Origin of the sequence: Amycolatopsis sp. WAC 01375, from assembly GCF_003947325.1 — a bacterium.
Taxonomy (GTDB): domain Bacteria; phylum Actinomycetota; class Actinomycetes; order Mycobacteriales; family Pseudonocardiaceae; genus Amycolatopsis.
The window spans coordinates 223931-318454 of the sequence record NZ_QHHW01000027.1 but is presented as its reverse complement, the minus strand read 5'-3'; the positions used below and the strand labels follow the sequence as shown (position 1 = coordinate 318454).

At 69.1% G+C, this 94524-nt stretch carries 92 protein-coding genes and 1 pseudogene (1 of these 93 running past the window's edge); 32 read left to right on the top strand and 61 right to left on the bottom strand.

Annotated features, from left to right (window positions below; genetic code table 11):
• From DL991_RS18185 to DL991_RS18170, 4 genes and pseudogenes are all read right to left on the bottom strand, one after another.
• On the bottom strand, window positions 1–794 hold a 794-nt coding region (locus DL991_RS18185), incomplete at its 3' end, for a DUF222 domain-containing protein (RefSeq protein WP_370306696.1).
• A 251-nt stretch (window positions 795–1045) separates the two neighbouring features.
• Window positions 1046–1120: pseudogene (locus DL991_RS43335) on the bottom strand (transposase family protein); the annotation flags it as partial.
• 190 nt (window positions 1121–1310) lie between these two features.
• The gene (locus DL991_RS18175; protein ID WP_125785500.1) at window positions 1311–2318 is read right to left on the bottom strand and encodes a MerR family transcriptional regulator; all 1008 of its coding nucleotides are present in this window, start codon (window positions 2316–2318) and stop codon (window positions 1311–1313) included.
• Window positions 2319–2999: a HEAT repeat domain-containing protein gene (locus DL991_RS18170; protein ID WP_125785499.1), complete on the bottom strand. Its 681-nt coding sequence runs from the start codon at window positions 2997–2999 to the stop codon at window positions 2319–2321.
• Between the two features lie 131 nt (window positions 3000–3130).
• Here DL991_RS18170 and DL991_RS18165 point away from each other — a divergent pair, with 131 nt between their 5' ends.
• Window positions 3131–4168, top strand: a complete 1038-nt coding sequence (locus tag DL991_RS18165) for an acyl-CoA desaturase (RefSeq protein WP_125785498.1) — start codon at window positions 3131–3133, stop codon at window positions 4166–4168.
• On the opposite strand, the gene hsaB is transcribed toward DL991_RS18165, so the two are convergent.
• Genes hsaB through DL991_RS18140 form a run of 5 tightly spaced genes read right to left on the bottom strand, consistent with a single transcriptional unit; the run spans window position 4134 to window position 9264 of the window.
• Window positions 4134–4688, bottom strand: coding sequence for a 3-hydroxy-9,10-secoandrosta-1,3,5(10)-triene-9,17-dione monooxygenase reductase subunit (gene hsaB / locus DL991_RS18160; RefSeq protein ID WP_125785497.1), 555 nt, complete (start codon window positions 4686–4688; stop codon window positions 4134–4136). The genes DL991_RS18165 and hsaB overlap by 35 nt on opposite strands.
• Complete coding sequence (hsaC, locus tag DL991_RS18155; RefSeq protein WP_125785496.1) at window positions 4685–5599, bottom strand: iron-dependent extradiol dioxygenase HsaC; 915 nt, start codon at window positions 5597–5599, stop codon at window positions 4685–4687. Before hsaC ends, hsaB begins: the two co-directional genes overlap by 4 nt.
• Entirely contained in the window at window positions 5599–6447 is an 849-nt protein-coding gene (gene hsaD / locus DL991_RS18150; protein WP_125785495.1) for a 4,5:9,10-diseco-3-hydroxy-5,9,17-trioxoandrosta-1(10),2-diene-4-oate hydrolase, read from the bottom strand. Before hsaD ends, hsaC begins: the two co-directional genes overlap by 1 nt.
• Complete coding sequence (gene hsaA, locus DL991_RS18145; protein WP_125785494.1) at window positions 6447–7622, bottom strand: 3-hydroxy-9,10-secoandrosta-1,3,5(10)-triene-9,17-dione monooxygenase oxygenase subunit; 1176 nt, start codon at window positions 7620–7622, stop codon at window positions 6447–6449. Before hsaA ends, hsaD begins: the two co-directional genes overlap by 1 nt.
• 43 nt (window positions 7623–7665) lie before the next feature.
• Window positions 7666–9264, bottom strand: coding sequence for an FAD-binding protein (locus DL991_RS18140; RefSeq protein WP_125785493.1), 1599 nt, complete (start codon window positions 9262–9264; stop codon window positions 7666–7668).
• A 99-nt stretch (window positions 9265–9363) separates the two neighbouring features.
• Between DL991_RS18140 and kstD the strand changes: the two genes are divergently transcribed.
• The 7 genes from kstD (at window position 9364) to DL991_RS18105 (ending at window position 15866) form a co-directional block, all read left to right on the top strand.
• Window positions 9364–11034, top strand: a complete 1671-nt coding sequence (kstD, locus tag DL991_RS18135; RefSeq protein WP_125785492.1) for a 3-oxosteroid 1-dehydrogenase — start codon at window positions 9364–9366, stop codon at window positions 11032–11034.
• Complete coding sequence (locus tag DL991_RS18130) at window positions 11031–12170, top strand: Rieske 2Fe-2S domain-containing protein (RefSeq protein ID WP_125785491.1); 1140 nt, start codon at window positions 11031–11033, stop codon at window positions 12168–12170. Before kstD ends, DL991_RS18130 begins: the two co-directional genes overlap by 4 nt.
• Complete coding sequence (locus DL991_RS18125; RefSeq protein WP_125785490.1) at window positions 12167–12427, top strand: hypothetical protein; 261 nt, start codon at window positions 12167–12169, stop codon at window positions 12425–12427. Before DL991_RS18130 ends, DL991_RS18125 begins: the two co-directional genes overlap by 4 nt.
• Window positions 12424–13449, top strand: a complete 1026-nt coding sequence (locus DL991_RS18120; protein ID WP_125785489.1) for a ferredoxin--NADP reductase — start codon at window positions 12424–12426, stop codon at window positions 13447–13449. The genes DL991_RS18125 and DL991_RS18120 overlap by 4 nt, the downstream gene beginning before the upstream one ends.
• 111 nt (window positions 13450–13560) lie before the next feature.
• The gene (locus DL991_RS18115) at window positions 13561–14424 is read left to right on the top strand and encodes a MaoC/PaaZ C-terminal domain-containing protein (RefSeq protein ID WP_125785488.1); all 864 of its coding nucleotides are present in this window, start codon (window positions 13561–13563) and stop codon (window positions 14422–14424) included.
• Between the two features lie 52 nt (window positions 14425–14476).
• Window positions 14477–15226 carry a class I SAM-dependent methyltransferase gene (locus tag DL991_RS18110; RefSeq protein ID WP_125785526.1) on the top strand — a complete coding sequence of 250 codons (750 nt, stop codon included), beginning with the start codon at window positions 14477–14479 and terminating at the stop codon, window positions 15224–15226.
• 181 nt (window positions 15227–15407) lie between these two features.
• Window positions 15408–15866, top strand: a complete 459-nt coding sequence (locus DL991_RS18105; protein WP_125785525.1) for a riboflavin kinase — start codon at window positions 15408–15410, stop codon at window positions 15864–15866.
• A gap of 49 nt (window positions 15867–15915) precedes the next feature.
• On the opposite strand, the gene DL991_RS18100 is transcribed toward DL991_RS18105, so the two are convergent.
• The 7 genes from DL991_RS18100 to DL991_RS18070 form a co-directional block, all read right to left on the bottom strand.
• Window positions 15916–16479, bottom strand: a complete 564-nt coding sequence (locus DL991_RS18100) for a DUF5134 domain-containing protein (protein WP_125785487.1) — start codon at window positions 16477–16479, stop codon at window positions 15916–15918.
• Between the two features lie 75 nt (window positions 16480–16554).
• Window positions 16555–17724 carry a lipid-transfer protein gene (locus DL991_RS18095; protein WP_125785486.1) on the bottom strand — a complete coding sequence of 390 codons (1170 nt, stop codon included), beginning with the start codon at window positions 17722–17724 and terminating at the stop codon, window positions 16555–16557.
• The gene (locus tag DL991_RS18090; protein ID WP_125785485.1) at window positions 17724–18119 is read right to left on the bottom strand and encodes a MaoC family dehydratase; all 396 of its coding nucleotides are present in this window, start codon (window positions 18117–18119) and stop codon (window positions 17724–17726) included. The genes DL991_RS18095 and DL991_RS18090 overlap by 1 nt, the downstream gene beginning before the upstream one ends.
• Window positions 18116–19030 carry a bifunctional MaoC family dehydratase N-terminal/OB-fold nucleic acid binding domain-containing protein gene (locus tag DL991_RS18085; protein ID WP_125785484.1) on the bottom strand — a complete coding sequence of 305 codons (915 nt, stop codon included), beginning with the start codon at window positions 19028–19030 and terminating at the stop codon, window positions 18116–18118. The genes DL991_RS18090 and DL991_RS18085 overlap by 4 nt, the downstream gene beginning before the upstream one ends.
• Window positions 19027–20199, bottom strand: a complete 1173-nt coding sequence (locus DL991_RS18080; RefSeq protein WP_125785483.1) for an acyl-CoA dehydrogenase family protein — start codon at window positions 20197–20199, stop codon at window positions 19027–19029. Before DL991_RS18080 ends, DL991_RS18085 begins: the two co-directional genes overlap by 4 nt.
• A gap of 4 nt (window positions 20200–20203) precedes the next feature.
• Window positions 20204–21268, bottom strand: a complete 1065-nt coding sequence (locus tag DL991_RS18075) for an acyl-CoA dehydrogenase family protein (RefSeq protein WP_125785482.1) — start codon at window positions 21266–21268, stop codon at window positions 20204–20206.
• Between the two features lie 88 nt (window positions 21269–21356).
• A complete protein-coding gene (locus tag DL991_RS18070) occupies window positions 21357–22748 on the bottom strand; it encodes a wax ester/triacylglycerol synthase family O-acyltransferase (RefSeq protein ID WP_125785481.1) in 1392 nt (463 codons plus the stop codon).
• A gap of 66 nt (window positions 22749–22814) precedes the next feature.
• Between DL991_RS18070 and DL991_RS18065 the strand changes: the two genes are divergently transcribed.
• On the top strand, window positions 22815–24065 hold the full coding sequence (locus tag DL991_RS18065; RefSeq protein WP_125785480.1) for an alpha/beta hydrolase: 1251 nt from the start codon (window positions 22815–22817) through the stop codon (window positions 24063–24065).
• Between the two features lie 95 nt (window positions 24066–24160).
• Here the strand turns inward: DL991_RS18065 and DL991_RS18060 are convergent, their stop codons facing one another.
• The 3 genes from DL991_RS18060 to DL991_RS18050 all read right to left on the bottom strand — a co-directional run bounded on the left by DL991_RS18060 (window position 24161) and on the right by DL991_RS18050 (window position 30302).
• On the bottom strand, window positions 24161–25345 hold the full coding sequence (locus tag DL991_RS18060) for an SWIM zinc finger family protein (RefSeq protein ID WP_125785479.1): 1185 nt from the start codon (window positions 25343–25345) through the stop codon (window positions 24161–24163).
• Entirely contained in the window at window positions 25345–28110 is a 2766-nt protein-coding gene (locus DL991_RS18055; protein WP_199753989.1) for a DEAD/DEAH box helicase, read from the bottom strand. Before DL991_RS18055 ends, DL991_RS18060 begins: the two co-directional genes overlap by 1 nt.
• A gap of 116 nt (window positions 28111–28226) precedes the next feature.
• Window positions 28227–30302 carry an acyl-CoA dehydrogenase gene (locus DL991_RS18050; protein WP_125785477.1) on the bottom strand — a complete coding sequence of 692 codons (2076 nt, stop codon included), beginning with the start codon at window positions 30300–30302 and terminating at the stop codon, window positions 28227–28229.
• A gap of 149 nt (window positions 30303–30451) precedes the next feature.
• Here DL991_RS18050 and kstR point away from each other — a divergent pair, with 149 nt between their 5' ends.
• On the top strand, window positions 30452–31099 hold the full coding sequence (kstR, locus tag DL991_RS18045; RefSeq protein WP_125785524.1) for a cholesterol catabolism transcriptional regulator KstR: 648 nt from the start codon (window positions 30452–30454) through the stop codon (window positions 31097–31099).
• Window positions 31100–31171: 72 nt separating this feature from the next.
• Here the strand turns inward: kstR and DL991_RS18040 are convergent, their stop codons facing one another.
• Genes DL991_RS18040 through icmF form a run of 3 tightly spaced genes read right to left on the bottom strand, consistent with a single transcriptional unit; the run spans window position 31172 to window position 36281 of the window.
• On the bottom strand, window positions 31172–32161 hold the full coding sequence (locus DL991_RS18040) for a TIGR03557 family F420-dependent LLM class oxidoreductase (protein ID WP_125785476.1): 990 nt from the start codon (window positions 32159–32161) through the stop codon (window positions 31172–31174).
• Window positions 32158–33003, bottom strand: coding sequence for an LLM class F420-dependent oxidoreductase (locus DL991_RS18035; protein WP_125785475.1), 846 nt, complete (start codon window positions 33001–33003; stop codon window positions 32158–32160). The genes DL991_RS18040 and DL991_RS18035 overlap by 4 nt, the downstream gene beginning before the upstream one ends.
• 41 nt (window positions 33004–33044) lie before the next feature.
• Complete coding sequence (gene icmF / locus DL991_RS18030) at window positions 33045–36281, bottom strand: fused isobutyryl-CoA mutase/GTPase IcmF (RefSeq protein ID WP_125785474.1); 3237 nt, start codon at window positions 36279–36281, stop codon at window positions 33045–33047.
• Window positions 36282–36416: 135 nt separating this feature from the next.
• Here icmF and DL991_RS18025 point away from each other — a divergent pair, with 135 nt between their 5' ends.
• The 4 genes from DL991_RS18025 to DL991_RS18010 all read left to right on the top strand — a co-directional run bounded on the left by DL991_RS18025 (window position 36417) and on the right by DL991_RS18010 (window position 38531).
• Window positions 36417–36755 (top strand): helix-turn-helix transcriptional regulator, encoded by a 339-nt coding sequence (locus DL991_RS18025; RefSeq protein ID WP_125785473.1) that lies wholly within the window; start codon window positions 36417–36419, stop codon window positions 36753–36755.
• The gene (locus tag DL991_RS18020) at window positions 36748–37191 is read left to right on the top strand and encodes an SRPBCC domain-containing protein (RefSeq protein ID WP_125785472.1); all 444 of its coding nucleotides are present in this window, start codon (window positions 36748–36750) and stop codon (window positions 37189–37191) included. Before DL991_RS18025 ends, DL991_RS18020 begins: the two co-directional genes overlap by 8 nt.
• Complete coding sequence (locus DL991_RS18015; RefSeq protein ID WP_125785471.1) at window positions 37188–37838, top strand: DUF899 domain-containing protein; 651 nt, start codon at window positions 37188–37190, stop codon at window positions 37836–37838. The genes DL991_RS18020 and DL991_RS18015 overlap by 4 nt, the downstream gene beginning before the upstream one ends.
• Before the next feature lie 135 nt (window positions 37839–37973).
• Window positions 37974–38531 carry a dihydrofolate reductase family protein gene (locus DL991_RS18010; RefSeq protein WP_125785470.1) on the top strand — a complete coding sequence of 186 codons (558 nt, stop codon included), beginning with the start codon at window positions 37974–37976 and terminating at the stop codon, window positions 38529–38531.
• Window positions 38532–38567: 36 nt separating this feature from the next.
• Here the strand turns inward: DL991_RS18010 and DL991_RS18005 are convergent, their stop codons facing one another.
• The 4 genes from DL991_RS18005 to DL991_RS17990 are packed head-to-tail and all read right to left on the bottom strand — an operon-like array spanning window position 38568 to window position 43752.
• A complete protein-coding gene (locus DL991_RS18005) occupies window positions 38568–39131 on the bottom strand; it encodes an ATP/GTP-binding protein (protein ID WP_125785469.1) in 564 nt (187 codons plus the stop codon).
• Window positions 39132–39159: 28 nt separating this feature from the next.
• The gene (locus DL991_RS42960; protein ID WP_199746553.1) at window positions 39160–39906 is read right to left on the bottom strand and encodes a DUF742 domain-containing protein; all 747 of its coding nucleotides are present in this window, start codon (window positions 39904–39906) and stop codon (window positions 39160–39162) included.
• A gap of 7 nt (window positions 39907–39913) precedes the next feature.
• Window positions 39914–40366, bottom strand: coding sequence for a roadblock/LC7 domain-containing protein (locus DL991_RS17995; RefSeq protein WP_005166055.1), 453 nt, complete (start codon window positions 40364–40366; stop codon window positions 39914–39916).
• Entirely contained in the window at window positions 40363–43752 is a 3390-nt protein-coding gene (locus DL991_RS17990) for a nitrate- and nitrite sensing domain-containing protein (protein WP_125785468.1), read from the bottom strand. The genes DL991_RS17995 and DL991_RS17990 overlap by 4 nt, the downstream gene beginning before the upstream one ends.
• Before the next feature lie 969 nt (window positions 43753–44721).
• Here DL991_RS17990 and DL991_RS17985 point away from each other — a divergent pair.
• Both DL991_RS17985 and DL991_RS17980 read left to right on the top strand, forming a co-directional pair.
• Complete coding sequence (locus tag DL991_RS17985; RefSeq protein WP_125785467.1) at window positions 44722–45147, top strand: DUF485 domain-containing protein; 426 nt, start codon at window positions 44722–44724, stop codon at window positions 45145–45147.
• Window positions 45144–46718, top strand: coding sequence for a cation acetate symporter (locus DL991_RS17980; RefSeq protein ID WP_125785466.1), 1575 nt, complete (start codon window positions 45144–45146; stop codon window positions 46716–46718). Before DL991_RS17985 ends, DL991_RS17980 begins: the two co-directional genes overlap by 4 nt.
• A 62-nt stretch (window positions 46719–46780) precedes the next feature.
• Here DL991_RS17980 and DL991_RS17975 read toward each other — a convergent pair whose 3' ends face one another.
• Window positions 46781–47350 (bottom strand): TetR/AcrR family transcriptional regulator, encoded by a 570-nt coding sequence (locus DL991_RS17975; RefSeq protein WP_125785465.1) that lies wholly within the window; start codon window positions 47348–47350, stop codon window positions 46781–46783.
• 137 nt (window positions 47351–47487) lie between these two features.
• Here DL991_RS17975 and DL991_RS17970 point away from each other — a divergent pair, with 137 nt between their 5' ends.
• On the top strand, window positions 47488–48909 hold the full coding sequence (locus tag DL991_RS17970; RefSeq protein ID WP_125785464.1) for an MFS transporter: 1422 nt from the start codon (window positions 47488–47490) through the stop codon (window positions 48907–48909).
• Here the strand turns inward: DL991_RS17970 and DL991_RS17965 are convergent.
• The 5 genes from DL991_RS17965 to DL991_RS42955 all read right to left on the bottom strand — a co-directional run bounded on the left by DL991_RS17965 (window position 48906) and on the right by DL991_RS42955 (window position 51897).
• Window positions 48906–49259, bottom strand: coding sequence for a DUF3817 domain-containing protein (locus DL991_RS17965; protein WP_125785463.1), 354 nt, complete (start codon window positions 49257–49259; stop codon window positions 48906–48908). The genes DL991_RS17970 and DL991_RS17965 overlap by 4 nt on opposite strands.
• 24 nt (window positions 49260–49283) lie before the next feature.
• A complete protein-coding gene (locus tag DL991_RS17960) occupies window positions 49284–49655 on the bottom strand; it encodes a hypothetical protein (protein ID WP_125785462.1) in 372 nt (123 codons plus the stop codon).
• Between the two features lie 234 nt (window positions 49656–49889).
• The gene (locus tag DL991_RS17955; protein WP_125785461.1) at window positions 49890–50777 is read right to left on the bottom strand and encodes a lytic transglycosylase domain-containing protein; all 888 of its coding nucleotides are present in this window, start codon (window positions 50775–50777) and stop codon (window positions 49890–49892) included.
• Window positions 50778–50908: 131 nt separating this feature from the next.
• Window positions 50909–51391, bottom strand: coding sequence for a helix-turn-helix transcriptional regulator (locus DL991_RS17950; RefSeq protein ID WP_125785460.1), 483 nt, complete (start codon window positions 51389–51391; stop codon window positions 50909–50911).
• Between the two features lie 350 nt (window positions 51392–51741).
• Window positions 51742–51897, bottom strand: coding sequence for a hypothetical protein (locus DL991_RS42955; protein ID WP_162182762.1), 156 nt, complete (start codon window positions 51895–51897; stop codon window positions 51742–51744).
• A 133-nt stretch (window positions 51898–52030) separates the two neighbouring features.
• Between DL991_RS42955 and DL991_RS17945 the strand changes: the two genes are divergently transcribed.
• Both DL991_RS17945 and DL991_RS17940 read left to right on the top strand, forming a co-directional pair.
• Window positions 52031–52816 carry a crotonase/enoyl-CoA hydratase family protein gene (locus DL991_RS17945; RefSeq protein ID WP_125785459.1) on the top strand — a complete coding sequence of 262 codons (786 nt, stop codon included), beginning with the start codon at window positions 52031–52033 and terminating at the stop codon, window positions 52814–52816.
• Between the two features lie 10 nt (window positions 52817–52826).
• Entirely contained in the window at window positions 52827–53363 is a 537-nt protein-coding gene (locus tag DL991_RS17940; protein ID WP_125785458.1) for a GNAT family N-acetyltransferase, read from the top strand.
• On the opposite strand, the gene DL991_RS17935 is transcribed toward DL991_RS17940, so the two are convergent.
• Both DL991_RS17935 and DL991_RS17930 read right to left on the bottom strand, forming a co-directional pair.
• On the bottom strand, window positions 53360–54502 hold the full coding sequence (locus tag DL991_RS17935; protein ID WP_125785457.1) for a CaiB/BaiF CoA-transferase family protein: 1143 nt from the start codon (window positions 54500–54502) through the stop codon (window positions 53360–53362). The two genes, DL991_RS17940 and DL991_RS17935, sit on opposite strands and share 4 nt — an antisense overlap.
• Before the next feature lie 32 nt (window positions 54503–54534).
• Window positions 54535–55686, bottom strand: coding sequence for an acyl-CoA dehydrogenase family protein (locus tag DL991_RS17930; RefSeq protein ID WP_125785522.1), 1152 nt, complete (start codon window positions 55684–55686; stop codon window positions 54535–54537).
• A 104-nt stretch (window positions 55687–55790) separates the two neighbouring features.
• On the opposite strand from DL991_RS17930, the gene DL991_RS17925 reads away from it, so the two are divergent.
• The 3 genes from DL991_RS17925 (at window position 55791) to DL991_RS17915 (ending at window position 59028) form a co-directional block, all read left to right on the top strand.
• Window positions 55791–56405 (top strand): TetR/AcrR family transcriptional regulator, encoded by a 615-nt coding sequence (locus DL991_RS17925; protein WP_199746552.1) that lies wholly within the window; start codon window positions 55791–55793, stop codon window positions 56403–56405.
• Window positions 56406–56509: 104 nt separating this feature from the next.
• Window positions 56510–57298 (top strand): hypothetical protein, encoded by a 789-nt coding sequence (locus DL991_RS17920; RefSeq protein ID WP_125785456.1) that lies wholly within the window; start codon window positions 56510–56512, stop codon window positions 57296–57298.
• Between the two features lie 116 nt (window positions 57299–57414).
• Window positions 57415–59028, top strand: a complete 1614-nt coding sequence (locus tag DL991_RS17915) for a succinic semialdehyde dehydrogenase (protein WP_125785455.1) — start codon at window positions 57415–57417, stop codon at window positions 59026–59028.
• Between the two features lie 72 nt (window positions 59029–59100).
• Here DL991_RS17915 and DL991_RS17910 read toward each other — a convergent pair whose 3' ends face one another.
• The 8 genes from DL991_RS17910 to DL991_RS17875 form a co-directional block, all read right to left on the bottom strand.
• Entirely contained in the window at window positions 59101–62124 is a 3024-nt protein-coding gene (locus DL991_RS17910) for a LuxR family transcriptional regulator (RefSeq protein ID WP_125785454.1), read from the bottom strand.
• Between the two features lie 63 nt (window positions 62125–62187).
• On the bottom strand, window positions 62188–62400 hold the full coding sequence (locus DL991_RS17905) for a hypothetical protein (RefSeq protein ID WP_125785453.1): 213 nt from the start codon (window positions 62398–62400) through the stop codon (window positions 62188–62190).
• Between the two features lie 154 nt (window positions 62401–62554).
• On the bottom strand, window positions 62555–62773 hold the full coding sequence (locus tag DL991_RS17900) for a DUF397 domain-containing protein (RefSeq protein WP_125785452.1): 219 nt from the start codon (window positions 62771–62773) through the stop codon (window positions 62555–62557).
• Window positions 62774–62823: 50 nt separating this feature from the next.
• A complete protein-coding gene (locus tag DL991_RS17895; RefSeq protein WP_125785451.1) occupies window positions 62824–63702 on the bottom strand; it encodes a helix-turn-helix transcriptional regulator in 879 nt (292 codons plus the stop codon).
• A gap of 456 nt (window positions 63703–64158) precedes the next feature.
• Complete coding sequence (tesB, locus tag DL991_RS17890) at window positions 64159–65058, bottom strand: acyl-CoA thioesterase II (protein WP_125785450.1); 900 nt, start codon at window positions 65056–65058, stop codon at window positions 64159–64161.
• A gap of 173 nt (window positions 65059–65231) precedes the next feature.
• The gene (gene pyk / locus DL991_RS17885; RefSeq protein ID WP_125785449.1) at window positions 65232–66656 is read right to left on the bottom strand and encodes a pyruvate kinase; all 1425 of its coding nucleotides are present in this window, start codon (window positions 66654–66656) and stop codon (window positions 65232–65234) included.
• Window positions 66657–66764: 108 nt separating this feature from the next.
• Window positions 66765–67430 carry a DUF2461 domain-containing protein gene (locus DL991_RS17880; RefSeq protein ID WP_125785448.1) on the bottom strand — a complete coding sequence of 222 codons (666 nt, stop codon included), beginning with the start codon at window positions 67428–67430 and terminating at the stop codon, window positions 66765–66767.
• 99 nt (window positions 67431–67529) lie between these two features.
• The gene (locus DL991_RS17875) at window positions 67530–68750 is read right to left on the bottom strand and encodes a glycoside hydrolase family 18 protein (RefSeq protein WP_125785447.1); all 1221 of its coding nucleotides are present in this window, start codon (window positions 68748–68750) and stop codon (window positions 67530–67532) included.
• 163 nt (window positions 68751–68913) lie between these two features.
• Between DL991_RS17875 and DL991_RS17870 the strand changes: the two genes are divergently transcribed.
• Window positions 68914–69222 carry a metalloregulator ArsR/SmtB family transcription factor gene (locus DL991_RS17870; RefSeq protein ID WP_037304077.1) on the top strand — a complete coding sequence of 103 codons (309 nt, stop codon included), beginning with the start codon at window positions 68914–68916 and terminating at the stop codon, window positions 69220–69222.
• Here the strand turns inward: DL991_RS17870 and DL991_RS17865 are convergent.
• The gene (locus tag DL991_RS17865; protein ID WP_125785446.1) at window positions 69216–69557 is read right to left on the bottom strand and encodes a helix-turn-helix domain-containing protein; all 342 of its coding nucleotides are present in this window, start codon (window positions 69555–69557) and stop codon (window positions 69216–69218) included. The genes DL991_RS17870 and DL991_RS17865 overlap by 7 nt on opposite strands.
• A gap of 105 nt (window positions 69558–69662) precedes the next feature.
• Between DL991_RS17865 and DL991_RS17860 the strand changes: the two genes are divergently transcribed.
• From DL991_RS17860 to DL991_RS17850, 3 genes are all read left to right on the top strand, one after another.
• Window positions 69663–70133 (top strand): group II truncated hemoglobin, encoded by a 471-nt coding sequence (locus tag DL991_RS17860; protein WP_125785445.1) that lies wholly within the window; start codon window positions 69663–69665, stop codon window positions 70131–70133.
• A 38-nt stretch (window positions 70134–70171) separates the two neighbouring features.
• Window positions 70172–71614 carry an aromatic amino acid ammonia-lyase gene (locus DL991_RS17855; protein WP_125785444.1) on the top strand — a complete coding sequence of 481 codons (1443 nt, stop codon included), beginning with the start codon at window positions 70172–70174 and terminating at the stop codon, window positions 71612–71614.
• 70 nt (window positions 71615–71684) lie between these two features.
• Window positions 71685–72122, top strand: a complete 438-nt coding sequence (locus tag DL991_RS17850; RefSeq protein ID WP_125785443.1) for a VOC family protein — start codon at window positions 71685–71687, stop codon at window positions 72120–72122.
• 4 nt (window positions 72123–72126) lie between these two features.
• Here DL991_RS17850 and DL991_RS17845 read toward each other — a convergent pair whose 3' ends face one another.
• The gene (locus DL991_RS17845) at window positions 72127–73638 is read right to left on the bottom strand and encodes an amidohydrolase family protein (RefSeq protein ID WP_125785442.1); all 1512 of its coding nucleotides are present in this window, start codon (window positions 73636–73638) and stop codon (window positions 72127–72129) included.
• A 133-nt stretch (window positions 73639–73771) separates the two neighbouring features.
• A complete protein-coding gene (locus DL991_RS17840; RefSeq protein WP_125785441.1) occupies window positions 73772–74797 on the bottom strand; it encodes a 6-phosphofructokinase in 1026 nt (341 codons plus the stop codon).
• Between the two features lie 282 nt (window positions 74798–75079).
• Here DL991_RS17840 and DL991_RS17835 point away from each other — a divergent pair, with 282 nt between their 5' ends.
• On the top strand, window positions 75080–76156 hold the full coding sequence (locus tag DL991_RS17835; protein ID WP_125785440.1) for a 3-deoxy-7-phosphoheptulonate synthase: 1077 nt from the start codon (window positions 75080–75082) through the stop codon (window positions 76154–76156).
• Between the two features lie 373 nt (window positions 76157–76529).
• On the opposite strand, the gene DL991_RS17830 is transcribed toward DL991_RS17835, so the two are convergent.
• A complete protein-coding gene (locus tag DL991_RS17830) occupies window positions 76530–77015 on the bottom strand; it encodes a polyadenylate-specific 3'-exoribonuclease AS (RefSeq protein WP_034322519.1) in 486 nt (161 codons plus the stop codon).
• A 20-nt stretch (window positions 77016–77035) separates the two neighbouring features.
• Window positions 77036–77797 (bottom strand): 1-acyl-sn-glycerol-3-phosphate acyltransferase, encoded by a 762-nt coding sequence (locus tag DL991_RS17825; protein WP_125785439.1) that lies wholly within the window; start codon window positions 77795–77797, stop codon window positions 77036–77038.
• 214 nt (window positions 77798–78011) lie between these two features.
• Between DL991_RS17825 and DL991_RS17820 the strand changes: the two genes are divergently transcribed.
• The 3 genes from DL991_RS17820 to DL991_RS17810 are packed head-to-tail and all read left to right on the top strand — an operon-like array spanning window position 78012 to window position 80445.
• Entirely contained in the window at window positions 78012–78782 is a 771-nt protein-coding gene (locus DL991_RS17820) for a carboxylesterase (RefSeq protein ID WP_125785438.1), read from the top strand.
• Entirely contained in the window at window positions 78779–79282 is a 504-nt protein-coding gene (locus DL991_RS17815) for a hypothetical protein (RefSeq protein ID WP_125785437.1), read from the top strand. The genes DL991_RS17820 and DL991_RS17815 overlap by 4 nt, the downstream gene beginning before the upstream one ends.
• 20 nt (window positions 79283–79302) lie before the next feature.
• Window positions 79303–80445, top strand: a complete 1143-nt coding sequence (locus DL991_RS17810; RefSeq protein ID WP_125785436.1) for a glutamate--cysteine ligase — start codon at window positions 79303–79305, stop codon at window positions 80443–80445.
• Between the two features lie 20 nt (window positions 80446–80465).
• Here the strand turns inward: DL991_RS17810 and DL991_RS17805 are convergent, their stop codons facing one another.
• Genes DL991_RS17805 through DL991_RS17775 form a run of 7 tightly spaced genes read right to left on the bottom strand, consistent with a single transcriptional unit; the run spans window position 80466 to window position 85567 of the window.
• The gene (locus DL991_RS17805) at window positions 80466–81335 is read right to left on the bottom strand and encodes an NUDIX domain-containing protein (protein ID WP_125785435.1); all 870 of its coding nucleotides are present in this window, start codon (window positions 81333–81335) and stop codon (window positions 80466–80468) included.
• Between the two features lie 4 nt (window positions 81336–81339).
• The gene (locus tag DL991_RS17800; RefSeq protein WP_125785520.1) at window positions 81340–82299 is read right to left on the bottom strand and encodes an ROK family protein; all 960 of its coding nucleotides are present in this window, start codon (window positions 82297–82299) and stop codon (window positions 81340–81342) included.
• A 16-nt stretch (window positions 82300–82315) separates the two neighbouring features.
• The gene (locus tag DL991_RS17795; RefSeq protein WP_125785434.1) at window positions 82316–82738 is read right to left on the bottom strand and encodes a hypothetical protein; all 423 of its coding nucleotides are present in this window, start codon (window positions 82736–82738) and stop codon (window positions 82316–82318) included.
• Window positions 82735–83877 (bottom strand): ArsA family ATPase, encoded by a 1143-nt coding sequence (locus tag DL991_RS17790; protein WP_125785433.1) that lies wholly within the window; start codon window positions 83875–83877, stop codon window positions 82735–82737. The genes DL991_RS17795 and DL991_RS17790 overlap by 4 nt, the downstream gene beginning before the upstream one ends.
• Window positions 83878–83891: 14 nt before the next feature.
• Window positions 83892–84332, bottom strand: coding sequence for an SRPBCC family protein (locus DL991_RS17785; RefSeq protein ID WP_125785432.1), 441 nt, complete (start codon window positions 84330–84332; stop codon window positions 83892–83894).
• A 27-nt stretch (window positions 84333–84359) separates the two neighbouring features.
• Window positions 84360–85148, bottom strand: coding sequence for a metallophosphoesterase (locus DL991_RS17780; protein WP_125785431.1), 789 nt, complete (start codon window positions 85146–85148; stop codon window positions 84360–84362).
• An 8-nt stretch (window positions 85149–85156) separates the two neighbouring features.
• Window positions 85157–85567, bottom strand: a complete 411-nt coding sequence (locus DL991_RS17775; RefSeq protein WP_125785430.1) for a polyketide cyclase / dehydrase and lipid transport — start codon at window positions 85565–85567, stop codon at window positions 85157–85159.
• A gap of 125 nt (window positions 85568–85692) precedes the next feature.
• Between DL991_RS17775 and DL991_RS17770 the strand changes: the two genes are divergently transcribed.
• A complete protein-coding gene (locus DL991_RS17770) occupies window positions 85693–87483 on the top strand; it encodes a long-chain fatty acid--CoA ligase (RefSeq protein WP_125785429.1) in 1791 nt (596 codons plus the stop codon).
• Between the two features lie 218 nt (window positions 87484–87701).
• Here DL991_RS17770 and DL991_RS17765 read toward each other — a convergent pair whose 3' ends face one another.
• The 3 genes from DL991_RS17765 to DL991_RS17755 form a co-directional block, all read right to left on the bottom strand.
• Entirely contained in the window at window positions 87702–88811 is a 1110-nt protein-coding gene (locus tag DL991_RS17765; protein WP_125785428.1) for an NAD(P)/FAD-dependent oxidoreductase, read from the bottom strand.
• A 66-nt stretch (window positions 88812–88877) separates the two neighbouring features.
• Window positions 88878–89825 (bottom strand): ferritin-like domain-containing protein, encoded by a 948-nt coding sequence (locus tag DL991_RS17760; RefSeq protein ID WP_125785427.1) that lies wholly within the window; start codon window positions 89823–89825, stop codon window positions 88878–88880.
• A gap of 462 nt (window positions 89826–90287) precedes the next feature.
• Window positions 90288–91532, bottom strand: coding sequence for an aminotransferase class I/II-fold pyridoxal phosphate-dependent enzyme (locus DL991_RS17755; RefSeq protein WP_125785426.1), 1245 nt, complete (start codon window positions 91530–91532; stop codon window positions 90288–90290).
• A gap of 177 nt (window positions 91533–91709) precedes the next feature.
• On the opposite strand from DL991_RS17755, the gene DL991_RS17750 reads away from it, so the two are divergent.
• Complete coding sequence (locus tag DL991_RS17750; RefSeq protein WP_125785425.1) at window positions 91710–92213, top strand: hypothetical protein; 504 nt, start codon at window positions 91710–91712, stop codon at window positions 92211–92213.
• 29 nt (window positions 92214–92242) lie between these two features.
• Here the strand turns inward: DL991_RS17750 and DL991_RS17745 are convergent, their stop codons facing one another.
• The 4 genes in view from DL991_RS17745 to DL991_RS17730 are tightly spaced (each overlapping or abutting the next) and all read right to left on the bottom strand, a layout consistent with a single transcriptional unit that may run on beyond the window.
• On the bottom strand, window positions 92243–92737 hold the full coding sequence (locus DL991_RS17745) for a hypothetical protein (RefSeq protein ID WP_125785424.1): 495 nt from the start codon (window positions 92735–92737) through the stop codon (window positions 92243–92245).
• Window positions 92734–93222, bottom strand: coding sequence for a hypothetical protein (locus DL991_RS17740; protein WP_125785423.1), 489 nt, complete (start codon window positions 93220–93222; stop codon window positions 92734–92736). The genes DL991_RS17745 and DL991_RS17740 overlap by 4 nt, the downstream gene beginning before the upstream one ends.
• The gene (locus tag DL991_RS17735; protein WP_199746551.1) at window positions 93222–94457 is read right to left on the bottom strand and encodes an MCE family protein; all 1236 of its coding nucleotides are present in this window, start codon (window positions 94455–94457) and stop codon (window positions 93222–93224) included. The genes DL991_RS17740 and DL991_RS17735 overlap by 1 nt, the downstream gene beginning before the upstream one ends.
• Window positions 94454–94524 carry the final stretch of an MCE family protein gene (locus tag DL991_RS17730; protein WP_125785422.1) on the bottom strand. 1135 nt of this gene lie beyond the right edge of the window, so 71 of the gene's 1206 nt are visible here — the last part of the coding sequence; its start codon lies beyond the right edge, outside the window; the stop codon is at window positions 94454–94456. Before DL991_RS17730 ends, DL991_RS17735 begins: the two co-directional genes overlap by 4 nt.

The window sequence follows — 94524 nt, the reverse complement described above, 5'->3', positions numbered from 1 at the left end:
GGGCGGTGGCAGCCGGGGTGGGTGCATTCGCGGTCGCGGGCTTTGATCAGGCGGGCCAGTGAGGCCGGGGATCGGTAGGTGCCGGGGCTGGCTTCGAGGAGTTGCCCGGTGGTGGGGTCGGTGATCAGCCGGGACCAGGTGGAGCCGGGGTCGGCGGCGATTTCGCGGACGAGCCAGCCGGGGATCGGGCCGTAACCGGCGAGGGTCGCGGGATCTTCCCGGGCACCGGCCAGAGTGAGCAGGTCGACATAGACATGGACATGCGCACGAGGCTTGCCGTGCCCGTCTTCGGCCAGTAAGCGTTCGGCGAAGAGGTCGGCCCGATGTTGATCCAGGGTGCGGGACTTGTCGTTTGCGCGGCGGGTGCGGGCGGCGTGGCTCAGTGACGTGTAGATCGAACTGGCCACTTCGGCGGGCAGATAGCCCGACAGTTTGGACATGGTTTCGTCTTCGTGTTCCAGCGCGATATGCCGTAACGCGCGTTTGTTGACGGCGCGGTCCCGGTGGCCATCGGGATCGAATTTCTGTACGGCGTGATCCACCGATTTCCGGATCGCTCCCGGGTCACGCTCGGCGAGACGCCCGGCCATCCACGTGTCCACCTGGGCGGCGATCTCGTCGGAGACCTCACGGGTCAGCTGGCTGACCTTCGACGCCTTGTACAGATCGATGTCACCGTTTTCCAGTGCCGCCAACGTGTTCGGCAACCGTCCCACCAGGGCACACGAGGTTTCCACCAGCAGATGCGCCTGATTACGGGAGACCGAGAAGGCCAACGCGACCTCCTCGGTCACCGATCTTCGCGAACCACCCACCACGGCGAACCCGGCTATCGCACGCACCTGCCGCCCCTGCGCCCGCCGGAGCACGACTTCCTCGTCGTAAGCGGCATCGAGAAAACGAGCGGCTTTCGGATTGAAAGCAAAGGATGTGGTCATGACCAAGATCATACTCGAACTGATGTTCGACAGCCAGTGTGTCGCGACCTTGAATGTCAATTAGTCAGTGAGCCTTTTTCGTCCTTGTTGTTCGAGGGGTGAGGACAGACGCCGAACCCCGCCGCGAGCCGGGCATCGGTGTCACCGTCGCGCAGATGCGCCAGCACCAGCAACGCCTCCTGCCGCGGAGTCGGCTTGCGTCAGGGAGACCCGATCCGCTTCCGATGGCCGCGGATGACCTTGACCACATAACGAACCAGAGCGACAGTGTCCAGTTCGCCCGCTGTCACGCTGAATGTGGATCGCGAAAGCGAGAGCCGAGTTCGACCCACCAAACTCAACAGAACACCACAGCACCTATCACCGCCCACCTCATTCACCAGCCTCGAGCATCCCCCTGAGTGCCGAGGCGAGAAGGGCGACGGCGCGGTCCTCGTCTTCGGCCAGGTTCCGCAGGACGTCCCGTACGAGGGCGGGCGGCATCTCGGCGAGGGCCTGGGTCAGGCGCATCCGCGTCGCGGAGTCCGCGGTGGGGGCGGCGAGCTCGTCGGCCAGCGCGCTCATGATCCGGTCCGCGCGGCCCGCGTCGCGCGCCAAGCTTCCGAGAACCTCGGCCGCCTCGACGTCGAGAGTGCCCTCGACCACCATGCGGACGAGGGCCGGCACGGCCGCGGACCCACCACGCGCACCGACGGCCAGCGCGGCACGGCCGCGGACCGTCTCGTCCGAGTCTCCGAGCGCCTCCGCCAGTACCGCGGTCGCCTCGTCGCCGGGCATCCCGGCGAGCGCCAGGATCGCGCGACGCCGGACGTCGACGTTCTCCGAACGCGCGCCGGCCGCCAGGCTCGCCACACCGTCACCGCCCGCCCTCGCCAGGGCCCACCGCAGAGCACCGGCGACGTTCAGATCGGCTTCGCCGAGCACCGCCTCCGCCAGTAGTTCGGTGGGCACCGGCAGGTCCTCGGCCGGCACCAGGACGGTCTGCTGGCGTCGCGCGGCATGGGGTGAGTTGAGCCCGTGCAGCAGCTCGACGATGCGCAGGACACCCTCCCAGCCCAACGGCGCCGAGGCGTCGACCGCACGAAGTCGTTCGAGAAGCTCCTGTTCCCGCTTCAGCCGTTCCTCGGTCCGCCGGATGAGGTCGCCGACCAGATCGGACGGCTCGAAGGCGGGGTCCTCCAGGGCACGCCCGATCTGGCGCAGCGACAGGCCGAGAGACCGCAGGGCTTCCACATGGAAGATCCGGCGGATGTCCTCGTCGGAATACTCACGGTAGCCACCGACGGTGCGACCGGTCGGCCGCACCAGCCCGAGGGAGTCGTAATGCCGGAGCATCCGGCTGCTCACCCCCGAGCGGCGCGCCACCTCACCGATCAGCATTCACGCTCCCCCTGCTCGTTCCGGACCGAGCGCGACGACCCGTTTCGCCTCGTCGACGGCCGGATCGAAGTCGGCGTCCGGGTCGCGCAGGAGCCGCTCCGTGGCGCGGGCGTGCGCGCGCACCTCCGGGTCGGCACTCGCCAGGCCCGTCCGCAGGGCGGGTTCGATCTCGTCACCGAGCGCGACGAGTGCCCTGCTGAGACTCAGCCGCACCTTCCGGTCGCCGCGGCCGAACTGCGCGGCCAGGTCCACGGCCAGCCGTTTCCGCTCCCCGTCGGGGACGAGGACGACGGCGGCACGCCACGCGCTCCGCGCGACCTCGTCGTCGGCGTCGTGCAGCAGCGACCGGGTGATCGCGGGCCACGCGGTGACGTCCCCGATCTTGGACAGCGTGTGCAACGCCTGGCTCCGCGCCTGCGGGACGTCGGAACCGAGCTCCGTCAGGAGCGCCGGCATCGTGTTCTCCGCCGGAAGCCGGGTCAATGCCCAGGTCAGCATGTCCCGCACGAAGAAGTCCGGCTCGACCGCGCACCGTGCCATGAGCGCGTCGACGAACCGGGCGTCCGGGTGCGTCCCGGCCGCCAGGGCCGCCTGGAGCCGCGTCGACGAGCTTTCGGAGCTCAAGGCGTCGAGCAGCCGCGTGTCCGGTGTAGTCCGTTGTGTCGTGTCGATGACGATCACCTCCTGCCCACCAGTGAAGACCTTGTCACGATGTCAAGGTCAAGCGCGAGCCCGGTGCGGGGTAGGGCCAGCCCCCGCAGGGACCCACCGGCGCACCGCATTCACCCTGGCCCACCCCATGGACCAGACTCATGACGGTGACCGCAAACCTCCGCACAGGCAGCGATTTCGCCCGCCTGTCCCGCCGCGTCAGCGAAGCGGGCCTTCTCGACCGCCGTCCCGGCTACTACGTCTTCCGCATCGGACTGGTGGCCACCCTCTTCGTCGCCGGCTGGATCGCCTTCTTCGCGATCGGGGATTCCTGGTGGCAGCTGGGGATCGCCGTCTTCCAGGCGGTGATGTTCGGCCAGATCGCCCTGCTGTCGCATGACCTGGCACATCGCCAGGTGTTCCGGACCCGCCGCCCGGCCGAGATCGCCGGCCGCATCGCGGGGAACCTCGGCGTCGGTATGAGCTACGGCTGGTGGATGGACAAGCACACCCGCCACCACGCGAACCCGAACCACGAGGGCCTCGACCCCGACGTCGATCCGGACATCCTCGTGTGGTCGAAGGACCAGGCGCGGGCCAGCAAGGGCATCCCCCGGTTCATCGGCCGCTACCAGGCGTTCCTGTTCTTCCCGCTGCTCACCCTCGAAGGCCTGAACCTGCACGTCTCCGGTATCCGCGCGGTTTCGAAGCCGGGCATCCGGGCCCGCTGGCTCGAAGCTGCGTTGCTGCTGACGCATTTCGCGCTCTACTTCAGCGCGCTGCTCGTGGTCCTCTCCCCCGCCAAGGCGCTCGTCTTCTTCATCGTCCACAAAGCACTGTGGGGCGTCTACATGGGATCGATCTTCGCGCCCAACCACAAGGGGATGCCGATCCTGTCCGGGGACACCGAACTCGACTTCCTCCGCAAGCAGGTGCTCACGTCACGCAACGTCCGCGGCGGCCGGATCGTCGACGTCGCGCTCGGCGGGCTCAACTACCAGATCGAGCACCATCTCTTCCCGAGTATGCCGTCACCGCACCTGCGCCGCGCCCGGCCCATCGTCCAGGAGTACTGCGCCGAGCTCGGTGTTCCGTACCACGAGACGGGGCTCGCCGAGTCCTACAAGCTCGCGTTGCGCAGCCTGCACGAAGCGGGCGAGCCGATCAGAGCCAATCGTCAGGACGCGGCCAGGGCATGAGCGCCGCGAGTTCGTCCGCGACCGGCTCGGTCACCGTGTACCGCCCACGATGGAACAGCAGCGGACGATCGTCCGAAGGTTCCCCGAGCGCGGTGACCCTGCCGACGACGACGTAGTGGTCACCCGCCTCGTGCACGGTTTCGAGCGTGCAGTCGATCCACGTCAACGCCCCTGTCAGCAAAGGGGAACCGGACGGGGCGGGGGTCCAGTCGATCGACGCGAACTTGTCCGCTCCCCGCGCGCCGAACACGGCGCTGACGTCCTGCTGGTCCTCGGCGAGCACGTTGACGGCGAAGCGGCCGGACTCGGCGAGGACCGCCCAGGTCCGGGAAGTCTTGGCGGGACAGAAGAGCACCAGCGGCGGATCAAGGGAAAGCGCCGCGAACGACTGGCACGCGAAGCCCACCGGGGCCCGGCCGTCGTGCCCGGTCACCACCGCGACGCCGGTGCAGAAGTGCCCGAGCACCGTCCGGAACCGCGCCGGATCGATCTCCGCGCCGAGGTCCGTCACCGGGGTCACGACTGCCCCGGCGGGCGCGCGCCGACTGAAAAGTCGTGTCCCCACAAGGAAACCGCCGTACTCTCTCGGGCGATCCAGCTTTCGTCGTCCACTTGACGCCCCTCGCAGCCGTATTCGACGTCGAATCCGCCGGGGGTCTTCATGTAGAACGAGAGCATCAGATCGTTGACGTGCCGCCCGAGGGTGGCCGACATCGGCACCTTCCGGCGGATGGCCCGGTCGAGGCAGAGGCCGACGTCGTCGGTGTTCTCCACTTCGACCATGAGGTGCACGATGCCGCTGGGAGTCGGCATCGGGAGGAACGCGAGGCTGTGGTGACGCGGATTACAGCCGAAGAACCGCAGCCAAGCCGGAGCGCCGTCGGCGGGCCTGCCGACCATCTGCGGCGGCAGTTTCATCGAGTCCCGCAACCGGAACCCGAGCACGTCACGGTAGAACCGCAGAGAAGCGTCATCGTCGTGTGTGGACAGTACGACGTGTCCGAGGCCTTGCTCGCCGGTGACGAACTTGTGGCCGTACGGGCTGACCACGCGCCGGTGTTGCAACGCGACACCGTGGAACACTTCGAGCGTGTTGCCGGAAGGGTCCTCAAAGGACACCAGGCCGTCGACCCGGCGATCGGCCAGCTGATCCGGGGTGCCTTCCTTGTACGGCACCGAATGCGCGTCGAGCGATGCCCGGATCTCGTCGAGTTCGCCGGCGTTGGCGACCTCCCAGCCCGCCACGGCGAGCCGGTCGTGCTCACCGGGGAAGATCACGAGCCGTGCCGGGAAGTCGTCCATGCGCAGGTAAAGCGCTTCCGGATTCGTGCCGGAACCCTCGACCATGCCGAGGACCTTCAGCCCGTATTCGCGCCACGCGGCCATGTCGGTGGCTTCGATGCGAAGGTAGGCGAGCGAACGGATACCCATCAGGAGGCTCCCAGGAAGTCGAGTGCCAGCCGGTTGAACTCGTCGAACTTCTCCAGCTGCGCCCAGTGGCCGCAGCCACCGAACACGTGCAGCTGGGCACGCGGGATCGTCTTGAGCGCGAGCAGGGCGCCGTCGAGCGGGTTGACCCGGTCTTCCCTGCCCCAGATGAGCAGCACGCGTTGGCGCAGGCGATGCGCCTCACGCCACAGCATGCCCTCTTCGTAGGTGTCGGGCTGGGCGAACGACTTGCCCATCGCCTTCATCGCCGCCAGGGACTCCGGCGCGCTCGCGGCGGCGAACCGTTCGTCGATCAGTTCGTCGGTGATCAGGGACTGGTCGTGCACCATGATCCGCAGGAAGGCTTCGAGCTTCTCGCGGCTCGGACCCGGCGGTGCGCTGAACCGGCCGAGGTTCTTGATGCCCTCGGTGGGATCGGGCGCGAACAGGTTCAAGCTCAGGCCGCCCGGCCCCATCAGGACAAGGCGGCCGGCGCGCTTCGGATGGTTGAGCGCGAGGCGCACCGAGGCGCCGCCGCCGAGCGAGTTCCCGACGAAATGGGCGCGTTCGATGCCGAGTTCGTCCATCAAGCCGACCACGGCGTCCGCGCTGTGGCGGAAGTACTGCGGATGCTCGGTCGGTTTGTCCGACCGGCCGAACCCGGGCTGGTCGATCGCCAGCGTCCGGTAGTTCTTGCCGAAGACCGGCAGGTTGCGGCCGAAGTTGCTCCACGCCGACGCGCCGGGCCCACCGCCGTGCAGCAGGATCACCGTCTCCGGATGTTCCGCGCCCGCCTCGTGGTAGTGCAGCTTGAGTCCATCTTGGACGGTGATGTACTTGCCTTCGGTCATCAGACCATCGCATTCTCGACGGGCAGCCCGAAGGCGCCGGTTCCGAACATGACGTAGGCGCGCTCGGCGTCGTTCGCCGCGTGCACCCGGCCGGCGTGGGCGTCACGCCAGAACCGCTGGATCGGGGTTCCGGCTTGCAAGGCCCGGCCACCGGAGTTCTCGAAAAGCCTGTCGATCGCGAAGATCGCGCGTTCCGTGCCGCGAACCTGGTCACGGCGCACTCGCAGCCGGGTGGGGAACGGCAGCTTCTCCCCCTTGCACGCCAGCTGGTACAGCTCGTCGATGTTGTGCGTCAGCTGGAGCCAGGCCGCGTCGATCTCGCTCGCCGCCTCGGCGATCCGCACCTTGGCGAACGGGTCCTCTTTGGACTGCTCGCCCGCGTACGCCGCACGGACCCGCTTGCCCTGGTACTCGACGTGCGCGTCGTAGGCACCTTGCGCCATCCCGATGATCGGCGCGGTGATCGTGCTCGGATGCACCGATCCGTAGGGGAGCTTGTACAGCGGCCCCGGATTGATCTCCTGTCCGGGCGTCTTGCACTTCGACGTCGCGATGAAACTGAGCGCACGGTGCTTCGGCACGAAGACGTCGTTCACGATGATGTCGTTGGACCCGGTGCCGCGCAGGCCCACGGTGTCCCAGACGTCCTCGATCGTGTAGTCGGAGATCGGCACCAGATAAGTGCAGAAGTCGACCGGTTTGCCATCCTTGAACACCGGGCCGCCCAGCAGCACCCAGGTCGCGTGGTCGCAGCCGGAGGAGAAACTCCAGCGCCCGCTGAGCCGGTAGCCGCCGTCGACGACGTCCGCCTTGCCCATCGGCGCGTACGACGACGAGATCCGGACGTCGGTGTCGTCGCCCCAGACGTCCTGCTGTGCCTGCGCCTCGAACAGGCCGAGGTGCCACGGGTGGACGCCGAGGATGGAGGCGACCCAGCCCGTGGACCCGCACGCGCTCGCGACGAGTTTGACCGCGGTGTAGAAGCTCACCGGGTCGGCTTCGAGGCCACCGAACGTCTTCGGCTGCAGAAGTTTGAAGAACCCGGTCTCCTGCAAGGATTTGACGGACTCCTCGGGAACGCGCCTGGCGTCCTCCGCCTCCTGCGCCCGCTCCCGCAGGACCGGCAGCAGCTCCCGGATCCCCGCGATCACGTCCTGCGCGGCGTGCTCGCTCATATGTGTTCCCTCTCTCGCCGTACTCGGTGAACCGAGTCCAAGACTAGAACACGTTCTCGTTTTTGTCGACCGAACCCCGGTCGAGCGCACTGTGCAGTCCGGCACGCCGACCGGAAAACACGCAGTCGGCCAGCGACAGACCGCTCACATAGGACCTAGAACAGATTCCCACCGCGGTCCGCCCCGCCGCGTACAGCCCGCGGATCGGAGTGCCGCCGGCGGAGCGCACCGCCCCGGTCTCCTCGTCCACGACCAGGCCGCCCAGCGTCAGCATCGGGCACGGATAGCCGAGGTTCGGCTTGATCGAAACGTCGATCATCGAGTACGGCGCCTGATCCAGCGGCCGCGCGAACTCCGCCGGTTTGCCCGTCGGGTCCGCGCCGGATCGTGCGGCCTCGACACTGGCGGCCAGCCCGCCGGGGTCGACGCCCGCCTTGCGCGCGACCTCGTCGAGCGAACCGGCGACGACGCGTTGCCGCAGCAGATACCGCACCTGAAGTCCTTGGAACCATTGACTTTGCCCGCGTGCTTCCCGCTGGACCTGCCGGACGATGGCGTCGTCGACCAGCAGCCAGCCACGCCCTTCGTGTCCGGTGATCATGCGTTCGCCGACGGCCGCGCCGTACCGGGATTCGTCGATGATCCGGCCGCCCGTCTCGTCCACGAGCAGGCCGCCCAGGAACGCCGACGGCGGCGTGATGAACCGCCAGGCCGAGATCCGGCCGAGTTCGGCGGTCGCCCCGCCGGCCTCGACCCCCATCCGGATACCGGATCCGTCGTCGGCCGACGTCCCGAGCGCCAGCCCGCCGCGATACGCGGGGGCGTGCTCACGCACCATCTCGCGGTTCGCGATGAACCCGCCCGCCGCGAGGACGACCCCGCGCGAGGCGGAGATCCGCAGCTCACGGCCGTAGCGACGCTCGATCCGCTCCACCCGCCGGTGCAGCGACTTCCGCAGTGACGGCACGTAGATCCCCGGTTTCGCGGCATACGCCGACAGCCTCCGGTGTGCGGCCCGCACGCGAGCGGGCGCGTCCCGCAGGGTGGACACGACGACGCCGGTCACGGCACCGTCGGCGTCCACGATCAGGTTTCGGGCGGCGGTCTGCGGCAGCACCTGGATCCCGCGGCTCCGGACGGCCTCCATGAGCCGTTTCATCAGCAGTTTTCCCGACGTACCCGGCCCTTTGACGCGATGTCCGCGTGGCGCGGGCTTGGCGGCGTCGCGGAAACCGCCCGCCGCCTCGCTGCCCGAGTAGTACAGATAGTGCTTGTCGCTCGGGTAAGACGTCTTGTACGGGCACAGGCTCCCCTCGAAGGGGACACCGTTGCCCTCCAGCCAGGTCACCATCTCCGTACTGCCCGCGCAAAACCGCCGCAGGGTCTCCTCGGAGACGACGTCGCCGACCTCGAGCCGCAGGTAGTCGTACATCGCGTCGACACTGTCGTCGACGCCCGCGTCCCGCTGCTGCGCCGTCCCGCCACCGGCGTAGACGACACCACCGCTGACCGCGCTCGCGCCACCACCGGAAAACCGGTCCAGCACAAGCACCCGAGCACCGGCGTCGGCGGCCTCGATCGCCGCACAGGCGCCTGCCGCTCCGAAGCCCACGATCACCACATCCGCGACGAGGGAGTCCATGACCCCACCCTAGAACTAGAACACGTTCTCGTCTATGGTGACTGGAGCAGCGCGGATGCTGCTACATGCTTCCTACAACGTGTTCCAGGTGAGGGGCGTATGGACTACGACGTGATCGTGGTCGGCAGTGGTGCCGCCGGGATGACCGCCGCACTGTCCGCGGCCCACCGGGGACTCGAGGTCCTGGTCGTGGAGAAGGCCGCCCACTTCGGCGGCTCGACGGCGCGCTCCGGCGGCGGCGTCTGGATCCCCGGCAACCACGCGCTGCGGGCGGCGGGGATCTCCGAACCCCCGGAGCGGGCGCACGAATACCTCGAAGCGATCGTCGGTGACGTCGTCCCCGCCGAACTCCGGTCGGCCTTCCTCGACCGCGGCCCCGAGGTCCTGTCCTTCGTCTGCGAGAAGACGCCGTTGCGCTTCCGCTGGGTCCGCGGCTACTCGGACTACCACCCGGAGGCCCCCGGCGGGCGCGCCGGCGGACGGTCGGTCGAACCGGCCGCGCTCGACGGCAACCTGCTCGGACCGGAGCTGGCGAAGCTGGAGCCGCCGTACAGTGCTCCCCCGCTCGGCGCCCCGATCACCCAGGCGGACTACCGGTGGCTGAGCCTGCTCGCCCGGCATCCGCGCGGCATCCTCCGTGTACTGAGTCTTGGCGGCCGCTGGCTCACGGGCCGGATCCGCCGTCAGCGGCTGCTTTCCATGGGGCAAGCGCTTGCGGCCGGTCTCCGTGAAGGTCTGCGGCGAGCGGATGTCCCCGTCTGGCTGAACACGCCGCTGGTGGACCTCGAGATCGAAGGCGACCGGGTGACCGGCGTCGTGGTCCGCCATGAGGGTGCGGAGAAGACGATCCGCGCGCGGCTCGGCGTCGTCCTCGGCGCGGGCGGGTTCGAGCGCAACGAAGAGATGCGGGTCAAGTACCAGCGCGCGCCCATCGGTACGGAGTGGACCGTCGGCGCCGAAGCCAACACCGGCGACGCCATCGACGCCGGGCTCAAACTCGGCGCGGCCGTCGACCTGATGGACGACGCGTGGTGGGGTCCGTCCATCCCGCTGACCGGCGGCCCGTGGTTCGCGCTCGCCGAACGGTCGCGGCCGGGCTGCCTGATGGTCAACGCGCGCGGCGAACGCTTCGTCAACGAGTCGGCGCCGTACGTCGAGGCCGTGCACGCGATGTACGGCGAAGGTGACGGTCCCGGCGCGAACATCCCGACCTGGCTGGTGTTCGACCAGCGCAACCGCAACCGGTACATGTTCACCGGCCTCGGCCCGCGCCAGCCGCTGCCCGGCCGCTGGTTCAAAGCGGGCATCGCGGTCAAAGCGAGCACGATCGCGAAACTCGCCGAGCGGATCGAGGTCCCGGCCGACGCGCTGGAGGCCACCGTCCGGCGGTTCAACGGCTTCGCGAAAAGCGGCGTGGACGAAGACTTCCACCGCGGACGCAGCGCGTACGACCACTACTACGGCGACCCGCGGAACAAACCCAACCCGAGCCTGGGCCCGCTGGACGTCGCGCCGTACTACGCGGTGAAGATCGTGCCCGGCGACCTGGGCACCAAGGGCGGTTTGAGGACCGACCGGCACGCGCGCGTCCTGCGCGAGGACGGGTCGGTGATCGACGGACTTTACGCGGCGGGCAACACGAGCGCGGCGGTGATGGGCCGCACCTACGCCGGCCCCGGCGCGACGATCGGCCCGGCGATGGTGTTCGGCTACCTTGCGGCCGAGCATCTCGCGCAGCAAGATCACACCAAAGCGGGAGGCAGCCGATGACGACGGAATCCGTACGGCAGATCGACGCGGGCGCGCCCCCTTCGCGGTTCGCGCGCGGCTGGCACTGTCTCGGCCTGGCCGAGCCGTTCCGCGACGGGAAACCGCACGCCATCACGGCGTTCGGGACGAAACTGGTGGTCTTCGCCGATTCGTCCGGCAAGCTGAACGTGCTCGACGGGTACTGCCGTCACATGGGCGGCGACCTCACCCAAGGCGAGGTCAAGGGCGACGAGATCGCCTGCCCGTTCCACGACTGGCGCTGGAACGGCAACGGCAAATGCGTCTCGATCCCCTACGCCAAGCGGGTTCCGCTGCGTGCGCGGACGAAGTCGTGGACCGTGCTGGAGGAGAACAAGCAGCTGTTCGTCTGGCACGACCCGGAGGGCAACCCGCCGCCCGAGGACGTCGTCATCCCGCAGATCGAAGGCGTGTTCAACGGCGAGTGGAGCAACTGGACCTGGGACTCGGTGCTGATCGAGGGCTCCAACTGCCGCGAGATCATCGACAACATGGTCGACATGGCGCACTTCTTCTACATCCACTACGCCTTCCCGACCTACTTCAAGAACGTATTCGAAGGACACATCGCCACGCAGTACCTGAACACGAAGGGCCGTCCGGACAAAGGAATGGCGTCCAACTACGGCGGCGAGGAGAACCTGCTGCGGTCGGAGGCGTCGTACTTCGGGCCGTCGTACATGATCAACACGCTGCTCAACACGTACCAGGGTTTCGAGATCGAGAACGTGCTGATCAACTGCCACTACCCGGTCACCGAGAACTCGTTCGTGCTGCAGTGGGGCGTGAGCGTGAAGAAGTTCGAGGGCGTCTCGGACGAGCACGCGGACAAGATCGCCGGGAAGTTCGCCAAGGGCATCGGCGTCGGCTTCCTGCAGGACGTGGAGATCTGGCGCAACAAGACGCGGATCGACAACCCGTTGCTGTGCGAGGAGGACGGGCCGGTATACCAGCTGCGCCGCTGGTACGACCAGTTCTATGTGGACGCCGCCGACGTCACCGAGGACATGACGCGGCGGTTCGAGTTCGAAGTGGACACCAGCCGCGCCAACGAGGTCTGGGCGGCGGAGGTGGCCGAGAACCTGGCGCGGCAGCAGTCGGAAGAGGCCGGGGTGTGAAGCCGGAGACCGTCGAGTTCCTCACCGCCGGGCTGCGGCCGCTGAGCTGCCGCGCGTGCGGAACGTGCGTGCTGGTCAAGAAGAACAGCATGCAGCACACCAGTATCCAGTGGACGAGCGACGCGTCCCGGAGCTGCCCGGTGTTCGCCGAGCAGAAGGCGTCGGGCGCGCAGACGGCGTTGCTCGACACCTGCGGCAATCTCAGCGAAAGCATCGACGCCGCGTTGAAGGACGGCCTGCTGGAGGTGCCCGAATGAGCGGCCCCGTCACCGTGACCGTGGCCGAGGTGATCACCGAGACGGCCGACGCGCGCTCGATCGTGTTCGAGATCCCGGCCGAGCACGTCTCCGTTTTCGCTTACATCCCAGGGCAGTTCCTCACCGTGCGCGTGCCGAGCGAGCGGACCGGGTCGGTGGCCCGCTGCTACTCGCTCTCCAGCGCGCCGCACGAGAACCGGGTGCAGGTCACCGTCAAACGCACCGCCGACGGCTACGGGTCGAACTGGCTCTGCGACAACCTCCAGCCTGGTCAGGAGGTCCAGGTCCTTCCGCCGGCCGGGGTGTTCAGCCCCGCGTCGCTCGACGAGGACTTCCTGCTGCTCGCGGGAGGCAGCGGCATCACGCCGGTGATGTCGATCCTCAAGTCCGCGCTGGAACACGGAACCGGCAAAGTGGTGCTGCTGTACGCCAATCGCGACGAGCGGTCGGTGATCTTCGCGCGGGAACTCGCGGACCTCGCCGCTCGATACCAGGACCGGCTGGTCGTCATGCACTGGCTGGAAAGCCTGCAAGGACTTCCGACCGAGGCACACCTTCGCGCCTTGGTGGCGCCGTACACCGCGCACGAGGCGTTCATCTGCGGTCCTGGCCCGTTCATGGACGCCGCGCGCACGGTGCTCAAGGACCTCGGACTGCCGCGCAAGCGGATCCACCTGGAGCGCTTCCTGTCTTTGGGCGGGAACCCGTTCGAGGTGGCCGAACCCGTCGCCGTCGAAGAGGCCGAGACCCCCGCGACGGTCGAAGTCACCCTCGACGGGGAGACGAAGAAGCTCACCTGGCCGCGCCGGACTAAACTGCTGGACCTGTTGCTGGAAAAGGGTTTCGACGCGCCGTACTCATGCCGCGAGGGCCAGTGCAGTGCCTGCGCTTGCCGAGTCACCTCCGGTGAGGTGAAGATGCTGAACAACGAGGTCCTCGACGGCGACGACATCGCCGAAGGCATCGTGCTGGCGTGCCAGTCCCTGCCACTGACCGACGAGGTCACCGTCACCTACGAGTAGGAGTTACGCCTCCAATCACGTGTGTTACGCCTCCAATCACGCGAGATCGGCCTCCGATCACGGGTGTTCCGCCTTCGATCACGAACCAACCACAGCATCTGAGGAGTTCCCGTGCCCATCGATCCCTCGGTCGCGATCGGCGCCGACCTCGGCGAGGTGAGTTTCGCCTGGACCGCGTCGGACGTGCAGCTCTACCACCTGGCGCTCGGCGCGGGCGCGGATCCGACGAGCCCGCGGGAACTGCGCTACACGTACGAGGACGGCCTCCAGGTGCTGCCGACGTTCGCCACCGTGGCGGCGAACCTGCGCGTGTTCGAACCGCCCGCGGTCTCGTTCCCCGGTGTCGAGGTCGATCTCGGGAAAGTGTTGCACGGCAAGCAGGAAGTGATCGCGCACCGGCCGATTCCGACGTCGGGCAAGGCGGTGGCGCGCACGCGGATCGTGGACGTCTTCGACAAGGGCAAGGCGGCCGTGATCGTGAACGAGACGGTCGCCACCGACTCGGACGGCACTCCATTGTGGACACTCCGGTCGAGCATCTTCGCCCGTGGCGAAGGGGGTTTCGGCGGCGAACGCGGCCCGTCCGACCGCGTCGAACTCCCGCCGCGCGAACCGGACGCGGTCATCGACACGCCGACGTCGCCGCAGCAGGCGCTGCTCTACCGGCTCTGCGGCGACCGCAACCCCCTGCACGCCGACCCCGCGTTCGCCGCGGCGGCCGGGTTCGACAAGCCGATCCTGCACGGCCTGTGCACCTACGGCGTCATCGCGAAGGCCGTCACCGACGAGTTCCTCGACGGCGACGCCTCCCGCGTCGCGTCGTTCTCGGCCAAGTTCGCCGGCGTCGTCTTCCCCGGCGAACCGCTGCGGACCCGCGTCTGGCGCGAGCCCGCCGGGCTGATGATCACCACCACGGCACCGGATCGAGGCGAAGCACCCGTCCTTTCCGACACTTTCTTGACCACGACAGACTGAATCATCGTTCCCGCAGGTAGCGGCTCTGGCTAGACTCGGGCAGGTGCGCCCCTTGATCTCGGACCCGTATGCCGAACTCGGCCGGGACTACGCGCGATCAAGACGCCCGGATCCCCGTATCGCCGCCGCCGTCACCGCCGCCCTCGGTGACGCGCGCTCAGTGGTGAACGTCGGGGCCGGAGCCGGTTCCTACGAGCCGGAAGACCGCGACGTGGTGGCCGTCGAGCCCTCGCGGCGGATGATCGCGCAGCGTCCGGCCGCCGCGGCCCCCGCCGTCCAGGCGTGCGCGGAAGAGCTGCCGTTCCCCGACGACGCCTTCGACGTGGCCCTCGCGGTGCTCACCGTGCACCACTGGACGGAGGTGACCGCCGGGCTGGCCGAGTTGCGGCGCGTGTCCCGCCGCCAGGTGATCGTGACCTGGGATCAGGCGGTGTTCGCGCGGTTCTGGCTGGTGCGGGACTACCTGCCGGAGATCGCCGAACACGAGAGCAGGCTCGCCTGCCTCGACCGGGTCGTCGAGGAGCTGGGCGCGGCGGGCGTGACACCCACGGTGGACCCGCTGCCGGTGCCCTCGGACTGCGTCGACGGGTTCCTCGGCGCGTATTGGCGCAGGCCGGAGGCGTACCTGTCCGAACGCGTGCGCGCGGGGATGTCCGGGGTGGCGCTGCTGGACCAGAACGTCGTCGCGACGGCGGTCGAGCGCCTGCGTGCCGATCTCGCCGACGGACATTGGCATCGGCACCACGTCGCCCTGCTCGGCCGGACGGAACTGGATCTGGGATACCGGCTCGTCACGGCCTGATCGAGGCCGGACGGCGAGGGGCCTGGACGACCAGGCGGCGCCCTGCCGACGCCGACCGCGGACGCGGGTTCTTCCAGGTGATTCAGTACACAGTGGACACTCTCGCGGCGTGGACGGCGGTCGACCCCGGGTGCGGGGCGTGGTATTCATGGCTCTCGTGACGACTGCGACGGGGAGCGGCATGACGGCGGAGTACTTCGTGGTCCGTGGCCAGGTGGAGAAGGGCGATCAGCGGGGCCGGGAACTGGGCTTCCCGACCGCCAACATCGCGCTGCGCGACCAAGACGGCCAAGTCGGCGACGGAGTGTGGGCGGGCTGGGCCGAACGCGCCGACGGCACCCGGATCGCGGCGGCGGTCTCGGTCGGCAGGCGGCCGACCTACTACGGCGCGGACGGCTACCGGCTCGTCGAGGCGCATCTGCTGGAGTTCAGCGGCGACCTCTACGGCGAGGTGCTGACCGTGTGGCTGGGCCACCACCTGCGCGAACAGGAGGCGTACCCGTCGTCCGAGGCGCTGATCGTCGCGCTCAACAAGGACATCGCCGACGCCGCGAAGTGGGCCGCGGACAACCCTGCCGACGGCCTGCCGGCCGCGGGCACCGCCGAGGCGGGGGTCGTGCGCCGCATCCCCCGCAATTAGTCACCTGCTTGCGCTCGCCGACCGCGCAAGCAGGTGACTGATTGCGCGGTCAGACGGCGGCACCGAGCAGCATGTAACCCATCCCCAGCCCCATGATGACCCGGCACACCCGCCGCGACGTCTGGCCGGAGCCGCCGTCGCCCCGCGCCGCCGAAAAGCCGGCACGCACCGCGTCCGCGGCGAAGTACGCGGCCACGACGCCGAAGACCAGCGAAAGCCACAGCGCCGAAGCGCCGCCGGGGCCGGACATCACCAGCCACGGACCGTGGGTGACGTCGCTGTGCGGCATGAACGTCACCATGAACAGCATCGCGGTGGCGGAGACGGCGTGGTGCCCGCACGCGGCGTGCCCGGATCGCCGTCCCTTCCACCACGCGACGGCGAACCAGCCCCCGGTCAGGGCCAGGACCGCCTGCCAGCCCGCCGCGGGGATCGGGCCGCCGACCGGGGACAGCATCGCGACCATGGCGACGACGAGCAGCAGTTCGGCCAGGTCACCGTTGCGGATCGCCGCGCCCTGCGTGCCGTAGTCCAGCCGGACGAGTCTCAGCACGCACGGCAGGACCAGCGCGGCGAACACCGCGGTGAGTGTCCAAGCGACGATTCCGGACATGGCACCTCCTCCGGCGGTGGTCCCTTTCACCGTCGCAGGTACCGCTCTAGTACACCATCGGACATTGAGGTGATCTCAGCCCGTGGTCAAGACCAATCCGCTCGTAGGTACGCCGGTGCCGGCGGTCACCAGCACGCGTGCGGCCCCGTCGACCTGGTTGACGGCGTCGCCCCGCAGCTGCCGGACACCTTCGGCGATCCCGTTCATCCCGTGGATGTAGGCCTCCCCGAGCTGTCCGCCGTGCGGGTTGAGCGGGAGTTTCCCGTCCAGTTCCAGGGTGCCGCCGCCGATGAAGTCCTTGGCCTCGCCCTTCCCGCAGAAGCCGAGTTCTTCCAGCTGCATCAGGACATAAGGGGTGAAGTGGTCGTACAGCACAGCGAGGTCCATGTCGCCGGGTCCCAGCCCGGACTGCGCCCACAGCTGCCGTCCCACGACACCCATTTCGGGCAGCGCCGGGAGGTCGTCGCGGTAGTAGCTGGTCATCACGTACTGGTCCGGCCCGCTGCCCTGCGCGGCCGCCGCGATCACGGCGGGCCGGTGCGGCAGGTCGCGCGCCCGCTCGGCGCTGGTGACCACGAGCGCGACGCCACCGTCGCTCTCCTGGCAGCAGTCCAGCAGGTGCAACGGTTCGGCGACCCAGCGGGACGCCTGGTGGTCTTCGAGCGTGATCGGCTTGCCGTGGAACCAGGCCTTCGGGTTCGTCGCCGCGCGGGCGCGGTCGATGACGGCCACCCGGCCGAAGTCCTCGCTGGTCGCGCCGTACTCGTGCATGTAGCGCCGGGCGAGCATGGCGACGGTCGCGGCCGGGGTCGCGATGCCCATCGGGTAGTGGAACGCGTTGTCGACACCGGAGGAGTTCACCTGGCCTGCCGCCGCCGAGGACACCTGCCCGAACCGCATCCCGGACCGTTCGTTGAAGGCCCGGTACGCGACGACGACGTCCGCGACGCCGGTCGCGACGGCCATCGCCGCCTGCTGCACGGTCGCGGCCGCCGCCCCGCCGCCGTAGTGGATCCGGCTGAAGAACTTGAGTTCGGGGATGCCGAGCTCACGCGCCACGGCGATCTCACTGTTGCCGTCCATGGTGAACGACACCAGACCGTCCACATCGGACGGCGCGAGCCCGGCGTCCTTCAACGCGCTCGAAACCGCTTCGGCCGCCAGCCGCAGCTCGCTGCGACCCGAGTCCTTGGAGAACTCCGTGGCGCCGATCCCGGCGATGGCCGCCCGTCCGGACAGGGTCATCACTCGCCTCCCAACGTGAGCGCCACGGTGCCCACCACGTGTTCGCCGAGACTGTCCACACCGGACACCGCGACCACCACGTCGTCGCCGTCCCGTTCCGTGACCCTGCCGGTGAAGGTCAGGGTGTCGTAGGCGTAACAGGGCACGCCGAGCCGGATCTTGATCGACCGCACGAACGCCTCCGGGCCCGCCCAGTCGGTCACGAAGCGTTGCACCAGGCCGGTGTCGGTGAGGATGTTGAGGAAGATGTCCTTCGATCCGCGCCGCTCGGCGGCGTCGCGATCGTGGTGGACATCCTGGAAATCCCGCGTCGCCAGCGCGGTGCTCACCACGAAGGTCGGGGTGGCCTCGATCTTCAGCGGCGGCAACTCGGTGCCGACCGAACAGTCCTTCATCGCGCGACCCTCCAAGCGGGCAACGTCAGTTCCTCGTCGATCTTCACGAAGGCGGCCTCCACCGGGAGTCCGATGTGGACGGACTCGGGATCGGCGTCGAGCAGCTCGGCCATCACCCGGACGCCTTCCGCCAGCTCGACGAGCGCGACCACGAACGGCAGCTCCTTGCCGGGAACCTTCGGATGGTGGTGCACCACGTAGCTGTAGACCGTTCCGCGGCCGCACGCGACGACGTAGTCCGGCTTCACGTCGAGATCACCGTCCGGCGGCATCGGGCCGGGCGGATGCCGCAAGGTCTCGCCCCACCGCTGGATCCGCAGCTCCCCTTCACGAAGTCCGTCCCAGAAGAACTCGGTGTCCCTGCTGATCACCGGTCGCAGTACCGGGGCGGCCGCCTTGGCGGGCCCGGCGCCCGGCGGACGGAACTTCAGCACCCGGAACACCATGTCCGCGACGGCCTCGTCGCCGACGTACCAGGTGGTCTTCGTCGTCACGAACCAGCCTTCGCCGAGCGCGGTGCGTTTCGGCCCGACGACGCTCTCGAGTTTCGCGGTCGCTTCTACCCGTTCACCGTGCCGGAGGTAGCGGAAGTAGTTCTGCTCGGAGTTGGTCGCGACGACCGAGGTGAACCCGGCTTCGTCGAGCACCTCCATCATCGCGCCGAGCGGATCGTCCGACGCCCTCGTCCAGTGCAGGCCGCCCATCGTCCACACCTGCGCCATCGCGGGTGGCGCGACGAGTCCCTTGTGGACACTCCGGGCGGCGAACTCCTCGTCGAAATACACCGGATTGCGGTCGCCGATGGCTTCGACCCAGTTGTTCACCATCGCCTGGTTGACCGCGTCACGGGCGGCCCTCGGCGCGGATTCCCCACGCGCGGCGATACGTTCGGCGGCTTCCTGGATGCTCATCGCGGCACCCTCGGCAGGCCGAGTCCGGCGGTGGCGATCAGCTCGCGCTGGATCTCGCTGACACCGCCGCCGAAGGTCAGCACCAGATTGCGTTTGGCCACCACGTCCAGCCACTGCGCCAGTTCCGCGGTTTCGGCGTCGGCCTGATCGCCGTGTCGCGCCACGATCTCCTCCAGTCTCCTGGTCAGCCGCTGGATGCGTTCGGAGCCGACGATCTTGGTGGCCGACGCGTCGGCCACCGCCACCGGTCCGGTCGCCGACGACGCCGCGACCTGCCAGTTCAGCAGTTCGTTGATCCGGGCGGTCGCCAGGGTTTCCGCGAGGACGGCCCGGACGTCGGGCAGCTGGAGCAACGGCGTGCCGTCCGGGGCCTTCCTGACCGCCGCCCATTCGCGGACGCGGTCGTGGAGACCGCCGATCCGCCCGGCGGGGCCGAGCATGACGCGTTCGTGGTTCAGCTGTGTGGTGATCAGCCGCCAGCCCTCGTTCTCCTTGCCCACCAGCATGTCCGCCGGCACCCGGACGTCCGAGTAGTAGGTGGCGTTCACGTGGTGCGCGCCGTCGCAGGTGATGATCGGCGTCCACGAATAGCCCGGATCGCGGGTGTCCATGATGAGGATCGAGATCCCCTTGTGCCGGGGCGCGTCGGGCGCGGTGCGCACGGCCAGCCAGATGTAGTCGGCGTCGTGCCCGCCGGTGGTGAAGATCTTCTGGCCGTTGACGACGTACTCGTCACCTTCGCGCACCGCCGTCGTGCGCAACGCCGCGAGGTCCGTTCCCGCGTCGGGTTCGGTGTAGCCGATGGCGAAATGCACCTCGCCCGCGAGGATCTTGGGCAGGAACAAGGACTTCTGCGCCTCGGTGCCGAACGCCTGCAACGTCGGCCCGACGGTCTGCAAGGTCACCGACGGCAGCTGGACGTCGGCCCGGGAGGCCTCGTCGACGAAGATGTGCTGCTCGATCTCGCCGAAACCCCGGCCGCCGTACTGTTCCGGCCAACCGACGCCGAGCCGGCCGTCACGGCCCATCCGCCGGACGATCTCGCGGTACACCGGTCCGTGCCGCTCCCGCAGCATCGCTCGCCGTTCGTCGGCACTCACGAGCCCGGCGAAGTACTTTCGCAGTTCGGAGCGCAATTCGTGTTGCGCCGCGGTCAGTTCGATCAGCATCGGTTCACCCCGCCACCAGTTCGCCCAGTCCGGCCAGCCGATGAGCGGCGCCGCCGAGCGTTCGTCCCAGATCCTTGACCGCCGACGAGAACCGGTGCAGCGGATACGTTTCGTCCACGCCGATCCCGCCGTGCAGGTGGTGGCAGACGGCCAGCGCCTCGGGCGCCTCCGCCGCCAGCCAGTACGCCGCGATGTCGAGTTCCGCCTCGGCGTCGAGCCCCGCCGCGAGCCGCCAGACCGCCGACCGCGCGGCCAGCTGGACCGTCCTCGACGCGACGTAGACGTCCGCGATCTGTTGCGCCACCGCCTGGAACGCCGCCAGCGGGCGCCCGAACTGTTCGCGTTCGCCGATGTGTTTCGTGGTCAGCGCCAGCGCGCCGTCGAGCAACCCGTCGCCGAACGCCACGGCACCCGCGAGCGCGAACCGGTGCAGGGTCGCGATCGACTCACCGGGCCCGGGCCCGTTGAGGAGATCGGCGTCGGTGACGGTCACGGCGTCCAGCGTCATCGTGTAGTCCGGTGTGCCGGAAGAGGTTCTCGTCGGCGTCAGCGTCACGCCGTCCGCGTGAGGATCGACGAGGAAGACACCGGTGCCGCCGGGCAGCGAGGCAGGCGTCAGGATCCGGGTCGCCTCCGCGGCGAACGGCACGCCGACCTTGACCCCGCTCAGCCGCCAGTCCCCCGCCGATTCCGCGACGGTCGCGGGCCGGGTGGTGAACGGCGCGGAAGGTTCGTTCAGCGCGGCGGTGAGCACGGCTTCGCCCGCGGCGACCGGCGGGAGCAGCGACGCGCGCTGGTCCGGGCCGCCGAGCGCCGTGACCGGCAGGACACCGAACGCCAGCGACGCCAGCGCGGGCGTCGGCGAGGCGACCCGGCCGAGTTCGGTCAGCACCAAGGCGACTTCGGCTACGCCGAGTCCGTCACCGCCGAGTTCGGCAGGCAGCGCCAGCGCGAGCAGACCGGCGTCCGCGAGCGCGCGCCACGTGTCGGCGGGCTCGCGATCCTTGCCGAGCACGCGCGCGGCCAGCGCGGTGACCTCGGTCTGCGTCTCGTCGAACTGGAAGTCCACACTGGCTCCTCACCGGGGCGAACGGGCACAATATTGAAACCTGTTCTAGTCTTAACCGGAAGGAGGCGTGACGGCAAGGGGTGCGGATCTAGGAGATGGCTTTCAGCAGTTCCGCGATCGCGTCGGGGAAGTGGTCGGCGAGCGGCCACAGGTCACCGGTGAGTTCGCGCGCGCCGAGCAGACCGACGTCGACCCGGCCCGCGTTGGACAGCACGGTGACGTTGAGCCCGGCGCCGTGGAACACCGGGCCGAGCGGGTAGAGCCCGGTGATCCGGCAGCCCAGCAGGTACAGCGGCATCGGCGGACCGGGCACGTTGGAGACCACCAGGTTGTGCACCACCGGATGCCGTTCGGCCAGGCGCAGCGCGGAATACGCGCGCACCGCGAGGCCGAACATGGTCGCCGCCGAGAACTGCGCCCAGTCCTGGAGCATGTCGGCGTCGATGTCGTGGTGATGGTCCTTCGAGTGCCGGTTCGACTCCGCGAGCATGAACACCCGCGCGGCGGGATCCTCCAGATGGGTGGGCAGCGACGCGAAGAACGCCGAGACCTTGTTGGTGCCGTGCTCGCGTTCGGTGCGGGCGTGCACGGAGACCGGCACGGTCGCCACCAGCGGATCTTCCGGCAGTTCGCCCCGGTCTCGCAGGAACCGCCGCAGCGCACCGGAAACCACGGCGAGGACGACGTCGTTGACGGTCACCCCGAAGGCGTTCTTGACCCGTTTGACCTCGTCGAGGTCGAGAGAGGCGTAGGCGACGCTGCGATGCGCGGTGATCGTCCCGTTGAACGACGTGCGCGGCGCGGTGAACGGGACCGGCATTCCCTTGCCCTGCAACGCTTTACCCAGCCAGCTCGGGACGAGCTCAAGCAGGTCGGGGAGCAGTTTCACCAGCTCGGCGGGGCGTTTCACGAACGACGTCAGCCCGGCACCGAGCAGCGCGCGCCTGCCGGGAACGTCCCCGTTGCGGCGTTCGTCGTACGCGACCTCCGGCGGCGGGGCGTCCGCTTCGAGGCCGGCGAGAGAAGTGATCAGGCTGGCGCCGCCGACCCCGTCGACACTGGCGTGGTGCATCTTCAGCAAGACCGCGATCCCGCCGTCCGCCAGGCCTTCGATCACGTACAACTGCCAGAGCGGCTGCGCGCGGTCGAGTCGTTGTCCCGCGATGTGGGCGCAGAGTTCGGCCAGCTCCCGCCGGTCTCCGGGAGCGGGTACGCCGATCCGGTGAACGTGGGCTTCGAGGTCGAAGTCCTCGTCCTCGACCCAGACCGGATGCGTCAGATTCCAGAGTGGATTGTGCAATTTGCGCCGGAACGCCGGGATCAGGTCGACCCGTTCGGCCAGTCTCTCCTTGAAGCGTTCGAAATCGTAGCCACCGGGCATGGTCGAACCGTCCAAGGTGAGCAGTCCGCACACGTGCAGCACCTGGGCCGGTGTCTCCAAGTAGAGGAAACTCGCGTCCAGACCACTCAATCTCCGCATAAGAATCACCTTAAGTGAACTTTGCAACCGGTTCTAGGCTGTCACCCGGCGGTAGGATCGGTGCCCATGCAGCCGAGTTTCGTCGTCCGCCAGGCACTCCAGCTCGCGCTCACCGCGAACGCGCTGAAGCCGCCGAGAGGTGCCAGGACGGCGGTTCCGGCGTTCTTCGCGGGCTGGCTCACCGGGGAGCTCGCCCCGCATCTGCTCGCGCTCACCGCGGCCGACGCGGCGGCGCATGTCGCCCGGCACCGGGGCGGTTCGAGCAAGGCCGGACTCGCGCTCGCGGCAGCGTCGGCTGCCGGGCTCGGCACGCTGATCGCGCAGTCCCAGCGAGCCCGCGGCGAGATCGAAACCGCGCTGACCGAAGGCATCGGCACGGCCTACACCGACGAACTCGAGCATCCGCCGAGCCCGACCGACCTCGCGACACCGTGGGGACAGCTGGCCATGCCGTTCCGGATGCGCGACCCGGACGTCCGGCGGACCCGCGACGTCGCCTACGCGCCCGGCGGGAAGCGGTTCCTGCTCGACGTCTACGCCCCGCGCGAACCGGTCACCGGCGCGCCGATCCTGCTGCAGGTGCACGGCGGCGCGTGGGTGATCGGCAACAAGGACCAGCAGGGCCTGCCGTTGATGCTGCACATGGCCAAACGCGGCTGGATCTGCGTCGCGATCAACTACCCGCTCTCCCCCGCCGCCCGCTGGCCCGCGCATATCGTCGCGGCGAAACGCGCGCTGGCCTGGATCCGGGACAACGCCGAGTCCTACGGCGGCGACCCGTCGTTCGTCGCCGTCACCGGCGGTTCCGCGGGCGGGCATCTCGCCGCGCTGCTGGCACTGACCGCGAACGATCCCGCGTTGCAGCCCGGCTTCGCCGAGGCCGACACGAGCATCCAGGCGTGCGCCCCGCACTACGGCGTGTACGACTTCGCCGCGACCAGCGGGCGGCGCTCCAGCCAGACCCGGCTCAAGACGCTGATCGCCCGGCACGTCTTCGAGGCGGACCGGGACCCGGTGAACTACCTCGACGACTACATCGCGGCGTCACCGCTGGACCGCATCACCGAGGACGCGCCGCCGTTCTTCGTCATCCACGGCGTCCACGACTCGCTGGTGCCGGTGGGCGAGGCCCGCGAATTCGTGCGGCGTCTCCGGGAGAAGTCCCAGCGTGAAGTCGCGTACGCGGAGATCTCCGGCGCGCAGCACGCCTTCGACGTCTTCCCCTCGATCCGCAGCGCGCACGTGGTCCGCGGGGTGGAGCGGTTCCTGGAGTGGAGCCACCGCACCTGGCGGCGGTCTAGCGGGCCCTGTCCGTGAAGGACTCCTTGAGGGACTCTGGGTCCCTCAAGGAGTCCTTCACGGACTCGGCACACACGACCACCCCGCCCCAGGCTCTGCCAGGTGGCTCGCGGTCAGGGCGGGTAGATCACATCCGTCGGCCGCGTGGACGGCGGGCCGTCGACCCGCCACCCCTCGCCGTCGCGCACGAAGCGGTACCACCGTTCGTCACGGCCGTAGCGCAGCTGCAAGTCACCCTGGGTGATCCGGTTCCGCCAGGTCTTCGGCTTTCCCGGCAACCCCGATTCCGCGAGATCCGCTGTGGCCTGCGCGAGCGGCGCCTGCCCCGGCCGCCAGGGCTCCCGCACCACCGCCATCCCGCCCCGGCCCGCCTCGCGCCAGGCCTGCGCCCAGACGGCCAGATCCCGCACCGGGACTCCCGCAGCCTCGGCGAGCTCGGCGACCACGTGAGGATCGCCGGGCGCCGCGCGCCGGGCGAGGTCCTCCTCGAATGACAGCTCCACTTCGCGTTCGGGCCCCATCACCAGCAGTTCCCACGCCCGCGCGGCGGCATCCGCGGCCAGTTCGACGAACATGTCGCCGCTCCAGCCCGTGCGGTGCGGCGGATCGAGGTCGAGGACCGCAGGCGGTCCGACCGTGCCGGGAACGGCCGGTCGCGGCGGGAGCGCGGCGATCCGCCGGGTATAGGCACGTTTCGGATCCACACCGGGTGCGGCGGGGGCACGCATCCGTTTACCCGGCTCGCTCGCGGGAGCACGGCGGGACCGCAGTTCCGCGAGCACGGCCTCCCTCGGCCTACCTCTGAGCAGGAACAGCACGAACGGATCGACATCGACCTCGTCCGCGACCAGGTAGTACACCGCGGCGACATGTTTGCACGGGTTCGCGCTGTCGGGACAGGAGCATTTCGGCCGCAGATCGCCGGGGCCGGGGAGCAGATCCGCGCCGGCGGCCCGCGCGTCCTCGGCCAGCTCGCCGGGCAGTTCGCCGTCGAGGAGGGCCGCGACGTGCCCGAGACGGGAACCGACCATGCGGAGCAGACTCTCCCACTGCGCCTCGGTGAACGCCCGCATGCGGATGGTCACCCGGTACGGCACCGCCCGGCTGCCCTGTACCCACGCGGTCACCTCGCCGGCGCCGACCGCGAGTTTGCTGACCGTGCCTTTGCGCGCGTACGTGCGCCCGCGCGGCAGCCTGTTCGGATCGAGCTTGGCGCGCTCCTCCAGCGCTTCGACCCAAGCCTTGCCCCACCACGTGTTGCCGAAGGTGCGCCGCTTCCGCCCTGTCGCGCTGGGCATCAGGTCTCCCCGAGGCGGACGAGGTCGGCGAGTTCGTCGTCGGACAGTTCGGTGATCCAGTTCTCGCCCGCGCCGATGACCGCGTCGGCCAGCCCGCGTTTGGTCTCCAGCACCGTGGCGATGCGCTCTTCGAGCGTGCCCTCGGCGATCAGCCGGTGCACCTGGACCGGCCTGTCCTGCCCGATCCGGTACGCGCGGTCGGTGGCCTGGTCCTCGACCGCCGGATTCCACCAGCGGTCGTAGTGGATCACGTGGGTCGCCTTGGTCAGGTTGAGCCCGACCCCGCCCGCCTTGAGCGACAATAGGAACACCGGCACCTCGCCCGCCTGGAACCGGGCGACCATGTCCTCCCGGACCTTGGGCGTGCTCGACCCGGACAGCAGCATCGTCGGCAGCCCGCGTTCGGCAAGGCGTTTCTCCAGCAGGCGGCACAACTGGACGTACTGGCTGAACACGAGCACGCTGTCACCCTCGTCGAGGATGACGTCGAGCAACTCCTCGAACGCGGCGAGCTTGCCGGACCGGCCGTGCAGCACCCCGGGTTCCTTGAGGTACTGCGCCGGGTGGTTGCAGATCTGCTTGAGCTCGGTGAGCAGTTTGAGCACCTGCCCGCGCCGGGCCACCCCGTCCAGCTCGCGGATCATCGCGAGGTTCTCCCGCACCACGGCCTCGTACAGCGTCGTCTGCTCGGCGGTGAGCGGGACGAACCGGTCGGTCTCGGTCTTGCGCGGCAGTTCGGGCGCGATGTCCGGGTCGGTCTTCTTGCGGCGCAACAGGAACGGCCGGACGGTCGTGGCGAGCCGCTCGGTGGCGGCGACGTCACGGTCGCGTTCGATCGGGCGGGCGACCTTGCGGCGGAACCCGTCGAGCGAGCCGAGCAGACCCGGTGTCGTCCAGTCCATGATGGACCACAGCTCGGTGAGCCGGTTCTCCATCGGCGTGCCGGTCAGCGCGACCTTCGCGGCGGCCGGGATCTTCCGCAATTCCTTGGCGGTGACCGAAAGCGGGTTCTTGACGTGTTGCGCCTCGTCCGCGGCGATCATCCCCCAGTCCACTTCGGACAATGTCTCGCGATCCCGGCGGAGAACGCCGTACGTGGCGAGCACGACCTCGTCCGGCGCGACCTCGTCGAGATGCCGTCCGCCGCCGTGGAACCGGCGCACCGGGATATGCGGCGCGAACCGGGCGAACTCGCGTTCCCAGTTGCCGAGCAACGACGTCGGGCACAGGACGAGCGTGGGACCTTCCCCGCGCGGGCGGCGGTGCAGATGCAGGGAGATGAGCTGGATCGTCTTGCCGAGCCCCATGTCGTCGGCCAGGCAGGCACCGAGGCCTAGCCCGGTCATCGTCGACAGCCACGCCAGGCCCGCCTTTTGATACGGCCGCAGGGTGGCCTTCAGGTCCGCGGGTTGCTCGATCGGTTCCGCGGCGCTGTCACGGATTCGCCGGAGCAGCCCGGTGAGCGCCGACGGAGCGGTGAACTCGACCTTCTCGCCGTCCAGTTCCAGTTCGCCGGTGAGCGCCGCGGCCAGCGCCTCGGCCCCGGACAGCTTTTTCGCGCGATGGGCGCGCACCTTCGCGACCAGGCGTGCGTCGACCTTGACCCATTTGCCCCGCAGCCGCACCAAGGGCCGTTTCGCCTCGGCGAGCGCGGTGACCTCGGCGTCGGTGAGGTCCTCGTCGCCGAGGCTCAGCCGCCAGCGGAACTGCAGGAGGCTCTTGAGCGTGAACTCGGGCCCGGTGACACTGCCCGGGACCTGGGTCGCGCTCGCCTTCGCCTTGAGCTCGCCCGCGAAGAGATCCTTCGGCCATTGCACCTCGATGCCGGCGCCGCCCAGCGCCGCGTCCCCGTGGGTCAGCAGGTCGACGACCTCGTCGTACTCCAGCATCAGCCCGGTCGGCGCGACGGACCGGAGCATGCGGCCGAGCGGCGCCCATGCCCTGGCGCCCCGGCGCAGGCCGAGCAGCAACTGGGTCTCGACCTGCTCACCCATCCGTTCCAGCACCGCTTCGGGCGCGTCCCAGAGCGTCGCCGCCTCGACGATCAGGCTCGGGTCTGCGGCGCTCCGCACGGCGAGGACCGCGGCGAACGTGGGCTCTTCCTCGGGGCTCTCGGGCTCGTTCACCTCCATGCGCAGGACGAGATGCGCGCCCTGCGCCTGCCGGGCACTCAGCTCCGCGAGCCACGCGGCACCGTCCGGACCGACCAGCGTCGGCTCGGCCGAAGCGAACGCGGGCCCACCCGCCGCGACACTCGCGGCGGGCGTGCGGACCAGCACATCCGCCGTGGCGTCCCAGAACGCGCGGATCAACGACTCCGGCGAATGCAGCCGGATCCGTTTCAGCCCGGACAACGGCAGCGCGTGCGCCTCGGGAGGCAGCGCGGCGGCGAGCCCGCGCAACATCTCCTCGTCGGCGACGTCGAGCGGGCCGACCCGCCACGAATCCACCCCGCCGGGTGAGGCCGCGGGCAGCAACCTCCCGCGGGCGATGAGGTTCACTCCGGCTTCGGCGACGGCCGACCACGCGGCGATGGCCGGGCTCAGGTCTCCCTCGGCGGTCAGGAGTCGCGGAATCGCGCGTGACAACGGGACGAGTGCCGCGTCGACCTTCGTGCGCCGGAAGACCTTCCCCACCGGCAGCACGAGTTCGATCGCGGTGTCACCCGCTACGCCGTCTCCCCAGAGCGCCAGCACGCCGTCCCGCGGGGGATCCGAGGGGACGAAGGTGGCTTGGGTTCCTGTGTCGAACTCCACGACCCGCACGTTAGAGCACGGGACCGACAGCCGGCCTGCGGCGGGTGCTGTGAACGGTCCGTTCCTTGCAAATTTTGCCAGGAACGGACCGTTCATAGCACGACAAAGTGCCGTGACAGGAACTTTCAGGACCGAGGCAGCCCCAGCAACCGCTCGGCCGTCAGCGACAGCAGCACCTGCGTCGTACCGCCCGCGATACTGAGGCACCGCGTCAGCAGGAACTCGTGCTGCGCGGGGTCACCGGCGACGAGCGCGTTCTCCGCCAACGCCTCCAGCGCGAACTCCGCCACCGCCTGCCGATGCCGCACTCCCAGCAGTTTGCGCACGCTCGACTCGGCGCCCGGATCCTGGCCGTCGAGCCGCCGCAGCGTCGCCCGCAGGTCCAGGACCGAACACGCGCTGCCGTCGGCGATCAGCGCACCGAGCCGCTCCCGATCGGCGTCGTCGCCCAGCGTGGCGAGCAGATTTTCGACACCCTCCCCCACCGCGGATCCGCTCCCGAGGGCCACCCGTTCGTTCGCCAGCGTCGTCCGCGCGAGCCGCCAGCCGCCGTCGACCTCCCCGACCACCATGTCGTCCGGGACGAAGACGTCGTCGAGGAACACCTCGTTGAAGACGGCGTCGCCGGTGATCTCGCGCAGCGGACGCGTACTGATCCCGCCCGCGGTCATGTCGACGAGGAAGTAGGTGATCCCCTTGTGTTTCGGGGCTTCCGGGTCGGTGCGCGCCAGGCAGATCGCCCAGTCGGCTTCGCGCGCGAGCGAGGTCCACACCTTCTGGCCGTTGAGCAGCCAGCCGCCGTCGACACGGCGGGCCGTCGTGCGGAGCGACGCGAGATCCGAGCCCGCCTCGGGCTCGCTGAACAGCTGGCACCAGGTGATCTCGCCGCGCAAAGTGGGCGCGGCGAACCGTTCGCGCTGTTCCTCGGAGCCGTGTTCCAGCAGTGTCGGGACCGCCCAGGCGCCGATGACCAGATCGGGACGGCGGATGCCCGCGCCGGCGAGGGCTGCGTCGATCCGCAGTTGCTCGGCGGCGGTCGCGCCTCTGCCGTACGGCGCGGGCCAATGCGGGGCCAGCAGTCCCGAATCGGCCAGCGCGACGCGTCTTGCCTGCTCGGGTGAAGCGGCGATTTCGCCTACCAGGTCACGAAGTCCGGTGTCTTCGCCGACGTCGATACTCAACGTCCGGCGGTCGCCGCGCAGCGCGAGTTCGGCGGCACGACGTCGCCAGCGGGCGGAACCGCCCAGCCATTGCCGCAGCGCCACGGCGCGCCGCAGGTAGAAGTGCGCGTCATGCTCCCAGGTGAAGCCGATGCCGCCGAGGACCTGGATGCAGTCTTTCGCGTTGGCCACGGCCGCGTCGAGCGCGTAGGCCGCCGCCGTGGCGGCCGCGAGGGGGTGCTGCGCCGGGTCTTCGGCCGCCCTCGCCGCGTCCCACGCGAGCGCGTCGGTGGCTTCGGCCCGGCACAGCATTTCCGCGCACAGATGCTTGATCGCCTGGAACGACCCGATGGGACGGCCGAACTGCTCTCGCACCTTCGCGTACTCGACGGCGGTCCGAAGACACCATCGGGCGATCCCCGCGGCTTCGGCGGCACTGAGAGTGGCGGCGTAGGAATCCACCGGCAGAGCCTCGAAAACCGCTTCGGGCCGGACCTTCGCGCATCGGATACGGCCGACGGGCCGGGACACGTCGAAGGGCTCGCAGTGGTCGATGTCCATTCCGGACGTCCCGGGTGGAATGAGCGCGGAGGCGCCCCCGTCGGAGACCAGCGTCCATGCCGACGGGTGAACGTCGAGAGCCGGCCCCGACTCGCCGTCGACGACCGGACCCGAGATGCGGAAACCCCGGCCCAGCACCACCGCCATCCGGTCGGTCCCGTCCGCGAGACCGGGCAGGATCTCCTTGGCGGCTTGGGGCACCGTCGCGAGCAGCGCGCCGCCCAACGCCGTCCCGAGGACAGGTCCTGGCACGAGTGCTTCGGCTGCTTCGGCGAGCCCTGCGGCCAGGTCGGCGACCGTACCTCCGGCGCCGCCGACGTCTTCGGGAATCGCCACGCCGAACAGGCCGAGTTCCGCCAGTCCTGGTGGCGGCTCGGTGATCCGGCCCTTGCGGACGGCGTCGACGGGGCGGGCGGAAGCCGCCCAGGCCCGGATCGACGCGGCCAGCGCCGCCTGTTCCTCGGTGAGCGCGATCGACACGGGTGAGACCTCCTGCTCGGACCTACCCGCGAGTGTAGAACGTGTTACAGTTTCTTGCCCAGTGGGTCACGTCTTGAACAGTTCGTCCGCTTAGGTACGCTACGCGGGGAAAGTGGAACAAGTTCCGTTCGATGAAGGGGGACGTGGCGATGCCAGGGAAGGCCAAGGCACCCACGAGCGCGAAGGCGCGAAGCGGCAACGGTCTCTCCGCGCTGGGCGGCGAGGAACTGGGCTCCGCGGCGCAACGCGACCGGCGGCGCCGCATCATCGACGCGACCCTGACCCTCGCCGCGAAAGGCGGGTACGACGCGGTCCAGATGCGGGCGGTCGCCGAGAAGGCGGACGTCGCACTCGGCACGCTGTACCGCTATTTCCCGTCGAAGATCCACCTGCTGGTTTCCGGGCTGGCCAGGGAATTCGAACGCGCGCAGGAGAAACTCGACCGCGCGGCCATCCCCGGCGAAACCTCGAGCGAGCGGCTGATGTTCGTCCTCGGCCGCAACACCCGGCTGATGCAGCGGGACCCGCACCTGACCGAGGCCATGGTCCGCGCGTTCATGTTCGCCGACACGACCGCGGCCGCCGAGGTCGAACAGGTCGGACGGCTGATGGAGAACATGTTCGCCAAGGCCATGGGCATCGAGGACCCGACCGAGGCCGACCGTGACATCTTCCACGTCATCGCCGACGTCTGGATGGCGAACCTGGTCGCGTGGGTGACGCGGCGCGCTTCGGCGGCCGACGTCGCGAACCGGCTGGAGCTGTCGGTGCACCTGCTGCTGGACAAGAACGTCTGACCCTGCCCACTCATGCCATGAAAGGTCCTTTCCTTGCGAAATTTGCAAGGAAAGGACCTTTCATGGCGCGCGTCAGGCGGTCAGCTTCGGCAGCACGTCCCGCCCGAAGGTCTCGATGAACTCGTCCTGGTTCCGGCCCACGTTGTGGATGTAGATCCGGTTGAAGCCGGCGTCGACGTACTTCTGCAGCGCCGCGCGATGCACGTCCGGATCGGACGAGACGACCATGCGCCCCTCGAAATCCTCACGCCGCACCAGCTTCGCCATCTGCGCGAAATCGAACGGCGAGCGGATGTCGGCCTTCGGGAACTTCATGCCACCGTTGGGCCATTGGTCCATCGCGTTGGCCCACGCCGTCTCGTCGTCCTCGGCCCACGACAAATGCACCTGCAGCAGCTTCGGCATCGCGTCCGGATCCTTGCCCGCCTTCCGCGCGCCGGTACCGAAGTTGTCGAGGATCCCCGCCAGCTTCTCGATCGACGCGCCCGGCGTGATCAGCCCGTCCGCGAGCTCACCGGTCTTACGCGAGGTATACGGACCCGCCGACGCGATATAGATCGGCGGCGGCTCATCCGGCAACGTCCACAGCCGGGTCGTGTGCAACTTGAAGAACTCGCCACTGTGCTTGACGTCCTTTCCGGTGAACAACTTCCGGATGACCTCAAGCGCCTCGAACATCCGCCGCACCCGCTCGGGCGCCTCCGGCCAATAACCGCCGATGATGTGCTCGTTGAGCGCCTCACCAGACCCGATACCAAGCCATGTCCGCCCCGGATACGTCGCCTCCAGCGTCGCCGCGGCCTGCGCGACGATCGACGGGTGCAACCGGAACGACGGGCAGGTCACACCCGGCCCGAGGTCACCGGTGGTGTTCTCCGCCAACGACGCGAGCACACTCCACACGAAGGATGCTTCACCCTGTTGAGGGACCCACGGCTGGAAGTGGTCGGCGGCCATCTGGCCGGAGAATCCGTGCTGTTCGGCCAGCGCCGCCAGCCGGATCGACTCGCGCGGCGAAAACTGCTCGAGTGCCGCGGCCAAGCCGATTTGTACCTCAGTCACGCCTGCTGCCCCTTTCGAAAGCTCTCGGCGACCTTCGCGTACTGGTCGAGTCGTTCCAGTGTCGCCGCTTCGGGCTCTGTCGGCAGGAAGAGCGTGGCCTCGTCGACACCACCGTCGACCAGCCTGCCCAGCGCATCCTCCTCCGGGGTGGCGCCGAAGGCCGAGAACTTGAGGTCACCACGGCCCTGGTCGGCCAGCCACTGACGAGCCCGGCGAAGCTCCTCCGGCGGGGTGTGGGCGTGCGGCAGCCAGCCGTCGCCGTACTTGACGATCCGCTGCATCGCCTTCTCCCCCGCGCCACCGATGTAGATCGGCGGATGCGGCTTCTGCACCGGCTTGGGCCACGCGAAGATCGGGTCGAAGTCGACGAACTCGCCGTGGAACTCGGCCTCGTCCTTGGTCCAGATCTCCTTCAGCGCGGCCAGTTGCTCGTCCACGAGCACACCCCGGGTGCGCGGATCCGTGCCGTGATTGCGCATTTCCTCCCGGTTCCAGCCGACGCCGACCCCGAAGACGAACCGGCCTCGCGAAACCAGGTCGAGCGAAGCGACCTCTTTCGCCGTGTGGATGACGTCGCGCTGCTGCAGCAACGCGACGCCCGTCCCGAGTTTCAGGTTCGACGTGGCCCCGGCCGCCGCCGTCAGCGCGACGAACGGGTCCAGGGTCCGGTAGTACACGCGCGGCAGCTCGCCACCGCCCGGATACGGCGATTCACGGCTGACCGGGATGTGGGAATGCTCCGCGATGTGGAGCGAGCTGAACCCGCGCTCTTCGACGGCCGCGGCGAGGACGTCCGGCCTGATGCCTTCATCGGTGATGAAGGTGGCGATTCCGATCTCCATGTTCAGCAACTACCCGAACACGCGCCGCGATATTCCCGCCGCTAGACGTTGCGCCGGTACTGGCCCCCCACTTCGAAGAACGCCTCGGTGATCTGGCCGAGCGAGCACACCCGCGCGGCGTCCATCAGCACGCCGAACAGGTTGCCGCCGCGGGTCGCGGCCTCGCGCAGCGTCTTGAGCGCGACCTGAGCCTCGGCGTGGTGGCGGCGCTGGAAGTCCTCGAGCCGCTCCAGCTGCGACCGCTTCTCGTCCTCGGTCGCCCGCGCGAGTTCGACCTCGACGTCGTCCTCCCCGGCGTTCGGGTTGCGGAAGGTGTTGACGCCGATGATCGGCAGCGTGCCGTCGTGCTTCTGGCGTTCGTAGAGGATCGACTCGTCCTGGATCTTGCCGCGCTGGTAGCCGGTCTCCATCGCGCCCAGCACGCCGCCGCGTTCGGAAATGCGGTCGAACTCCAGCAGGACGGCCTCTTCGACCAGGTCGGTCAGCTCGTCGATGATGAACGAACCCTGCAACGGGTTCTCGTTCTTCGACAGGCCCCACTCCTTGTTGATGATCATCTGGATGGCCATCGCACGCCGAACCGAGCTCTCCGACGGCGTCGTGATCGCCTCGTCGAAGGCGTTGGTGTGCAAGGAGTTCGCGTTGTCGTAGAGCGCGCACAGCGCCTGCAGCGTGGTGCGGATGTCGTTGAAGCTCATCTCCTGCGCGTGCAGCGACCGGCCGGAGGTCTGCACGTGGTACTTGAGCTTCTGCGAGCGCTCGTTGGCGCCGTAGCGCTCCCGCATCGCGACCGCCCAGATCCGGCGCGCGACCCGGCCCAGCACCGAGTACTCGGCGTCCATGCCGTTGGAGAAGAAGAACGACAGGTTCGGTGCGAAGTCGTCGATGCTCATTCCACGCGCGAGGTAGCTCTCGACGTAGGTGAAACCGTTCGACAGCGTGAACGCCAGCTGCGAGATCGGGTTCGCCCCGGCCTCGGCGATGTGGTAGCCGGAGATCGACACCGAGTAGAAGTTCCGGACGCCGTGCTCGATGAACCATTCCTGGATGTCGGCCATCATGCGCAGGCTGAACTCGGTGGAGAAGATGCAGGTGTTCTGCCCCTGGTCCTCCTTGAGGATGTCCGCCTGCACGGTGCCGCGGACGTTGCGCAGCGCCCATTCGCGCAGTTCGGCGGCCTCGGCTTCGGACGGCTCGCGGCCGTGCTCGGCCTTGAACGCCGTCATCCGCTGGTCGATCGCGGTGTTGAGGAAGAACGCGAGGATCGTCGGCGCCGGGCCGTTGATCGTCATCGACACCGAAGTGCTCGGCGAAGTCAGGTCGAAGCCGCCGTAGAGCACCTCCATGTCTTCGAGGGTCGCGATGGAGACACCCGAGGTGCCGACCTTGCCGTAGATGTCGGGACGGGTGTGCGGGTCGTGCCCGTAGAGCGTCACGGAGTCGAAGGCGGTCGAAAGACGCTTCGCCTCGGAGTCTGCGGAAAGGAGCTTGAACCGCTTGTTGGTGCGGAACGGGTCGCCCTCGCCCGCGAACATCCGCGCCGGGTCCTCACCCTCGCGCTTGAACGGGAAAACGCCTGCGGTGTAAGGGAAGTATCCGGGAAGGTGCTCGCGGCGCAGGAACGACAGCAGCTCGCCGGACTCGGTGTAGCGCGGCAGCGCCACGCGCGGGATCCGGTTGCCGGACAGCGTGTCGCGCCAGAGCTGGGTGCGCAGTTCCTTGTCGCGGATCTTCACGACCAGTTCGTCGGCACGGTAGGACTCGGCCAGTTCCTGGAAGCGGTCGAGCAGATTCGTCGTTTCACCGTCCACATCGGACTCGGCGGCGGCGAGCAGGCCGTCGAGCGCGTCGGTGCTCGCGTCGACGGCGGCCAGCGCCTCCTTGGCGACGGCGAGGTGCTCACGTTTGCGCAGCGCGGCGACCTGCTGCCCGGTCTTCGTGTGATAGCCGCGGAGGGTCTCGGAGATCTCGGCGAGATAGCGCGACCGGTTGGCCGGGATGATCGTGCTGGCGTCGGTGGACACCTTGCCCTCGACCTTCGGGAGCACGCCTGCCGAGACGGTCAGGCCACGCTCGGCGAGGGTGTCGCGCAGGTGCTGGTAGAGCGCGGTGACGCCGGCGTCGTTGAACTTCGCGGCGCTGGTGCCGTAGACCGGCATGTCCTCGGGCGAGGAGCTGAACGCCTCGCGGTTGCGGACGAGCTGGCGCGCGACGTCGCGGCGGGCGTCCTCGGCGCCGCGGCGCTCGAACTTGTTGATCGCCACCGCGTCGGCGAAGTCGAGCATGTCGATCTTCTCCAGCTGCGACGCCGCGCCGAACTCCGGCGTCATGACGTACAGCGACTGGTCCACGTAGTCGACGATGCCGGCGTCACCTTGGCCGATACCCGGCGTCTCGACGATCACCAGATCGAAGCCGGCGGCCTTGCAGGCGAGGATCGACTCGGAGAGACCGGTCGGGATCTCGCCGCTGGTGGTGCGGGTGGCCAGCGAGCGGAAGTAGACCGGGCTGCCGTCGAGGCAGTTCATCCGGATGCGGTCGCCGAGCAGCGCTCCGCCGCCCTTGCGGCGCGACGGGTCGACGGCGAGCACGGCGATGCGGAGCTTGTCCTCCTGGTCCAGCCGGAACCGGCGGATCAGTTCGTCGGTGAGCGACGACTTGCCGGAACCACCCGTACCGGTGATCCCCAGGACCGGCACCGTCCGCGACTTGGCGGCCTCGGTGATCTTGTCGAGCGCGTCCTGCGGCAGTGTCTCGCGCTGAAGCTGCGTGATGACCCGGGACAGCGCCGGGATGTCACCCGAAAGCAGTTTATCCAGCGAACCGGGCGACTGCGCGGACAGATCCGTGTCGCAGGCCTTGATCATCAGGTTGATCATGCCGGGGAGGCCCATTTCGTAGCCGTCCTCCGGCGAGAAGATCCGCGCGACGCCCCGCGAGTGCAGCAGGTCGATCTCCTCGCGGACGATGACCCCGCCACCACCGCCGAACACCTTGATGTGCCCCGCGCCGCGCTCGTTGAGCAGCTCGACCAGATAGCTGAAGTACTCGACGTGCCCGCCCTGGTAGGCGCTGATGGCCACGCCCTGGACGTCCTCGGCGATGGCCGCCGTGGCGACCTCGTCGACCGACCGGTTGTGCCCGAGGTGCACGACCTCCGCGCCCTGCGACTGCAGGATGCGCCGCATGATGTTGATGGACGCGTCGTGCCCGTCGAAGAGGCTCGACGCCGTCACGAAGCGAACGGGGTTCACGGGCCGGTGCAGGTCGCTGGTCATCCCTCCAAAATACTTGGACTTCCGACTATTTTAAACCCATCCACTCGCGTGACGGCGCTCTCACTCGTCCTTGACATCCCGGCTGACACCACTATGTTCAACCGCTAGGTTAATCAACCGACTGATTGAGCAGCGATGACCACTGATCAGCTCAGCGCCACGTTCGCCGCGCTGGCGGACCCCATCCGCCGCGCCATCCTGGCGCGCCTGGCCGGCGGCGAGGCCACCGTGAACGAGCTGGCGGAGCCCTTCCCCGTGAGCCTTCAGGCCATCTCGAAGCACTTGAAGGTCCTTGAGCGTGCGGGCCTGATCAGCCGCGGCAAGACGGCTCAATGGCGGCCCTGCCGCCTCGAGGCGGGGCCACTCGGCGACATCTCGGACTGGGTCGAGCGATACCGCCGGTTCTGGGACGACGGTTTCGACCGTCTCGACGAGCACCTGACCGAACTCCAGAAAGGCAAGCCGAATGAGTGAGAAGGAGCTGACCATCACCCGCGTCTTCGACGCGCCACGGGAACTGGTGTTCCAGGCGTGGACGGTTCCTGAGCAGTTCGCGAACTGGATGGGCCCCAAGGGGTTCACCGCCTCCGGCGTGCAGATGGACCTCGCCGAGGGCGGCGCCTGGCGAGCGACCATCGGCAACGACGAAGGTGTCGAGCACACCTCGGCCGGGGTCTACCGCGAGGTCTCCGCGCCCGAACGGCTGGTGTTCACCTTCTCCTGGGCGTCCTCACCCGAGGAGACGACGCTGGTGACGATCGATTTCACCGATCTCGGCGACAAGACCGAAATGACCTTCCACCAGGGCGAATTCAGCTCCGAGGAAACCCGCGACGACCACCGCGCCGGGTGGTCCGAAACCTTCGAAGACCTCACCGCACACCTGATCCGACAGGAGACGAACCGATGACCCCGACCCTCCCCGAAGTCGTGTCGCGCGAAGAATGGCAGGCCGCGCGGGACGCCTTGATGATCAAGGAAAAGGAACTCACCAAAGCCACCGACGCGATCAACGCCGAACGCCGGCGGCTGCCCATGGTCCGCTTCGACGGCAAGTACGAGTTCGAAGGCCCGGACGGCCGGGTCTCGCTGCTGGACCTGTTCGCAGGACGCCGCCAGCTGATCGTCTACCACTTCATGCTGAATCCCGGCCAGAAGGCGGGCTGCGTCGGCTGTTCGATGGTCATCGACCACGTCGGCCCCCTCGCCCACCTCCACGACCGCGACACGACGTTCACCGCGGTCTCGCCCGCCACGCTTCCCGAGATCGAGAAGTACAAGGAGCGGATGGGCTGGACGATCCCGTGGGTCTCGACGACGGGTGATGCCTTCAACCCCGACTGCGGTCTCGACGGCGGTTTCGGCATCAGCGTCTTCCTGCGCGAGGGCGACGAGGTCTTCCGCACCTACTTCACCTCCGGCAGGGGCGCCGAGCAGTTCGTGAGCACCTTCCGTTACCTCGACCTGACACCGTTCGGGCGACAGGAGGCATGGGAGGAGTCCGGCCGCGGGACCGACGGGCCGGGCCACTGGTGGAAACGGCACGACGAGTACTGAGCATTTAGTCATCTGGATGCGGTCAGACGCATTCAGATGACTAAATGCGTGGGGCATGTCGAGAACCCCGCGCCCGCTCCGACCCCTCGGTGTCCGGCGCCCGGAAGGCGGGTGCCACACCGAAGGGATCAAGCCATGCGCAAGCTCGTCTACGCCGTCCACACCTCACTCGACGGCCGCATCGAAGGCCCGGACGGCGAGTTCGACTGGGCCGAGATGGGCCCGGAGCTGTCCGCCCACTCCCAGGAACTGGTCGACCGCGCCGACACCTTCGCCTACGGACGGCGGGTCTGGGACATGATGTCGTCGTACTGGCCGCAGGCGGAAGAGATCTCGGACCACCCCCACGACCTGCGGTTCGCCCCGATCTGGCGGCAGACGCCGAAGATCGTCTTCTCCAGGACACTGGAGAAAGCGGACTGGAACACCGAGATCGTCGCCGGTGATCTCACCGAATGCGTGACCGGACTCAAGGCCAGGCCCGGCAAGGATCTGCTGCTGATGGGCGGGGCCGAACTGGCCACCGCGCTCGCCGACCGCGGCCTGATCGACGAGTTCCACGTCATCGTGCACCCGGTGGTGCTCGGCGGCGGCAAGCAGGTGTTCGCGGGCGGAGTGCGCACGGACCTGCGACTGACCGGCACCCGTACCTTCGACGGGCGCTCGGTACTGCTGACCTACGAAGCGCGGTGAAACCGGGCGGCGGCCCCTACGCTGCCGCCGTCAGGTTCACCTCGCGTTGCTCGCACGCAAGGCGATCCACTGCCGCATCGCGTACTCGACCAGCGTGATCAACGTCTGCTTGGTCGACTCCCGCTCCCGGGCGTCACAGCGGACGATCGGGATGTTGGGGTCGATCGACAGCGCTTCACGCACGTCGTTGATGTCGTGCTCGAGGACGCCGTCGAAGGTGTTCACCCCGACGATGTAGGGCAGGCCCCGGTCCTCGAAGAAGTCGATCGGCGCGAACGAATCGGCCAGCCGTCGCGTGTCGGCCAGCACCACGGCGCCGATCGCGCCGCGGACGAGGTCGTCCCACATGAACCAGAACCGCTGCTGCCCGGGTGTGCCGAACAGGTAGAGGATCAGGTCCGCGTCCAGGGAGACCCGGCCGAAGTCCATCGCGACCGTGGTGGTCGACTTGTTGGGCGTCTGGTCGAGGTTGTCGATCCCCCGACTGGCGTCCGTCATCATCGCCTCGGTGGTGAGCGGGACGATCTCCGACACCGAACCGACGAAGGTCGTCTTACCCGCACCGAAGCCACCCGCCACGACGATCTTCGCGGATGTCATGGTCGGGGGCGCGGTTTCCCGCGGTGCCTTAAAGCCGACGGAGTCCACTCAAAACCCTTTCCATCAACACCAGATGTGCCTCGGCGCCGTCATTACCCGAAATCGTCTTGTGCACGCTGACCAGTCCCGCGTCCGCCGCGTCGCTGATCAGCACGCGTGCCACACCCAGCGGTACGCGCAGGGTCGCCGCGATCTCGGCGACCGAACGCGGGGTGCGGCACTCTTCGATGATCGAAACGCACTCGATCTGGTCCGCGGCGACCGCGGCGAGGCTACCCGCGGCGACATGGTCCTTGGTGGAGATGAGCGTCTCCAGCTCGAGAGCGTAGTTCGCCTTGGTCCGGCCCCCGGTGAGGGCATAGGGACGGACGATCGCCGTCTCTTCGAGCGGCGACGGCGACTGCTCGAAGACGGCGGGCATGATGAACTCGCCGCTGGGTGGACCCGGGTCGAAAAGACCACCTGGTCTCGGCCCGACGGCGCCTGCGCCGCTGTCGGGTGGAGAGGCAAGTGAGGTCACGCGGTCTCCTTGATCGGTCGGCTGCGGGACTGCCGATTCCCCGGCGGAGTGGGCTCCGCCCGGCTGGGAATCCTGGGCTTGCTTGTTCTTCTTGCGCTTCCGACGACCACGGCCCGAATCCAGGGTGAACCCGTTCAGGACGTCGGCGAACGTGCCGTCGTCCCGTGAACCGGCAGCATGGGCAGCCCCCGCGTGCGGAGGCTGGTGTTCACCCGTCCCCGGCGGTTCGCCGAAGGATCCGGATCCGGTGCTCATCGGGACATCATCCCACCGGTTCGCCGATCAGCGACCCACCGGCGCCCTGCAATTGAGCGCGGAGTTCCGGGGTGAGGATCTGGCCGACACGGTCGACGAGCATCGTCATCTCGTAGGCGACCTGTCCGATGTCGCAGTTCGGGGCGGCGAGGATGGCCAGGCAGGAGCCGTCGCTGATGGACATCAGCACCATGATGCCGAGTTCCATCTCGACGACGGTCTCGTTGACCGCGCCCGCCTCGAAGCACCGGGCGGCGCCCTGGGTCAGGCTCACCAGACCGGACGCGACGGCGGCCAGCTGGTCGGCCCGGTCCAGCGGGAGCCTGCTGGACGCGGTGAGCAGGAGGCCGTCCGCCGACACGACCACGGCATGCGCCACTCCGGGCACCCGCTCGGCGAAGTCATTCACCAGCCACCCGAACTGGTTCTGCTGGGGCTGGGCCGGGTTCGGCGAGGTCATTCACCCTCCAGGGTTTCGTGGTTGGCTTCGGTCGCCTGGGCCGTGCGGTGCCGTCCGCGCTGGATGCCCTGTTGGAAACTGCTCAGGCGACCGCGCACGTCGTGCGCGTCTCGCTGTGGTCGGGGGGTGACCGCTCCGGCGGGCGGTCCCGCGCTGCCCGGGAGCAGTTGCTCCCCGCGGCGGCGCCTGGGTAATCCTGCCGAAGTCATCTTCGAGGGGACAGACTGGGACACCGCTTGGGCTGCTTTCCAGCCTTCGTCGGAGCCGAAGTTCCAGGCGTCCGTCTGCTCGGTGGCGGCGACCGGTTCCGGTTCCGGTTCCGCTGCCTGCGGTTTCCGGCTCGGCAGCGCGGCGGGCGGGGCCGCCGGACGCGAGGCCGTCTCCGCTGCCTTCGCGGGCTCGGAGGCCTTCGGCGGCTCGGGTGCCGCTGCCGGCTCGGGGGTCGCGTCCGGCTGGGTGGCGAGGGCCTCGGCGGGCGTGGCCTTGTCCGCCGCCTCCTTGCGCCCCCGCTTGACGCCCTGCTGGAAGCTGCTCAGCCTGCCGCGCACGTTCGCCGGGTCGCGGACCGGCAGCTCCGACTTGACGGCGGGTTCGGCGCCCGGGACCGACGGCGCCGCGCTACCCGGCAGGAGCTGCTCGCCCTTGCGGCGGCGGGGCAACCCGGCCTGGGTGAAGGTCGACGGAGCGTTCTGGGAGACCTCCTGCACCGTGCGGAAGGCCTTGTCGCTGGCGAAGTCCCAGGTACGGGACTCCTGCTCGGCGGTGGGAGCGGACTCGGCCGTCTTCTTCTCTTCGGGTTCCTTCGCCCCCGGCTTCTCCTTCTTCGCCACGGGTTTGGCCGCGGGCTTTTCCGGAGCGGGCGAACGGAACCACGCCGAGAGCATCTCGTCGAAGATCGGCGTCGTCTCCGACGCGGTGGGCGCGGGGGCGGCCGGGGGCGGCGTGGTCGCCTGGTTCCACCATTCGCTCAGCGTGGTGCTGTTCTTGGCCTCGAACAGTTCCTTGCCGCTGGGCAGCTCGCCTTCCACCGAGGCGGGCTTCTCCGCCTCTTTCGCGACGGGCTCGGGCTCCGCGGCGGGCTCCGGCTCGGGACGACGGGGCTCCGGCGCCGGCGGGCGGGCGGGCGGCGGTGCCGTCTCGTCCTTGGGGATCGGGCTGAACAGCGCCGTTCCCGAGATCTCCAGATCCGACGGCGGCCGCTGGTCCTGGGTGTGGCTGTGCCCGTTCAAGCCGGGTTTGGTGTGGCCCGCCAGATCGTTCGCCGACGGCCAGCGTTCGCCGCCCTGCGACGGCACGTTCGGCGTTCCCGGCCGCGAGCCGTTCGTGGGACGTTGACGGCGGGGCAGGCCGCCCGCCTGCTGCGGCGGCAGCGGCGCGAGGCGCTGGGTGATCGGGCCGGTGGCGGGGCCGGGGTCCCCGCCGGGCGGGACCATCACGAGATCCGCCGGGACCGAGACGGTGGCGCGCACGCCGACGATGTCCTTGCCGCCGTGCAGCGAGACGCCGATGCGGTGCCTGTTGGCCAGCCGCCCGACCACGAACAGGCCCATCCGGCGTGAGGTGGTGAGGTCGACGTTGGGGGCCTCGGTGAGCCGGGCGTTGGCCTCGGCGACCTCGGCCTCGTTCATCCCGATGCCCTTGTCGAGGATGTCGATGCCGAATGAGCCGTCCTCGACGAGCCTGGTCGCGACGGTCACCTGGGTTTCCGGGGCGGAGAACGCCGTGGCGTTGTCCAGCAGTTCGGCGATCAGGCGCATCAGATCGTTGGCCGCGTACCCGACCAGCCGCACCGGCGGCGGGTTCTGCACGGTGACCCGCTGGTACTGCTCGATCTCGGACACGGCCGCGCGCACCACGTCGGTGGCGGAGACCGGCTGGCCGGACCGCCTGCCCGGCTCGGCGCCGGAGAGGACCATCAGGTTCTCGTTGTTGCGGCGCATGCGGGTGGCGAGGTGGTCGAGCTGGAAGAGCGTGGCCAGCTGGTCGGCGTCCTCTTCGTCGCGCTCCAGCCGCTCGATCAGCTGTAGCTGGCGCTGCACGAGACTCTGGCTGCGGCGGGAGAGGTTGACGAACACGTTGCTGTAACCGGTGCGCATCGAGGCCTGCTCGGTGGCCAGGCGCAGCGCCTGGTGGTGCACCTTGTCGAAGGCCCTGGCGACCTCGCCGATCTCGTCGTCGCTGCCGACCGGGACCGGCCGCACGTCGGTGCCCTGCGAGCGGCCTTCCTGGATGTTGCGGACCGCGTCGGGCAGCTGCTTCTCGGCGACGTCGAGAGCGCTGGCACGCAGCACTTTCAGCGAGCGCAGCAGCTGGCGCGTGATGAGGAAGACGACGGCGACGGCGAGCACCATCGCGCCGAACAGCAGGACCGCGAGCAGACCCGCGCCGCTGCTGGCATCGTCGACCAGTTCGGCCGAGACCGCGCTGGTCTCACCGCCGAACTTGTTCGCGACCTCACCGACCTTGGTGATCACCGCGGTCGAGGCGTCGGTCCAGCCCTGCGCGGACATCGAGCGGAACGCCTGCGCGGACGGGGTTCCCTGTTCACCGAGCGCGGTTTTCGCGAGCCTGTCACGGTTTTCCATCGCCTCGTCGGTGACGACGCCGCTGAACTCCTGGCGCTGCTGCTCCGAAGCGGCGGCACGGAAGTCGGTGAACCGGTCGGCCAGCCTCAGTTCGGCGGTGCGCAACCGGTCGAGTTCGCTCGGCGCGAGACTCGACCGGGCGATGCCGAAGGAGACCAGCGCCTGGCTCAGCGACAGTTGTTCCTTCATCACGGCCAGGTCGTGCAGTGCCGTGGGAGTGCCGCCGAGGACATCCTGGCCCGCACCCGCCGCCAGCGCGGTGTCGAGGGCCAGCAGCGCGGTGGTGACATCGGTGTACTCACCGATCGCCTGGACGGGGTCGAGCTGTCCGGAGGAGGCCCGCTGCCGGATGTCGGGCAGCCTGTCGAGCTGGGCGGCGGCCGCTTCCCGCGCCTGACGGAGCGACGGCTCGTTCTCCACCGCGCGGGTGGCGGCGGCGCCGTAGAGAGGAATGGCGGTGTCGACGTCCGCGCGGGCCGACCCGAGCTCCAGTGTCCCGCCGACGGTGCCCGCCGTCAGCCCGGCGGCGGACTGGGTGCGTTCGCGGCCGAGGCCGTCGGCGAGGGTGCGGATGTGCCCGCTCAACGCGACGAGCCGGTCCAGCCGCTGGTAGCCGTCGGACCGGCCGACCTGGCCGGCGATGGTCGCGATGCCCAGTGCGAGCGCGATGAGGATCGGCACCAGCGTCACGGCCGACAGCTTCACCGGCAGGCTCCAGTCCCGCCAGCGCACGAGCGTGCGCCAGCCGGTGGCCCACCGAGATGGCCGGGGAGTGCGTCCCAGCAGCTCCCCGACAGGCACTTGGCCTTCTCCTGCAACGGTCACGTAGGTGACTCCCTGTCCGGCGTCCTGGCACGGTCTGAGGCGTCCGTTCCCGCGAGACGTCCGCTCGCGGGGAACTCGACCCCGGACTGACCCTGTGATCGATCGCGACGTGAGGGACCCCGTCCGGCGATCCAGGTGTCCCCAGGAACACCGGTCCGCTTCGGGAGGTCTTGCACCTGCACGTGCAGGTCGCAACCTGCGAAGTGCATGGTCGTCGAGATCAACTTTTCTTTGCCAATCGGTCACAGCGGGTCAGCCGGGCCAAAGAATCGTACACCAATCCGGGTGCCGTCAATTCCGTTCAGCATACGGGGGCTGACCAGCGAAAAGTGTGTTCACGAACGATCTACGGGGCCCGGAAACCGCCTGCGCGTCACAAAAGAGGGAATTCCGGTTACCGCTTGCACGGATACACAGGGTGCCCTTATCACCCGTTCAGCCTACGTACGGTAGCCGCGTCGCCCGGTCGAACTACTTTCCGTGCCCCCAACGGGTGGGTCAAGCCCAAATATGTGCCCGATGTTGTGGCCTTGCCACCCAAGCCGGTTCGTTGTCGCCCGACATGGTGATTTCTTTCGAGACACCCGGTGAAGCGGGGGATCTTCCCCGGTCCGGGATGGCGGGCACGGTATCGGAACCGATCGCGGGCCGGTAGCGAAACTACGATCTGTCACCAAAACGAGGGACAGAGCGTGGTCACCGTCCATCGTTTGCCGCAGTGGGCCGTTCGGGCGACGACCCCGCGTGACAACTCTACTCACTAATACGAGTGATAAAGCCGGTTCATTCCGGCCGAAACGATTTCCGGAAACACTAATACGAGGTAAAACCGAATACCGGGCTCTTGCCTTCACGGAACAGGGGTCGCCTATTCAGAGCGCGTGAAGCCGTAGTTAGTATGTGCGCTCCCGTACCGCGCCACGGATGCAAGCCCCGGAGGAACCCATGCCCGACGTCGCGCGTCCTTACGCGGCGAGCAACGCCCTGGAGGACACCGGGCAGATGCCCGCGCTGTTCGTCCGCGAGCGCCAGCCCACTCCCCCGCCACCGCCGCGCGCCACCGGCCCCGACTTCGACCGGATCCAGCACGGCAAGGAGTTCGTCGCGCTGCGCAAGACCTTCCGCCGGTTCGTGTTCCCGATGAGCCTGCTGTTCTTCACCTGGTACATGACATTCGTGCTGCTGGCGGCCTACGCGCACGACTTCATGAGCCGGAAGGTGTGGGGCGAGGTCAACGTCGGCATCCTGCTCGGGCTCGGCCAGTTCGCCAGCACGATCCTGATCACCATCGCCTACCTGAAGTTCGCGAACAAGCGGCTCGACCCCAAGGTCGAGGCGCTGCGGGCCGCCGTCGGGGCGGGTGAGCGATGAGCATCCCCGACAACGACCCGGTGCTGAACATCGCGGTGTTCGCGCTGTTCGTCGCGATCACCCTGTACGTGGTGTACCGCGTCAGCACGCGCAACTCGTCCACTTCGGACTACTACGCCGCGGGCAGCGCCTTCACCGGACGACAGAACGGCATCGCCCTTTCGGGTGACTTCCTGTCGGCGGCGTCGTTCCTCGGTATCGCCGGGGCGATCGCGATCCACGGCTACGACGGCTTCCTGTACTCGATCGGGTTCCTCGTCGCGTGGATGGTCGATCTGCTGCTGATCGCGGAGCTGCTGCGCAACACCGGCCGCTTCACCATGGGCGACGTGCTCAGCTTCCGGATGAAGCAGCGCCCGGTCCGCGCCGCTGCCGCGACGTCGACGCTGGTGATCTCCTTCTTCTACATGCTCGCGCAGATGGCGGGCGCCGGCGGGCTGGTGGCGCTGCTGCTGGACATCCACGGCGGCATCGGCCAGGCGCTGGTGATCGGCGTCGTCGGTGTCGTCATGGTGCTGTACGTGCTGGTCGGCGGGATGAAGGGCACCACGTGGGTGCAGATCATCAAGGCGACCATCCTGCTGCTGACCGGCGCGCTGATCACCGTGTTCCTGTTCGGCAAGTTCGGTTTCAGCTTCTCGAACCTGCTCTCCGCCGCCGCCGACAACAGCCCGCTCGGTGATGAACTGCTGCAGCCTGGCGGCTCGTACGGCAAGAGCGAGGTCACGAAGCTCGACTTCGTCTCGCTGGCGCTGGCGCTGGTCCTCGGCGCCGCCGCGCTCCCGCACGTGCTGATGCGCTTCTACACGGTGCCGAACTCGCGCGAGGCGCGGCGCTCGGTGGTCTGGGCGACCGCCTGCATGACCCTGTTCTATCTCTGCACGCTGGTCATCGGCTTCGGCGCGGCCGCGCTGGTCGGCCCGGAGGCGATCAAGAACGCGCCCGGCGGGGAGAACTCGGCGGCGCCGCTGCTCGCACTGAACATCGGCGGCACCGTCCTGCTCGGCGTCGTCTCGGCGGTGGCCTTCGCGACCATCCTCGCCGTCGTCGCCGGGCTGACGATCACCGCGTCCGCCTCCTTCGCCCACGACGTCTACGCCAACATCTTCAAGAACGGCAAGGCGGAACCGGCCTCGGAGGTCCGGGTCGCCCGGCTGACCGCGGTCGCCGTCGGGGCGTTCGCGATCGTCGGCGGCATCCTGGCGAACGGGCAGAACATCGCGTTCCTGGTGGCGCTGGCGTTCGCCGTCGCGGCGTCGGCGAACCTCTCGACGCTGCTGTACTCGCTGTTCTGGAAACGCTTCAACACCACCGGCACGCTGTGGGGCATCTACGGCGGGCTGATCGCGAGCCTGGTGCTCGTGTTCTTCTCACCGGTGATGTCCGGGGCCGCGGACTCGATCATCAAGAGCGTCGACTTCCACTGGTTCCCGCTGAAGAACCCGGGCCTGGTGTCGATCCCGTTCTCGTTCCTGTGCGGGTTCGTTGGCACCTTCGTCGGCCGCTCGAAGGCCGATCCGGTCAAGCACGCGGAGATGGAGGTGCGGTCCCTCACCGGGATCGGCTCCTGACTCCGGCCCCGCGCGTGCAATGAAGGACGCTTTCATAGCAAAATTTGCTATGAAAGCGTCCTTCATTGCGTCCGGAGACCGTCCAGCACGATCGTGAGAAGCCGCTTCGTGTCCTCCTCCGAAGCCTTGCTCGCCGCCGAACCCAGGCCGTGGCCGAGCCGCAGGATGTCGACGCCGGTGACGTCGGACCGGAGCACGCCCTCGTCCTGCGCCGCCTTCACGATCGTGTCGGCGGCGGCCCGCAACCGCGACTGACACCAGCCGAAGACTTCGGAGCCCGCGTCGACGGACGCCTTCAGTGTCATCGCGAGCCCGTGCTTCTCGACGACGTAGATGACGTGCGTGGCCAGCCATGTCTCGAGCGCCTTGCCCGGTGGCAACTCGTCGAGCAGGTCGTAGGCCTGCTGCGCCAATCCGTCGATCTCGTCGCGGTAGACGGCCTCGATCAGTTTGTCGCGCGTCGGGAAGTGCCGGTACAGCGTGCCCGCGCCGACGCCGGCGCGTTTGGCGATGTCGTCGGCGGGCACGTCCACACCGTCGGCGGTGAACGCTTCTTTCGCCACGGCCACGATGCGCTCGTAGTTGCGCCGCGCGTCCGCGCGCATGGGGCGGGCCGGCTCGGCCGTGACCATCTGCACCTCCTCGGGCGACGAAAACGGAGAGGTTCTCCGAATTCACTTGCGTATACGGAGAGTGTCTCCATATCATCGCTCACGACCTCAAGTGGAGAGTCTCTCCGCTTCATCTCGTTACGTCTTTGGAGTATTCCTTGACCGAGCGAACCCTGCGTGCCGAGCCTAGGCCGGAGACGGCCGGGGCCCCACCACCTCCACACCGGCTGGTCCTCCCCATCATCCTGACCTGCCAGCTCATGCTCATCCTCGACGCGACGGTGATGAACGTCGCGCTCCCCCGCATCCAGTCCGAACTCGGGTTCACCGACACTGGCCTGTCCTGGGTGATGACGGCGTACAGCCTGGTGTTCGGCGGCTTGCTGCTGCTCGGCGGCCGGGCAGGCGACCTGTTCGGGCGCCGCCGGATGTTCGTCGTCGGCGCGGCCGTGTTCACCGCCGCCTCCCTGCTCGGCGGCCTCGCCGGCTCGGCGGAACTGCTGATCGCCGCCCGGATCGCGCAGGGCGTCGGCGCCGCGCTCGCCGGGCCGAGCACGCTGGCACTGATCACCAGCACGTTCACCGAAGCCAAGGCACGGGTACGCGCGCTGGCGTTGTTCTCGGCGATGTCCAGCAGCGGTTTCGCGATCGGCCTGCTGCTCGGCGGGCTGCTGACCGAATGGATCTCGTGGCGCGCGGCGCTGTACATCAACGTCCCGTTCGGGCTCGCGATCGTCCTGCTCGCCTCACGCTACGTCGCCGACCCTCCTCGGCGACACGCCCGGCTGGACCTTCCCGGCGCGTTCACCGGCACCTTCGGCGTCGGCTCGCTGGTGTTCGCCTTCACCCACGCCGCTTCGCACGGTTGGGGCGACCTGATCACCCTCGGCGCTCTCGCCACGGGGCTGGCGCTGCTGGCCGCGTTCCTCACCATCGAGACCAGGGTGAGCGAACCGCTGATCCCGTTGCGACTGTTCGCCGAACGCGACCGCGCGGCGGCCTACGTCAACTTCTTCCTCGGGCCGATGGCCATGATGTCGATGTTCTTTTTTCTGACCCAGTTCCTGCAGGACATCGCGGGCTTCGCCGCGCTGGAGACCGGCTTCGCGTTCCTGCCGATGGCGGTCTGCATGTTCGGGCTCAGCAGGCTGATCCCGAAGCTGCTCCCCCGGTTCGGGCCGAAACCGCTCGCGCTGACCGGGACCGCGCTGATGACCGGCGGGGTCGTCTGGCTGACCACGCTCACCACGGACAGCGGCTACTTTTCCCATCTGCTCGGCCCGATGCTGCTGATGGGCGTCGGCGCGGGGCTGGCGTTCTCCCCGCTCAGCGTGATCATCATGGCGACGGTCCCCACCGACGACGCGGGAGCCGCGGGCGGCGCCTTGCAGACGTTGCAGCAGGTCGGGGCGACCTTGGGGCTGGCGATCCTGATCACCGTATTCGGCGCGGTGACACGGACGCCGTCCGGCACTCCGGCGGAGACCACCGTCGACGGGATGACCGCGGCCTTCACCGCCGCCGCCGTGGTGACGGCGGTGTCCTTCCTGGTGGCGCTGACCTTCCGGCGCCGGGCTTAGAGCTTCGCGCCCGCCTGGACCTTGTGCGTGACCTTGCGCTCCATCACGAAGGAGAAGAACGGGATGCAGCCGGCGATCAGCACGAGAAGGGTGCCCTTCATCGACCAGCGGGCCTTGATCGCGAGGTCGACCGCGAGCAGCAGGTAGACCAGGTAGAGCCCACCGTGGACCATGGGGATCATCTTCACGAACTGGGGCAGCTCCACGCGGAAGACGTACTGCAGCAGCATCTCGACGACCAGGCCGAGCAGGGCCACACCGGTGGCGTACGCCGCGACGCGGAAGCGGATCAGCGGTCCGCCCAGCGAAACCGGGCGGGCCGGGGCGGCGTCGTCAGTTCGGGTGGTCATAGGGTCTCGAACCTCTCTGGGGAACTACTTGTCGCGGGCGTTGAGTTCGCGAAGGTACCTGTTGTACGCGGCGAGCTCGTCGTCCTCGGGGGGCGGCGGCGCCGGGGCACGCCGCTGCCGGGGCGCGGGCACCTCGGGGACGGCGGGCTCGGCCACCGTTTCCTGGGCGTCGGCCTCGGCGGCCTGACGGCGGAGCTTGCGGATCCGCCAGAACATGAACGCGGGGAACAGCCCGAACAGCGGCCACTGCAACACATAGCCGAGGTTCTGGAACGTCCCGCTCGCCGAGGAGAACCGCTCCCACTGCCACCAGGCGAGCCCGCAGCACAGCGCCAGGCTCACCAGGCAGACGCCGGCGATGCCGAGACGGCGCAGGGTGGCGGACGATGCGGACACGCATCGACGCTAGCACTGGTCGCGGTGGGAAACTTCGCCGACCTGGGCGCTCGGGACCTTGGTCCCGGCCGCGACCTCGCACGCGGCGAGGACGGTTATCGAGGGGTGGGCGACGCTGTCGTGAGGTCACGCCTGTGAGACCGGGGCGTGTCGCGAAAGCCACTTTCGCGACGCTGGATGTCCCGAAAGTGGCTTTCGCGACATGATCGCCCGACGGTCGTGAGCGTTATCCACTCACGAGCGGCCCGCAGCGACAGCCTTCGCGTAGTCGTCCGCCAGCCCGAAGACCTTCTGCGCGTACTCGGTCGAGTTGTTGTACGACAGGATCCCCTGCCACCAGCCCGAGGCGGCCGACATGTCGCGGTTGTTCACACACAGGTAGCGCGCCGCCGCCAGCGTCGCGTCGTCGATCTGCTGCGGGTCGCCGACGCCGTCGCGGTTGCCGTCGGCGGCGTAGCGGCGCCAGGTGCTGGGGATGAACTGCATCGGGCCGACCGCGCGGTCGACGGCCGCGTCGCCGTCGAACTGGCCTCGGTCGGTGTCGCCGATCGCCTTCACGCCGGGCGACCCGTCGAGCGGCACGCCGATGATCGGCTTCGAGGGCCGTCCGTCCTGGCCGAGGACGGCGCCGCCGTACTGGCCGTGGTTCGACTCGATCCGGCCGATGCCCGCCAGGGTCGCCCACGAGATCTTGCAGTTGGGCTGCATCTGGCGCATAGCCAGTTCGGCGTTGCCGTAGGCGAACAGCGCCCTGGCCGGGATGCCTGTTGCCTGTGACGCCCGCTCGGTCCAGCCGGTCAGCGGGTCCTTGCCCGGCTTCGGCTGCGCCTGCTGCGGCGCGGTCTGCTGGGTGGCGCCGCCCGCGAGGGTGGCGTTGACCGGGGCGACCGAGCCGGGTTTGACGTCGGCGGCCTTGACCTGCAGCGCGGGGATCTCCATCGTCGTGGGGCTCGCGACCGGGGCGGAAGCCTTGGTCACCAGCCAGATCCCGCCCCCGGCGAGGCCGAGCACGGCCAGCACGATCACCAGCCTGCCGAGTACGGCGGCGCCCACCCCGCGGCGTGGCGGAGCGGGCGTGGCCGGGTCTGCGACGAGCTCGTCGTTTTCCGGGGTGGTGCGCACGAAGCGGGTCCTCCAGCGTGGGCGGCGATCACGACCGATGCTCGAACAACGAGCCCGCGCAGGTTAGCGTTACGCGCTGGTCGAGATCGCCCCTGCCACGCCGGTTCACCCGCGCGTGCGAGAAGTTCTCATCAGGCGGACTTCTGCTGCCTCGCCAGCCGCGCCACGCACCAGGCCGGGGCGCTGCCGCGGCGAAGGTGCTGCAAGACGGTCATCGGGCCGAGACGGCGGCTCAGGTCGGACGGGGCGAGCCCGGCCGCGCGGTAGTCGAGGGCGCGCTGGTCGAGCGGGCTGATGCCGGCGTCCCACCAGGCTTCGGCCTCGGCGACGCCGCCGACCATCTGCCACCAGCCGGCGGCCGCGACGAGCAGGTCCTGCGGGACCTCCGGGAGCCGGCTGCGCATGGCGTCGAGGTAGCCGGGGTCTGCGGCCTCGACCGGCGCCCAGCGCGCCTGACCGGACTGCTGACGCTGGCCGGGAATTCCGGGAGCCTGCCGCGGCACGTCCGCCAGCCACGCCGACGCGATGCGGTCGGCCTCCTGCTCCTCGGGGGTCTGCTCGCGTTCCGCGGCCCACTGCCGGATCAACGCATCGACTCCGGGATCTCCGGTCATCCCTGCCTCCTCATGATTCCCCGACTGACAAGTCCTGACTTACTTGCCCGGCTGAAAGTTCCGCTGCCCTGGGGCTCGCACCTGCGGAAACTCCTCACTCAGGAGGCCGGCTCCGGCGCCTGGAGGACCAACCGATCACGCAATGTGAGCACCGTAGGGGCGCGGAGGTCTTTTCCGCCAGAGCTTCCAGGGCACGAATTCGTCGACCAGCGGGTTTTCGGGGGCAATCCACCCGGATGGTCGAGTCGCTCGACCGAAACCGGAGGCGGGTGACTCTGCGTGATAACCGCTGGTGGCCGCGCACGGTGATCACCGGCGTCACCAAGGACACCGGCGATCACCGCGGCGGGTCAGGAGAAGAGACTCCGGACGAACGTGACGATGGCTTCGGCACCGGACCGCAGCCAGCCGAGCGCGGTGTGGACGGCGTCGGCGGATTGGGTCGGCCTGCTGATCAGAAAGAAGAGCACGAGCGCGACAACGGCGATCACAACGAATTTCTTCAAGCCGGGCGACATGGCTCCATCCCATCACACCGTAGTGTCCAGACGATGACTCCGCGCGCACTGCGGACTTTGTCACCACTTTAAGGAGATCGGGGCCCTGTTGCCCACCTGGATTCGCCTGAGGGAGCGATCGATGAGCGAAAACGTTCTCGTACACCGGGACGGACCCGTGACGACGATCACGCTGAACCGGCCAGGGTCCCGCAACGCGGTGGACGGACCGACCGCGGCCGCGCTGGCGGACGCGTTCCGCGCCTTCGACGCCGACGACGAGGCCGCGGTCGCCGTCCTCACCGGTTCGGGTGACGCCTTCTGCGCCGGAGCCGATCTGAAGGCCGTCGGCACCGGCCGCACCAACTCGCTCAGCCCGGCGGGTGACGGGCCGATGGGGCCGTCGCGGATGACGCTGTCGAAGCCGGTGATCGCCGCGGTCCGCGGGCACGCCGTCGCGGGCGGCCTCGAACTGGCGCTGTGGTGCGATCTGCGGGTCGCCGACAGCACGGCCGTCTTCGGCGTGTTCTGCCGCCGCTGGGGTGTCCCGCTGATCGACGGCGGCACGGTGCGCCTCCCCCGGCTGATCGGGCATTCGCGGGCGATGGACCTGATCCTCACCGGCAGGCCCGTCGACGCCGACGAGGCGCTCGCGATCGGGCTTGCGAACCGGGTCGTCCCCGACGGCGAGGCGCTGGCTGCCGCGCAAGCGCTGGCGCGCGAACTGGCCGCGTTCCCTCAGGCGTGCCTGCGCGCGGACCGCAAGTCCGCGTACGGCCAGTACGGGCTCACCGAAGGCGAAGCGATGCGCGCCGAGTTCTCGAACGCGCTGATCGGCGGCGGGCTCGCCGAAGAAGCCGTCAAGGGCGCGAGCCGGTTCAGCGACGGCGCGGGGCGTCACGGCAGTTTCGAGGGCGATCAGTCCTAAAGTCTGTCGGATGACAGAAACCGGAGTCGCGCTCAGACCGGTGTACGAAGACGACCTGCCGATGCTCGAAACACTGACGAACGATCCGCTGGCCGCGGGGGCGTTCGAGTGGCACGGCTGGCACGATCCGCATTTCCTGCGCCGCCGCTGGGCGGAGACCGGCATGCTCGCGGCGGACAACGGGATGCTGATGGTCGACCTCGACGGGCAGCGGCTCGGTTTCGTCTCCTGGCACAAGACCAGGTCCGGGGCGACGTCGTACTGCTGGAACGCCGGGCTCGTGCTGATCCCCGAGGCCCGCGGACACGGCTACGGCACCGAGGCCCAGCGGTTGCTGGCGCGCTACCTCTTCGCGCATACGCAGATGAACCGCGTCGAGGCGTCGACGGAAGCGGGCAACGTCGCCGAGCAGCGCTCGCTGACGAAGGCAGGCTTCACCCGCGAAGGCGTGCTCCGCGGCTACGCGTTCCGGGACGGGGCCTGGCGCGATCACATTCTCTATTCGATGCTGCGATCGGACCTTGGCCCCGCCCCGGAACACCTCTAGGCGATCGCCCCGGCGGCCTTGAGCCGTTCGATCCCGTCGGCGTCCACGCCGAGTTCGGCGAGGACCCCGGCGGTGTCGCCGCCCTTGGGCCGCGGCGGTTCCGGCGTCTCGGCAGGCGTGCGGTCGAACCTCGGCGCCGGCGCGGGCTGCATCATGCCGCCGACGTCGACGAAGGTCTTGCGCGCGACGTTGTGCGGATGCGACGGCGCCTCCCTCGGCGAGAGCACCGCCGTCAGGCACGCGTCGGTGCCTTCGGCCTTCGCGACCAGCTCGTCGCGAGTGTGCTTCGAGACGGCCTCGGCGACGATCTTGCGCAGCTTCGGCCACTCGTTCTTGTCGACGTGGACCGGCGTCTCCTCGGGATCGAGGCCGAGCACCTTCACCAGATCGCCCCAGAACCGCATCTCGATCGCGCCGATGGCGACGTACTTGCCGTCGGCGGTCTCGTAGGTGTCGTAGAACGGCGCGCCGCCGTCGAGCATGTTCTCGCCGCGCCCGCCCGGCCACAGCCCGGAATCCAGCAGTCCGTGCAGGCTGGTGGTCAGCAGCGCCGCACCGTCCACCATGGACGCGTCGACGACCTGTCCCTTGCCGGACGACTGGCGTTCGAACAGCGCCGCCAGCACGCCCATGGCGAGCAGGAGGCCACCGCCGCCGAAGTCGCCGACGAGGTTGAGCGGCACCACCGGCCGCTGTCCGGCGTGCCCGATGGGTTCGAGCGCGCCGGAGATGCCGATGTAGTTGATGTCGTGCCCGGCGACGGTCGCCAGCGGGCCGTCCTGGCCGTAGCCGGTCATCCGGCCGTAGACCAGCCGCGGATTGCGGGCGTGGACCTGTTCCGGTCCGATGCCCATCCGCTCGGCGACGCCGGGGCGGAAGCCCTCGATGAGCACGTCGGCGTCGTCGGCGAGTTTCAGCACCAGTTCGACGCCCTCGGGGGTCTTGGTGTTGATGCCGATCGAGCGCCTGCCCCGCGCGAGCGGATCGTTCGGGAACCCGATGACGTCGTTGCCCGGTGTCGCCCGGTCGATCCGGACGACCTCCGCGCCGAGATCGGCGAGGATCGTGCAGGCGAACGGCGCCGGGGCGAGCCCGGCCAGTTCGACGACCTTGAGCCCGCTCAGTGGCCCAGCCTTCATCGCCACGTCCTTTCCTGGTACGACAACGGGTTTCACAGCGTGCGGGAGATGATTTCCTTCATGATCTCGCTGGTGCCGCCGAAGATACGGGAGATCCGGATGTCGGCCCACGCGCGCGCGATCGGGTACTCGGTCATGTAGCCGTAGCCGCCGAAGAGCTGCAGGCAGTCGTCGACGACCTTGTTGACCCGTTCGGTGGTCCACAGCTTCGCCATCGCCGCGCCCTGCACGTCGAGTTCCTTGCGCAGATGCCGTTCGATGCACTGGTCGAGGAACGCGCGGGACACGGCGGCCTCGGTCGCGGCCTCGGCGAGCTTGAACTTCGTGTTCTGGAAGTTGTAGACAGGGCGGCCGAAGGCCTGGCGATCCTTGGTGTAGGCGATGGTCTGGTCGATCGCGGCCTCCATCCCGGCCACCGCGGTGACGGCGATGATCAGCCGTTCCTGCGGCAGCTGCTGCATCAGCTGGATGAAGCCGAGGCCTTCCTGTCCACCGAGGAGGTTGGCGGCGGGCACCCGGACGTCGTCGAAGTTCAGCTCCGCGGTGTCCTGCCCCTTGAGGCCGATCTTGTCGAGGACGCGGCCACGGCTGAAGCCGGGGGTGTCGGTCTCGACGGCGATCAGCGAGACACCCTGCGCGCCCGCGTCCGGGTCGGTCTTCACCGCGACGACGACGAGGTCGGCGTGGAAACCGTTGGTGATGAACGTCTTCGCGCCGTTGATCACGTAGTGGTCGCCGTCGCGGACCGCGCGGGTCTTGATGTTCTGCAGATCCGAACCCGTGCCGGGTTCGGTCATCGCGACCGCGCCGACCATCTCGCCGGAGGCGAACTTCGGCAGCCACGCCTTCTTCTGCTCTTCGCCCGCGTACTCCAGGATGTAGTGCGCGACGATTCCATTGTGGACGGTTACGCCCCATGCGCTGTCGCCGGATCGGGCCTGCTCTTCGTAGAGCACGGCCTCGTGGGCGAACGTGCCGCCGCCACCGCCGTACTCCTCCGGGATGGACAGTGCCAGCAGGCCGACCTCGCCCGCCTTCGTCCACAGCTCGCGGTCGACCTTCTTCTCGGCCGCCCAGCGCTCCTGGTTCGGTACGAGTTCCTTCTGGCAGAAGGTCCGGGCGAGGTCCCGGAGGTCTTCGAGCTCCGTCGTGCTCCACGAACTCTTCTGGATCTGCAAGGGCACGGCCAACGCCTCCTGATCGGACCTGGAAAACATGACGCTTAGGATGTAAGTTCCAAGCGGAATGTACATCCGTACCGAGCTGCACGTAAAGGGGGCCGGATCCGGTGAGCGTGCTCGGCAGGACCCACCGCACCCAGGCCGAGCGGCGTGAGCAGACGCGCACCGCCCTGCTCGACGCGACCATCGACTGCCTGGTCGACCTCGGTTACGCGCGCACGTCGGTCCAGGAGATCTGTGTCCGCGCGGGCGTCTCGAAGGGCGCCGTGCAGCATCACTTCTCCGCGAAGGCCGAACTCATGGCGGCCGCCGTCGAACATCTGACGGAGAAGCTGCGCGGACGGCTCGCGACGTCGATTTCGGCGCTTCCCGGTGGCGCCTCGGGCGTCGCGGCGGCGATCGATCTGCTGTGGGAGGGCTACTCGGGCACGCTGTCCACGGCCGCCACGGAGCTGTGGGTCGCGGCGCGCACCGACCCCGAACTCCGCGAGGCGATCCGCCCGGTCGACAGGGCGCTGGGCCGCTCGACACTGGAGCACATCACCGCGGTCGCCGGGGACCTGCCGAAGGAGCGCGCGGAGATCCTGTTCTGGCTGACCGTGAACCTCACCCGCGGGCTGGCGCTGGACGCCGAACTCGGTGGCGATCCGAAACGGCGGCGGCAGTTGCTCGACGAATGGAAACGGGTCGCGGTGATGTTGTACGAGGACACCTCCGCCTAGCACGCGCGAAAGGCACTTGACCAGAGCACAGCTGACACTTATCCCGTCGGCCGATCCGTGGTGGAATTCCTTGCTGGACAACAAAACCGGCGGAGGAGTCGACCATGAACGCGCCGCAGCAGCAGCCGTACCAACCGACTGGCCCGTTCGGCGCAGGGCAGCCCTCGCGACCGCCGTCCGACGTGCGGCTCCCCCGGCTCTTCGCCGCGATGATGGGAGTTTTCGCCGGTCTGCTGGTCCTCCTCGCGACCTTTCTCCCGCAGTCGACGTACGAACAGGTCTCCGAAGGCAAGACGGTGTCGAAGTTCGCCGAGACCGGGTGGACGCGGAGCTTCGACATCGAGCCGTCGGCGGAGGAGAAGGAGTTCTACGACAAGACGCATGTCGCCCGCTACGGCATCCCGCTGTCCGCCGCCGCATTGACGCTGTTCGCCGGGGCCGCGGTCGGTTTCGCCTCGTACCGGCGGAGTTCGGGGTCGCCCGCCGCGACGACGTCGAGGACGCTGCTGGTCGCCGGCGGGGCGGGGACCGCGATCGGCGTCTGGATGCTCGGCATGGACATCTCGGCAAGCCTGAGCTTCGGGCAGGACACCGGCCGCTTCGTCTCGCGCTACGGCACCGGGAGCGGATTCTGGATCCTGCTCGCGGGCGGGCTCGTGGCGTTGCTCACGATCGGACTGGCGGTCGTGGCCAACCGGCGTGAACCGGCGCCTCCCCCGCAGGCCCCGTACCCGGCCACCTACGCCCCTTACGCTCCTGGCGTCCCTCAGCAGCAGTATCCGCAGGCCTACGAGCCGCCGTCGCCCCCGACACCACCCGCGGGATCCGCGTTGCAGCAGCAGGACATCCTGCGCCCGTCGCCGGACAATCCGCCGCGACCCGACAATATGTGAAACTGATTCATATCAGCGGTGGACAGTCTCCATACCGGCAGTATGCTGTACTCGTCGGTAACACCTGGGCTCTGCGTGGTGCCTTCCGGCTCCACGCCGCATGGAACGGAGACGGCATGACGAGCACGACACCGGCGAGTGCGGGCCAGCACACCGAAGGACCGTCCACCATCGGCGGCGTTCCCGGCGCCCCGGCCATGGCCAGGGCGGAGCGGCTCGTGCGGCGGGTCGTCGGCGGGGAGGACTCGGCGCCGGTCCAGATGCGGGCGCCGTTCACCGGGCAGCCGATCGCGACGCTGCCCCAGGCCACCGACGCCGACGTCCGCGCCGTGTTCGACCAGGCGCGGGAAGCGCAGCGCGCGTGGGCCGAACGGCCGGTCGAAGACCGCCAGCGCATCCTGATCCGCCTGCACGACCTGGTACTTAAGCGGCAGGAAGAAGCGCTCGACCTCGTGCAGATCGAGGCGGGCAAAGCCCGGATGGACGCCTTCGACGAGGTCAGTGCCACCGCGCTCGTGGCCGCCTACTACGGCAAGCACAGCGCGAAGTTCCTTTCGCCGCGTCGCGCCGCCGGGCTGATCCCGGTGCTGACGAAGGTCGGCGAGATCCGGCACCCCAAGGGGGTCGTCGGGATCATCTCGCCGTGGAACTACCCTCTCGCGCTGACCGCGATGGACGTCCTGCCCGCGCTCGCGGCGGGCAACGCCGTCGTGCAGAAGCCGGACAACCAGACCGCGCTCTCGGCACTGTGGCTGCAGGAGATCGCCGAGGAGGCCGGGCTGCCCGCCGGCGTCTGGCAGATCGTGCTCGGCCGCGGCTCGCGGATCGGCGACGCACTCGTCGAGGAGTCGGACTACCTGTGCTTCACCGGATCCACGCCCACGGGTAAGGGCCTCGCCGCGAAGGTGGCGGAGCGGCTGACGAGCTACTCGCTCGAACTCGGCGGCAAGAACCCGATGATCGTGCTGCCCGACGCGGACATCGCCAAGACCGCGACCGGCGCGGTGACCGCGTGCTTCTCCTCCGCGGGGCAGCTGTGTGTTTCGGTCGAGCGGATCTACGTCCACGAGTCGATCCGCGAGGAGTTCACGCGGGCCTTCGTCGCCAAGACGGCCGCGCTCCGGCTCGGAGGCGCACTGGACTACCAGGCGCAGATGGGATCTTTGACCTCCGAAGCCCAGCTGGAGACTGTGTCGGCGCACGTCGAGGACGCCCGGTCCAAGGGCGTGAAGGTGCTCACCGGTGGCAAAGCCCGGCCCGACCTCGGCCCGCTGTTCTACGAGCCGACCGTGCTCACCGATGTCACCGAGGACGTCAAGCTGTTCGCCGAGGAGACCTTCGGGCCGGTCGTGTCGATCTACGGCTACACCGACGTCACCGACGCGATCGAGCGCGCCAACGACACGAAGTTCGGGCTGAACGCGAGCGTGTGGTCGCGTAACGGCCGCGCGGGCTGGGAGGTCGCGGCGCGGTTGAAGGCCGGGACCGTCAACGTCAACGAAGGCTTCGCGGCGACCTTCGGGACCGTGGGGCTGCCGATGGGCGGGATGAAGGAGTCCGGTGTCGGGCGGCGCAACGGTGCCGAAGGGCTGCTCAAGTACACCGAGGCCCAGGCGATCGCGGTGCAGCGCGGGATGCCGCTGCGTCCCGGCCGCGGAATCCCGCCGAAGCTGTGGGCGCGAGGGCTGAGCGCCGGCCTGAAGGTGCTTCGCCGCCTCCCGCGCCGCTGACCCCTCCGCAATTCGGCACCTGGTTGCGATCGTTGCGTGTGCAAGGACCGCAACCAGGTGCCGAATTGCGGGTCAGGAAGAGGTCGGGGCGGCGAGCAGGCCCCGGTCGTAGGCGATCGCGACCGCCTCGGCCCGGCGGCTCGCGCCGAGTTTCGCCATCACGCGCGAAAGGTGGACGCTCACCGTCTTCTCGCTGATGTACAGCTCTTCGCCGACCTGCCGGTTGGTCCGGCCGAGCGCGACGCGTTCCAGTACGTCGCGTTCGCGGTCGGTGAGCGGGTCGACGACGTCACGTCGCGGGGCCGCTGCCTCACCGGGAAGCTCGACACGCGCCCGGTGGCTGAGCTCGCGAACGGCTTCGCGCAGCGGGCAGGCGCCCAGCCGGTCGGCCACCGCGTGCGCGGCCAGCAGCTCCGACGTCGCGAGCGCGGTGTCACCGTCGGAGGCCAGCAAGGACTTCGCGTGCTGCAGGCGGCATATCGCCTGCTCGTACACCGCGCCGTACCCGAACGCCTCGACCGCCTTCGCCCACAGCGCCGGATCTCCCGCACCGCGCAGGCAGCCGCCGAGCGCCTCCAGCCGCGCGAGCCACGCCAGCGCCTCCGGGCCCAGCGACACCGAACGCGGGACGCCGTGTTCGGCGCAGTGGCGGCCGTGGGCGAGCATCTCCTCACCCGCTTTCACCGCCGCCTCGACCGTCGCGAGATCGCCGCGCACCCTCGCTTCGGCGGCCCGCGCGACGGCGGCCGCGAGGCCGTGCACGCTGATCCGGATCCCGCCGAGGATCGCGGGCTCGACCTCTTCGAGCCAGCCGATCAGCTCCTGCGCCTGCCGCACCGCGCCCGCGTGGTCCCCGCGCCAGGACGCGAGCTGGATGGCGGCGTCACCCGCCGCGAGCGCGATGGAGATGTCCGTGCTCCAGTGCTGGCGCAGGCTGGGCAGGATCTTGTCCGCGTCCGCGAACCGGCCCCTGCCGACGACGAACTGCGCCCAGATACTCAGGAACCGCCCGGCGACGACACTCGAAACGCCGCGGCCCGCGCGGCCGGCGTCGTCGTCTTCCGGCCAGTCCCCGCTGACGTACCGCAGCGTGAGGTGCTTCGTCCGCAGCTCGATCCCGAAGGAACTCCAGGTCAGCCCGGTCTCCTTGGCCCGCTTGATGCCCTTGGCGTAGTACTTCAGCGCGGAGTGGATCTCGGCCCTGTCGTCGTAGCTCAGCCCGAGGAAGTGCAGTGCCCGCAGTTCGCCGTTGAGCGCGCCGGAATCCCTGGCCTTCCGCTCGGCCTGGCGCAACCGCTCCCGCGCCTCCTCGACGTCACCCGCCGAATCGGCCAGCGTCCCGAGCGAGACCAGCGCGGCCGCCTCCGCCCCGCCCGCGCCGACGGCCCTGGCGTCGGCGACCGCGGCCAGCGCGCACTGCAGTGCCTCGTCGTGCCTGTCGATCAGCCGCAGGATGCCCGCCCGGGTGGCGAGCACCCAGGCCCGCGCGGAACTCGCCTCGGTGTGTTCGACCAGCTCCCAGGCCTTGTCGATCGCCTCGACGACCTCGTCGAGCGTGCCGTCGACCGAAAGCAGTGCCTCGGCGTGCCGTCGCCAGACCTTGGCGGCGCGCTCGTTGCCGGTGTCCGGGCCGAGGGCCTCGGTGGCGGATCGCGAATAGGCGACCGCCCGCTCCGGCTCGCCCGACGTGCTCGCGAAGTACGAAGCCTCGTGCAGCAACCGGAGCTCGTCGACGTCCGACGGCCGGTCCGCCGCGGGCACCGCGTCCCAAATGGACAGTGCCTGTTCGACGTGGCGCAGCGCGGAACCGGGCGCGCCCAGCTTCTCCGCCTCGTCCATCGCGCGCAGCAACGCGGCCAGCGCGGTGACGAAGTCCTTGCTCTCCAGGCTGTGGTGCGCGAGCCGGGCGTCCTGGCCGCGCCCCTGCGTCCGGTTGCGGATGCGCGACGCGTACGCCGCGTGCATGCGCACCCGCTCCCCCGGCAGCAGATCGCCGTAGACCGCTTCCTGCAGCAGCGCGTGCCGGAAGGTGTAGAAACCGTTCTCGATCACCAACACGTGATGCTGCACCGCTTCGCGCAGTGCCTCGTCGAGTTCGAGTTCGTCCAGACCGGAGATCTCGGCGAGCGCGGCGTGCGCCACCGCGTCCTTGGCGACCGAGACCACACGCAGCACGCGGCGGGTGATCTGGGAGAGCTGTTCCACCCGGGCGAGCAGCACTTCGGCAAGCCCGGCGGGGAGTTCACGGCAGTCCTTCGCCGACGCGAGCAGCTCCTCGACGAAGAACGGATTGCCCTCGGACCTGGCGACGATGTCGGCGATCATGTCCTGGGCGATCGGCTCGTCGGCCAGCGCCTCGACGAAGGCGCGCGCGTCCTCGGCGCCGAACGGCTTGACCTCGACGCGTTCGACCGCGCCGAGGCGCACCACCTCCGACAGCACGGCCCGGAGCGGATGCCGCCGGTGGACGTCCTCCTCGCGGTAGCTCGCCACCACCAGCAGCCGCTGGGTGCGCAGCCTCGTCAGCAGGAAGGACAGCAGGTTCCGGGTGGAGCCGTCGGCCCAGTGCAGATCCTCCAGCAGGATCACCACGGGCCGGCGCTGCGCGATGACGGTCAGCACCCCCAGTACCGCGTCGAACAGCTGGAGCTGGCCGAGGTCCTGTTCTGGCCGGAGCCGTTGCGTCGACACCCGTTCGCTCGCGGTGAGCTGACCGTCTTCGATGGCGGGGTAGTCCTCCGCCTGCTGCATCTGCGGGAGCAGCCTGCCCAGCGCCGGCCGGGCCCGGACCGCGGCGGTGACCGCGGGATCGGACGTCGTCGCCAGCGGCGCGAGCGCCTCGGCGAACGGAAGATAAGGAAGACCGCCCTCATGGACGTCGATACAGCGCCCGGTGAGCACCAGGGCGCCCGCGCCCGCGGCGAACTCGCCGAGCGCGGTCAGCAGGCGGGTCTTGCCGACGCCGGCGTCACCGGAGAGCAGCACCGCGCCGGCCTCGGCCCGTTCTGCACGGGCGAAGGCGGCGCGGAGCTGCCGCATCTCCTGAGTGCGGGCGACGATCGGGATTCCGGAGCCAAGACGGGGCACGAGGTGCATTCTTGCCTACCGGGCCGACAACTTCGCCTGTGTTTTCGCCGAGAGCTTCATCGCACTCGGCCTCTACCGGGTGATCTCGCCGCTGCGGGCGGGCGCCTGTCGCGCCTCGCGCCGCTGCTGGGCGGGCACCCGGACTTCGGCGCGGTGCGCGCGGATCCGCTTGCCTGCCCGGCGGGCCCGGTCGACCCACACGCTGCGGCCCGCTCGCTGGAGCTCTTCGCGCCGGTACTCGACCTCGGCCAGTACTCCGGTGAGCAGAGCGTCGTTCGTGTTCATCACTGTTTCCCCTTAGGAACTCACTGCCTTGTTGGTAGTGATGAGATTCGTCCTGAGGGGTGCCCTGCGGCATCGGGTGATCACCTACACCCGGACGTGATTCGACCCCTTACGCCGGCCCATCCCCTGCTCGGGCGGCGTAAGGGGTCGAGTTTCAGTGGTTCTGGGCGTGACCCGGGCCACTCGGGCGCACGGCGCCGAGCAGCCCCCGCCAAGCCTGCGGCGAGAGGCGGAAGGCACCTCCCTCGGGGTCCTTGGAGTCCCTCAGGGCGGCACCGGAACCGGTGAAGGCGACCTCTACGCAGTCGTTGCCGCCGCCACTGTGGCTGCTCTTGAACCACCGGGCCTGGGAAAGATCATCGTTGGGCGTCATGCTCCCCACTCCTTACTCGTTTCCGGGGACGTCGAGCGCTCCGAGTCCCGTCACTGCGGTTTCTCCGGAAGGGCCGCCCGTTCGGCGAACCTTCCGGCGGCCTCGGCGATCACCTCGACCGAGTCGTCCGGCTTCAACGCGGCGGCACGCAGATGGTCGAACATCAACGCGTATCGCCGGACGTCCGGGGGTTCCTCCAGGTAGAGCCCGCTGGAGGTGCTGTCGACGTAGACCACGTCGGTGTCGGCCAGTTCGGGGAAGCCCATGATGAGGAACGGACCCTCCATCCCGGGATGGGCACCCGCGCCGAACGGCACGATCTGGACGGTCACGTTCGGCTGCGCCGCCATCGTGACCATCCGGTACAGCTGTTCCGCCATCACCTCGGCGCCGTCGACCGTGCGATGCAGGACCGCTTCGTCCATGACGGCCCAGTACTCGGGCGGCGAAGGATCCGTCAGCAGCTCCTGCCGCGCCATCCTCGCCGCCACCCTGCGTCTGATCTCGGCGTCTTCGGCGTCGGGCCGCATCGCTCTGATCACGGCCTTGGCGTAGCGCTCGGTCTGCAACAGTCCCGGCACCAGCAGCGCCTGGAACGCCCGCAGTGAACTCGCGTCCGCCTCCAGCCCGACGAAGGTGCCGGTGAACACCTCGTTATACGCATGCCACCAGCCGCGTTTGCGGGCTTCCCTGGCCAGCTGGACGAGTGCTTCCTGCTCGTCGCCCGCGATGCCGTACAGCTCGAGCATGTCGCGCGCGTCGCGTGGGGTGACGCCGACGTGCCCGGTCTCGATCCGGCTGACCTTCGACGCCGAGCATTCGAGCTTCTCGCTCACCTCGTCGATGGTGAGATCCGCCGCCTCGCGCAATCGCCTCAGCTCGCTCGCCAGCCGTCGGCGGCGCACGGTGGGCCCCTGACCCCTCGTCATCACGGCACCTCCACAAGCTGTCCGAGCACCATCGATCGCGACACGGCGAGGAGAACAGTGTTCAGTAACGCCGCACGAAGCACATCTAACCAGCCCGAGACACATTCGGTGAGATGGTCACACCACCATTTTCCGACCCGGCCGGGTTTTCATCCTGCAATTTGCAGATTGCCGTTGTAGGTTGGGCATTGTGCAACGCGGTACGCCCGTCTTCGCCGGCGGCAGCGGACCCTTCGCGGCACGGGCGCGGGGCCGCGAGCTGCACCGATGGGTTCCGGAAGGACACCCGTCGAGGCCGGATTCACCCCCGGAGCAGGGCCGGAGCCGTCCCCCGATCGGTTCCGGCCCTCCCTTTATGTCCACCATTCCGTAATGCTCTGGCTCCAGATGTTAATGCGTTTCGTCATTCCCTCTAAAGGGTGGACAAGACGCCTCTCCGATGCGGAACGTCACCGTTCACACCACCCGGAGAAGGCCTTCCTGCACGACGGTCGCGATATGCGTTCCGTCCGCGGCGAAGAACCGGCCGGTCGCCAGACCACGGGCACCCGACGCCGTCGGCGACGCGCTGTCGTAGAGAAACCACTCGTCGGCCCGGAACGGGCGGTGGAACCAGAGCGCGTGGTCGAGGCTCGCGCCGATCACCTTGTCGAGGTCCCAGTAGACGCCATGGCGCGCGAGGACCGAATCCAGGAGCGTCATGTCGGAGGCGTAGGTCAGGACGCAGACGTGCAGCAACTGCTGATCCGGGAGCTTGCCGTCGGCCCGCATCCAGACCTGGTTCCTGGCAGGGCGCTCGCCCGATTTCCTGGTCACCCACGGCGGGTCGTTGACGTACCGCAGGTCGATCGGGCGCGGCCGGTCGAGATGGCCCATGAAGTAACCCTCGGCGCGCTCCTGCAACGTCGGGAGCGACTCGGGGTCCGGGACGTCCGGCATGTCCTCGGAGTGCTCGATGCCGCCCTCGTCCTTCTGGAACGAGGCGGACAGGGAGAAGATCGCCTTGCCGTGCTGGATGCCGACGACGCGGCGGGTGGTGAACGAACGGCCGTCGCGGATCCGGTCGACCTCGTAGACGATCGGGACGCTCGGGTCGCCGCCGCGGATGAAGTACGCGTGCAGCGAGTGGACCTTCCGCTCCTCGGGGACCGTGCGGCCCGCGGCGACCAGCGCCTGCCCGGCGACCTGTCCGCCGAACACCCGCACCGGCGAGTGAGCGGGCGAGACCCCGCGGAAGATGTTCTCCTCGATCTTCTCCAAGTCCAGCAACGCGACCAGCCGGTCGAGCACGGGCTGTCCGCCCACTCCGCCGGCGTTGTCGAATCCGGCCGCGGCTTCCCTGGCCATCTCAGTCATGTCCTGAACTTTAGGCCGTAAGGGTGTCCCGGTCCCGGGTGAGGCGGGACGTTTGTCGCGAAGGCCACCTTCGGTACAGGTGGTCGTGAGTGGCGATTCGGGTTCTAACCCGAATCGCCACTCACGACCACCCCAGCCACGGCACAGTCGCGGCCTGGCAAGACCGCGGAAGGTCAGGCGTGGTCGTCCTCGCCGAGGCGGTGCACCCGGATGAGGTTGGTCGAGCCGACGGTCCCGGGCGGGGAACCGGCCACGATGACCACCAGGTCGCCCTTGGCGTACTTGCCCATTTCGAGCATCGCGTGGTCGACCTGCTGGATCATCTGGTCGGTGGAGCCCACCTTCGGCACGATCCGCGTCGTGGTGCCCCAGGTCATCGCGAGCTGGCTGCGGACGCTTTCCTCCGGCGTGAACGCCAGCAGCGGCAGCCGCGTGTGCAGCCGCGCGAGCCGGCGGACGGTGTCACCGGACTGGGTGAAGGCGACCAGTGCCTTGGCGTTCAGCCGCTCACCGATGTCACGGGCCGCGTAGGAGATGACGCCACGCTTGGTGCGCGGGACGTGCGAGAGCGGCGGCACGACCGGCGAGTCGGTCTCGACGGCCTCGATGATCCGGCCCATGGTCTGGACGACCTCGATGGCGTAGCGGCCGACGCTGGTCTCACCCGAGAGCATGAGGGCGTCCGCGCCGTCGAGCACCGCGTTGGCGACGTCCGAGGCCTCGGCGCGGGTCGGGCGGGAGCTGTTGATCATCGACTCGAGCATCTGCGTCGCGACGATGACCGGCTTCGCGTTCTCTCGGGCGATCTGGATGGTGCGCTTCTGCACCAGCGGGACCTGCTCCAGCGGGAGTTCCACGCCGAGGTCACCACGGGCGATCATCACCGCGTCGAAGGCCAGCACGATGGCTTCGAGGTTGTAGACCGCTTCGGGCTTCTCGATCTTCGCGACCACCGGGAGGCGTCCCTTGCCGACGCGGTCCATCACCTGGTGGACCAGGTCGATGTCGGCGGGCGAGCGGACGAAGGACAGCGCGATGAAGTCCACGCCGAGTTCGAGCGCGAACTCGAGGTCTTCGATGTCCTTTTCGGACAGCGCCGGCACGGACACGTCCATCCCCGGCAGGGAAACGCCCTTGTTGTTGCTGACGGGGCCGCCTTCGGTGACCTCGCAGACGACGTCCGGGCCCTCGACCTGCTTGACGACGAGGCCGACCTTGCCGTCGTCCACGAGGAGACGGTCGCCGGGCTTCGCGTCGTCGGCGAGTCCTTTGTAGGTGGTCGAGACGCGGTCGTGCGTACCAGCGACGTCCTCGACGGTGATGCGCACGACGTCGCCGTTGTGCCACTCGACCGGACCGCCCGCGAAGGTACCGAGACGGATCTTCGGCCCCTGGAGGTCGGCGAGGATGCCCACGGCGCGGCCGGATTCGGCGGCGGCGGTGCGGATGAGGTCGTAGACCTGCTTGTGGTCGCTGTGCGTCCCGTGGCTGAAGTTCATCCTCGCGACGTCCATCCCGGCGTCGACGAGTTGCCGCATCTTCTCCGGCGTAGCGGTCGCGGGGCCCAGGGTACAAACGATCTTCGCGCGTCGGCTCACGTTCGTACAGCGTAGTCCCTCATCGCGGATACGTCTGTACCGATACCGAAAGTTCAAGAAAAGTGTCAGTTCACCTGGGATGGACAACCGCCGATCAGGGTTCGCCGGTTATCGTCGCGGCTTCTCGCTCGGCCCCACCCGGTCACGGGCCCACTCGTTGAACGCGCGGACCTGCCGCCATGCCTTTCGCACCCGGTCGAGCGTGCCCCGTTCGTGCAGGACGTCGTCCGGTTCCCAGCCGCGGACGGCGTACACCGAGCGGTACCTCAGCAGGTCGATGCGGGGATGGTCCTCGGCGAACCCTCGCGGCTTCGACTTGAGCCTGTCCCCCTTGACCTCCCAGCCCGCCTTCTCCAGCTTCGCGAGGATCTTGGCCAGTTCGGCGCCGCGCAGTTCGGTGTCGACGGCCTTGCGGAAGCGGGCGAGCTGATCGGACTCGAAGTGGAAGCAGCCGCCGCCGACACGCAGCCCGGCCGGGCCGACCTCGACGTAGTACGCGCCGCCGCCGCGGCCCTGCTCGATCACCGCGCCGCAATGGGTCTTGTACGGCGTCTTGTCCTTGGCGAACCGGACGTCGCGATACGGGCGGAACACCTTTCCCTCGCCGAAGCCGTCGCCGAACTCCGGCACCAGCTCGGCGAGCAGCGCCTCCATCGGCGCGCGGACGTCGGCCTTGTAGGTGGCGAGGTTCGCGTCCCAATAGGACTTGGAGTTGTCCGCCTCGAGACCGTCGTAGAAGTCGATGGCGTACTCGCCGAAACCCTCGAAACCCATGCGGTGACGTTAATCCCCACCCCCGACAGAAGCGCGTGAAGGCCCCCTTCCCTCGGCTGAGCCGAGGGAAGGGGGCCTTCACGCGCGCCCGAGAGAGGCTTACTTGGCCAGAGCGGTGATCAGCTCACCGTCGGTCGTGTCACCGGACAGCTCCCAGAAGAAGGCGCCGCCGAGACCCTGGTTCTTGGCGTAGGTGACCTTGCCGCCGATGGTCGCCGGGGTGTCGTAGCTCCACCAGTCGCTGCCGCACTTGGCATAGGCGGTGCCCGCGACGGTGCCGGTGGCCGGGCACGTGTTCTTCAGGACCTTGTAGTCCTGGATACCCGGCTCGGTGCCCGCCGCCGGGCCGGTCGCGGTGCCACCGGGGGCGTCCTGCGTGACACCGGTCCAGCCGCGGCCGTAGAAACCGATACCCAGCAGCAGTTTGCCCGCCGGAACGCCCTTGCTCTTCAGCTTCTGGATCGCCGCGTCGGAGTGGAAGCCGGCGGTCGGGATACCCGCGTAGTCGTTCAGCGGCGAATGCGGCGCGGTCGGGCCCTGCGCGGCCCAGGCGCCGAAGTAGTCGTAGGTCATGACGTTGTACCAGTCGAAGTACTGCGAAGCGCCGCCGTAGTCCGCGGCGTCGATCTTGCCGCCATCGGTGCCGTCCGCGGTGATCGCGGCGGTGACGAGTTTCGAGCCGAACTTCTCCCGGAGGGCCTGCGCGAGGTTCTTGATGGCCGCCGCGCCGCTGGTGTCACAGGAGAGACCGCAGGCGTTCGGGTACTCCCAGTCGATGTCGATGCCGTCGAAGACGCCGGCCCAGCGCGGGTCGTTGACGAGGTTGTAGCAGGACTCCGCGAACTTGGCGGGGTTCTTCGCCGCCTCGCCGAAGCCGCCGGACCAGGTCCAGCCGCCGAAGGACCACAGCACCTTGAGGTTCGGGTGCTTGGCTTTGAGCTTCTTCAGCTGGTTGAAGTTCCCGCGCAGCGCGCCGTTGTCCCAGCTGTCGGCGACCCCGTCGACACTGCCGGCGGCGTCGTAGAACTTGCTGGTCGCCGCTTCCGCGTCGCCGATCGCGCAGCCACCGTTCGTCACGTTGCCGAACGAGTAGTTGATATGGGTCAGCTTGCTCGCCGAACCGGAGGTGTCGATGTTCTTCACATGGTAGTTCCGCTGGTAGACGCCCCATTCGGCGAAGTACCCGAGTACCTTGCCGACCGAGGCGTCCGGTGCGTTGGGAGCGGCGGTCGCCTGCTGCGCCGGGGCGGCGACGGCCAGTGCGCCCAGCGCGACGGCCGCGGCACCCACGATCGCGGTGAGCCTGCTCAAACGGGACATCGTTCTCCCTTCACGGTCACCAGCGGTGACGAGAGGACTGCGGCGGGACACGCACAAGTTAAGTGGACTAGACCACTTCGTCAATGGTTCAGACCGCGACTTTCGGATGGACATTTTCGAACATTCCTTGACGGAAATATGCCGCACGGGGCACATTTCCCGGATGATGCAGACTTTCGAGATCCTCGCCGAGCCGCGACGGCGGACCATCCTCGATCTCCTTCGGGACGGCGAACGGTCGGTCAACGAGCTGGTCGAGGTCCTCGAATTGAGCCAACCGGCCGTATCGAAGCACCTGCGTGTCCTACGCGAGGCGGGTCTGGTCACCGTCCGCGTCGCCGCCCAGCGCCGCTGCTACCGGCTCCGCCCGGAGCCGCTCGCGGAGGTCGACGCGTGGCTCGCGCCGTACCGCCGGTTCTGGGAAGGAAGGATCGACGCGCTCGAGCGGCACCTCGACGAAGACAGTCAGTGAATAGGTAACGGCTCGAACGGGATTCCGCGGTCGGCCGCGCGCCGCGTCCCCCAGTCGTAGAGCGCCTGGAGTGCGGGGCGTAACCGCTCCCCTTCCTCGGTGAGCCGGTACTCGACGTGCGGCACCCGGCCTTCCCTGCTCTCGCGGAGCACGAGGCCGTCCGCCTCCAGCTCGCGCAGGTGCTGGGTCAGCATCTTCTCGCTGACGCCCGGCATCCGGCGCCGCAGTTCGCCGTACCGGTGGACCCCTTCCTTCAGATGCGACAGGATCACCGGCTTCCACTTGCCGCCGATGACGTCGACGGCGAGCTCGACCGCGCAGTGGTATCGCTTCATCGCCACTCCCGTTGGTACGCACCGAAAAGTAAGCGGTTGTCCAGAGCGGTCGGAGGATGGTTGCCTTGCCCGACCGGGAGATCATCGCCGCTGGGAGGACCCTACTTGACCGAGACGCCGACGTTGTACGAATGGGCGGGCGGGCTGGACGCCCTGCGACGGCTGACCGCCGTCTTCTACGGCCACGTGCTGAAGGACCCATTGCTGGAGCCCGTTTTCCGCCACATGGACCCCGGCCATCCCGAGCACGTGGCGGTCTGGCTCGCCGAGGTGTTCGGCGGCCCCGAGACCTACAGCCACGACCACGGCGGCCACCGGCACATGGTCGGACGGCATCTCGGGCGGGCCATCACCGAAGAGCAGCGCCGCCGCTGGGTGAACCTGCTCTTCGACGCCGCCGATGAGGCAGGGCTGCCCGCCGACCCCGAGTTCCGCTCCGCGTTCGCCGCCTACGTCGAATGGGGCAGCAGGCTCGCGGTGATGTTCTCGGAGCCCGGCCGCGAGGTCACCGTTCCCGAGCCGATGCCGAAGTGGGACTGGGGCAACCGACCGCCCTGGCAGCCGCCGTCGGACTGAGTGCGGTCATAGTGGGGCGGTCGGGAAAGGAGGCCGCCGTGATCCGGGTCGACGGCCGGACCCTGCGCTGCGCGGACGTCGTGACCGCCGCGGGCACCGAGGGACCGCTGGGCATTGATGTTTCCATCGCCGCGCTGCGCGGCGCCGAAAGCGCGTGGAAACTCGCCGAGGAGCTGAGCACGCGGCGGATCGTCTACGGCCGCACCACCGGCGTCGGCGCCAACAAGGAGGACCCGGTCGGCGAGGGCGAGTCGCCGGATCACGGGCTGCGGCTGCTGCGCAGTCACGCCGGCGGCAGCGGCGACGTCATGTCCCCCGCCCAGACCAGGGCGATGATGCTGATCCGGCTCAACCAGCTGCTGGCCGGACGTTCCGGGCTCAGCCCGGAGCTGATCGGGGCGCTGGCCGCCGCGGTGCGGACCGGGTCGCTGCCGCTGGTGCACCGGCTCGGCGCGATCGGCACCGGCGACCTCGCCCCGCTCGCGGAGACCGCGCTCGCCCTCACCGGCGAACGGCCGTGGCTGACCGGCGGTGTGCCGCCGGTACCCGTGCAGGCCGGTGACGCGCTCGCGTTCATGAGCAGCAACGCCGCCACCCTGGCCGAAGCGACCCTCGCGGCGATGCGGCTCGACACGCTGACGCGGGCGAGTCACGTTGTCGCGGCACTGACCTACATAGCGCTCGACGGGAACCCGGAGGCGTACGCGACTCCTGTGCACGAGGCGCGTCCGCACGCCGGGCAGGTCGCGTGCGCGGCGGAGATGCGGCGACTGCTCGGGATGGAGGGCACGCCCAAACCCGGCAGGCGCATCCAGGACCCGTTCGGGCTCCGCGCTTTCCCGCAGGTCCAGGGGCCGGCACTGGACGCGATCCACTACCTGCGCGACGTGCTCGCGGTGGAGATCAACGCCAGCACCGAGAACCCGATGATCTCGACGGTGCACCAGGACGCCTACCACCACGCGCATTTCCACACCGCGTACGTCTCGACCGCACTCGACCAGGTGCGCGCGACCGTCCACCAGGTCGCGGAGCTGTCGGTGGCCCGCCTCGGCGACCTGGTGGAACCGGAGTTCACCGGGCTGCGGCCGTTCCTCGCGGCCGGGCCGTCGGGCAGCTCGGGCGTGATGATCCTGGAGTACGTCGCCCACGACGCGCTCACCGAACTGCGGCAGGCCGCGCTCCCGGCGACGCTGGGCACCGCCGTCGTCTCGCGCGGGATCGAAGACCACGCGAGCTTCTCCACCCAGGCCGCGCGGGCGGCGACCGCGGCCGGGACGGCGTATCAGCAGGTGCTGGCGTGCGAGCTGGTCGCGGCCGTCCGGGCGCTGCGGATGCGGAAGGCCGAACTCGTCTCCCTGCCCGCGCGGGACGCCTACGAGACCGCCGCCTCCGTGCTCGACCCGAGCGTCGTGGACCGGCCGCTCACCGAAGACATCGCGCGCGCCGTCTCGCTTTTGGACACCTTCGCGCTCATCTGACCCTCCGATGTCGAGAACCGCCGGACGGCGTCGTCCCTGGGGCAGCACACCCCACAGCGAGGAGATCACCATGGCCATCCGGCAGCTGGACCACGTCGGCGTCATCGTCAGCGACCTCACGGCCGCCGTCGCGTTCTTCGTCGAGTTCGGCCTCGAACTGGAAGGCAAGATGACGATGGAGAGCGACCTGGCGGACCGCATCACCGCGGTCGGGCAGGCCAAATCGGAGATCGCGATGGTGCGCGTCCCCGGCGGCGACGGGCGGCTCGAACTCATCCAGTACCTCACGCCCGAGTCCCACCCCGGCGACTCGCACGCTCCGGCCAACACGCTCGGCCTGCGCCACCTCGCCTTCCAGGTCGACGACATCGAAGGCGTCCTCGACCGGGTGCGGCCCCACGGAGGCACACTCGTGGGCGAAGTCGTGAACTACGAGGACAGCTTCCGGCTCTGCTACCTTCGCGGCCCCGACGGGATCATCATCGAGCTGGCCGAGAAGATCGGCTGACACCTCAGCAGCAACAGCCCCGCCGGGCGAGCGACCGGATCCGGGGACTCGTCGCGGGCCGGTTCGCGGCGGCCTCGACGGCAGCGAGCATCCGCCCCCGCTCCGCCTTGCCGAGCACGCGGCCACGGGCGATCACGGTGTCGATCTTCGCGACGTTGCGGATGTCAGCGGCCGGGTTCGCGTCCAGCAGCACGAGATCCGCCTCCTTCCCCGCCGCGACGGTGCCCGAAGTCCTTTCCCTGCCGAGGAACTTCGCGGCGTCGCCGGTGACGGTCTTCAACGCCCGTAACGGCGAGAGCCCGGCCTCGACCAGGAAGGCGAGCTCCTCGTGCAGTCCGCTGCCGGGGAAGGTGTACGGATTGAGGCAGTCGGTGCCGCCGATGAGCCCGACGCCCGCTTCGTGCGCGACGCCGACCAGCCGCAGCGTCTCCTGGTAGTACCGCTCCTGAAGGGCGATCTCCGACGGCGTCTTCGGCGCGAACAGTTCGATGCCCTTGACCCAGCTCTCGCGCAGGTCCGCGGGGATGTATTTCAGCCGGGGGTCGTGCTGGTGGGTTTCGGCGGGCTGGGTGACCACCCGGTTGATCGTCAGCGTCGGCGAGTGCCAGGTGCCGTTGCACCGCAGCCCGCCGAAGTAGGCCCGCGCCACGCCGGGGTCGTACGTGGTGACCGAATCGAACTCCAGTTGCCGCGCCAGGTTGAAGAAGGCGCGCGGCGCCGCGGGATCGTAGGGCGTCGTTTTCAGCCTGGCGAGGATCTCGTCGCGCCGGGACGAACAGTGGACGGACACCCCGAAGAAATGCTCGAAGCTGTGCTGGCCGAGGTCGCTCGCCTCGAGGTGCGACAGCTTGTACGGCCAATGCCCGGAGAACCTCAGGCCCTGGTGGCGGGCCTCGTCCGCGATCGCTCGCACGGCGTCGGGCCCGAGGTAGGAGTAGGTCTTCACGAACTCGGCGCCGGCGGCCTTCTCCGCGCGGACGGCGGCCCGCGCCTCGGCCGCCGTCGTCACCTGGAGCACCGGCGGGCCGAGGAGCGTGACCGGCCCGTCGACGATCCCGCTCGCCAGTACGAACCGCGGGCCGAGCAGCTCCCCGCGTTCGATCTTGTCCCTGGTCGCGCGGTTCTCCGCGTACCCCCACATCTCGCGGGCGCCCGTGACGCCGTGGACGAGGTGCAGCGGCGGGACGATCTCTTCGAGGTCCGCGCCATGGGTGTGCATGTCCCAGAGCCCCGGGATGAGGTACTTGCCGCGGCCGTCGATCACCCGCGCGCCACCGGTTTCCGGAACCTGGCCGGAGGCGCCGACCCAGGCGATCCGGTCGCCGACGAGCACGACCGAGACGTCACGCCGCGGCGCCGAACCCGTGCCGTCGATCAGCGTGACCCGGTCGATGACGACGAGCTCGCGCGTGTCCGCGGCGGCCGTGCCGGGCAGCAGCCCGGCGAGCGCCACCCCGGTCCCGCCGGCGGCCAGCCATCTCAGGAACTCGCGCCTGCTGGATCCCGCTCCCGCCATGAGAACCGCCGCCTTTCCACCCAGATCCCCCAGGCGGCCGATTCAACTCGCCGCGATGGAGGCGCCGCAAGGAAAGCGAAGGCCCCTTACCCGAGCTCAGCACAAAGTAAGGGGCCTTCTCCTGAAACACGGCTCAGCCGAAGAAGACCTCGGCCTCTTCGTACCGCTCGGCCGGGACGGTCTTCAGCTCGGCGGTCGCCTCGGAGAGCTTGACGCGGACGATGTCGGTGCCGCGCAGCGCCGTCATCACGCCGAAATCACCGTCGGCGACGGCGTCGACGGCGTTGAGCCCGAACCGGGTGGCGAGCACGCGGTCGTACGCCGTCGGGGTGCCGCCGCGCTGGACGTGCCCGAGCACGACCGCACGGGACTCCTTGCCGGTGCGGGCGGCGATCTCGTCGGCCAGCCAGGTGCCGATGCCGCCGAGCCGGACGTGCCCGAAGGCGTCCTTCTCACCGGTCAGCAGCTTCTCCTCGCCGCCCTCGGGCAGCGCGCCCTCGGCGACCACGATGATCGGCGCGTACTCCTTCTCGAAGCGGCGCTCGACCCACGAGACGACCTGGTCGACGTTGAAGTGCCGCTCCGGCACCAGGATCACGCTCGCGCCCCCGGCGAGACCGGAGTGCAGCGCGATCCAGCCCGCGTGCCTGCCCATGACCTCGACGACCAGGGCGCGGTGGTGCGACTCGGCCGTGGTGTGCAGCCGGTCGATGGCCTCGGTGGCGATCGAGACGGCCGTGTCGAAGCCGAACGTGTAGTCGGTGGCGCCGAGGTCGTTGTCGATCGTCTTGGGCACCCCGACGACGCCGACACCGTCGTCCGTGAGCCGCTTCGCGACACCGAGGGTGTCTTCGCCGCCGATCGCGATCAGCGCGTCGACCTGCTGCTCGGCGAGCACGGCCTTGATCTTGTCGACCCCGCCCTCGACCTTGTACGGGTTGGTCCGCGACGAACGCAGGATCGTGCCGCCGCGGGTCAGGATGTCCTCGACGTCGTTCAGGCCGAGCGGGCGGCTGTCCCCGGTGAGGGGACCGTTCCAGCCGTTGCGGAACCCGACGATGTCCCAGCCGTGTACCTCGATGCCCTTGCGCACCACAGCGCGGATCACCGCGTTGAGCCCCGGGCAGTCGCCACCGCCGGTCAGCACACCGACACGCATGAGAAGCCTCCGTCTTGTGTTCCGTAGAGATGACAGTCACATGTCCCGCCGCCAGCGTAGCGGGAGTTCTCTGGATCGGTGCAGGGCGGACCACCTCGGGAATCGGTCCACGTCCGCGATGTGCTAGCTTGGCGCCGTGCAGCGCTATTTCTGGTTTACGAAGCCGGCCCCGGGTGGGCACGGCGGCGTGAACCTGCGCTGACCTCCACCCCGAGCCGGAATCACACCGGCTCGGCGAGTTCCCGCGGGTCGGTATCCCTTTCGAAAGGAACCAGACCCGCGATGTCTCCCTCCGCTGACACCCTGATCGCCCTCGACGGGCACCGCACGGCGGCCATCGACCCGCTGCTCTCGCCCGCGATGCTGCGGCACGAACATCCGATGACGGCGGAAATCGCCGATACCGTCCTAGCCGGGCGGGCCTCGGCCGTCGACATCCTCGACGGCCGGGACGACCGGCTCCTCGTCGTCGTCGGGCCCTGCTCGGTGCACGACACGGACGCCGCGCTCGACTACGCCCGCCGCCTCGCCGCCAAGGCCGAAGAACACCGCCGCGACCTGCACATCGTCATGCGGGTCTACTTCGAGAAGCCGCGGACCACGCTCGGCTGGAAAGGCCTGATCAACGACCCCGGCCTCGACGGCACCTACGAGGTCAACCACGGTCTCCGGATGGCGCGCAAACTGCTGCTCGACATCTCGGCGCTCGGACTGCCGGTCGGCTGCGAATTCCTCGACCCGATCACCCCGCAGTTCATCTCCGACACCGTGACCTGGGGTTCCATCGGCGCGCGGACCGCGGCGAGCCAGGTGCACCGGCAGCTGTGCAGCGCGCTGTCGATGCCGGTGGGGATCAAGAACTCGACCGAGGGCGACGTCCAGGTCGCCGTCGACGCCACCCGCGCGGCCGGCGCGAGCCACGTCTTCGCCGGGATCAACCCCGACGGGCTCGCCGCGCTGATCACCACCGCGGGCAACGAGGACTGTCACGTGATCCTGCGCGGCAGCTCCGCCGGCCCGAACTACGACCCCGCGACGGTGGCCGACACGCTGGCGCGGCTCGCGAAGTCGGGGCTGCCGGAGCGCGTGATCATCGACGCGAGCCACGGCAACAGCGCGAAGGACCACGTGCGCCAGGCCTCGGTCGTCCGCGAACTCGCCGGGCGGATCGGCGCCGGTGAGCGGGGTATCGCGGGGCTGATGCTGGAGAGCTTCCTGGTGGCGGGGCGACAGGACCTGACGCTGGGCTCGGCTTCGTCGCTGACCTACGGGCAGTCGATCACGGACGCCTGCCTCGGCTGGGAGACGACCGCCGAACTGCTGGACACGCTCGCGGAGGCGGTGGACTCGCGCCGCTGAGGGGTCCCAGCGGCTGCAATGAAGGGGCCTTTCATCGCAAATTTTGCAATGAAAGGCCCCTTCATTGCACGGCACGGGGGGGGGTGGAAGGCCGGGGCTTATGCCGCGAAGGGAGCTTTCGTCGCATGGCACGCGGGGATGGCGTCCTTCGCGTCAGGGACGTCAGGCCCAATCCGTAGTGAAGGCCTCCTTCCCTACCTTGAGGGTAGTGAAGGAGGCCTTCACGGATTCTGGACCGGCCGCTCCGCCACTCCAGCCCCAGCAGCCACACCAGTCACAAGCGCCACGCGTGAGGGCCACCCAAGTACATGAAGGACCCCATCCTTGCGCCTAGGTACAGGAAGGGGACCTTCACGTACTTCAGGCAAGGGACCTACCGGTGCCAGTAAGACTCGATGATCTGCCACCGCTGGTAGTTGTGCCGCGCGTCGGCCAGCGCGTCGTGCTGGTCGTCCGGGGCGGCGGGCAGCTTCGGCTTGCCCGCGTCCTCCCAGCGTTGCCGCAGATCACGCGTGAAGCGCGGCAGTTGGCGCGGCAGCGCGGGCATCGGACCCCACAGTTGCGCCAGCGCGACGTGGTCGTAGGCGGCGAACCAGGCCCACAGTTCGATCCCGCCTGGCGGCTTGCCGAAGAACTCGAGCAGGTCCGTGCGGATCTTCTCGCGGCTGCGCCACGCCGGGTCCGCGGGCGACGGGAGTTTCGGGAGCACGTGGTCGCGGACCCAGGGGCCCGCCTTGCCGGGATCGAAATCGGTCGAGACCGCGTAGAACTCGCGGCCTCTTTCGTCCACGACACCGATCGACACCAGATCGATGGTCACGCCGTCCTCAATGAATTCGGTGTCGTAGAAAAAGCGCACCGGAGAACCCTAGTGGGGCCTCAGCCGACCTTGGTGTCCGGGATACGGGCGACGTCGTGGGCGGACGGCTGCGCGGGCACCTTCGGGCGGATTCCCGCCTCCTCGGCGGCGAGCAGTTCCTTCGCCTTGGCAGCGTAGATGTCGACGTACTCCTGGCCGGAGAGCTCCATGAGGGCGTACATGATCTCGTCGGTGATGGACCGCTCGATGAACCTGTCGCCGGCGAGGCCTTCGTAGCGCGAGAAGTCGAGCGGCTTGCCGAAGCGGATCTCGAGGCGGCGCGGCCACCACATCTTCGAGCCGATCGGGTTCACCTTGTCGGTACCGATCATGGCCACCGGGACCACGACGCCGCCGGACTCCAGCGCGATCCGCGCGACGCCGGTCTTGCCCTTGTACAGACGGCCGTCCGGGGAGCGGGTGCCTTCCGGGTAGATGCCGAGGAGGTGCCCTTCGCGGACCAGCCGGGTCGCGGTGTCGAGCGCGGCCTGCGCGGCGTTGCCGCCGGAACGGTCGATCGGGAACTGGCCGACGCCGGTGAAGAACCACTTCTTCAGCAGGCCCTTGAAGCCTTTTTCGGTGAAATACTCCGATTTGGCCGGGAAGGTCACCTTGCGCTTGACGCGCAGCGGCATGAAGAAGGAGTCGGCCACCGCGAGGTGGTTGCCCGCGAGGATCGCGCCACCGTCTTCGGGGATGTTCTCCGCGCCGACGACTTTGGTGGGCCACAGCGCCTTGAGCAGTGGCCCGATAAACACGTGTTTCATGAGCCAGTACAGCACTGCGAAAACTCCTCCTAGCAGCTCAACCCCTGCGCCCGATGGTCAAGACTACGAATCGCGCACTCCTGGCACAACGAAGTCCACCCGGTTACCCGCGGCCAGCGACGGATCTCACACCCGATCCGGCCTGATTCCGGCAGTGGCCGGGGGCCCACAAGCCGCTCCGGTCGTGCGAACATAGTAGACCTACCCAGCTCTCACGGAAGGCGATCGCATGGCCGTCCTCGCCGGCGCGGAACCGTTCGCTCACACCGGTTCGTCCGAAGCAGGGTTCCTGCTGTGCCACGGGTTCACCGGCACCCCCGCGAGTATGCGGCCCTGGGGCGACCATCTGGCCGAGGCCGGTTACACGGTGCGTTGCCCGCTGCTCCCCGGGCACGGGACCCGGTGGCAGGACATGAACCGGACAGGCTGGGAAGACTGGTACGGCGCGGTCCGCGAAGAGCTGCTGGCGCTCTTCTCGACCTGCGACACGGTGTTCGTCGCCGGGATGTCGATGGGCGGGACACTGACGCTGCGGCTGGCCGAGGAGTTCGGCGACCGGATCGCCGGCATCGTGCTGGTGAACCCGTCGGTGCTGACCCTGCGGTGGGACGCCAAACTGCTGCCCGTCCTGTCGCGGATCCTGCCGTCGGTGCCGGGCGTGGCCAACGACATCGCGAAGCCGGGCGAGACGGAGCTGGCCTACTCGCGGACGCCTGTGCGCGCGGCGGCGAGCCTGGCGAAGCTGTGGAAGCTCACCCGCGAGGATCTGCGCAAGGTGACCCAGCCCGTGCTCCTCCTCCATTCGGCCGTCGACCACATCGTGGAGCCGGTCAACTCCCAGGTGATCCTCGACGGGATCGGCAGCGACGACGTGACCGAGGTGGTGCTGGAGAACAGCTTCCACGTCGCCACACAAGACCACGACGCGGGCCTGATCTTCACGCGTACGGTGGACTTCGCCCGGTCCGTGCGCCGGGCGGGACAGGTGGACGCCGGATGAGCAGAGGCAAGGACGGGCCGGAGGACGTCGACGCGACGTTCGCCGAGATCGTGGCCGACCTCCGTGCGGAGGGCGTCGGGCTGTTCCCGGAAGACGACCTGGGGAAGACGGCCGGGAAGACGGCGGAAAAGCCGGCGGAGAAGGCACCCCGGCCCGAACAGTCGGACGCCGAATCCGAAGCGGGCTGGCGAGGCGGCGGCACCAGCTGGGACAAGACGCTCTTCGAGGACGATCCCGCCGGGCCGGGCGAGGACGAGGGTCACTTCGTGCCGCCCGAGCCGCCTCCCCTGCCGCGTCCGCGCAAGGGCGCCTTCATCGTCCTGCTGTTCTTCGTGCTCGGCCTGCTGCTCCTGATCGCGCCCAATCTGATCGGCATGGGCACGCGGCTCGGCACCCCGCTCGGCATCCTCGCCCTCGCGACCGCGATCGCCCTGCTCCTGCTGCGGGTTCGCCAGGGGCCGCCGCCCGGCGCGGATCCGCACAACGGCGCGCAGGTCTGAACTGCCGGACAATTCCGATCATGAAGATCGACTTCACTCCCTCGCGCCGGTCGACGGTCGGCGCGGAATGGGAGCTCGCCCTCGTCGACCGGCGGACCGGTGAGCTCTCGTCGGTCGCGGAGCAGGTGCTCGACGCCGTCCGGCCCGACGGCGAGGAGGAGCACCCGAAGATCAAGCAGGAGCTGCTGCTCAACACCATCGAGGTGATCAGCGGGATCTGCGACACGATCGCCGAGGTCAAGGCCGATCTGAACGAGTCGCTGGACGTCGTCCATTCGGTCCTCGACCCGCTGGGCGTCGAGCTGTTCTCGGCCGGGTCGCATCCGTTCTCGACGTGGTATCAGCAGAAGGTCACCGACAAGGAGCGCTACGCCAAGCTCATCGACCGGACCCAGTGGTGGGGGCGGCAGATGCTGATCTACGGCGTCCACGTGCACGTCGGCGTCGACCATCGCGACAAGGCCCTGCCGATCCTGGACGCGCTGCTCAACTACGCGCCACACCTGCAAGCGCTTTCGGCGTCTTCGCCGTACTGGGGCGCGGAGGACACCGGCTACGCGTCGAACCGCGCGCTGATGTTCCAGCAGCTGCCGACGGCCGGGCTGCCGTTCCAGTTCCGGAAGTGGACCGAGCTGGAGAGCTACGTCGACGACATGTTCACCACGGGCGTGATCGACCACTTCTCCGAGATCCGCTGGGACGTCCGGCCCGCCCCGCATTTCGGGACGATCGAGATGCGGGTGTGCGACGGATTGCCGACGCTGGAGGAGGTCGGCGCGATCGCGGCGCTGACGCAATGTCTCGTCGACGATTTCACTTCCCGGCTCGAAGACGGCGAGATCCTGCCGACGCTGCCGCCTTGGCACGTCCAGGAGAACAAGTGGCGCGCGGCGCGCTACGGCGTCGACGCGATCATCATCCTCGACGCGGCGGGCAACGAACGGCTCGTCACCGACGACACCTACGACCTGCTGGAGCGGCTCGAACCGGTCGCCCGGCGCCTGGACTGCGTCGACGAACTGCGGTCGGTGGAGACGATCCTGGCCTACGGGCCCAGCTACCTGCGTCAGCGCGCGGTGGCGAAGCACTACAACGGCAGCCTTCGCGCCGTCGTCGCTTCGCTCATCGCCGAAATGCGGGACGGAAAGATCGCACGCCCCTGACTGACCCCGCGATTCGGCACCTAATTGCGATCGAGATGCCCCAGGAGGGTGCTCGGGCCGAAGGTCGAAGCGCCAAGCGCCTCGACGCGGGAACGCAGCTCGCGATCGGCGGTCACCACGACGACGTGGTCTTCCGGGCCCGCCTCCCTGGCCTCCCGCGCGACGGCCACGATCCGGGAGTCCCCGTCGGACTCGGCGTCGACGACCTCGACGCCGGGCACGGCCGCGACTCCCCGCGCCTTCCCCTCGACGACCAGCACGACCCTCGGCCACCACGACCATTCGCCGCCACCCGGGAGCGCCGGATCGGCGAGCCCGGTTCCGGCCAGGGTCGCGAGCTTGTCCCGCAACCGTTCCGCGGCGCCACGCCGGTCGCGCCACCAGCCGTCCGGCCGCGACCCGACCACGTTCGCGCCGTCGACCACCAGTACCAGTTCGCGATCCAAGTGTTCCTTCAATCCCGGCCACGCCACCGCGAAATCGCGGTGCAGCCGGAAGTCCGCGACCTCGCCCGCCCGGACCCACCGCAGTTCCGCGCTCTCCGCGTTCTTCACCCTGGCCGAAAGCGCGCCGATCGGCGCGGCCAGGATCGTGGTGTAGCGCCAGTTCCCGTGGTCGACGTGCGACGCGGCCAGCGCGCGGACGCCCGACGGCGGGATGTCGGCCTCTTCGTGCGCCTCGCGGGTGGCGGCCTCGCGCGGGCTCTCCCCCGCCTCGACCGCGCCCCCTGGCAGCGCCCACGTACGCCCGTGATGCACCCACCAAGCCCGGCGTTGCAGCAGGACACCGCGCGCGGGATCGGACAGCAGCAGCCCGGCGGCGCCGTTCAAACCCCAGTGGAGATGCCCGAAGTCGCATTTCACGAAGCCGTTGCCGTCTTGCCGGGTCACGGCTTCAGCCTGTCACACCGACTTCGGCGCCGGGAGCCTTCGCCGCGTCGACGGCGAGCGCCGCCGCGCCGACGATCGTGCTGTCGTCCCCGTGGTGCGCGGTGCGGATGCGGGCCAGCGGCCGGTGCCCGGCGCCGGTGATCTTGCCCGCGTACTGTTCCCGCGCCTCGTCGAGGAACAGCGGCGCCGATTCGGACACCCCGCCGCCGATCACGATGATCTCCGGGTCGAAGACATCCGCGACCAGCGCCAGTCCTTCGGCGAGCCACTTGCCCAGTTCGGTCATCGCGCGCTGGGCGATCGGGTCGCCGTCGCGGGCGGCACCGGCGACCCGGCGGCCGGTGACCGAACCGGGGTCTCCCCTGGTCTCCCGCGCCAGCACGGTCGACCGGCCGGGGTGCCGGGCGAGCAGTTCCACCGCGGTCGCGGCGAGCGCGGTCCCGCTGCAGTACCGCTCCCAGCAGCCGTACTTGCCGCACGGGCAGGGCCGCCCGCCGGGAACGACCGTGAGATGCCCGAGTTCGGGGGCGACGCCGTACGCGCCCCGGTAGATCTTGCCGTCGAGCAGCAGACCCGCGCCGATCCCGGTACCGAGCGCGATCAGCGCGGCCACCTGGGCGCCGCGGGCGGCCCCGAACCGGTACTCGCCGATCGCCGCGGCGTTCACGTCGTGTTCCAGGGTCACCGGCAGGCCGACGCGTTTCTCGATCCGTTCGGCGACCGGCGCGGCACGCCAGGACAGATGCGGCGCGAACATCACCGTCCGCCGGTCCTTGGCGACGAACCCGGCGACCGCAAGCCCGACACCGGAGACGTCGTGCCGGTTGCGGAGGTCTTCGATCACGCCGGCGATGGCGTCTTCGAGCGCGTCCTCCCCGCTGGGCGTGCCGACCCTGGCGGTGTCCATCAGCGAGCCGTGCTCGTCCACCACGCCGGCGCGCACACTCGTGCCCCCGACGTCCACCCCTACCGTCAGCAACTCAGTTCTCCCGGTCCGGCTGCCAAGCGTCGCGCCTGGTCACCGCGATGTGCTGGACCCGCGAAGCTCCCACCGGCGCATCTTCCCGCGCCGGCTCCTTCCGCGCAGGCTGGAACCCCGGCATGTGCACCCCGCCCTCGGGCTCCCAGCGATCGGCGAGCACCGCCCGCAGCAACGCGACGAGCTGCGCGGCCTGCTCCATCAGCCGTGCCACGAACTCGGGCCGTTCCCCGCGGAAGACGCCGACGACCGCGCAGAGCGGGCACCAGCCGCCGTCGGTGTCGTGTTCCGAGCAGCCGTGCCCGGCGGAGATCAGGCTCTCCAGCCACGGCGCCGCGTGCTCGACGACGAGTTCGACCAGCAGCCGGATCTCTTCGGCCAGTTCGAGGCCGTCGGCCTTCGTGTGTTCGCTGTACTCGCTCACCCGGGTCCCCGGTTCCCGGCCAGGCTCACGACCAGGCCGTGCGCGTCGGATTCCGCACCGGTGATCCGGCACGGGCGCAGCATCTCCGGCAGCGCGATCAGCCGCCGGAAACCGTCCACGGTGACGGCGAGATCATCGTCCACTCTGGCCAGGTCCACTTCGGAGTCACGGTGCAGCGGCACCGCGATCCGTAGCTGATACCCACCGTCCGATTCGGACACCTGCAGCAGTGGGGTGACACCTTTTTCGTCGCCCGTCAGGGGATCCAGCCCCTGATAGAGCTCGTACGCGATTTCCTGCAACGCCTCGAGCCCCACCGGCTCGACGGCGCGGTGCTCGACGGGCTTCACCTGTCCGGACCCGAAACCGGCGTCGGCGAGCTCGGCGAGGACGGCGTTCTGCTGGGTGCGCCTGGTCCGCATCCACGAGGCCGCGGCGCCGCGCCAGAACCCGGGCGCGGGCATCAGCCGGTTGACGATCAGGCCGTCGACCAGGATCCCACGCAGGGCAAGGGAACTGAGGGTGCGGCGGGCTTCCGCGACGACCACGCGCTCCGGCGTCAGCACGAGCCGTACGGTGGTGGTGGCCGGGTCGGTGAGCAGGGTGCGCAGCGAGTCCAGATGCGCGCCGAGCCGCCGCACCGCGGCCGCCGTCCGCCGCGCGCCCGGTTTGAACATCCTCGACAGATAGCCGGAGACGGCTTCGGGCAAAGCCAGCAGGCGCAGCGTTTCCGCGGTCGGTCCACAGTCGACGACGACCGTCTCCCAGGGACCGTGTTCGGCGAGGCGCTGGACCTCGGTGAGCGCGAGGAGTTCGTCCACGCCGGGCACCACGGTGAGTTCTTCGGCGTCGAGCGAGCCGAGGCCCGCCCCCGCGAGCGCGGTCTGCAACTCCTGCCGGAGTTCGCGCCAGGTGCTGTCGACGAGGCCGCGGGTGTCGATCTGGGCGGCATGCAAGAGCGTGTCCACTTCGGACGGTTCGCCGCCGAGAGCGCGGCCGAAGGCGTCACCGAGGGAATGGGCCGGGTCGGTCGAGACCACGAGCGTCTTCCTGCCCCGCCCGGCCAGTGCGGCCGCCGTCGCCGCGGCCAGCGTGGTCTTGCCGACACCCCCCTTGCCGGTGAAAAGCAGGATCCGCATGCCTACCCTTCGACTCAGGATGCTTCAGCGCGCTTCTTGAGCTCCTTGAGCGCGGTGTCCATGACCATCTTCTCGGCCTTGCGGCGCAGCAGCCCGATCATCGGCAGCGCCAGCTCGACGGACAGCGTATACGTGACCTTGGTGCGGCCGGCGCCCAGCGCTTCGAGGGCGTAGCGGCCGTTCTGGGCCTTCTGCATCTGCCCCTTGACCAGGTGCCAGCTGACTCCGTTGCCGTCGGCGTCCCAGTCGTACTCGAGGGTGTAGACGTCCTTGATCGGCCCGGCGTCGAGGGTGAGTTTCACCTGCTTGGCGCGGCCGTTGTCATCCTCGCCGAGTACCTCGGTCTCCCGGACGGCCTTGGCCCATTCCGGGTACGCGGGGAAGTCGGCGATGACGGCCATCACCCGCGCGGGCTCGGCGTCGACCTCGATGGACTGCGTGGACTGCTCGGCCATGGTCCAAACTGTAGCCGCAGCCGAGGGTCACCAGCGCAGCACGTACGGCTGTGCCGTCTCTTTGAAGTGACCGACGTTACGGCATTCGGTCCTGCCGAGCCTCGTCCGCGGCGTCAGCGGCTGGTGGACGTGCCCGAACACCGACCAGCGCGGCCGCTGCTCGCGGATGAGACCGACCAGCGCCGCCGACCCGATCTCGGACCGCCGCGCGATCACGTCGTAGGTCAGTTCCGGGAGGGCGGGCGGGATGTGGGTGCACAGGACGTCGACGTTCTCCAGCGCGCCGACCGCGACGTCGTACTCCTCGCGGGTGCGCAGGTACGGCCGCCAGAAACCGTTGCGGCGCGGGACCACGTTCGGCGGGAGGAGCGCGCCACCGACGAACCCGAAGCGCAGGCCGCCGAACTCGGCGACCTCGCCGTCGAGGACGGTGATGCCGTCGCCGGCGAACTCCGGCCACAGCGACGGGTCGTCGACGTTGCCGGGGGTCGCGAACGTCGGCGCGGTCAAAGCGCCGAACAGGACGGCGTACTGGTCCTGGATCGCCTCACCGACGGCGGCGGCGGGATCGGCCAAAGTGGCCCACAACGATCGCGAGAAGGCAACGGTCTCATCACGAGTGCCCTCACGCCGAAGCCTCGCGAACTCACCGACCTTCTCGGCGCCGAACAGCGCGCCCATGATGCCCTTGTCGTGCTCGCGGTAGTCGACGAAGTCCAGCAGGTCGCCCAGCACGATCAGCGCGTCGGCGCCGTCGCCCGCGCGTTTGAGCGCGTCGGCGTTGCCGTGCACGTCCGACACCACGTGAACCCGCATGCTCTCCCCTACTCGACCCGGGGACCGACCCCGGGCTCGCGCCCGTCCTCGAGGACCTCTTTGAGCCCGAGCGCGATCGCCTTGGCCGCACGGGCCCTGCGATCGAACTCCCGCCGCAGGTCACGGGCCTGGAGCACAAGAGGCTCCCCGTCCGGACCGGCGGGAGTGGCGCGCAGGAAGTAGTGCAGCAAAGTGCCGTCGAGCACCGGCTCGAGCCAGACCTCCATGGTACCGATCAAGGCACCGCGCACGGTCCAGCGCAATCCTTGGTCGCCACGGTCGGTGTAGACCTCCAGAACGAGGTCCGGCCAGTAACGTGACCAAGATCGCGGATCGGCGAAAGCGGCGGCCACGGTGGAGGGCGGGACCACGAGGAAGGTCTCGTCGACGATGTCGAGAGCTGGCGGCGCCTGGTTCACAGCGGCAGAATGTCATGCCCTGGGTATGGCCGATTCGTCAGCATGGTCTTAAGGTGCACGGCACGCTAAGTTGACTGGCGGGTAACACCGGTCACACCACTTGCACGCGAACACGGAGGTTCCTCGTGCGCGAATACAGCGCCCCCGCCGCCAATCCGGTGACCGACGACGAGAATCTCGCCGACGTCGTCTGGGCGAACGCGGAGCGGTTCTCCGATGTCGTGAGTTTCCGCCGCCAGGTCGACGGTACCTGGTTGGACATCACCGCCAAAGACTTCGCCGCCCAGGTTCTGGCCGTGGCCAAGGGAATGGCACAGGCGGGCATCGCCCCGGGCGACCGGATCGGGCTCATGTCCAAGACCCGGTACGAATGGACCCTGATCGACTTCGCGATCTGGGCCGCCGGCGCGGTCACCGTCCCGATCTACGACACCTCCTCGGCAGAGCAGGTGCACTGGATCCTCTCGGACTCGGCGGCGAAGGGCGTGTTCGTCGAGACCGACGAACACCTCGCGACGCTCGAATCCGTCAAGGGACGCCTCGACACGCTCGAGCACACCTGGCAGATCGAGGCAGGCGCCGTCGACCAGCTCACCGAGCAGGGCGCCGCGCTCGGCGACGACGACCTGCACGAGCGCCGCCGCACGGTGAAGGCGGGCGACCTGGCCACGATCGTGTACACCTCGGGCACGACCGGCCGTCCCAAGGGCGTCGAGCTGACCCACCGGAACCTCCTCGCCGAGATCCGCGCCGACATCGCCGCGTTCCCGCAGCTGATGGAGCAGGGCAACTCGCTGCTGGTGTTCCTGCCGCTCGCACACGTCCTCGCCCGCGCCATCGCGGTGACCGCGCTCAGCGCGCGAGTGACCCTCGGGCACACCTCGGACGTCAAGGACCTCGTCGCCGACCTCGGCACCTTCCGGCCGACGTTCGTCGTCGCCGTGCCGCGGGTGTTCGAGAAGGTCTACAACGGCGCGAAGCAGAAGGCGCACGGCGACGGCAAGGGCAAGATCTTCGACGCCGCCGAAGCCACCGCCGTCGCGTACAGCCAGGCTCAGGACACCGGCGGCGCAGGGCTGGGCCTCAAGGTCAAGCACGCGCTGTTCGACAAGCTCGTCTTCAGCAAGCTGCGCGCGGCCCTCGGCGGCCGGTGTGTCGCCGCGGTGTCCGGGGGTGCCCCGCTCGGCGTGCGGCTGGCGCACTTCTTCCGCGGTATCGGCGTCCCGGTGTTCGAGGGCTACGGCCTGACCGAGACGTCCGCCGCGGCCTGCGTCGGCACCCAGGACGGCTTCCGCGTCGGCACCGTGGGACGCCCGGTCGCCGGCACTTCGGTGCGGATCGCCGACGACGGCGAAATCCTGCTGAAGGGCGACGTCGTCTTCGGCGGCTACTTCAACAACGCCCAAGCGACCGCCGAAGCGCTCGAAGACGGCTGGTTCCACACCGGTGACCTCGGCGAACTGGACCGCGACGGATTCCTCAAGATCACCGGGCGCAAGAAGGAGATCATCGTCACCGCGGGCGGTAAGAACGTCGCCCCGTCCGGGCTCGAGGACACCATCAAGGCCAGCCCGCTGATCAGCCAGGCGATGGTGGTCGGCGACCAGCGGCCGTTCATCGGCGCGCTGATCACCATCGACGAGGAGTACTTCCCGTCGTGGAAATCGCAGCACGGTAAGCCTGCCGACGCCTCCGTGTCCGACCTGGCCGGCGACGCCGAGCTGCGCGCCGAGGTCCAACAGGCCGTCGATCAGGCCAACAGCGCGGTTTCGCAGGCCGAGGCGATCAAGAAGTTCACGATCCTCTCGAAGGACTTCACCGAGGCCGGTGGCGAGATCACGCCGAGCCTGAAGCTGAAGCGCAACATCGTGAACAAGAACTACGCGACCGACATCGAAGCGCTGTACAAGAAGTAGCTCTTCGCGCGTGAGGGCCTCCTTGCCTACCGTGAGGGTAGGCAAGGAGGCCCTCACAGACGAACGAGGTGTGGCTGGGTAGGTTCGGGGCTGAGCCGACGTTGCGAAAGCCACTTTCGCAACGTTGAAGGTTGCGAAAGTGGCTTTCGCAACGCCCGCGCGGGCCGGTGAGCGGGCCGCGGCAGGTGTCCAGGCGCGTCACCACCGCAAGTAGGTGACTAATTGCGGGTGATCGTCGCGTCCCACTCGATGTGGTGCTGGTACAGCCAGTTCCGGTCCCGGTCGGACGTCGTCCCCGAAGACACCGCCGCGCTGCCGGCCACCAGTTTCTCCACCCGCGCCCGCCGCAGCCGCTCGTAGGCCATGAAAGCCGTTGGCGCGTCAGGAAGATCTCGTAGGCACTGCGCCAGCACGACACTGTCCTCCAGTGCCATCGACGCTCCCTGCCCCTCGGCGGGCGAGGCCGCGTGCGCGGCGTCGCCGACGAGCACCATCGACGCGTTGAACCACACCGGCGTCGAGGGGACGTCGTAGGAGTGGCCACCGAAGACGTCGTCCCCCGTCGACTGGATGATTTCCGCGGCAGGCAACGGTTCCCCGTCGAAAGCGGCGAAAGCCGCCGAGCGCCACTCAGCCGCCGAAAGACCGGTGCGGACGCCTTCGGCCGTGGGAAGCCGCGCGAACCAGTACGTCGAGCCGTCGGGTGTGCTCGTGTAGCCGAAGGAGGCGTGCAGGCTTTGAATCATCCGATAGAGAGACGGCGCCTGCGGGATGTTCGTGTCGGTCGTGTAGCCGTAGACGACGTCGAGGCCGGTCGAGCGCGGAGGCGGGCACGCCGGGTCGATGATGGTCCGGACGACCGACCGCAGCCCGTCGGCGCCGATCAGGATGTCCCCCTCGGCGACGGACCCGTCCTCGAAGCGGGCGACTCCCGGCGACGCGGAAACCAGCCGCTTCCCGCGTTCGAAGGTGATCCCGCGCGAGATCGCTTCCTCTTGCAGCGCACGGTAAAGGGACGCACGCGTCAAGGTGCGCGGCCCGGCGAGACCGTCAGTGCCGTCTAGGTCGAACGACCGCCGCTCGACGGTCTTCCCGTCCGGCGTCACGAGTTCCAGCCCGACGGCGGCGAAGGAGTTGTCGATCACCGGGGCCTCGGCGCCGATCGCGCGCAGGGCGTCCATGCCGTTGTGCATGATCGTCAGGAACGCGCCCGCGTCCTCGCCGCCGGACGGGTACGCCTCGTGAACGCTCGCTTCGATCCCGGCCAGCCGCAACGCCATCGCGGTCACCGTGCCCGAGACGCCGCCGCCGATGATCACAGCCTTCACCGCGAACCCCTCCGTCGTGTCGCCGTCACCCGACGGTACCGGGAAACGGCGACACGACAGCGGGGATCACGCGCCGCCGCTGGCGACGATGTCGCCGTTGACCCCCTTGGGGAAGAACCCGCCTTCCTTCACCGGACCGGGGTTCAGGTAGACGATGTTCAGCACCCTGTCGGCGCCGCGGCCGAAGCAGATGCCGTTGTTGTCGGCGGGGACGATGTTGGCCTGGTTGCCCAGCAGGATGCCCTGGTCGTCGTCGCCGGGGCCGTCGAGCGCGTCGCGGGCGTTGGAGATCTTGGCCGCCGCGTCGCCGAGGTCCCGGTCGAACAGCGACGTCCGGATGGTGGCGGCGTGGTAGGCCTCGGCGGCCAGGATCCCGGCGGCCGCGTCCAGGAACGTCTTGTTGGTGATCAGCGGCGCGGCCCCCTTGTAGGCCGTGACGCCGACGTCTTCGAACAGGTACGCCGCGAGCAGGAAGTTCTTCTCGTTGGCGAACGGGTCGAACTGCTGGTATTCGCTGATCAGCCCGGCCGCCTTGGCCGCGGCGGTGAAGCTGTCCTTGAGGTCGATCTCGGGCCGCGACACCGCTGCCTCGCCCAGCGCGCCGCGCAGGAACTTGACGTGCGCGACCTCGTCGCCGGCGATCTCCTTCGCGAACTGGTGCAGCGTCTTGTCGTGGAACATCACCTTCTTGCCGCCGACCACGCCACCCTGGGCGCCGACGCCGCCGGTGAGATCGTCCGGCAGCCCGCGGCCGTGGACGGCGAAGGAGTAGAACTCGGCTTCGAGGTACTCCAGGTTGAGCGCGAAGTTGAGCACGGCCGCGTCACTAGGGGCTTCCGCAACGGCAGCGGCCTCACCCGTCGCCGAAGCGGACGAAGTGGCCTGCACCCCGAGGTAGGTCGCGCCGACCACACCGAGCCCCGCCGCGCCGGCGGCCTTCAGGAACCGGCGGCGATCCGTGCGGTTCTCGGCGCTGCGCGAGATCAGGGTACGAACGAAGGGCTTTCCGAACACGAGTGGTTCCTCTCGTCTTTGCGGTGCACACCCACCCACTCGGACGTTCGGAACCACCCGTGACCCGGATTGGAAAAGATCTCGGAATTATTTCTTCGTCGCCGCGGCAAGGCGAACGGCGACCGTGCCACGCCACGCTCTCGGGCGAGAGAAGCGCAGATCAGGGGGTCTCGTGAGTGCTAAGGACGGTTAGAACGAACCCTCTCTGAGCTACCTGCGCGTGGCCTGTGGCTTTGCTCGCGTGAAGTACATGAAGGCCCCCATCCTTGCGCCAGGCGCAAGGATGGGGGCCTTCATGTACTTCGGAAGGTGTGAAGGTCGAGTTTCCTCGGCTGAGCCGAGGCAAGGAGTCCTTCACGCCTTCCGCTACCCGGCTCACCCCAGCAGGTACCTGAAACACCCTTGGCCAGAACCGTCCTTAACACTCACGAGGTCCAGTACTGGCGACGTCACGTGACTGACTTACTTCTTCGTCGCCGCGGCAAGGCGGACGCAGACGGCGAGCCCGCGGATGGCCTCTTCGACTTCGGCCAGCTCAGGATACGTCGGCGCGATGCGGATGACGGCGTCCTCGGGGTCGTCGCCGTACGGGTGGGTCGCGCCGGCCGGGGTCAGGGCTATACCCGCCTCCTTGGCCAGCCGCACGACCTCCTTGGCGGTCCCCGACGGCACGGTCAGCGAGATGAAGTACCCGCCGGTCGGCTTGGTCCAGGACGCCAGGCCCGATTCGCCCAGTTCCTTGGTGAGGATCTCGTCGACGGCCGCGAACTTCGGCCCGATGAGCTCGGCGTGCTTGCGCATGTGCTCGCGGACGCCGTCCTCGTCGCGCAGGAACTGCGCGTGGCGGAGCTGGTTGACCTTGTCCGGGCCGATGGTCCGCTTGCCGATGAGGCCGGTCCACCAGGCCAGGTTGGCCTCGGAGGCGCCGAAGAAGCCGACGCCGCCACCCGCGTAGGTGACCTTCGAGGTGGAGCCGAAGACGAACACGCGGTCGGCGTTGCCCGCCTCGGTGGCCAGCGCGAGCAGGTCCGCCAGCTGCGCCTCTTCGTCGGTGAGGTGGTGCACGGCGTAGGCGTTGTCCCAGAAGATCCGGAAGTCCGGGGCGGCCGTGACCATCGTCGCCAGGCGGCGCACGGTGTCGTCGCTGTAGGTGACGCCGGTCGGGTTGCTGTACTTCGGCACGCACCAGATGCCCTTGATCGCGGCGTCCTCGGCGACGAGACGCTCGACGAAGCCCATGTTCGGGCCGGTCTCGGTGAGCGGCACCTGGATCAGCTCGATCCCGAAGCGCTCGGCCAGCGCGAAGTGGCGGTCGTAGCCCGGCACGGGGCACAGGAACTTGACGCTCGGCTCGTCGGCCCATCGGCGCTCGGCGCCGGGGAGCTTGCTGAGGAAGGCCTGCACGATCGAGTCGTGCATGAGCTCCAGGCTGGAGTTGCCCGCGGCCAGCAGCTGCTCGGCCGGGACCTGCAGCGGCCCGGCGAAGATGCGGCGGAGCTCGGGCAGGCCCTTGAGTCCGCCGTAGTTGCGGACGTCCGTGCCGTCCTCGGCCTTGCGCACGTCTCCGGGCAGGGCGAGCAAGCCGTCGGCGAGGTCCAGCTGGCGGGGGGACGGCTTGCCGCGGGTGATGTCCAGGGAGAGGCCACGGTCGACGAGGGCCGCGTAGTCGCGGCGGGCGCTCTCGACATCGACAGGTGCAGTGGTCATGCCTAACGCTAAACCCGGCGGTGATCCGGCGTGAGACGAGGGTGGCTTCCGGCCCGCGCGCCCAAGATCCGATAACGGTTCCGGCGCGTTTTTCACCATTCGTAACGAGGACAAATCCTCTGGTGACGCGACCGATGTTTCCCACATTCTCGGTAGCACGAGGAAAAGGGGAGAGAAATGGGAACGATGAATCGGGCGGCGGTGACGCTGATGGCGGCGGGCGCGTTGGCCGCGTGCGCGGTACCCCAGCAGGGAACGCCGGCTCCGGCCGTCGTGGTGGCCGCTCCGCCGACCACGATCGTGATCCAGCCGCCCGCGGTCGCGGCCCCGCCTCGGACGGTTTATGTCGCACCGCCGGCGACACAGACGGTCCATCCCGCGCCGGCGGTTCCCGTGGCGGATGCGGTGATCGCGTACTACGACGCGCTCAACCGGCGTGATTTCGCCACCGCGTGGAATCTCGGCGGGCAGCGGCTGGCGAAAGGCGGCACTTATGCCTCCTACGTCAAGGGATTCGCGACGACTTCCTGGGCAGCCCTCACCGTGACGGGCGTGAGCGGGAACACCGTGCACGTCCATCTTTCGGCGCGCCAGACCGATGGTTCACTGCGTACATTTTCCGGTTCTTACACCGTTTCCGGCGCTGCGATCTCCGGGGCGAACATGAAACGCCTCTCCTGACACCGCAACCAGGTGACGAATCGCGGCCGTCACAGCGGGGTCAGCTGTGAGATCTTCCACCGGCCGTCGACGCGCTGCGCGGTGACCGAAAGCTGGGACACCGTCGACTGCGGTGCGCCGCCGCCGGCGGCGATCGTCTGCTGGTCGAGGAACAACAGGACTTCGGCCTGGTCTCCGCGCAGGGTCCGGACACCGAGCGATCGGACCGTCGTGGTGCGCACGAGCTTCTGCTCTTCGGCCCGTTTCCGCGCCGAAGCGAACTGGTCCCGGTACTGCCCGGTCGCCTCGCCGGTGAGCACGTCGGCCGCGGCCCGTTCGGTCCGCGCGAGGTTGCTGTAGTCGTAGGAGAAGACCGCCTTGACCCCGGCGCCGACCTGGTCCGCGACCTCGGCTGTGGCGGCCTGGTCCACCAGTGCCGCGTTGCCGTCCGAGCCCAGCGAGGACGCCTGGAGGCCGAACCACACCGCACAGCCGGTGGCCAGCACGATGAGCGCGATCAGGATCCGCGGGGTGCGCCCGGTCACGAGCCCGCCGCCTGTACCGCGCTGACCTTCCAGCCGTCCTCGACGCGCTGGTAGTCCACGGTCAGCCTGCTCACCTTGGGCGCGGCCGATCCGCCGCCGGTGCTGACCCGCACGTCCAGCACGGCCATCAGCCGTGCCGTCCCGGCGACGGCGTCGAGTTCGGTGACCGCGGCCTGTTTGAGCTTGGCCGTGGCGACGGTCTTGCTGGTGGTCGCGCGGTCGATCTGGACCTTCCGGTCGCCGGTGAGATCCTTGCCGAGGCGTCCGGTGGTGACGCCCAGCCAGCGGTCGACGTCCTGGGCGCCGCTGCGGTAGTCGATCGTGTTGAGCACTTCGAGCTGGCCGGACGCGGCGGCCAGCACGGCTTCACGTTCCCGGCCGCGGGCAAGGCCGTCGTCCCGGGCGGCGCTCCACCACGACCAGCCGAACCAGGCGGCGGTGAGGAGCGCGACGACAGTGCCGACAGCGAGAGCACGGGTGAGCATTACTTGCCGCCCAGCAACGCGCCCAGTCCGCCCGGCGCGGATCCGGTGAGCAGGCTCAGCACGCCCGGCAGCTGAGCGGATTCCGCCGCCTGCGGGGTCTGCTTCGGACGCTCAGGGACCGCGGGCGGCTTCCCGGCGTACGGAGCGTTCTGCGAGCCTCGCACGCCCGTGGGACTTCCCGGCGGCTCGGCACAGTAGGCCTGCGTGTTCACCGGGGCCTCGGTGGTGTCGTTGGCGGGGCGCTGTTTCGTGCCCTCGTAGCCCTTGGTGCACGAGACCGGATCGAAGAAGTTGAACACGACGCCGAGGTGACCGGTGCCGTCCGGCGACGTCGACCGCGAGAAGGCCGAGATGATCGGGTACGCGACGAGGAGTTCCTCGATCGCGTCGGTGCGGGCGGAGGTGATCTGGGCGGTGGTGAGCGTGTTCGCGAACAGCACCCCGAGGTCGGTCCCGGAAACCGCGAGCACGTCGCTGATCTGGCGGCTCAGCTTGGGTGCTTCGTCGATCACCCGCCGCAGATCCGGATCGGACGTCTTCAACTGCGCCGCGATCGTCTTGAGCCCGCTGGAGAACTGGGTGATGTTGTCCGCCTGCCGCCGCTGGGTGTCCAGCACCGTGCGCGAGTTGGCGAGCAGGCCCTGGGTGTCGGGCAGGTACTGCGTCGCCGTCGCGGTGAGGGAACCGGTGCTGTTCAGCAGCTGCCTCAGATCCGGACCGGCGTTGGCGAACGCCTCGTAGGTCTCGTCGACGACGGTCTTCAACGATTCCGGCTTCACACTCGACACCAGCTTGTCCAAATTGGACAGCACGGTGTCCGGCGCGAGCGGGATCGAGGTTTTGTCCCGTTCGATGACCGATCCCTCGGCCAGGTACGGCCCGTTTTCGTGCATGGGCAACAGATCGACGTACTGCTCCCCCACCGCCGACCGGTTCGCGACCGCGGCCTTGGTGTCCGCGGGGATCTTCGGCGCACCCTCGTCGATGTCGAGGCCGAGGTCGATGCCGTGCTCGGTGAGCGTCATCGACGCGACCTTGCCGACCGCGACCCCGCGATAGGAGACCTCGGCGTTGACGAAGATCCCGCCGGAGTCTGCGAGCTGGGCGGTGACGAGGTAGCCGCGGGTGCCGAACAGCCGGTCCAGCCCGGCGTACTTGCCGCCCGCGTAGACGACCGAGACCACCGCGATGACGACGAACACCGCCATCTTGATCTTGGTCTTGCGCGTGATCACCGGCCACCTCCCAGCAGCGGTCCGAGGATCCCGCCGAGCACCCCACCGAGCACGTCCCCTTGGGGCG

Bases quoted from the DNA above. Each gene is read 5' to 3' on its own strand.
- DL991_RS17920 (WP_125785456.1), top strand. From the start codon at position 56,510: ATGAACGCGCCGCAGCAGCAGCCGTACCAACCGACTGGCCCGTTCGGC.
- DL991_RS17905 (WP_125785453.1), bottom strand. From the start codon at position 62,400: ATGAACACGAACGACGCTCTGCTCACCGGAGTACTGGCCGAGGTCGAG.
- hsaA (WP_125785494.1), bottom strand. From the start codon at position 7,622: ATGAGCGAGCACGCCGCGCAGGACGTGATCGCGGGGATCCGGGAGCTG.
- icmF (WP_125785474.1), bottom strand. From the start codon at position 36,281: ATGACCAGCGACCTGCACCGGCCCGTGAACCCCGTTCGCTTCGTGACG.
- DL991_RS18105 (WP_125785525.1), top strand. From the start codon at position 15,408: ATGACGGCGGAGTACTTCGTGGTCCGTGGCCAGGTGGAGAAGGGCGAT.
- DL991_RS18140 (WP_125785493.1), bottom strand. From the start codon at position 9,264: ATGGACTCCCTCGTCGCGGATGTGGTGATCGTGGGCTTCGGAGCGGCA.
- DL991_RS17935 (WP_125785457.1), bottom strand. From the start codon at position 54,502: ATGAAGGCTGGGCCACTGAGCGGGCTCAAGGTCGTCGAACTGGCCGGG.
- DL991_RS18100 (WP_125785487.1), bottom strand. From the start codon at position 16,479: ATGTCCGGAATCGTCGCTTGGACACTCACCGCGGTGTTCGCCGCGCTG.
- DL991_RS17835 (WP_125785440.1), top strand. From the start codon at position 75,080: ATGTCTCCCTCCGCTGACACCCTGATCGCCCTCGACGGGCACCGCACG.
- DL991_RS17940 (WP_125785458.1), top strand. From the start codon at position 52,827: ATGACAGAAACCGGAGTCGCGCTCAGACCGGTGTACGAAGACGACCTG.
- DL991_RS18005 (WP_125785469.1), bottom strand. From the start codon at position 39,131: ATGACATCCGCGAAGATCGTCGTGGCGGGTGGCTTCGGTGCGGGTAAG.
- DL991_RS18065 (WP_125785480.1), top strand. From the start codon at position 22,815: ATGCAGCCGAGTTTCGTCGTCCGCCAGGCACTCCAGCTCGCGCTCACC.
- DL991_RS18165 (WP_125785498.1), top strand. From the start codon at position 3,131: ATGACGGTGACCGCAAACCTCCGCACAGGCAGCGATTTCGCCCGCCTG.
- DL991_RS17845 (WP_125785442.1), bottom strand. From the start codon at position 73,638: ATGGCGGGAGCGGGATCCAGCAGGCGCGAGTTCCTGAGATGGCTGGCC.
- DL991_RS17870 (WP_037304077.1), top strand. From the start codon at position 68,914: ATGATGCAGACTTTCGAGATCCTCGCCGAGCCGCGACGGCGGACCATC.
- DL991_RS17780 (WP_125785431.1), bottom strand. From the start codon at position 85,148: ATGCGGGTTCACGTGGTGTCGGACGTGCACGGCAACGCCGACGCGCTC.
- hsaC (WP_125785496.1), bottom strand. From the start codon at position 5,599: ATGGGTATCCGTTCGCTCGCCTACCTTCGCATCGAAGCCACCGACATG.
- DL991_RS18085 (WP_125785484.1), bottom strand. From the start codon at position 19,030: ATGAGCATCCAGGAAGCCGCCGAACGTATCGCCGCGCGTGGGGAATCC.
- kstD (WP_125785492.1), top strand. From the start codon at position 9,364: ATGGACTACGACGTGATCGTGGTCGGCAGTGGTGCCGCCGGGATGACC.
- DL991_RS18010 (WP_125785470.1), top strand. From the start codon at position 37,974: ATGCGCAAGCTCGTCTACGCCGTCCACACCTCACTCGACGGCCGCATC.
- hsaD (WP_125785495.1), bottom strand. From the start codon at position 6,447: ATGACCGAAGGCAAGTACATCACCGTCCAAGATGGACTCAAGCTGCAC.
- DL991_RS17910 (WP_125785454.1), bottom strand. From the start codon at position 62,124: ATGCACCTCGTGCCCCGTCTTGGCTCCGGAATCCCGATCGTCGCCCGC.
- DL991_RS17840 (WP_125785441.1), bottom strand. From the start codon at position 74,797: ATGCGTGTCGGTGTGCTGACCGGCGGTGGCGACTGCCCGGGGCTCAAC.
- DL991_RS17815 (WP_125785437.1), top strand. From the start codon at position 78,779: ATGAGCAGAGGCAAGGACGGGCCGGAGGACGTCGACGCGACGTTCGCC.
- DL991_RS18090 (WP_125785485.1), bottom strand. From the start codon at position 18,119: ATGAAGGACTGTTCGGTCGGCACCGAGTTGCCGCCGCTGAAGATCGAG.
- DL991_RS17950 (WP_125785460.1), bottom strand. From the start codon at position 51,391: ATGACCGGAGATCCCGGAGTCGATGCGTTGATCCGGCAGTGGGCCGCG.
- DL991_RS17880 (WP_125785448.1), bottom strand. From the start codon at position 67,430: ATGGGTTTCGAGGGTTTCGGCGAGTACGCCATCGACTTCTACGACGGT.
- DL991_RS18175 (WP_125785500.1), bottom strand. From the start codon at position 2,318: ATGCTGATCGGTGAGGTGGCGCGCCGCTCGGGGGTGAGCAGCCGGATG.
- DL991_RS17945 (WP_125785459.1), top strand. From the start codon at position 52,031: ATGAGCGAAAACGTTCTCGTACACCGGGACGGACCCGTGACGACGATC.
- DL991_RS18035 (WP_125785475.1), bottom strand. From the start codon at position 33,003: ATGGAGATCGGAATCGCCACCTTCATCACCGATGAAGGCATCAGGCCG.
- DL991_RS17895 (WP_125785451.1), bottom strand. From the start codon at position 63,702: ATGACGAGGGGTCAGGGGCCCACCGTGCGCCGCCGACGGCTGGCGAGC.
- DL991_RS17790 (WP_125785433.1), bottom strand. From the start codon at position 83,877: ATGCGGATCCTGCTTTTCACCGGCAAGGGGGGTGTCGGCAAGACCACG.
- DL991_RS17820 (WP_125785438.1), top strand. From the start codon at position 78,012: ATGGCCGTCCTCGCCGGCGCGGAACCGTTCGCTCACACCGGTTCGTCC.
- DL991_RS18095 (WP_125785486.1), bottom strand. From the start codon at position 17,724: ATGACCCTGTCCGGACGGGCGGCCATCGCCGGGATCGGCGCCACGGAG.
- DL991_RS42960 (WP_199746553.1), bottom strand. From the start codon at position 39,906: ATGAGCACCGGATCCGGATCCTTCGGCGAACCGCCGGGGACGGGTGAA.
- DL991_RS17740 (WP_125785423.1), bottom strand. From the start codon at position 93,222: ATGCTCACCCGTGCTCTCGCTGTCGGCACTGTCGTCGCGCTCCTCACC.
- DL991_RS17900 (WP_125785452.1), bottom strand. From the start codon at position 62,773: ATGACGCCCAACGATGATCTTTCCCAGGCCCGGTGGTTCAAGAGCAGC.
- DL991_RS18120 (WP_125785489.1), top strand. From the start codon at position 12,424: ATGAGCGGCCCCGTCACCGTGACCGTGGCCGAGGTGATCACCGAGACG.
- DL991_RS18070 (WP_125785481.1), bottom strand. From the start codon at position 22,748: ATGCGGAGATTGAGTGGTCTGGACGCGAGTTTCCTCTACTTGGAGACA.
- DL991_RS18025 (WP_125785473.1), top strand. From the start codon at position 36,417: ATGACCACTGATCAGCTCAGCGCCACGTTCGCCGCGCTGGCGGACCCC.
- DL991_RS17980 (WP_125785466.1), top strand. From the start codon at position 45,144: ATGAGCATCCCCGACAACGACCCGGTGCTGAACATCGCGGTGTTCGCG.
- DL991_RS17750 (WP_125785425.1), top strand. From the start codon at position 91,710: ATGGGAACGATGAATCGGGCGGCGGTGACGCTGATGGCGGCGGGCGCG.
- DL991_RS17850 (WP_125785443.1), top strand. From the start codon at position 71,685: ATGGCCATCCGGCAGCTGGACCACGTCGGCGTCATCGTCAGCGACCTC.
- DL991_RS17965 (WP_125785463.1), bottom strand. From the start codon at position 49,259: ATGACCACCCGAACTGACGACGCCGCCCCGGCCCGCCCGGTTTCGCTG.
- DL991_RS17915 (WP_125785455.1), top strand. From the start codon at position 57,415: ATGACGAGCACGACACCGGCGAGTGCGGGCCAGCACACCGAAGGACCG.
- DL991_RS18060 (WP_125785479.1), bottom strand. From the start codon at position 25,345: ATGCCCAGCGCGACAGGGCGGAAGCGGCGCACCTTCGGCAACACGTGG.
- DL991_RS17755 (WP_125785426.1), bottom strand. From the start codon at position 91,532: ATGACCACTGCACCTGTCGATGTCGAGAGCGCCCGCCGCGACTACGCG.
- DL991_RS17985 (WP_125785467.1), top strand. From the start codon at position 44,722: ATGCCCGACGTCGCGCGTCCTTACGCGGCGAGCAACGCCCTGGAGGAC.
- DL991_RS18080 (WP_125785483.1), bottom strand. From the start codon at position 20,199: ATGCTGATCGAACTGACCGCGGCGCAACACGAATTGCGCTCCGAACTG.
- DL991_RS18020 (WP_125785472.1), top strand. From the start codon at position 36,748: ATGAGTGAGAAGGAGCTGACCATCACCCGCGTCTTCGACGCGCCACGG.
- tesB (WP_125785450.1), bottom strand. From the start codon at position 65,058: ATGACTGAGATGGCCAGGGAAGCCGCGGCCGGATTCGACAACGCCGGC.
- DL991_RS17785 (WP_125785432.1), bottom strand. From the start codon at position 84,332: ATGGCCGAGCAGTCCACGCAGTCCATCGAGGTCGACGCCGAGCCCGCG.
- DL991_RS17975 (WP_125785465.1), bottom strand. From the start codon at position 47,350: ATGGTCACGGCCGAGCCGGCCCGCCCCATGCGCGCGGACGCGCGGCGC.
- DL991_RS18015 (WP_125785471.1), top strand. From the start codon at position 37,188: ATGACCCCGACCCTCCCCGAAGTCGTGTCGCGCGAAGAATGGCAGGCC.
- DL991_RS17995 (WP_005166055.1), bottom strand. From the start codon at position 40,366: ATGACCTCGCCGAACCCGGCCCAGCCCCAGCAGAACCAGTTCGGGTGG.
- DL991_RS17865 (WP_125785446.1), bottom strand. From the start codon at position 69,557: ATGAAGCGATACCACTGCGCGGTCGAGCTCGCCGTCGACGTCATCGGC.
- kstR (WP_125785524.1), top strand. From the start codon at position 30,452: ATGCCAGGGAAGGCCAAGGCACCCACGAGCGCGAAGGCGCGAAGCGGC.
- DL991_RS17875 (WP_125785447.1), bottom strand. From the start codon at position 68,750: ATGTCCCGTTTGAGCAGGCTCACCGCGATCGTGGGTGCCGCGGCCGTC.
- DL991_RS17810 (WP_125785436.1), top strand. From the start codon at position 79,303: ATGAAGATCGACTTCACTCCCTCGCGCCGGTCGACGGTCGGCGCGGAA.
- DL991_RS18130 (WP_125785491.1), top strand. From the start codon at position 11,031: ATGACGACGGAATCCGTACGGCAGATCGACGCGGGCGCGCCCCCTTCG.